Source organism: Shewanella sp. MSW, from assembly GCF_007636515.1.
GTDB lineage: Bacteria > Pseudomonadota > Gammaproteobacteria > Enterobacterales > Shewanellaceae > Shewanella > Shewanella indica.
The window spans coordinates 1-93,078 of the sequence record NZ_LVDR01000018.1; the positions used below are offsets into that span (position 1 = coordinate 1).

The following is a 93,078-nucleotide window of genomic DNA, read 5'->3' on the forward strand; positions in this document are numbered from 1 at the left end:
GTCATAACCAACCTCGACTGAGCTTTGATGGGTATTTCAAAGCCTAGTCAAGCCTGGGCGAAACATCAAAAAGATATGGCTGTCCTGTCTTTTCTTGTCTTTTCTTTGAGCGTCCTGTCTTTTGAGCGTCCAAATTAATAAGCCAGCGGGGATTTCGGCTACGTTGGGGTGTCCTTGAGGATACAAGGGACTTTGGACAAGCAAAGTCCCTTTTGAGTTACTCCGCCGTCGTTGGGTCGATTGAACGTTTCACCTCATTGACGGCATTGATAGGAAAACCGCCCCTTTCCGCATGTTCACGCACCAGTGTCTCATTGGGGGCTATGTAAACGCAGTAGATCTTATCTGGGGTCACAAAGCTCTCTACCCACTGGACCTTCGGCCCCATATCTTCCAACACGGCACAGGACTTTTGTGAGATTTCACGAAACTCTGCCGTGGATAAACCTCCGGCTCCGGGTAAGTCTCTTTCAATGATGAATTTAGGCATAACAACCTCCTTACGGGATCTTGCTGAGTATAGTTCCTGAAGGGAAGCTCTTCCGCTTGGCTAGAGCTCTGGTCGCTGTGATTCTTTGGCATGCCGGTTTAAATGAAAACATCTTAGCTCAGTTGATATATCTGCTTTATTGGCCGAGGAAAACTCAATGTTAACCACAGATTTTGCAAATAGCGGCGGCTTATTGCACATTAGGGGTTCTTCAATGGCATCTGAGTTGGAAAGTGCATGCAGCTGTGGCAGATATTGGCGACATTCCTGTTGTTGGGCGCCCTGAGTGGCTGTTCCGGTCGTCCCGATCCTGTTTCCGCTCCGGCTACAGTGGCTAAGCCCCAAGTGGGCACAGAGTCCGAAGCCAAGCGCTTTGAGCAAGTGCCCCTGTCACAGCAGCGGCTGCTGACGATGCAGCGAGAATGGCATGGGGTTCCCTATCGTTTGGGAGGCATGAGCAAGCGAGGTGTCGACTGTTCGGGCTTTGTCAGCCTGACTTACCGGCGATTGAGCGACATCATGCTGCCGCGCACAGTGGAGGAACAGCGCAAGCTGGGGTTCGCGGTCAAGAAAAGCCAGCTCAAGGTGGGCGATCTTCTGTTCTTCAAGACTGGCTGGAGTAGCCGCCATGTGGGGATCTATATAGGCAACAATGAGTTTATGCACGCCTCTACCAGTCAGGGGGTGATGATCTCATCGTTAGATAACAGCTACTGGAAGCAAAAGTATTGGCAGGCCAGGCGCCTGCTCTAGTGTCGGGAGAAGGGAGATGGATAGCCTGTTACTCGCCAAAATAGCTACCGCCATCATAGCCGTGGTGGGCCTGTCGCTGGTGGCTGAGCGGGTCAGCCCCAGAGTGGCGGGTATTTTGTCCGGCTATCCGCTTGGTACGGCTATCGCACTGTTTTTTATCGGCATTGAATTGGGTGAGCCCTTTGCTGCCGCCAGTGCTACCGCCGCCTTGTCCGGCTTTATCGCTTCGTTGCTGCTGATTTGTGGTTATGCCCTGGGTATTCGTCTCGGCGGTGGGCGGCCACTGCCGTTAGTGGCACTGCTGGGGTCAGGCCTGGGATTGCTGGCCTTTGGCCTCAGTGGCTATCTTCTGAGTCTGTTGAATCTTAATCTCCTCGGCGGAAGCCTGGCGCTGCTGCTGGCGATTGTGCTTGTGGGTTTGGTGCTTGCCAAAATACCGGACGCTACAGTAGCCAAGCCCGTTCGACTCAGCCCACTGGTATTGCTGCTTAGGGCTGCGGCAGCCGCCATAATAGTGCTGTTGGTCACGGCGGCGGCCAAACTGCTGACGCCGGCTCAGGCCGGTATTCTGGCCGCTTTCCCCATTACGCTTTATCCGTTTTTGTTGATCATTCATCTGGCCTATGGTGCGCCGCAGGCACAAACCATTATCAAGCATTATCCCAGAGGCCTGGGGTCGCTCATGTGTTATGTGATTGCGGTGAGCTGGCTCTATCCGCGGCTCGGCATTGTCTGGGGAACTGTGCTGGCGTTTGTGGTGGCAACCCTGTATTTGCTGGCGTTGAGCGCCTGGCACCGCTTGAGAACCAAGCCTCTTGAGACTCCCGATCCCGAGACGACAAAATGCTCCCGTTGATGGGGGCAGCAAAGCCTAATTGTGGTATGTTAGGCGCCACTGCAACACAAGTATTTTTGCCAAGGGGAACAGCATGGCCAAAGCCAAAATCGGGATAGTAACCGTTAGTGACCGTGCCAGCGCCGGAGTCTATGAAGATATTTCCGGTAAGGCGATCATAGAGACTCTCAATGCTTATCTCACCAGTGAGTGGGAAAGTGTTTATGAAGTGATCCCGGACGAGAGGGCGGTGATTGAAGCCACCCTCAAGCGGATGGCCGATGAAGACGGCTGTTGTCTGGTGGTGACCACAGGGGGCACAGGGCCGGCCAAGCGCGATGTTACGCCCGAGGCGACCGAAGCCGTGTGCGATCGTATGATGCCTGGCTTTGGCGAGCTGATGCGCGCCGAGTCACTCAAGTTTGTTCCGACAGCGATTTTGTCACGGCAAACCGCCGGGTTGAGAGATGACACCCTGATAGTCAACTTACCGGGTAAGCCCAAGTCGATTCGTGAGTGCCTGGATGCGGTATTCCCGGCGATTCCTTACTGTATCGATTTGATGGAAGGCCCCTTCCTCGAATGTGATGAGACAGTGATCAAGCCGTTTCGTCCCAAGGCGAAATAAGCCAACCCGGTTTTTACCCGGCCGATACCCTTGGGTTTCGGGGGACGGGTTTCGGGGTTTCGGCAACCGAAAGGCAAGCCAATATTGAATCTCGGCTTGCCTTTTCTTTTGCGGCCTTGGGGGATCAGAGGCCGAACACCACCTTTTCGCTCTTGAGTGAGCGTTCCAGTCCCAGCACCAGGGCGGCGGCGATGGCCAACGTCAGCAAGCTGGATACCAATAGCTGCAGCAGCGGCAACTCCTTACCCTTGATAAAAGCCATCAGTGCCTGTTGTTGCCCCGAGACCGGCAACCACTGCAAGGTGTCCGGCGCTATGTCGTAGCTGGCGGTCATTGCCAGGGCCAAGGGCACGAACAGTACTATGGTCAGATAGGACTGGGCTTCCTTGAAGGTCTTGGCCAGGAAGGACACAAACAGCTGCATGCTGGCGGCCAGCAGGGCGACCGGCAAGCCTATCAACAGCATCAGGGCAATAAACTCGGCGCTGATACTGATGCTGAAGCCGAGCTCCTGCCAGGGCACCATGGGATAGGCAAACTTGGAGATCAGCAAAATCAGCATCAAGCCCAGCATGGCAAACACAGTCACCGCCAGCAGTTTGGAGATCACCAATTGCCTCGGAGTGACAGGGTGACTCAGTAGCAGCGCCAATGAGTTGCGTTCACGTTCGCCGGCACTGGTATCTATCGCCAGATTCATCCCGGAAATAAATACCGAGTAGATCATGGTGAAAATGGCGATCCCGAGGATCATTCCGCCCTTGGAGTCTGGCGTGGCCTGATCCTGCAGTTGCACCTTAATCGGCTGCATTATCCTGGGATCTATACCGCGGGCCAGTAGGCGCAGGCTGCCCATTTCGGAGGAATAACCCTGCAGCGCCCGCTCCAGACGGCGAATCGATTTCTGCAGCTTTTCATCCGAGTTGTCGGCTATCAGGATCACCTCGGCCCTTTCGCCTTTGGCCATCTGCGCCCGATATTGCTCGCTTATCTGCAGTATCAGAGCGCCTGCCTGCTCGCCGCTGTCCTGATTTATCCCCTTCTGGCCGAGATAGCGCACCAGATCCGGCGCCTGTTCGGCGTTGTCTATGCGAATTTGCAGATCATCCGGGCTGGAGAGCTGACCAATCAGCACCACAAACAGACCGCACATGATCAACGGCGTGCCTATGGCATAGTAGAGACCTGCCATTACAGAACGCTTGTCGCGGGCGGCATCCAGCAGTTCCTTGCGAACCAGTGTCAAGAGTCGACTCATCATGCGGCTATCCCCTCATCCGTGCCTATCAGTTGTATAAAGGCATCTTCCAATGACTCCTTACCGGTTTGACGGCATAGATCGGCCGGGCTGCCAACGGCCACCACGCGTCCCTGGGTCATGACTATCACCTTGTCACAGAGGGCGGCGACCTCCTGCATCACATGGCTGGAGAACAACACACAGTGGCCCTGGCGTTTGAGATCCAACAGCAGCTCCCGCAGAACCCGGGTGCTCATCACATCCAGCCCGCGGGTGGGTTCATCGAGAATAATATTGGTCGGTTGATGCACTATGGCCTGAGCCAGTGCCGTCTTCATCCGCTGCCCCTGGGAAAAGCCCTTGCAGTGGCGGTCGGCAATATCGTCCATCTTGAGTTTGCCGAGCACATCGGCAGTTGCCTGCTTGGCGGCCTTGCTCGGCATGCCGCTGAGTTCGGCGAAGAAACGAATATATTCCCTCGGACTCAGGCGTTCATAGAGGCCGAAGGGATCCGGAAACAACCCCAGTTGCTGCTTGGCCGCCAGCGGATTGCGACCGACATCTATGCCGTCGACTTCGGCTATGCCTTCGTCCGGTTTCAACAGGCCAAACACAGTGCGCAGGCAGGTAGTCTTGCCTGCGCCATTGGGGCCGAGCAGGCCGGTAATCATGCCATCTTCGGCGCTGAAACTCAGGCCATCCAGGGCTTGAACCTTGCCAATGCGCTTACTCAGATTGGTCACCTTGATCATTTTGTTCCTCCTGGAATGGCTTCCACTGTGCTGGCGTTGAGATAGAAACTGCGACGCACATCTTTGTTGAGACACTCGCCATCCAACTTGTCCGGCGCCGTGCCCTTGACCAGCTCGGCGATCAACTCATTGGCGCAGGACTGGGCGGCAACACCATGGGTGGCATAGGGGGAGATCAAGTGTCTGGCGTTGCTCAACTGGGCCATGGCCAGCTCGCCCCAGGATGGCGGCGTGGCGGGGTCCTTGGCTCCGGAAAGCAGCAGGGTGGGGATATCGCTGGTTATCGGCTCGGCAAAGGTGGCCGCCGCGGCAGGGACATTCCAGATAGGGCAGCTTCTGTCCAGGCTGCTGAGCATCTCTTTGCCTATGACGCTGGCCTCGGCCTGTTGACGCTCGGCGGCGGTCAATCTGGGCCAATCTTCACCGCAAACCACGGCGGCGTGCATGCCCATGGCGATACCTGTGCTATCGACACTGAGAGCCATCAGCCCCAGCAGGGGTTGGTATTCCTCCATTGCCGCTCGGTGGATGGCGTAGGGCAGCAAGGCTCTGATCGATGGGCTGTAGAGCGCCATTCTCAGGCTGCCGAGCAGCTTGCTACGGGTCAGGGTCAGCATGGCGATATCGCCGGTTACCGGATGAGGCACCTTCTTCATCACCGCATGTTGCCCCAGGCGCTCGGCCAGTTGGTTCAGTTCCTGACGCAACTGTGGGTAGGTTTGAGCGCACAAAGCGTCCTGTTCACAATCGCTCAGCAGCAGATCCTGGGCCCGGCCAATGGCGGCGCCTATGGCCAGCACACTCTGCTGCATAGGTACGACGCCATCCAGGGTCACTGTTTTGAGTACCTCTGGATAGTGGCGCATATAGAGCTGGGCCATACGGCTGCCGTAGGAGATGCCATAAAGGTGCAGTTTCTGATAACCCAGATGCCGGCGAACCGCTTCGAAGTCGTGCAATGCTTGCTCGCTGCCGTATTGGCTGATATCGGCATCCAACTTGCTCAGGCAGTTACGGGTTTCCTGTTCGACATCCAGTGCTTCGTCGTTATAGGCCAGGGTTTGTTCCAAATCCAACGCTGCACATTCAAGGGCGTTGGACTGGCCGGTGCCGCGCTGATCTATCAGCAATATGTCCCGGTTTTGACGCACTTTGCTTAAGATCAGGTTGAAGGTGGCGGCATTTTCGATGGCCGACTGTCCCGGCCCACCTGAAATGGCCAATACGGCTTCATCGGGGGCGGTATTCTTGATGGCCGGCAAGACGGCATAGTGGATTGCCAACTGGCGGCCATCGGGTTTTTGCGGATCCTCCGCGACTCGAATTGTGCCGCAACGCAGACGCTCAGATAGACCGTCGATATAACAGCCCGTGCTTTCGGAAGCTGTCTGTGCCTGACTCAGCGGCGTCCAACAGAGCCCCAGTGCCAACAACAGCATGCTGGTTACGGCAGGCCAGTATTGTTGGCCAAAGTTCCTTTGCTTCATGCTTGTGTCCCTTTTTGGCATTCCTGCCGGATTGTGTTAGTTTAATTACTGTATCAATGTATTAATACAGTGTTTCAAGGCTAATGTTAGAACTATTGAATGTCAACCCCAGCAGCGGCGACCCCATCTACCGCCAATTGAGCGAGCAGATTATTCATCTGATCGTCGGCGGTCAGCTGCCCGAGGAAACCGTATTGCCCTCGGTGCGGCAGATGGCTGAGCATCTGGCTGTAAACCCCATGACAGTTTCCAGGGCGGTGCAGCAGTTGGTGGAGCAGGGATGGCTAGAGCGGCGACGCGGCCAGGCAACCCGGGTAGCCCTGCGTCAGGCTCATCAGAGTCTATCGGCCGAGGCCATAATAACGCCGCAGCTTGAAGACTTGTTGGTGACGGCGCAACAGTTGGGGTTGTCGCAGCAGGGGCTGCAGCAGCTGGTAGTCAAATATTGGCCCCAAACCAAGGAATAACAGGGAAAACGTATGGAACAGCCAGCCGGGTCATTATTGTGTTTCACTAAGGTCGACAAGAGCTTCGACGGCAAATCTGTGTTAACCGCGGTAGATCTGCAGTTGGAGCCAGGGATGGTGGTAGGGCTGCTTGGTGCCAATGGCGCCGGTAAATCGACCCTGATGCGTATTGCGCTTGGGATCATTCCCTGTGACAGTGGCCTGGTGACGACTCTGGGACAGGCGCCGCAGCAGCTGGATTCAGGCCGTAAGCAGCGTTTGGGCTATGTGCCGCAGCAGCCCTTCGGTTATGAGGGGTTCAGTGTCGAGCGGGCGCTGGCCATGCACAGCAGTTTCTATCCTCAGTGGGACATGGAGTTGCAGCAACAATGGTTGCAGCGTTTCGGTCTGGATCTCAAAGCTCAGGTGCAACGGCTTTCAGGGGGACAACGTCAGTCTCTGGCGCTCATTATGGCAATGGCCTATCGACCTCAGTTGCTGGTGTTGGATGAGCCTGTGGCCAGTCTGGATCCCGTTGCCAGACGTCGTTTTATGGCTGATCTGTTCGAGCTGGCGTTGGAATCAGGTTCCGCCGTACTGTTTTCATCACATATCACTTCAGATCTGGAACGGGTCGCCAGTCATCTGGCGTTGCTGAAAGCAGGGGAATTACTGCTGTTTAAGGAGATAGATGCGCTCAGGGAGGAGGTGCGTTTGCTGAAGTTCGCTGCAGACAGTGACATCCAGTTGCCCGAATCCATGCGGCTGTTGGCGACAACCCGTGCCGGCTGTGTGGTGGATGGTTATCGGGGGCAGGCCTTGCCCGGCATGATAGATGCCCGCCGCCTGAATCTGGAGCAGCTGTTTATGGAGCTGCATCCATGAGGCTGGCTTTTTTCCCTGCCTTATGGCTTAAAGATATCGGCAGTGTCAGCTTCCTGATAACGGCCGGACTGGGCTTGTTTTTGGCCCTGGTGATACAGTTGAGTGGGGATAGCGACAAGACCGGGATGTTCCAGGCAATGGCAATTCTCTCTGGATGTGCCGCCTTTGCCTGGCAATCCAATCGTCTGGCCGCCTGTGAATGGCTGGTATTGGTGCCGGGTTTTAAAAAGGCGCTACTGCTGCAGGCCACAGTGCTGGCGATACTGGTTCAGCTTATTTGTTTGGCGATTTCACCTGCGAATTTGGCTATTCAAGGTGTTGCCTGGAGTCTGGGGCTGGCGTTTGTACTGGCATGTTTGCGCTATCCCAAGTGTTTTTACTGGTCGGTACTGCTGTTCTTGGTCTTGCCAATCAGCGAGTCCATTGCCCGTCTGTTACCCGCCTGGAGCTGGTGGTTGGCAACGGCAGTGTTATTGGTCATGCTCGCCAGACAGTTACGCTTGCTTTGCTGGCACCCACAGGCGCGTAGCATCTATCTCAATGGGCTGGAGGCGGGTTGGGTTTTAGGCCCAAGGCTGGGGATATGGCCGCCGCTGCTGAGGTTGGAAGCCTGGCTGCATCCGGTCAATTTTTTCATCGGCCCCACCTTGAGCTGGTTGCTGATCCTGCTGCCGGGCAGCAGTCTGCTGTTGATACTTGTTAATTTAGGTTGGCATAAACAATTGCCGGTGATTTATATCGCCGGCCAGTTAGCCATGCTCATCTGCTCCCTGGTGCACTGGAGTCGGCTGCAACGCTGGCGAGGGGCTGAGTTATTGCTGTTGCTGCCCGGGCATACTGGACTTGCTGGGTTGACGGCCGCATTTGCCCGCGGTCAAACCCGATTGCTGGCGTTGTTGGGGCTGATGTTAACCTTGATCCTGATGTTGGATTGGTTCGTCGGCGAAACCCAAGGCTTAGCTGGAGTGCACCAATTGCTGGCGGCTCTCTGGGGCTCGGCGCTGCTCCTGGCGCTGGGAAGTATCAGCCACCAGAAAGGCTATCTGGCTGGCGTCATGCTGCTGTTTATTGTCAATTCTACTTGGAGTTCCGGCCTGGCACGGGGGTTACAACAAGGTTCGGGCAGCGTTGTTTGGCTGAGCCTTGACCTGATTATGCTGGTATTGGCGCTAGTAGTGTTTCATCGTTGTAGCCGTAGATTATGGCGTACAGGAGTCGTTGAACCTTGATACCACAACTGGTCTGATCTCTATGGGGGAAGCGTGATACTGTACGAAACTAGAGCAAAAGCTCTTATGTTTACTTGAGCCTTGGGGTAGAATCGCAAAAAGCGGAACAGCTGTAAGCTAAAAAGGTAAACCGAGTTATGTCTCTAGAGCAGTACAGAATCACCCATCTCTTGCGTCAGCAGCTTGAAGCGCGTGCAGAGGATATCGCCCTGGAAGGCTTCGAAATAGCTGCGCCTTGGGATAAGGTCAGCTGGAACGAATTTGACCGCATCAGTGCGGCTATTGCCGGAATCCTGATTGCCAATGGCTTTGAGGTTCAGGATCGCGCCGTGATCCTGTCCCATAACTGCCCGCAGTGGACTTGCGCCGATGTCGGCGTCGTTCGTGCCCGTGGCGTTGTGGTGCCGGTTTACCCTACCTCCACCCTGAAGCAAGCTGCCTATATCATCAATGATGCCGGCGCAAAAGTTTTATTTGTGGCCAATAAGGCGCAGTATCGACTGGCTTGTCAGTTAGAAGCAATGTGTCCGACATTGGAACTTGTGGTGGTGTTTGACAAACATGTTACTTTGGAAAAACTGCATCATCATCATCTGGATGTATTACTGAACCAAGTTGTATCCGAAGAAGCACGCACTGAGTTGGCTGTCCGTGAACAGAATGCCACTCTGGATGACCTGCTGACTCTGATCTACACCTCAGGCACCACCGGCGATCCCAAGGGGGTGATGCTGGATCAACGTAACTTTGCTTCGGCTATGCGCCAACATTTCCAATTGATCCCCTTTGAAGCGGATCAGGTTTCCTTGGTATTCCTGCCTCTGAGCCATGTTTATGAGCGCGGTTGGACCTTCTATGTACTCAGTCGTGGTGGCAGAAATGTCTACCTGGCTGACACTCATAGGGTAAAGGAAGCCATTGCCGCCGTGCGTCCTCACACCTTGTGTGTGGTGCCCAGATTCCTGGAGAAGGTTTACAGCGCAGTACAGGATAAAGTGACCCGGGCCGGGAATGGCAATCGCAAGTTATTTGCTTGGGCTCTGGCTGTGGGCGAACGCCAGTTTGAAGTGATGCAGGGCCGGGCTCAACCCAGTAAAAAATTGTCATTGCAGTGGTATTTGGCTGACAAGTTGGTTTATCGCCGGCTCAGAGCGGCTCTTGGCGGTCGTCTGCGGTTGATGCCCTGTGGTGGTGCCGCCTTGGATGCTAAAGTGAGTGCATTCTTTGCTGCCATTAACCTGCCGGTGCTTTGTGGTTACGGTATGACAGAAACCACGGCAACCGTCACCTGTAATACATTGGACAATAGGGTGACAGGTTCCAATGGTCGCTGTATGCCCGAAGTGGAAATTCGTCTCGGGGCCGAGAATGAGATTTTGGTTCGCGGCGATACCGTGATGCGCGGTTATTTTAACCGTCCCGAAGACACCGCCGAAGCCTTCGAGGATGGTTGGCTCAAGACCGGGGATGCCGGTTACCTGGATGAACAGGGTAATCTGTTTATCACCGACAGGATCAAAGAGCTGATGAAGACCTCCAATGGCAAGTATATTGCGCCACAGCGGGTCGAAGGCAAAGTAGGTTGCTGCCCCTTCATCGAACAGGTGGCGGTAGTCGCCGATGCCCGTAACTATGTGACGGCACTAATCGTTCCTGCCTTTGAAGCTCTGGAGGTTTGGGCCAGACAGAAGGGGATCCGTTATGAGTCGCCGCTGGAGTTGATACGTCACAGCCATGTGGTGGAGCATTTTGAAGAACGGCTCAAACACCTGCAACAGGAACTGGCGGGTTTTGAGCAGATTAAAAAGTTTACCCTGTTGCCTGAGGCCTTCTCTATGGAGGCGGGTTTAATCACCCCGACCCTCAAGCTCAGACGTAAGATGATCTATCACAAGTATTCCCGTGAAATTAACGCCATGTATGGCGGTTAAGTCCGAAGAAGGCTGCCTGGGCAGCCTTTTTAATATCCTGATTCCTTCAGGTTCAATCTTGGCTGTTGTAGTATTGGCGCCCAAGATTGACCTTGTTGCCAAGGCCATTTCTCAAGGAAGCAGTATATGGAAGGACTATTCCAACAGGGCTGGCTCACAGGCTTGTTTCTCCTGATGTTCTCATCATTTTCACTCGCCTCTGAACTGGCTTACGCCCCCCCGTGGACACCTCAAGTGGATGACGGCGACCGGCAAGATGGTTGAGCCAGGTGCCATGAATGGTAAGCTGAAGGTCGGCAAAGACAAGTGCGAGTTTTAATCAACAATAATAACAATAGGATACCCTATGGAAGCGTTAAGCCTGGATATTCAACCCAGATTCAATGAAACCGATGGCCTGGGCCATATCAATAACACTGTGCTGCCCGTGTGGTTTGAAGCTGCCAGAGAGCCTGTGTTCGAAATCTTCAACCCAGGTCTGGATCTGGCTAACTGGAACCTGATTGTGGCCGGATTCACCATCGCCTTTAAGGCGCCCACCTATTACGGTAAGACAGTCAGAGTATTGACCTCGGTCAGCCGCATAGGCAACAGCTCGTTCGAAGTATTGCAACAGAGTTGGCAGGGAGAGCTGCTGACCGCCGAAGCCAAGACCACCCTGGTGCACTACGACTACAGCTGTGAGCAGAGTCGACCTATTCCGGATGAGATCCGTCAGCGTCTGCAGTCTTTGCTGCGGGAGTGAGTCGGCGTTTTCCAAGTACAGATTAAGCCAGCGTCTTCTACGTTGGCCTATTCTGGCTACGGTATTGGTGAGGTGTCTGATCAAAGAGACCTTTGAAGGCACAGATAAAGGCAGAATCGGACTGATAGCCCGCCTGAAATGCCACCTGTTGCACTGTTTCACCTTGTTCCAACTGCGTCAGCGAACTCAACAAACGTAGGTGCTGGCGCCAGAGTGGATAGCTGCAACCCAGTTCCCGGGCAAACAGCCGGGAAAGAGTGCGCTCGGATGCGCCCACCCGCTCGGCCCATTGCGCCAGAGTCATTTCCAATGCCGGCCTGGCAACTTGTTCATCAAAAATCCGCAGCAGACGTTTGTCTTTTGGCAGCAGTAACCCCAAACGATAGGGCGCCGCCTGGATCACCTCATCCTTGAGAACCGCCAATAACCTCAACCTTGCGTCTGAGGCTTGCGGGCTGGGTGCTTGTGTCATATGTAGCAGCAATTCCCTTAGAAAGGGAGATACTGCCAAGGGTTTGGCCTGAGTGGGAAAGCCCTGGCTATATGCGGGATCCAGGTAGAGACCGATGAACTGGGTATCCACCAGGACTCTGGACTCATGCTCCTGGGTTGCCGGAATAAACAGGGCGCCGTTATGGGGCAGTATAAAGCGGGTATCCCTGACCTGAGTCTGTAACAGGCCGCTTGCCGGAAACACCAACTGATGCCAGTTGTGGCAGTGCCAGCTATCGACATGCCCTCTGGGCATCCACAGCACTTTGCTGAGCACCCGGGCGTAGGGATAAGCCGCTATCAGCCCGTTGGCATCGAACCGTGCTTCTGAAGCTAGGGTATCTGTTGGGGAAATAGCTTGGCGGTTTGGCAATGTTATCTGTCTTTGTGTCGATACCTGTCGATCTGCTGTCAAGGCTAACATGACGGTCAACTGAACAACAAACGCGGGAGCGACAGGTGAAGGTACATTTTATTCAACATGAGTCTTTCGAAGGGCCGGGGGTTTTGGCGAACTGGTGTCGCGCGCGCGGCTATGAAGCCAGCTATACCCGCCTCTGGCTTGGTGAATCCTTGCCGCAGAGCCTCCAAGGCGTAGGTTTATTGGTTGTGCTCGGAGGCCCACAGTCACCGGCAACCGGCATTGCCGAGTGCCACTATTTTGATGCCCGGGCGGAACAGGCCTTGATAGCCAGAGCCATTGCCGGGCAGGTGGCTGTGTTGGGTATCTGTTTGGGAGCACAGCTGATTGGCGAGGCGCTCGGTGCTTCTTTCGAACCCAGCCCAGAGGTTGAGATAGGCTTCTTTCCCGTGACCTTAACCGCGGCCGGCAGGGTGCATCCAGGCCTGGAAAGCTTCGGCGACAGTGTCACTCTGGGGCATTGGCACCATGATATGCCTGGGCTGACGGCCGATAGCAAGGTGTTGGCATTCAGTGAGGTATGTCCGAGGCAGATAGTGGAATATGGTGCCAGAGTGTACGGCTTTCAGTGCCATCTGGAATTTGACGCCGAGGCGATAGAGGCGCTTATCAGTCACAGTACCGCCGAGTTTAGTCAGCCCCATCCTTGGGTGCAGCCACCTGATGTACTGCGCCAGGCCGAGACTCAGGAGATGAATGTCTTGCTATGGCAATTTCTGGACTGGCTGGTGCGCTGAAGCGGGCAGCATAGACAGCCTAAAAGGCGTGCCCATGCTGCTAGGCGTCTATGTGGTCCATAGCCTATGTAGCCCGCCAAACCCCTTGCCTTACCCAAATCGGCGGCGGTTAGGCAAGCTCTGCCATGGCATCTCTGACCCGGCGGGAGTCATCGTTGGCCAGTGCCGAGAGCAACTCGGCCGCGTCGGGGTAGTCGCCTTCCAGGCAATCGATCAGCTCGATTTTCTCATTGACAGTCAACTGAGTAATAAGGGGCGTCAGCGTGCCGTTTCTCAGTTGAGCGACTAGCCAGTCACAGGGAGCCTCATATTCCCCCTTGCCGAGGCAAAAACGCAGCAGTTTCATCGGCTCAAGCCGCAGCGGCTCCAAGGTTTGCAGCAGCCAGCTCAGCGCGGCTTCTTGCAGCTCATCGCTGTCCTGGTATCTCCTGTCTATGTATCGCGTTGCTGGCCAGTCGCCGCGGCGCACCTTGTCGGCCATAAAGGCCCGCAATAGCTGCTTATCGAACAGTTCAAACCCTAATTGGTAGCCAAGCAGGAGCTGCAGCAGTCGCTGCCGGGTTGGGGTGGGAAGCAGCCACAGGCACTGCTTGAGGTCATAACGCTCGAAGGATGAGTAGATACTCAGCTCTTCAAGGGCGAACAGGCGTTGCAGGCAGGCTTGCATGGCTGCCAGCGGCAGTTCACCACTCAGGTATGCTTGCAGTCGAGCATTGACCAAGGCGACCCTGGCATCGACCGAGTACAGGGCCTTGAATGCCGCCAAGATCTCCTCGGCGCTGACACTCTCGTCAAACAGCAGCACCTCGCCCGCAACACCTTGGGGCAAGCCCTCCGGCGGTATCGCTTGGGTCAGCAATAATGCCTGTAACTCTTCACCCTGACGCCGAAGCAGGCTGACATTGAGCCAGTCCCATCTGTCATCTTGGGCCTGCTCGCAAACCACAAGTTGCGGCGCGGCAACCACAGGCTGCTTTATGCCCCGCTCCAGCAACTGGCAGCGGCCATCAAAGTCTTGAGCCAGTACCCGCTGCCAACTCTTGAGGTTGTCGCGAATAAAATACTCGAGGCAGAGTGACAACTCCCGCTGCAGCTCGGGGTGTTGGATAAAGCCTTGTCCGGGGTATTGCAGCTCCAGCAGTTCGAAGGCATTGAGCTTCTCTCTATCCGGCAGTCGTCTCAGTGCCTGCAGCAGTGGATCTGCCTGGCTCGATGAGGCCTGGGCCAACTGGCTCAGCTGCGCTAGCGCGCGCAGTGTGTTATCGCCATCGCCGCTGCTCAGCGACAGTTGGAAGTCAAACACTGTCAGTAGGGCTTCACTGACGCCGAGTGATTGCATGCTGCTGACAAAGCCCAGGCGCTCGGTATCAGAGTCAAACTCAGGGTCGAAATTATCGTCACTGTAAGGCATGGCGGCATAATGCAAGAGCTTGAGTGGCGCTAGTTCCAGCAGCCATTGCCATAGGCGCCGGGCCAGTATGAGAGCCGGTGCTTGCGGCTCATTTGGCTGAGCCGAGGAGTGAGTGAAAGCCTGCTGCGAGGCCAGCAGGAAATAGCACAGCATGGCACCGCGGCGAAAACTGTCTTGTTTGTCGAACAATAGGTATTTGGGCTGGAAGTCACTGATGGGTTCCAGGGTCAATTGGCGGCCAACATCATCACGCCCTCTTCGATAGAGCTGGTCTTGTGCCAGTTGCAGCGCCTCAAGCTCACAAAGAGAGGGCTCGGGCCGACAGATAAACGCCTTGAGCGGCGTGGCATCGTCTGCGGCCTGCTTGAGCACTTGCCCGGCAAGCAGTTCCCAAGGGCTATTAGCGTTTAATCTCTCGCTCAGCGCCCGGCTGGTGGCGTCATGGCACCCGGCCAGACAGTCCTGTTGCCAAAGGAAGGCCAGCAACACATAGTGGCCGAGCTCCATTTGGCTCAGTGGCCAGTTATCCGGGGTGGCAAGCTGGCGGTGTTGCCGGAACAAGGCCAGGGTCTTGTTCAACAAGGGGCGGTTGTAGACCTGGCGCTTGTCGTTCCATTGCTGCAGCAGTTTAGCCAGTTGCGCCTCGAGCAGCGCCTGCTCACTGGTGTCACTGAGGTTGCCGTAGCGCTGCAGATATTGGACATCATCGAGCAGTCCTTCATCGTCGACCAGGTTTTCGCGGATCTCTTCCAGCTCGGGTTTACCAAGCCAAGCGAACCAGATATCCAGCAGGCGTAAATACTGCTGTTGCCTTTGCGGTAGAGTCTTTGATGGCAAAATATCGGCAAAGGCTTCGACATCTTCTTGATCACCATAGAGCAGTTCATAACGGCTATCGCTGAGAATACTGCTCAGCTCTTCGGCAATATGTCGATTGGATTCTGCCGTAACGCAGTAGTCGACTATATAGTGATAGAGCCCCAGGGCTTTGGCCTTACAGGCGGGAATTAATGCTATTGGTTGCTGAGCCGCCAGCGCCTGGGGTTGGCGGCCATCATGCAGATATTGCCACAATGCCGCGCCTTGGGGTTGCGCCAGTACCAATGGCTTTAACAGACGCAGCAGCCTGCCCGGCCGCTGATCGTCCTCATCCTGATAGCTGCCTTCTTGTTCATCTGCGTCGGTTTCAACACTCTCGGTTATGCCGCATCTGTAACAGGCCAGGGCGCCACTGGCCTGGCTCTCTATGGCGGCGCGCAGGTCGCTTATCTCCTCTTCGAGGCTGGCGCGGATAAACTGGCTTTCAAGCAGGGTATCCAGCCCCTCGTTCTGTTCAACTTCAAACCAGGCAAACTCAATCGGGTACATGCTGACAAAGAAATGCAGCACGGCATCGACTCTGCCGAGTGGGCGGTCTTCGGCGGCGAGCAGTTTCGGGCTATTGAGTAAACGCTCGCTCAACAGCTGTTTGAACAGAGGATATTGCTGTGAATTTTGCTTGAGGAAGTCGGCCAGTGGCTGATGACTCTGAATGCCGGTTTCGCCGCTGTAGAAGAAGCCCTGGCGCAGATGGTCACTGTCGCACCAGACAAAGGCCCGCAGCATATCCGGGCTCCAGCCATTGAGCTCGAGCAGCCGTGCCATATATTGCTCATAGCCATTGCTGTAGACATTGTCCCAGGCGGGGATCAGAAAGCGTGCCAATAGCCAGGCCAGTTCGGGCGTGCGCCGGGCCAGCAGAAACAGGGCCTCGACCCCGAAAATGCGGCTGTCGTCCAGCCACATGCGCTGCAGATCATTGTGCCTGCGGGCGAAGTCTATCATGGCCTCGGCGGTTGCTAGCAGTTCGGGGGTCAGGTGAGGGTGTTGCATGGCAATAGCGAACAGCAAAGGTTCAGAGAGGTAGAGGTCACACTCGTCACTGATGAGTGGCGGCAGCGTGAATACTTCGCCATCCGGGCCCAGACTCAGGGCTTCCTGCAGCAGGCTGCGCAGTCCTGAATCTTGCAGATCATCGATCTGCAGGCGGCGGTTGCCGCTGTCTGTCGCGGCGACAAATTCAATATCGAACATCCCTTTACGCAGAATAGTGCTTTGCTGCAATTGATGTCGGTATTGAGTCAGGGCTTGAGCTATAGAGAGGGGATCTTGGGGATCCAGCGGGATAAGAGTGTGCTTTTTAAATGACTGCATCTTCCTGACTCAGTAACTGCTAAGGCCAAAGGCCTTTAAAAGGTGGCGGGATGATAACAAATACCGACATGGGGGCGACCGCGCAAAAGTAAAAATCTGCGCGGGGTCACCGGCGGTTTTGAATATTAACGGGCAGAGAGCAATGATTGACGCTCTGTTTGCTTTTGTTGTTTATAGTCCAGAGCTTCTTGGGGAACCTGACTGATTTTGCCGGTTTCCAGCCACTTCTTTAAGCGGTTGGCATCGGCCAGATGGCTTAGCTTGCCGAAGGCGTCCAGCACCACAAAGGCGACTTCCCGCTTGGCCATTTGGGTCAGCATCACCAGACAGCGGCCGGCGTCATCGGTATAACCCGTCTTGGAAAGCGAAATTTGCCAGTTTGGTTTATTCACCAGCCGATTAGTGTTGTAAAACGCCAGGTTATATCTGGGTTTACGAAAGGTGACGCTGCGATTGGGGGCCGAGCTCAGCTCGCCTATCAAGGGATACTTTTTAGTCTCTTGCAGCAGTTTGACCAAGTCCCTGGCGCTGGAGACATTTTGTTCCGACAGCCCCGTTGGTTCAACAAAGTGACTGTCTGTCATCCCCAACTCTTCCGCCTTGGCATTCATCGCCTGGATAAAGGCCGGATAGCCGCCGGGATAGTGATGCGCCAGGGTCGCGGCGGCGCGATTTTCCGAAGACATCAATGCCAGCGCCAGTGCTTCTTTGCGTTTTAGCTCGCTGCCGATACGGATACGAGATACCACATTTTGCATGACTTGGGTTTGGCTGACATCCACTGCAATCCGCTCGTTGAGCGGCAACTTGGCATCCAGCGTCACCAGCGCTGTCATCAATTTGGTGATGGAGGCGATGGGTTGTACCTGCTGCGGGTTGTCCTCATAGAGGATTTCACCGGTTTTCATGTCCACCAAGATAGCGCTGGCCGAGGCCAGTTGCTGTTCAGGAGAAGAAGTGGCTCCGGGTGCAGGTTTGACCTGGAAGCACATAAAGCAAGTCATGAAGAGCAGCAGAAAGAGTCTCATCGAGGGGCTTTTCTCTTATTATTGTGTTTATTAATAGGAAAAAAGTGTAATAGAGACTCGCTCGAACACCAACTTTATTCTTGGTATTCCTTGAGAACTGCCAGCAATTCCTGCGGTAATTTGGCCTTGGTGCCTTTCTTGAAATCGTACATGACGGCGACAGAGCTACCTGTAGTGGTAATGGCTCGCTGTGCCTTACTGTACGCCTCGTAATGCATGGTAAACCTGTCTTCACCTATATCGCTGATTTTGACCCCTATCAACAGGGTATCCGGGTAGGTAACCGGGCGCTTGTACCTGGCCTGGTTTTCGCTTATTACCGGCCCCATTCCCTGTTTGTACATCTCTCCCAAGGGAAAGTGGCGGTTGAAGAAGTCGATTCTGGCGCTCTCAAAGTAGCGGAAATAGACTACATTGTTGACGTGTTGCAGGGCATCCATTTCGCCCCAGGCCACCGGGATTTGCGAGTGCTGTGGGTAACGCTGAGTAAAATCTTCCATATTTAAACGACCGTTTTATTTTGGTTGGCTCAGGATAACAACAGCGCCTCTCTGTCTCAAGAGGGGAACAACATTCCGTACAGGTGTTGATTTTCCGGGATAAGGAATAGGTGTTGTAAACAATAAGGGGAGCCATTGGCTCCCCTTGATTCATCAGTTAACTTAGGCGGTTATCAGTCAATCTTCAGCTCGGCGAAGCTCTTTACCTGCCGGAAATCACCTGTGCGTTGCCCGGCTTCACGTACCATCTGACAGGTGATCAGCCCGGCAGCGGCAGCGGCCTTGAGTTCGTCCAACATGTCCGAGACAAACAGTATCTGCTTCGGGCTCAGACTTATGGTGTTAATAATGTTGCAGTAGGCTTGCTTGTCGAGTTTGCCGCCGGTGCGGGTATCAAAATGACCGTTGAACAGTTCGGTCAGATCGCCGCCATCACTGTGGCTGAATAGTAGCTTCTGGGCTTCCACTGAGCCGGAAGAGAAGCTGTATACTCTGAGTCCCTGAGCCTTGTATTCCTTGATGGCTTCAATGAAGTCAGGATAGATGTGACCGGTGAACTCGTTCTTGGCATAGCCCTGTTTCCAGATCAGACCCTGCAGTGTCTTCAACGGAGTGGCTTTGCGATCTTCGGCAACCCATTGTTGGAGTATTTCTATTACTCGCGGCAGATCGGCATCAGGTTCCAATGCCATCTCTTTGGTGTCGCTGATACAGTTTTCTACCAGAATATTATCTTGATAACGTTCTAAAAACTCCGGCAATGCCTCGGCCGAATAGGGGAAAAGCACATCCTGAATAAAGTTAAGATCTGTCGTAGTGCCGGCGGTGTCGACGACTATGGCTCTGATACCCATAAGGTGAATTACTCCAAAAAGTGCTGTTTTCTGTGCAGATCCTAAGCTTTATTGGCGCGCTTGACCAGCTTCTTTAACCCTTTGTTGCCCACCAATTTTACATTTTGGGCGGAATGACAAGTCCTAAGGCCGGATGCGAACCTAACAGGTGTTAAGTCTTTGAAGCTCCATATAGAAGTGGTTTGCAACAGGCAACAAAAAGCCCGGCATATCAGCCGGGCTTTGAGGCGACAGGCGAATTATTTGGCCTGTTTTCGCAGTTTGCGCTCTTCACGCTCACGCTTACTGAACATGCGCTCTACCACCACGAAGAAGAGTGGGATAAAGAAGATACCCAGGAAGGTTGAGCTGATCATACCACCCAGTACCCCGGTACCTATGGCATTCTGACTGCCTGAACCCACACCTGTACTGACGGCCAGAGGTACAACCCCGAGACCGAATGCCAGCGAGGTCATTAGAATTGGCCGCAAACGTACCCGCACTGCGTGCAGGGTGGCGTCGACAAGTTTGGAGCCCTGCTCATAGTATTCCTTGGCGAACTCCACGATCAGAATGGCGTTCTTGGTCGCCAGACCCACAGTGGTCAACAGACCCACCTGGAAGAAAACGTCGTTTGGCAGGCCACGGCCATTCATGGCGATTAGGGCACCGATAATACCCAGAGGCACCACCAGAATTACCGCGAAAGGCACGGACCAGCTTTCATACAGAGCCGCCAATACCAGGAATACCACCAGGATAGACAGCGCGTAGAGTGCAGGCGCCTGGTTGCCTGACAGACGTTCCTCGTAGGAGAGGCCGTTCCATTCGATACCAAAGCCTGGTGGCAGCTGGTTAACCATGTCTTCCATGATGTTCATCGCTTCACCGGTACTGAAGCCCGGAACCGTTGCCCCCTGGATGTTCATTGCCGGTAGACCGTTGAAGCGTTCCAGACGCGGTGAACCATACTCCCAGCTGCCGGTGGCAAAGGCTGAGAAGGGCACCATGTCTCCCTGGGTGTTACGCACATACCAGGAGTCCAGATCTTCAGGTTGCATCCGGTATTTGGCATCGGCCTGAACATAAACCTTCTTCACCCTACCACGGTCGATGAAGTCGTTGACATAGGAGCCACCCCAAGCGGCAGAAAGCACGTTGTTGACATCACCTATGTTGACACTCAGTGCCCGCAGCTTGGCATGATCTATATGCAGCTGATACATGGGCGCATCTTCCTGACCATTGGGGCGTACACCCACCAGGTTGGGATTTTGAGCCGCCATGCCCAGCAGTTGGTTACGGGCCTGAACCAGTTTTTCGTGTCCTTGACCATTCTTGTCCTGCAGGAAGAGGTCAAAACCGTTGGCCGTACCCAGCTCAATTACTGCAGGTGGTACGAAGGCAAACACGAAGGCTTCTTTCATCTGGCTGAACACCGCCATGGCGCGGCCGGCAACCGCCTGAACATCACTGCCTGGAGCCGTACGTTCAGACCAGTCTTTTAGCCCGACGAAGGCGATACCCATGTTCTGCCCCTGACCGGCGAAACTGAAGCCCGCCACACTCAGAACCGATTTGACGTTTTCGTCTGCCAGGAATTGATCCGAGACCTTTTCCAGTACCTTCATGGTACTTTCTTGAGTGGCGTTGGTTGGCAGTATGGTCTGGGTAAACAGCATGCCCTGATCTTCGTCCGGCAAGAAGGCGGTTGGCATGCGGATAAAGATCCAGCCTACGGCCACAACCAGTGCCAGATAGACGGCGCTCATACGTACTGAACGTTTGATGATGCTAGCAACAGTACTTTCGTACTTGCCAGTCATGCGATCGAAGTTACGGTTAAACCAGCCGAAGAAGCCGGTTTCGGCATGGGTATGCCCCTTCTTCAGTGGCTTAAGCATAGTGGCACAAAGTGCCGGAGTCAGAATGATGGCCACCAATACCGACAGCGCCATCGCCGATACGATAGTGATGGAGAACTGACGGTAAATAACCCCGGTAGAGCCGGACATGAAGGCCATAGGTACAAACACTGCTGACAGTGTCAGACCGATACCCACCAGTGCACCGGTGATCTGGCCCATGGATTTCTTGGTTGCTTCCTTGGGGCTGAGCCCCTCTTCGGACATCACCCGCTCAACGTTTTCCACCACCACGATGGCATCATCCACCAAGAGGCCGATGGCCAGTACCATGGCGAACATGGTCAGGGTGTTAATCGAAAATCCGGTGAATGACAGGATGGCGAAGGTACCCAGCAATACTACCGGTACCGCAATCGTTGGGATCAAGGTGGCACGGAAGTTTTGCAGGAACAGATACATGATGACGAACACCAGTACCACGGCTTCCAGCAGAGTATGAACCACACCTTCGATGGAGTTCTTTACGAAGGGTGTCGTGTCATAGGGATACACCACCTGCATGCTGGCCGGGAAGAAGGGACGCATCTCTTCTACCTTGGCGCGCACGGCTTCGGCGGTATCCAGTGCGTTGGCACCAGTGGCCAGCTTGATCGCCAGACCTGTGGCAGGGCGTCCATTGTAGAGTGATTCGATGGAATAACTCTCAGAGCCCAGTTCAACCTTGGCGACATCACTCAGATAGACATTGGCACCCGAGGGGTTCGACTTGAGGATAATGTTGCGGAATTCCTCAGGCGTTTGCAGACGGCTCTGAGCCGAGATAGTCGCATTCAACTCCTGGCCTTGGACCGCAGGGGCACCACCCAACTGACCGGCAGAAACCTGAGCATTCTGTTCTTTAATCGCAGCGATTACATCCAGAGTGGTTAGGTTGTAGTTAGTCAGCTTCAGTGGGTCGACCCAGATACGCATTGAGTACTGGGCGCCGAACAGGGTGGTTTCACCTACACCGGGTACACGACTCATGGGATCCTGAACGTTGGAACCCACGTAGTCGGCGAGGTCGGCCTTGGTCATGGAGCCGTCATCTGAAATAAAGGCGACTACCATCAGGAAGCCGGAGCTGGATTTGTTAACCCTTACACCTTGAGCCGTTACTTCTTGAGGCAGCAAAGCCATGGCGGCCTGCAGCTTGTTCTGTACCTGAACCTGGGCGATGTCGGGATCCGCCTCGGCGTTAAAGGTCAGAGTGATTTCGGCGTTACCGAAGCTGTCACTGGTGGACTTGATATAGCGCAGATGGTCGAGACCTGTCATACGCTGTTCAATCACCTGGGTCACAGAATCTTCAACAGTTTTGGCCGACGCACCTGGATAGTTGGCAGCGACCACAATGGTTGGTGGCGCAATATCCGGGTACTGGGAAACCGGCAGGGCCTTAATGGCCAGGACACCCGCCAGCATGATAATAATCGCGATCACCCATGCGAAGATGGGGCGATCGATAAAGAAACGTGCCATAACTTCCGCCCTGTTATTGCTGGTTTGCTGTCATGGGTTTAGCCGTCACAGGCATGCCGGGACGGATTTTTTGCAGCCCTTCGACAATCAGTTTGTCACCTGGCTTGAGTCCTTCTGTTACCCGCCACTGGTGATTGATGACATCGGCAGTCTTGATCACCCGAGCTTCTACCTTGTTTTCGCCATTCACCAACATGGCTACAGCCTCACCCTTGGGACTACGGGTAATGGCTTTTTGCGGTACCAGAATCGCTTGAGGATCGACACCTGTGTTGAGGATGGCGCGCACATACATACCAGGCAGCAGCGTATGTTCCGGGTTAGGGAACTCGGCTCTCAGCGTCACAGAACCTGTGCTCTGATCGACACTGACTTCGGCAAATTGTAAGCGACCCTTGTGATCATAAGTAGAGCCATCTTCCAGTAGCAGAGTCACTTCGGCATCATCGGAAGCCTGCAGTTTACCGGCCTTCAACATGCTCTTGAGACGCAGCATCTGGGTACTGGACTGCACTATATCCACATTAATGGGATCCAGTTGTTGGATGGTCGCCAGTGGCTGAGGCTGGTTGGCGGTCACCAGAGCACCGGCCGTGACGCTGGATTTACCGATACGACCTGAGATAGGCGCCTGTACTTCGGTATAGTTGACGTTAATGGTCGCGGTATTGATGGCCGCCTTGGCCACTTCCACCGCTGCCAGTGCTTCTTTATAGGAAGCATCTGCCTTATCGTACTCTTCTTTACTTATGTATTTGGTTTTGACCAGTTCCTGATAACGGGCCTGAGTTGCCTTGGCCGATGCCAGAGACGCTTCGGCGCGGGCCAGATCCGCCTTGGCGCTCTGTAGAGATGCCTTATAGGTGGAAGGGTCAATTTGATACAGTGACTCACCCTGTTTCACATCGCCGCCTTCGGTAAAGCTGCGTTTCAGAATGATGCCGTTGACCTGAGGCCGAACTTCGGCTTCAAGGAAAGCTATGCTGCGCCCAGGCAGTTGCACTTGCAGTGCCTGCGGAGCCGACTTGACTTCCAGGACACTGACTTCCATAGCGGGGGCCGCCTGATTGCTTGTGGCTTTTTCAGCTTCCGACCCACAGGCCGTCACCCATAACGCCATACTTACAACTGAGGCAACTTTTAATACATGCCGCATGATAACTCCTAATCAGTATCTGCTTGCCGGGAAGGGAAAATGTCTCGTACGACAGGCTTCCTGGCGCAGTTCGCCAGCAAAATTTTCGAACCCATATTTATCGCACAAGCATCCTGTATCAACAAGCTACAGGATAAGCGAAAAGTGTAAATGAATGAAAATTTTTTAATCAATAAACGACACTATTGCCATTTATTTACATTTAGTTGTGAGATTTATGAATTCAACAACTTATGTATCCAAATCTCGTTTTTGCCTGTATGGGAGATATTCTGTTTTGTCTTGGAGGCAAAGACAGCTTTCCCAACTGCTGCAAGCGTTTTATGGTTGGGTGACCCAAGGCTAAACTGCAGAAATTTCTCTGCACCATGCTGGATCCTCCACCGCGAGGCGAGTATTCTACTACTGTCACGATAATTTGATTAGTCATATAGAAATAAACCCACTGTCCCACAGGTGCAACAATAAATGGATCTAAACAGGGTACAAATATTTGCTCAAGTTGTTGAACAAGGCAGCTTTACCGGCGCGGCCAAGGCGTTGGGGCTAACCAAGACTACCGTCAGTCGCAAAGTCGCAGAGTTGGAAAAGGCGACCGGTGTTCAGCTACTGTTCAGAACCACCAGGGCATTGAGGTTAACCGAGGCCGGCGCTGAGTATTACAACAAGATCACCAAGATTTTGGTGGATCTGGAAAATGCCGAGGCGCAGCTCAGTGCCAATCAACAGCGGGTCAAGGGCAATCTGAGAGTAGTCTGCCCGATTGAGATGGGGCAGTTATTCCTCGGCCCGGTATTTGCTCGTTTTCTTGAAGCATACCCGGATATTACCATAGAAGCTGAGCTGACTAATCGCAAGGTGGATATGGTTGAAGAAGGGATAGACATACTGTTTCACCTGTGCGGCATCGAAGACTCACGTCTGCAGCATTATCAACTGGTGAAGACCAGCACCACCTTGATGGCAAGCCCTGATTACCTTAAGCGTCATGGTACTCCTCAGTCCCCGGATGATCTTTGGCACCACAAGGGCATAGAGCAGGGCGGGATCCAGCTTATCAATGACGGTTGCTGGAAGATTTTTGATGGTAATGAATGGCAGGTGATCACCCCTGAGGTGCAGCTTAAGGTCAATAATATCACTTTAGCCCGGGAAGCGGCCATTGCCGGCTTGGGGATCACTTGTCTGCCGCCGATGATTGCCGATGAGGCCTTGCAAAAGGGAGAGTTGGTGGCTGTGCTGGAAGACTTTCCCATGGAACACAACACCTTGTTGCTGTCTTATCCAAAACGGGCCTACTTGCCTCGTAAATACATAATTTTTATAGATTTTATCTATCAGGCCTTGTTCGGTTACTGGGGTAACATGTTGCTGGAGATCCCCGAGTATGTGAAGCGTCCAGAAGGCTTCGAGTAAGTCGCCATGACTGCGGCTCCGTCGCAGTCATTCATAATTGTTCACATTTATTCCTTCACGGTTCATTAACCTAGATAACCCTGTTCATAACTTCTTCTTACTATCCGGGCTAACAATAATCATGCTCTGGTGGATAAAGATGAACCCAACTCATAAGCTGTTTTTATCAAGTTTGCTGCTGTGCAGCAGTTCAATGGTGCTGGCAGACGAAGCTCCCCGTTTCGCCGGTGGCAGTTTTGCCGGCAATCTGACCTTTGCCTCTGACTATGTGTTCCGTGGCGAATCGGAAACCCTGGATGGCGATGTGCCTGTAGTCCAGGGCACATTCAGCTGGAACCATGATGCCGGTTGGTACGCCGGGGTATTTGCCTCGAACATCAAGTTTGCCGACCCCAATCTTGAGATAGTCACTGCGCCTTTCATCGGCAAGAGTGGTGAGTTGGGTGATTCAGGTTTCACCTATGATGTCATGTTGTTCTCTTATCTCTATCCAGGCGCGTCCTACTCCAACTACACAGAGCTGTGGCTGAAACTCGGCAAGTCTTTCGGTCGGGCCCATCTGCAACTGGAAGTGACGCCGACTGTGGATGACTGGTTCGGTGTCGATGGTTGGCACGGAGTCAACTATGCGCTGCACCCAAGTTATAGTTTCGAGAATGGTATCAAGGTTTCCGGTTCTGTCGGTTATCAAGACCTGAGCGGCAATGGTGCCGAAGGATGGGGACATTGGAATCTGGGGGTCAGTAAGGAGTTCTATGGTTTCAACCTGGATCTGCGCTACCACGGCAGTACGGTTGAATCAGATCACAAGGTTTATGGTACCCAGACTGAGATCTTCGATGACAGGTTAGTGATAGGTATCAGCAAAGCGTTTTAAGAACTGCTTCCCTGCAGTCTTTGTGAGTACGCCATTTGGCGTGCTCTTTTTTTAGGTAAGGTGCGAACAAGCCCCATCTATGTTCTGCGTCGGCTAACAGGCTTGGAGGCAAGGCGTGGTTTGCAGCAAATGGCCCAAGTCCTTTGCAAGACTTCCTTAGAACATGCTCTTTTCAAGATAGAGACGGTTGTCGGCAATATGTCCAGGCTCGGCGCGGAAGTCCACCACCTGATACTTATGGCTGATCAGCATATTCAGCATAGAACGGAACTGATTGCGGGTCTTGACCTGGATCTGCTTGTAACCGGCTTGAGTGGCCCAACGCTCCTGCGCTTCCAGCATGCTGCGCGCCAGCCCCAGGCTGCGATAATCAGGTAATACTCCGCCTAACCAACTGTAAAAACACTGCTCGTCCAGAGCATAACCCAGCTTGAATCCCGCCAATTCACCTTCCACAAAGGCCAACAACAACAAACAGGCATTGCCTGTCAGCCGACGTTCGAACTCTTGCTGTTGGTAGCTGGAATCAAACTCGGGGATCTGAGCACTCAAGGCCATGATCTCGTCGATCTGTTGCTGGTCTATTTCAGTAATAGCTTTGATTTCAATGGAGTACATCATTATTCTCTCAACGGGCCGCAACGTGTCACAGATTGCGGGATAAAAACTGGCCAAAATTATAACAGGTCTGGCCAGTTGAATGCATCAGGAGAATTGCTGCTGGTTTTCTGTCTGCAAGATCTTGTCCTGTAGTACCCGCAGCAGCACACCATAAGCGGGCAGGAACAGCCCCAGACTAACCAACAGTTTAAAGCTGTAATCCACGGCGGCAATTTCCGGCCAGTTGGCGGCCATAAAGGGGTCGCTGGAGGCGAAGAAGGCGATACTGAAGAACACCAGAGTATCCACCAGGTTGCCTACCAGGGTTGAGGCTGCCGGAGCGACCCACCAGGCACACTGGCGGCGAATTCGGGCAAATACTGCGATATCCATCAGCTGGCCCACCAGATAGGCGGCGAAACTGGCAAAGGCGATACGGAATATAAAGGTATTGAAGTCCGACAGGGCACTTAGCCCCTGAAAGTTACCTTGATGAAACAATACGCCCATGGCATAGGAGATTAACAAGGCCGGCAGCATGGCCTTGAAGATGATCTGCCGGGCGGCAGCTTGGCCGAATATCCGTACCGTTAGATCGGTTGCCAGATAGACAAAAGGAAAGCTGAAGGCGCCCCAGGTTGTATGGAAGCCGAATAGCTGAAACGGAAGCTGTACCAGATAGTTACTGGCACTGATAATCAGGATGTGAAAACTGACCAAGAGGATCAGTGCGCGTTTGAGCTGCGCGCTGGTTAACATTAACATATTGTGACCTTTTTAGTTGGCTGGGCGGGGTGAGGGAACCCGCATCTTCGGTTCGACCGAAAGGGCGCACATTATAGAGCCCATAATCCGGCTGACAAGAGGGAAGTGTAAAAAATGTCCAACCTATCTAAGGAAGTTTCTGTATTTGGGCGTTTAAGTCTATGCAGGGCAGGCATGGGGCTTGCTCGCACCTTCCTTAAAGCTACTCTACACTGAAAGGGAAGACAGGAGAGTTAAATGAATCGAATCTGCTGCCTGCTGCTGGCCTTATTGACGTTTGTCTGGCCGGCCATTGCCGAACCGACCAAGATCCAGATAGCTACCGCCAGTTGGGGCGGTTATACCGAAACCAATGGTGAAGGCTATTATTTTGAACTGTTACGAAGGGTCTTTCCCAAGCCGGAATGGCAACTGGAAATCCAGTTTGTTCCCTTTCCCCGCTCCCTCTACATGCTGGAGCGTGAACAGGTGGACATGGTGTTGGGACTTTATTTGGGGGATATCTCCAAGGGGATTTTCAGTGCTCACAAAGTAGAAACCGAGGTGATAGATGCCGCAGTAACCCCTGAGTTGGCCAGTGTATGGCAGGGCATGGTGTCTTTGGCCCATAGAAAGGTTCAGGCTTTGATCGCCTATCGCTTTTTTACCCTGACCCAGGTACCCATGCTCTATCAGGAAAACAGCAGCCTGCTGGAGATGCTGCGTAAGGTGAATGAAGGCAAAATCGACGCCGTGCTCGATTATAAACCCGACATGCAGCCACTGTTGGCGCAGTTAGAACAGCCAAGAAGACTGGTTCTTATCGAAGATGTGCTGCGGGCAGATGTTTATTTTGCCTTCGCCAATAATCCTAAAGGGCTCGAGTTGAAGGCCTTGTTCGACCAAGGCTTTGAGCAGTTGGAACGTTCCGGGGAATTGGCAGAGATAAAACAGCAGAGCCTGGAGCAGCTGCAACTGAAGATACAGGAGCAGCCATCACCCTAAAAATCCAGCAAAATCGACATTATGGTGGCGAGTTTGTTTTCCAGCTCCTGCCACTCGGCTGCCGGATCAGAGCCGGCAACTATGCCGGCACCGGCAAACAGGTTGATACAGCCGGGTTCCAGTAGGGCGCAGCGGATGGCTACCGCAAATTCACTCTCATATTTATTCAGATAACCACAGGCTCCGGCATACCAACCGCGCATATAGCCTTCCCGCTGGCGCAGAAAACTGATGGCAGATTCCCGCGGTAAACCACCGACGGCCGGGGTTGGGTGCAAGGCCTGCAGCAGTTGAAAATCTTTTACTCCGTGACGCAGTTCGGCGCGAATCGATCTGTGCAGATGTTGAATATGGTTGAGTTTGAAGATAGTGGGTGTCTCATCGGCACCGACATAGCGGCTCAGCGGGGTCAACGCCTTGACAATATGCTCTCTGACCAGCTGATTTTCATGACTATTCTTGTTGTCATCCAATAGCTGCTGCGCCAGGCGTTCATCTTCTTCCGGGCTCAGGCCGCGAACTGTAGTGCCTGCCAGCGCTTCGGTATACAGCTCCTGTTGTTGACGGCGATAGAGGCGTTCGGGTGAGCAGGAGATAAAGCTGCGCTCGGGACTGAATTCGAAACCGAACTGAAAACTGTTGGGGTTACGTCCCTGCCAACTTGCCAATACTTGCCAGGGATCCGGCGTGTCTTTCACTTGCAGCTGGGTCAGGCGCGACAGCACTACTTTGGGCGTGTCCTGATTGAATCTGGGGGCGGTAACCTGTTCCACCAAGGCTTTCCAGCGCGGATAATCGGGCCTGTCATTGCGTGACAGCTGTTCGGTCTTGGTCGGCGGCGTCATGGGCCGGGCCGGCACAAGCGCATCCAGTGCGGCTTGTGCTTGAGCTATCTCTTGCTGCTGGTCTGCTTGACCCAGGTTCAGATTGACCAAGAGACGGAAATGATCTGAACTGCGTCTCAACTCAATTCGGGGTAGCAGGAATCTGGCGCGGCCAAACTCGGGCCAGGAGGCGATTTCGCGATCGAAGGCGACCCCGCCGTAGTAACGGATCTCCTGATTACTGGAGTAGGCCCGCTGTGTCTCATAGACTTCGGCCAGAGCCTCGTCTGTGACTTCATCTTCGAAGCGGAAATCCAGGCAACTGCCAATGGCGGCTACCTCCTCGAGTCGGTCCCTTCCTTGCCAATAAATTCTTGGGTAACTGGGCTGGGAAGCCAGCCAGGAGATCAGTGGGATCGCCTGTACCTCGGCGGCCAGTTGGACAATAGGTTCTGCTGGTGTCGGCTTGGTCAATTGACACAGCTTGTCTTGGAGTGACGAAATGGCCTGAGACAGGGTAAGTGCAGACAAGGGGAGCTCCGAACATCCGAACAAAGGGATCCGGAAGCAGAAAGCGTCCGGCTATCAGTATCTTTAACACAAACTAAAGTTCCACACCTCTAGTGTCAAGCCATCGAAGGGGCCGGTGTGACGTATAGCATGATCCCATTAATCAGCTTAGGTTAATGTGATGTAAGTGGACATTTTTGCTCGGCAAATTGTCTTGCTGGGACAATCTGTCCGTAGTCGACTCTGTTATCTACTCCCTTTGTATTAATTTGTCGATCTGTATTGGTTTTTACCGTCACTGAGCTTGTAGCTTTTTTGGGCGGCGCCAGAATAGCCCGGATAATCCCTATCAGAAACGACAGAAGAGCCTTATGTCCCATATTCCGGTAAAACTCTCTGCCCTCGCACTGGCGCTGGGCTGTGCCATGCAGGCCAATGCGACCTCTATTGAACGTGACCCTCTGGTCAATAACGCGATGGACGTGATTGTAGTGCACGGTGAGCGTGCCAACGCCACCGAAGTTGCCACCACCAACTGGAGCATTTCTGAAGAAGAAATCAAAGCTCTGGGGGCCCAGAGCCTGGATGAGGTGCTGAAGAATGTTCCCGGCGTTTACGTGCGTTACGGCGGTGATGGTACGCCTAGGGTGGATATCCGTGGTTTCAAGACCCGCCATGTCACTCTGTTGATCAATGGTGTACCGGCCAATAGTGCCGATGATGGTCAGTTTGATCCCAGCGTGATCCCAACCAGCCAGATTGCCAGAGTTGAAGTCTCCGTTGGTCCAACCTCGGTTCTCTATGGCCCAGGCGGCGCCGGCGGTGTTATCAACATCATCACTAAGCGTGGCGACAGTGCTCCGGCAGTATCCGGCAACCTGGAATTGGCCAAGGATGACACCTTCAAGGGCGATATCAGTGCCGCCGGTTCTGGCGATAACTGGCAGGGACTCATCAGTGCCAGTTATCAGCACACAGATGGTTTCCCTATGTCTTCTGACTATCAAACCACTGAGTATCAAGATAAATATCAGCGCAACAATGCAGACAAAGAACTGTCCAATCTGTATGCCCAAGGCAGCTATTGGCTCAGCGACAACACTCAACTCATTGCCAATATGGCGCTGCGTTCCGGTGAGTGGGGCAAGCCCCCAAGAGATGGCAGTGGCAGTGGCCGGGTGAAGTTTGAGCGGGTCGATGACTATGATTCACAGACTTTCCAGTTGGGTCTGGCACATAAGTTCAATGATACTTTCACTTTCCGTGGCTTTGGTTATCACAACCAGAGTGATACCTATGAAACCGTGTACGGCGATCACAGCTACGCCGAGCTGACTCAAGCTCAGGATGGCACTTCCAAAGTGCAGGGCGCAAATCTGCAGTTGATCTCCGACTTCGACACCGCGGGTATCCTGACCACCTCAGTGATTGCTGAAAAACAGAGCTGGGAAGCGGTAGCTGAAAGCTTTGGCTCCTCCAAGAAGTCCGGCAGCAGTAAGATTGCAGCAACCAAGGGCTCAGGCGGCGGCAGTGGAACTGGTGGTGGCAGTGGTTCCGGCGGCGGCAGTGGTTCCGGCGGCGGCAGTGGTTCCGGCGGCGGCAGTGGTTCCGGCGGCGGTACTGGCTCAGGTGGTGGCAGCGGTTCCGGTGGCGGTACTGGCTCAGGTGGTGGCAGCGGTTCCGGTGGCGGTAATGGCTCAGGTGGTGGCAGCGGTGAGTCTTTCGATGATTCGGCCTGGGTTTATACCGCAGCGGCTGAGTATCAGTTCCAGTCCGACGGTGATTGGGGCTTTACTCTGGGTGGTGCATACCACGACATGGACAAGACCGAAGGCAACGAGAACGATTACTCGGCGCTGGCCTCAGGTTTCTGGCAAGCGGCCGATGAGACCCGTTTGAGCCTGAGTGCGGCTCGTAAGGTACGCTTCCCCTCAATGCGTAACCTTTATTCCCTGTCTTCAGGCAATCAGGAACTGGAAACGGAAATCTCCAAGCATGTTGAGTTGGGGTTGGAGCAGGGGCTGGGTATGAATACCGAGCTGCAGTTATACCTCTATCACACTGATGCTGATGATTATATTGCCAAAGATGCCAGTGGTATGTATCAGAACATAGGCAACTATCGCTTCCAGGGTTTGGATACCGTGCTGTCCAACAACAGTATAGAGAATCTGGATCTGAGCTTGAGCTACAGCTATCTGCACGCCGAAGACAGAGACAGCAGCACAGGTTTTGATGGTCTGGACTATCGTCCCAAGCATCAACTGCGCTTCCAGTTGGGCTACAAGCTGCCGACCGAGACTCGTATCCACCTGAACGTAGAACGCATTATGGATCAGAACTACTACGATCAGGAGAAGATCGGCGGTCAAAAGGTTTGGCAGGAGAAGTCCTTGGATGATTACACCCTGGTGGACATCAATCTGGTACAACCTTTGCTTAAAGATAATCTAGAGCTCTATTTACGAGCCACCAACCTGCTGGACGAGAACTACTATCAGAGTGATTCTCTGCCTCAGGCCGGTAGACAAGTCTTTGTTGGGATTAACTGGCAGATCTGATAATGCGCTTACTCGAACTCGAAGGGATCAATTTCAATCATGGTTGTTTGCAGCCTTTGATATTGAGGGATCTGGATCTGAAAATAGAATCCGGATCCTGCCACTGCATCAGTGGCCCCACGGGTTCGGGTAAATCCAGTTTGCTGGCTTTGCTTGCCGGGCTGCAACGGCGTCCCTGTGAAGGCGGTATTTTCCGTCGTCAGGGGTTGTTGGTGGGCCTGGTGATGCAAGATCCCCAAGTGCAAATATTGCGTCAAACAGTCGGTGCCGAGGTGGCCTTTGCCTTGGAAAACCTCGGTGTGCCCAGCGGCCAGATGATCTCCAGAGTGCAGCATGCATTGCGCCGGGTGGGCTTGTTTGTCTCGCTGGAAACCCAAGTCAGCAAGTTGTCTCTCGGACAGAAATATCGCTTGATGATTGCCGCCCAGTTGGTGAGTGAACCGGCGGTTCTGCTGTTGGATGAACCTTGGGCGCAACTGGATGATGCCGGTGTCGATGAATTGCTGGCAGTGATCCGTAATCTGCGGGCTGAAGGTATGGCCGTCGTGCTGGTGGAGCATAATCCCCTGGCTTTTGCTTCGGTTGTTGAGCACTTCTGGTACTTGCACCAAGGGCGGCTATTACCAGGTTGTTACCGGGCTGAATCCGGTAGTCATATGCAGCGACTGGAGCCGGACCGAAGCCGGGAGCTGGTCAGTGCCACTTCATTTGAATTTCGTTACCAGGGGCATTCGCCCCTGTTTGTGTGTCAGCAGGGCCTGTCTTTGGGCGCTGGAGAATTGGTCACACTGGTGGGGAATAATGGTTCGGGCAAGAGTAGCCTGCTGAAGGCGATAGCCGGAATTCAACCCGCGGTGGCGTCATTGCCGCTAAGGGTCTTTGGCCGTAAACCCAAGCCAGGGATCTACGGCCCCATGCTGGGCCTTCTGATGCAGCGTCCCAACCGTCAGTTATTTGAGGCCACAGTGATTGAGGAGATGCAGTTCAGCCTGCGTCGCTTCGACTTGCCGTTGTCTCGGGCGGAGAGTTTGCTTGAGCAACTCGATTTGTTGCATCTGGCCCACAGTTCTCCACACACACTTTCCTATGGTCAGCAGCACTTGATTGCCCTGGCTTCTATCGCTTGTTTGACTCCCAGCTTGATGCTGCTGGATGACCCCTTGGCAGGGTTGGATGGCAAACATTTGGGGCAGCTTTGGCAGATACTCAATTATCTGCGTGAACAGGGAGGCAGTATAGTGATAGCCAGCCACAGACCCTTGCAAAATTTACCTTGTAGTCAGTTGTGGCAGTTGCAGCAAGGTCAACTGGAAATAGCGTTTTCCCCAGAGGAGGTTGCCTGTGTGGGTTAAGGGGCAGCGCCACGGCCGTACTTCTCCGAAGGGGCTGGATTTAGGTTTGTGGGGCAGTGCCGCGGCTTTACTGCTGGTGCTGAGTCTGTCGTCGGCGGCCTTTATTTTGCCTCAGGCGCAGCTTCCCTGGTTGGCGGCTATCAATCTGATATTGGTGGCTCATGGCATGCTGCAGCGCGGCGCCATAGGTGGGGTGATACGCTTTGTCTTGTTGCAGCTCGGTTTTACTTTGGGGCTGTATGCATTGATGCACGGCGGCGAGCAGTTGGGACAAGGTACTTTGGCTGTGGCCCGCATTACTCTGGCTTTGCTGCCGGGATGGTGGCTGTCGGTGACAGTGCGCCCGGAGCGTATCGGTGAGGTGTTATGCTTGGTCATGCCGAGCAAATGGGCCTTTGTGGTGGCAGCTTCTATTGGGTTGTTGCCCTTTATGACCCAGGAGATCGCCGAGATCTATCAACTGCAGCGGCTGCGGGGGGCGCGCATTGCTCCCAAGCAACTGCTCAATCCGCGCAATTGGCCGGAACTGGCTTACTGTGTGCTGTTTCCCCTCTTGATCCAACTGCTTAAGTTGGCCAAACAGATGGCGCTTGCCGCCAAGAGCCGCCACTTTGGTCACACTTCCAAGCCGACCCATTGGCGGGACAACCGGAGCGAACATGGCAACAAATAACGTCAAAGGATTTCAACTGCAGGATGCGCTCTTTATCGGCTTTTGTGCCACCTTATTGGTGGCGGTCAAGAGCATGCTCAGATTGAAACTTGGCTTGTCGGGACATTCTATGCTGCTGATGAGCTTCTTCTATCTCACCTGTTACGGCATTGTCGGACGTATGGGGGCGATGACTGCTTGCGGCGCCTTGGCCGGAGTGGTCGCCATGACCTTGGGCGTTGGCAAAGGCGGCCCGCTTATTCTGCTCAAATTCCTGATCCCGGCGGTGTCCATGGATCTGGCGCTTCTACTGTTGGCCAATGCGTTTAATTTGCGCTGGCGTTTCATCGCCCTGGCATTGGTGGGTTGTATCGCCTGGGCCGCAAAAGGTCTGGTAGAGGATCTGCTGGTGGGCATGAGTGAGCAGGTGGCCTTGGTACGTTTTGGTCTCAAGTGTTTACAAGGTGGTGCCTTTGCCATAGTCGGGGCGCTGCTGGTGCCCCCTGTCTTGAGACGCCTCAAGGCCCACGATCTTCTCCACAAAGATATTCAGACAGATTGATTAAGGTTTATTGATGAAAGATTGGCTGATTTGTATAGATGATACCGATGATATTGGCACCAAAGGCACCGGCGAGATAGCTGCCGAGATAGCTGAATTGTTGACCCAGCAAGGCGGGCAAACCTCCCTGGTGACCCGGCATCAGCTCTATGTGCATCCGGATATTCCTTACACTTCCCACAATAGTGCCATGTGCTTTGGTTATCGCGGTGAGCTTACCTTAGAGGCGATCCGTGAGTTGGCTATAGCTCATTTGCTCAGGGAGTCTGCCAGCGCGGCCGACCCTGGGTTGGCGCTCTTGTCTCTGGCCGATTTCAGCGGTCAGGACGTGCTGATGGCTTTTGGCCGTGAGGCCAAGCAAGAGGTCAAGACCAAGGAACAAGCCTACGGCTTGGCTAAACACTTGGGTATCAGTCTCAGCGAGCACGGCGGCACAGGGCAGGGCGTTATCGGCGCTCTGGCGGGCCTTGGGCTCAGGCTTACAGGTAATGATGGCCGGGTGAAAGGCCAACTGAAATTGGGTCAGACAGATGAAGCCGCGCCTTTTGGCGTTGCCGACATACTAAAGCGCTCTGAGCTGGATGGCGTATTGACTACCACAGGTGAATGGTTGCAGGAAACCGACTCTGTCTGGCTTAGCGGCAAGGTTAAAGCCGTGTGGGCCGAACACAAGTTTGCCCTCCTGGTCAGCAAACGTGGCGCCGAGTGGCACAATGCCGGTAAACAGGAACTGAAGGAGTTCTGAATGCAGCAATGGTTTGAACTCAAGCAGGGTAAACGTTTGTTTCTCGGTGGCAACAGCAATCTGCAGGCTGCCCGCGAGGTAGCCATCCAATGTGCTTGTTTTGCCGAAGACGACGAAGACGAGCAGATAGACGATATAACCCGCTCCTGTTACAACTGTCAGTATCGCCGTTGGTTGAGTGAAGGTTTTCAGTGTCTTGGCCCTATACCTGAGTGAGATTGGCATCATAAAGGCAAACTTTACCCCCTTAGGTGCATAGGCATTTCCGGATTTGGCTTCTAGAATACGGCAAAGCCGAGTGACATTTGTTGGAGAGTCGTTAACCCCTGACAAACGTTGTTCGGATGAGGACAGAAGCATTTGCCGGAGTGAAAGAATGACTGATGCGGTTCCGACAGCAGCCCTGTTGAAGTTGCCCGTTACCCGATTGGGGATAGGCATGTATGTGTCGGCCATTGAGAACAATGGCCGGTTAGCTGTCGCCAATGCCGGCCAGATCAGGAGCCGTCAGGCGATCACTCAACTCAGCAACAGCGGCATCCGTTTTGTCTGGGTTGATGTTGAGCGTTCCAGCGACAACTGCGGCCTGAAAAAACAGCGCCCCGTTTGCGATAACCATACTCGTAAAACCTCGGTTAATCCTGAATTGGCAAGAGGTCAGGCCAAACAGCTACTGACAGAAGCCAAGGGCTTGGTGCGTAAAGTCCTCAGTGAAACCTTCGAAGGCAAGGCGATAGAAGTCGAGCCGTTTGCGGCATTGGCAGACAATATGATCGAGTCGGTGATGCTCGACTCTGATGCGATGAAGTGCATATCGGCGCTGAGATCCAAAGATGCCTACTTACTGGAACATTCGGTCAATGTTGCCTTCCTGCTGATCACCTTTGGTAAATATCTCAAGCTGGATCGCGAGATGCTCAGGCAGCTGGCGATCGGCGGTATTCTCCACGATATCGGCAAGATCAAGGTGGATAACAAGATACTGCACAAGCCGGGCAAGCTGACGCCGGAAGAGTTTGAGCACATGAAGCTGCACCAAGTCTACGCCATCGAGATCATGGAACAGGCCAAGGGCTTGTCTCAAGTGAGCAAGGATGTGTGCCTGATGCACCATGAAAAACTCGATGGTCGTGGTTACCCACGGGGCCTGACTGGAGATGCATTGCCGCTGCATGGGCGTATGAGCTGTATCGTGGATATCTATGATGCCCTTACCGCCACCCGCTGCTATAAAGAGGCGATGAGCCCGGCAGCTGCCTTTAAAATTCTGCTCAGTCTGACGCCCTTTCATCTGGATGAGAGCCTGGTGTATGAGTTTATTCGTTGTATCGGTGTCTACCCGGTCGGTTCATTGGTGCAACTGTCCGATGGCCGGGTGGGCATAGTCTGGGAATCCAAAGACAGGGATGTGTTGCACCCCATAGTCAAATGCTTCTATTCATTGAAGTTTAAGCGATATACCGATGTGACCATGGTGGATCTGCAAAAGTCGGATCTCAACATAGACAGAGGTGTATCGCCCAGCTCTTTGGATGTCGACCCCAAGCCCTTCTATTGATCTGGCGGTAAACTGGGTAAACTGATGGGCCCGCCGAGTGGTGGGCCTTTTTGTTGAGTTTGTGGAGTGACCCCGATGCGCCGAATTTTACCTATCATGACCCTATTATTGTCGCTGGCCTTGCTGATCCCCGGGGTGACTCAACCTATTTTGACTGTCAGCGGCACGGTAGAAAAGGCCGAGCTGACCGAAGCCGGGTTGGACATGATTGCCGAAGCCGTCAGTGATGGTTCCGGGCGCGACAGTGCCAGGGGAATGCTGGCGATGATTAGCGGTATGTTGGGGCTTAACAACCTTCAAGGTGAAATGGAGGTGTTCAACAAGACCCGCAGTATCTGGGGCACAGTGACCGAGCTGCATCAACACGGCAATACCCTGGTGGCGGCGCTGGTGATGCTGTTTTCCGTGATAGTGCCGGCCTGCAAGCTGGGGCTGATGCTGCTGGCTCAGGCGCCGCTGTCCAGTAAGGTGCGGCAGATCATCGACAGTATTACCGCTGCCATCGCCAAATGGTCCATGGCCGACGTATTTGTGGTGGCACTTATTATCACTTATATGGCCGGCAACGCCTCGGCCGGCATGGGCGATTTGGTTCACACCCACGCCAGCCTGGAGTCGGGCTTTTGGTTCTTCCTCGGTTATTGCCTGTTGGCTATTGCCGGCCAGTATTGGCTTAAATCCCGTCAGTCCTGACCCAGCACGCCGTCTGTCGCTATCGGTACTATCCAATAGCGGCAGGGGTTGTGGCGGCAGACCTCCGCCAGGGTTTGCAGCAGCGCCTGCTGTGACTCTTGCGGGTGCATCACCTCAAACTTGTAGAATTCCCGATAACCTTCCACCTGTTCCTTGAGATTGAAGTGGCTGTGCTCGCGGCTGAAGCCACAGATATTGATCAGGCTGAAGCCGGAGAGGTAGTCCAGCGACATCAGGGTGTCGACCACATCGTCTTTTAGATTGTGCTGCACTATCAGCACCAAGAGTTGTTTCATTGGCGTTTCTCCAGGGTTTGATACAGCAGCGGCAACAAATAGAGGGTGGTGATAGTGGAGGTGATCAGCCCGCCTATGACCACGATTGCCAGCGGCCTTTGAATTTCGGCGCCGGGCCCGGTGGCAAAGGCCAGCGGGATCAGGCCGAACATGGCGGTGGTGGCCGTCATCAGAATCGGCCGCAGTCGGCGGGCGGCACCTTGTTCGACCCGCTCACAGAGGCTGGCAAACAGATGCCGCGACTGTTCATAGTAACTGACCATCACCACGCCGTTGAGCACGGCTACCCCCAGCAGGGCGATAAAGCCCACTGAGGCCGGCACCGACAGGTATTCGCCCGAGATAAACAGGCTGAAGATACCGCCCATCATGGCAAAGGGGACGTTGGCCAGGATCAGCAAGGCTTTGGAGATATTGCCGAAGGTGGTGAACAGGATCAGGTTGATCAGCATCAGCGCCACGGGCACCACCAACAGCAGGTTACGGGTCGCCCGTTGCTGGTTCTCGAATTCGCCACCGAAATTCAGGCTGTAACCGCTGGGCAGAGACAGCTCAGCGGCCAGCTTGCCCTGTAGTTCTTCAACAAAGCCGACGATATCGCGGCCGCTGACATTGGTGGTGACCACGGCAAAGCGGTTGCCTTGCTCGCGTTCAATCAGTATCGGCCCTTCGCGATAGCTTATTTGCGCCAGTTCACCAAGGGGCCTGAGGCTGGCATCCGGCATCACCAATAGCCTTTGCTCCAGTTGCGGCAGGCTGTTGATACCATCTGCTGCCTGGGCGATCAGCACGGGAGTTCGCTTCTTGCCCTGGATTATCTCGGTTATGGCCAGGCCTTCCAGTTGGCTCTTGAGATATCGGCCAAACTCATCGGCACTCATGTTGTAACTGCGGGCCAAACCCTCCTTGAGACGGAGGTTGATAAAGGGGCTGCCTTCGGTCATGGCGGTTTTGACATCCTGGCTGCCGCGAGTGGCGCTGGTCAGGTGTGCTGTCTCGCTGGCCAATCTTGAAAGCGTCTCAAGATCTTCACCGAAAATTTTAATCGCCACATCGCCTATGCTACCGGTAAGCATCTCGGAGACCCGCATCTGGATAGGTTGGGTGAAGTTGAAATTGATCCCCGGAAACTTGAGCACTTCGGTGCGTATGGCATCAATAAGCTCCTCCTTGCTGGCAAAGCGCCACTCCTCCACGGGTTTAAGTTCCATGAATACATCTGTTTCATTCAGCCCCATGGGATCCAGCCCCAGCTCATCGGCGCCGGTGCGGGCGACCAACTGGCGTATCTCGGGTACAGTGGTCAGCAGGTGCTGCTCTATCTGAGTATCCAGTGCCAGCGAGGCCTGCAGCGAAATCGACGGGGACTTCTCCAACTGCAGAATAATGTCACCCTCATCCAGGGTCGGCATAAAGGTTTTACCCACCTGAGTAAACAGCCCCAGGCTCAGTACCAGTGCCACCAGTGCCGTGGCGCAAAAAGCCTTACCGTGCAGTAACACCCACTGCAGACTGAGCAGGTAGCGGGCCTTGAGCCAGCCAATGGCCTTGGGTTCGTTGGCCGCTTTTTCATTGACCAGATAGGAGGCCAGCACAGGGATCACCGTCAGCGACAGTGCCAGTGCCGACAGCATGGCAAACACTATGGTGATAGCCACTGGGGTGAACAGTTTGCCTTCGAGGCCGCTGAGGGTCAGCAGCGGTGAGAAGACTATGATCACTATCAGGGTGCCGGACACCACAGGCACGGCCACATCTTTGGTGGCGCGGTAGATGAGGTGCAGCCTGGGCAGGCGTTTGCCGCCGGCAATCTGGTTGACCATGTTCTCCACCACCACCACGGAGGAGTCCACCAACATGCCGATGGCGATCACCAGGCCGCCGAGGCTCATCAGGTTGGCCGACAGATTGAAGTAACGCATCAGCATAAAGGTGGCCAGCGCCGCCAGCGGCAGCGACAGTGATACCACCAATGCAGCGCGCAAATTGCCGAGAAACAGCGCTAGCAGCAGAATAACCAATACCACGGCCTGAAACAGGGCATCTGAAATGGTGCCTATGGCTGTATCTATCAGGTTGGCCCTGTCGTAGAACACATTCAGCTGGCTGCCGGGAGGCAGAGTTTTTTCTATCTGGGCCAGCTTTTCCCGTACCAGTTTGATGACCTGATCGGTATTGGCATCCTTGAGGCCGACGATCAAGGCCTCTGTGGTTTCTTCACCATTACGGGTCACTGCACCGTAGCGGCTGAGATGACCTATTTCGACTTTTGCAAGGTCTTGCAGGCGATAGCTGCCGCCCTGATTGGTGGCAATCACCAGTTGTTGCAGGGCCTCCAGCGAGTCGATGCGCCCTTCGGTGCGAACCGTCAGGTTATCTGTCCCGAGCGTGATGCGTCCGGCACCCGTGTTGCTGTTGTTGCTCTCAATACGGGCTATTAACTCTTCCTGGCTGATACCGGCCTGAGCCAGAGCGACGGGATCCGGGGTGATCTGCAGTGTCTTGGCAAAACCGCCGAGAATGTTGACATCGGCGACTCCGGGCACGGTACGCAGCAGCGGCCTGACTTCCCATTCCAGCAACTGACGGCGCTCCAGTAGCGACAGCGAGGGATTCTCCAGCGAAAACATAAAGATTTCACTGAGCGGGGTGCTCATGGGGGCAACGCCGCCTTCCAGATCGGCGGGCAACTTGTCCCATACCGCCGCCAAGCGTTCACTCACCTGTTGTCTGGCCCAGTAAATATCTGTGCCTTCGTTGAAGTCCAGGGTGATATCGGTAATTGCATACTTGCTGGTGGAACGCAGTATCGCCTGCTTGGGGATCCCCAGTAGCTCAGTCTCAACAGGTACTGTCACCTGGGCTTCTATCTCTTCGGCTGTCATGCCGGGAGCCTTGAGGATGATTTTCACCTGGGTCGGCGAGATATCCGGGAAGGCGTCCAGCGGCAGCCCCAACCAGGAATAGGCGCCGGCACCACAGAGCAGCAGCGCTGTTATCAGGGTAAACAGCCTTTGAGTCAGGGAGAAACGGATAATGGCACTGAGCATGCTATTCGCCCCCCAAACCCAGGAGTATGCCTTTGACGGCCGCCACTGAGTCGCTCAGCACCTCGGCACCGACCAGAGTTTCATTGGGTGCCAGGAAGTAGCTGTCGGCGCTGGCACCTATAACCTGCACGTCGGTTGGTCGCAGTTTATTTTGGCTGTGACTCAGCACCTGGCTGCCAGTGCCCCAGGAATAGAGACTCTCCTTGGGCACCACCAGGGCATTGATGGCCTGCAGCGGAATAACCTGCAACTGCTGCCCGGGTTGCAGGCCGCAGCTTGGGGGAACGGCCTGGCTCCAGGCGTCGACAAAGCCCTGTTTGGCCAACTGGTCCTTGCGGCTTATCTGCAGTTGGCACTCTCCGGCCATCACGGCATTGACACTGTCTTTCTGGGCCAGGGGTAAACGCAGCTTAAGCCTGAGTTCGTCGGCGGGCAGTATCCCCAGCAGTGGGGCGCCGCTCATCAGCGGTTCACTGCTATCGCCATATTGCAGCAGTCCGGCCATGGGCGCGTGCAATATCAGAGTCTCGGGATTGTCCCCCGGCTTAAGCAATTCACTGAAATGCTGCAGGTGTTCATATTGCAGCAAAGCGTCGAAATACTGGCGGCTTATCTGCGACCAGGTTTCGGCACCTATGGCGCCGTTGGCCCGCAGCTTTTGGTTGCGATCATAGCGTTGCTTGGCGAGCTTGAATGCCGCTTCGGCGGCGGCAAATTGCAGTTGAAAGTGGGCAATTTCGGCGCCCTTAAGTTGCACCAGTGCTTGACCTTCATCGACCCATTCTCCTTCGGCCACCAACCAGCGTCGCTGTTGGATGGTTTCCGGTGCCGTGAGATAGAAGCTGCTGCCGGGCTGAGCCGCCAATATTGCCGGTACAGGGGCGGCCTCTATCTGTTGTACTTGGTTCACTGAGGTGAAGCTGAGTGTCAGCTTGCCGAGGTCAGCAACCGAAATTTCCTGCGCCCACAGCGGGGAGAAGAACAGGGTCGACACCAGTGTGCCAACCAGGGTTTTAGGGGTCATAGGGTAACTCCGAGCGCTTGCAGTTGTTGGGAATGCAGCTGGGCTTGTGCCAGATGGTTGAGCGACAGCCTGGCTTGGGTATCCAGGGCCTCAAGGTGGCGCCGCAGCCAGGATTCATACTGGGCTGGGCCTTGTTCGGCCGTGGTCAGCAGGGTTTGGCTGAGCTGTTTGCTCAGCTGCACGGCTTGTTCCAGCCCTTGCTGCTGTTGTTGTAGTTGGGCTTGGCGCTGTTTGAGTTGTTGCAATTGCAGTTGGCTCTGCAGTAGCTGCTGTTGTTGCTGTTGCTCCAGTTGCAGTCTTTGTTGCTGCAACTCGCCAAGCTGTTGCTGGTTCAGGCCGTTGCCAACAGGCAAGGGGATCTCCAGTGCCAGACCCAGAGACTGTTCATCTTGTCCCAGAGTTGCAGTGTTTTTGGCCGTGACTGAAACCAACCAAGGAGTGTCATCTCCTTCGAGTTGGGTGTTTGTGGTGAGCTGTTGACGTTGCTGCTGCAGCGCCAGCAATTGCCACATGGGATGCCCGGCACCGGCATCATTCGGCAGTGGGGTGTCACTTTCATCCAGCGATGGCAGCTGTTGCAGCCCGGTCAGGCGCTTGAGTGCCTCATTGGCCTCTTGTCGCAGCTGCTCCAGTGGGAGCTTTGCGAGCGACAACTCCAGCAGTTCACGTTTTAATAGCAGTACCGCAGTTGCCGGCATTTCGCCACTTCGGCTCAGGGCTTGTTGCCGCTGCAACAGTTGCTGCAGTACTTGTTGCTTGTGGCGCAGTTGCGCCAGTTCCTGCTCGGCTTGTGCCTGTTGCCACCAATACTGACGCAATAGTCCAGAGAGATAGAGGCGCTGCAATTGGCTCTGCAATTCCAGCATGCGTTCGTTAATGGGCTTGAGTTTGGCGTTCTGGCGCTGCATGGCCGGCGACTGAAAAGGCAGGTTGAGCGAGAGCTCCTGCTCATAGTTGTTGTGGCTTTCCAGGCTGCCAAGATGGCTCAAACTGATGCTTGGCAGCCCTGCCAGCCCGTCCGAGCTGTGATATATTGGAGCCAATTGTGCCGAAGAGGTGTGCAGCCTGTTTTGACTTAGGGACAAAAGGGCGTCTCTGTCTGTTTCCGGGGCCGCTCTCAGCTGAAACACCATTAACAGCAGGCTACAGCCCAGGTAGAGGGGGCGGATTTTCATGGGAGTTTCTCTTGGGGAAATATCTGCCGCCAGCCTGGCACTGATTTGGCTTGTCGTCTTCGGCAACATGTATCATATTTGGGCTTATGGGACATATGTACCATAATTTAACTGTATGTTTTTGAAGATTATTAGTCGGGAGTTGTGCCAATGAAGGATCTGGTGATGATAGGGCTGCTCAGTGTGATCATGACGCTGAATTTGCTGGATGTGTTGTCAGATATGCAGCTCGGAGTGCCGACTTATCATATAGTGCAGGAGAGCATTCTGGTGGCTCTTTCTGCCTGTGGTGCCTTGTATATCAGTTTTGATCTGATCCGCCGTAGCCGCGAGATGCAGCTACTCAAGTCAAAGTTGGCCAATGCCGACGCCAGGATCTGCAACATCTCCAGCCGAATGCAAGCCGCCCGCCAGGAATACACTCAGGCGGTACAGCAACAATTTGAACTCTGGTCGCTGACCCGCAGTGAGCAGGAAGTGGCTTTATTACTGTTGAAAGGCTTGAGTTTCAAGGAGATTGCCAGTGTTCGCAGTACCAAGGAGAAGACGGTGCGACAGCAGGCCTCGGCAATTTACGCCAAGGCGGATGTCGATGGCCGCCATACCTTCTGTGCCTGGTTTATGGAAGATTTTATTCAGCCTGTTGCTAGCACCGATGCTTCACAGGCGGCCTAAGACACAATTGGCATCTGTCGTTTTGAAAGCGGTTTTATCCGCGTTTATTGAAGCCAATCCAGTGGCTGCTGAGCGAGTAGGATTAGGCATTTCCCCGGCAACTTTTCTTATTGCTACCAGACTATCGCTGTCACAGAGAGCAGGTCTTCTGCCATAAAAAGGTATAAAAAATTTTTTCTTAGTGCTTTGGGTTCTTTATTATCGAGAATCGATATTGGCACCCAGGCTCCACAGACACCAATAATAGCGGCATTATTTAACTGTGGAGGTGGCGGTGAAGCCTGGCTATATCTTGCTGTTTCTCTTACTGGTGGTACTGGCATCGACCCAGACCCAAGGCTTGTTGCGGGCCCTGATTGAACTCAGCGCCTTCGCAGGCTTTTGTTACCTGTTTTCAACCCTGCCAGAGAATATAACCAAGAGACGAACTGCCGATAAACAGCCAGAGGATCACGCCGAGAAGTAAGGGCTTACTACCACTTTGCTGTAGTTTCCTGAAGGTGATACCGCAGCCAATCAGGAACAAACACACCACCAGGGCACGCTTTGCCAGCGCAAATAGCTCCTGATAGATAAATTGGCCTTGCGGCAACAAACTGGTGATGGCGATAGCCAGGCAGTAAAACAGAATAAATCCGGGAATATTGAGTTTACCCTTGCCACCAAATAACAAGGCGCTGATAGCCGCCAGAGGCACTATCCACAAGGCACGTGCCAGTTTGATGGTGGTTGCTGTCTTAAGTGCTTCTTCACCATAGGCGGACGCGGCGCCCACCACGGAAGAGGTGTCATGAATGGCGATGGCGCTCCAAACCCCGAAGTCATGTTGACTTAATTGCAGCAGATGACCTATCACGGGAAAAACGAACAGGGCAACCGAGTTGAGTACAAAGACGCAGGCCAGTGCAATGGCGGTTTGTTCGTTGCGGGCATTGATAGCCGGTGCCACAGCTGCGATGGCGCTGCCACCACAGATGGCGGTGCCACTGGCAATCAAGTGACCGACTCGCCTATCCAACCCCAAAACCCGAGTCAACGCCGTGCCCGCCAGCAGGGTCAGCAATATTGATCCCAGGATTAACGGCAAATTGCCTACAGAGGCGTCGATCGCCTGTTGCAGCGGAATGCCAAAACCCAGGCCGACAATGGAGATGGCCAGCAGTTTTTTGGTCAGTTTCCCCAGATCCCAGTCCGATGGCAACCAGCTGAGATTAGCCAGCACAAATCCCACCAAGAGTGCCAGAGGTGAGGAGATGGCGGGGTGTAGGCAGGCGAGGGCAAGCAGGCAAAACAGCCACTTTTTCTGCAGTTGGCTCATGGATAAGAGATAGTAAAATTCCGGGAGCGTTAGTATAAGTGAGGCAAAATGCTAGGAAAACTAAAATTAACTTAATATCCAGCGTAAGTTTTGCTGAATCTCTGACTAAAACAACAGGACCAGGGAAGCCAGTTCCCCGATCCTGAGTCGATGTTATTTCTGGCACAAGTTTCGGGCCAAGTGCCTATGACATTCTTCGGCGCTTAGACTTGTGATGACAACTGATACTCATGACCATCTTTAGTGGTAAAGCGCTTGCAGCACTTATTGCTGCGTGGCTGACCGCCATCATTGTGCAACAGGCTAATCCACTCACGTTTGAGCCTGTTGTCCTGACAGCGGCCATCGATGAGACAGCGTTCCAGCTGAATGTCTTCAATGGCGGCGCAGTCGCGGCTGCCGACACAGCCTTGGCGGTCGAAACTTAGCTCCAGGTGACAGTCGCGATCATCCTTGAGCAATATGGCTTCTGGTTCGCTGCGGTGGCCGCTTAGGGCAACAAACTGTTGTGGCTGTTTGAGGCCACACTGGCTGCCATCGGCAAAGCAGGCCAAGAGATGCTGATAGTAGACTACATAGCAAACCACCTCGGCATGTGAGCCGTTTGCCAGTGGGAACAGCCGGTCAAGCAGTTGCTTGGCATTGGCCATCTTGTCGGCGATATGGCGTTCACCGAGTGCTTCCACGGCAAAGACGGCTTCGGCGATGAAAGGGTTGTGCTCTTGATTGATTTTTTGCTGCATAGTGGAGATGTTCATCGTCTCGCCCTCGTGTTTTGCTTTCCTTGACCAGATGGCACCTTTGCCTCATGGCCGGACAATTCCTGTGAATTGCTTAATTTGTAGGCTAGCGGTTTTTTGATTACAATTTCACAATAAAAATTTTACAGTGTGAATTTTACAAAATGCGCCAAGACCAAAGCCTGATCCGTAAGTCACATTTTCTGGGAACTAAAATAAGAAACCTCAGAAAACGCAATCACTTAACTATGGAAGATTTGTCGGCACGCTGTGTCAGGGTCGATCCTGAGTCGGCGCCGTCTGTGTCATACCTGTCGATGATCGAAAGGGGCAAGCGTGTTCCCAGTGCAGGTATGCTGGCGGTCATAGCTGCAGTTTTTCAAAAAGAGGTGAGTTGGTTTCTGGACGATGCGCCGGAGGAGCAAGCTATCACCCCGGACAAGGGGCGACGCGGTGGTGTCAGTGGTATGCCGCTGGAGCCCGGCTTCCTGTTTTCCAATGATATTCTGCAGATAGCCATTCCCGAGATGCTGTCACAGACGGGGATCAGCGGCCGCCAGTTTGCCCACTTATTGATCCGCGCCCATCAGGAACACCATCAAAACCATTTCCCCGATCTGGAACGGGCCGCCGAAGAGGTGGGTAAGAAGCGTCTGCCCTTGTCGGTAGAAGAGATGCTGGATCTCGCCGCGGCGCAGGGACTGAAGATCCAATGGTTCGCCCGGCCGGCAAAACAGCTGACGGATGCCCAGGGGATATGTACCGGAGAGTTGGTGACCTCTTACATGGAGCCGCCGGGAACGCTATTTCTCAACGAGATCCTCAAGTCTCAACCAACCAGGCTCAAGTACGATTTGGCGGTGCATATAGGTCACTGTGTGCTGCATAACCGCGATGGGCTGAGCAATGTGTTGACCGTGGGCCGCAGTGGTTTCAGTGAAACCGATCCCCAGATCCAGAGTTCGTCTCTTAATGCCCAGGATATACTCCAGGCCTGGCGTGGCTTTGAGGCCAGTTTCTTTGCCGGGGCCTTGCTCTGCCCCAAGGTGGCATTCAGACAACTGCTGGACAGATACGGCTACGAGATAGATGCTCACCGATTGGCGGGGGTTTCTCCCTCGGTAGCGATGCGGCGTATGACCGGGGTTTCACCTTATCCTCACTGGCACTACTTCGACGCCTATGCTCCGGGCAAGCTAAAAGCAGTGTATCGCGGCAATGGTATCCCGCTCCCCTGGGGTAATATGCGGGCGGTGGCCGATCCTTGTCAGCACTGGGCGGTATTTCGGATGATCACCGAGCCCAAGGAAGGCAGTTCGGCGCAGATATCCATTCTGGATGTGGAGCAACAACCCAGGATCTATTGTTGTGAATCGGTCAAGGTCAAAGACTTGGCCGGCAATCACCATGTGCTTTGTGCCGGGATAGATCTCAATCCTGCCATAGAGGCCCAAGGGGAAGATGCCTTGTCATTGGCGCAAGATCTTAAACAGGCTTGTGTCGAGCAGGGCGGAGAAGGCGCCATTCCCAGAAAGATAAAACAGCAACTGCTGACGGTTGCGCGGATCCTCAATATCAATTGGGTCGAGCGTGGGATTGCCGGTGATGCTAGATTGATCTGCTCCAGAGGTGCGGTTTGCCCAAGACGCCCCACCTGTTATGGCGAGCAGCCTGAGGTGAGCTTTCCCTGGCCCAAACAATAACCTTGGAACACTAGCAGAACTTTGGGTTGATAAAACAGACCATAGATAACTTATATTCATCTATGGTCTGTTTTGAATGACGCAGTTACTAACGGGTTTAGCTCACTCCAATATGGCCATTACAAAGCCAATAGTGAGTAAAATAGCCATAATAAGCCTAAGGCTGCTCTGTTGTTTCTGATAGCGAATAATCACAGGATCCTGGCTGTTGGCCAGAGTGCCAGAATCCAGCGACTGTTTGACTCTTATCGCTATATTGGGTGAATCATTTTCATCTGTTTGAACCAGTTCAGGATACTGAACCCGTATATGTTTCAATAGCTGCTGCCAACGCCAAAGCTGCAAGACAAAGAAGAGTCCTGCCAGAATAAACATCAGCCAGGCGATATGTGACAGCGCCCATTCTATCTGTGGTTCCATGAATACTCTTTTATTAGCCGAAAGATAGTTGCGGCTATGTTATACCAATCAGCAGCAAGATTCAGGAGTTGCATGTGTACTCAAGGTTTTGCGGGAATGAGGTTCAGTATTCCCAACGGCAGTTGCAAGGCTGCCGTTGGGGAACCTGAGGCTAAACCTTGAAGCGGGCGACTAAGGTATCCAACCTGTAGGCCAGATTATTGAGCGCGTCACTGGCCGCGGCGGCAGCTTCGGCGGTCTGGGCTGTGCGCTGGGTTATGTCATTGATCTCACTGACGTTACGATTAATATCTTCCACTACAGTGGATTGCTCCTCTGTGGCTGCCGCCACTTGGATATTCATATCGCTTATTTGGGCAATTTGCCCCGAGATACCGCTGAGCGCCTGGCTGGCTTCATCCACGGCCTGAACACCTTCATGGGATCGATTGCGACTCAGCTCCATGGCACTGACGGCTCTGGCGGCTTCGGCCTGCAGCTTATCTATCATTACCTGCACCTCATCGGTTGAGGCGGCAGTGCGGGAAGCCAGGTTGCGAACTTCATCGGCCACAACTGCAAAACCACGGCCGGCTTCGCCGGCCCGAGCCGCCTCAATGGCGGCATTCAGTGCCAGCAGGTTGGTTTGCTCTGAGATGGCACGGATCACATCCAGAATGCTGCCTATCGACTTGGTATGGGTTGCCAGTGATTCGATCACCTCGCCGACCTGAGCCACATCCTGCGACAACTGGTTAATGGTATTGCGGGCACGGGTCACCACCTGTTGGCCGGTGGCCGATTCGCCGTCGGCATCTTTGGCTGTTACCGCCGCCTGGGCCGCATTGGCGGCAATTTCGTTAACGGTTGCCCCCATTTCGTTGATGGCGGTTACCACCATCATGGTGCGGTCTTTCTGATCCTGGCTGTCGCTCATGGTCTGTTTGGCTTGCGCCGAGACGTCCTTGGCGGATAGCCCCAACTGTTCGCTGGTGGCGGCCACTTCGACCACAGAGTCCTGTATTTTGGAGATAAAGCTGTTGAAGCCCTTGGCCAGTTGGGCTATTTCATCCTCACCCTCTACCGGCAGACGTTGGCGCAAGTCGCCTTCGCCTTCGCCTATGTCGCGGAACATTTCTGCCACCTTGCTGATGGGACGGCTAACCGAGCCAGCCACTATCACCGCCAGGAAGATGAAGCCAGCGGCAATCAACACTGTCCATAATAAAATTTGATAGGCTGCCTCTTGCAACAGGGCAAAGATTTCCCCCTGAGGAACCTGGGCTACCAGATACCAATCCATTGATGGAATATAGCTACTGGCAACCAGCATGTCGGTACCATTAACTTTGGTTTCGAGCAGCTGGAAGTCGCTTTTATCAAGCAGCTTGCTAAGATTGCCTGGGTAGAGATCCTGCAGGCTGCGCTTGCCTGTCAGGCTCTTGTCCGGATGCAGTTGGATCTTGCCCTGATTGTCGGTGAGGAACACATAGCCGCTTTGCTCTATCTTGAAGGAGTTGAGCAGGCGCACCATATCGTCGAGTGACTTGGCCAGCCCCACCAGGCCGCGACCGTTGGGCTGTTGATAGTTAATGAAGAGTTTGACCTCGCCGTTGGCTTCGGTGAACACATTCAACATGCGTTCCTGGCGGCTGTCTCTGTAGTTGAAAAACCAGCTGTCCTGCTGTTGATTGAGGATCCGCAAAAAGCCGTCCTGGGTGTAATAGGCCGCTGTTTCCCGATCGGCATAGGAAGCTTGCGCCAAGTGATACTGGCGAGTCATGTCCTTGAGTTGTGAGATGACCAAAGGGAGTTCGGCTTCGGGGCGTCCCTGTTCCAACCAGTGCCTGAGCATTTGACTGTGGGCCAGTTGCTCGGCGCCATTCATCAGCGTGCTGATTTCCAGATCTAATTTATTGCGGATCTGTAGCATTAAGCTGGGCAGTTCGGAGTCGAGCATACGTTGTTCAACGACCTTACGGGCACTGCGTTGACTGAGAACACCGACTAAAATCGTCGACATCAGTACCGCCAGAGTCACTGTCAGTAGAATCTTTTGTTTGATGGTGAGTTTGAGTTTCATAGCGACCGCCTATCCATATCCTTATAGTGTGGACAACAGCATTAACTGATTTAACGTTAATTACACTTGAGCATAGTAATTAACGCATTGGCAGGGATTTCCCCGTAAGTCTTTGTAGAGTATAGGCAGGCCAGCTGTTTTATGGGGCTGGATCTTATTGTAGAACCGGGATTATGACCAAAAAGCCTTCATGTATCAATAGGTGCTAATATTGCTTTTGCGTAAATAAAAAACGCGTCTTAAAAGACGCGTTCTTATGGCTTACAGTCACTAATTACATATTGGGATAGTTAGGGCCACCACCCCCTTCGGGGGTCACCCAGGTGATGTTCTGGCTGGGGTCCTTGATGTCACAGGTCTTGCAGTGAATGCAGTTCTGGCTGTTGATCACAAACTTGGGTTGCCCCTCGTCTTCAACCACCTCATAGACACCCGCAGGGCAATAGCGCTGCGCCGGTTCATCGTATTTCACCAGGTTGACTGCAATAGGGACATTGGCATCTTTCAAGCGCAAATGGCAGGGTTGGTCTTCCTCGTGGAAGGTATTGGACAGATAAACTGAAGAGAGCTTGTCGAAGCTAAGCTTGCCGTCCGGCTTGGGGTAGTCAATCTTGCTGTAGGCGCTGGCTTCAGCCATCTGGGCATAGTCGGGATGCTCGTCTCTCAGGGTCACAGGGAACTTGCCGCCAAACCAGTTTTGATCGATGTAGTTAAAGGCGCCCCCCAGGAAGGTGCCGAACTTGTGCATGGCCGGGCCGAAGTTACGGGAACGGTAAAGCTCATCAAAGAGCCAGCTCTGTTCCAGCCGCTCCTGGAAGCAGTCGAGATCTTTTCCGCCTTCAACTCCGGCGATAAGGCCTTCTGCCAGGGTCTCGGCCGCCAGCATACCGCTCTTGATGGCGGTGTGAGTGCCCTTGATCTTGGCGAAGTTGAGTGTCCCGGCATCACAACCTATTACCAGACCACCGGGGAAGCTCATCTTGGGCAGAGAGTTTAGTCCCCCTTTGGTGATGGCGCGGGCACCATAGCTCAAACGCTCGCCGCCGCTTAAGGTCTTGGCGATGACAGGGTGGGTCTTGTAACGCTGAAATTCATCAAAGGGGCTCAGATGCGGGTTTTTGTAGTTGAGATCGATGATCAGCCCCACGGCAACCTGGTTGTCTTCCATATGGTAGAGGAAACCGCCGCCGCTGGCGCCTTCCTGTAGCGGCCAGCCGCCACTGTGAACCACTTTACCTTGTTGGTGTTGTTCGGCCGGGATCTTCCAAATCTCTTTGAAGCCTATGCCGTAATGTTGTGGTGTCTTGCCGTTATCCAGGTGGAATTTTTCTATCAGCTGCTTGCCCAGATGGCCACGGCAGCCTTCGGCAAACACAGTATATTTGGCGTGTAGCTCCATACCCGGCATATAACTGTCTTTGGGCTGGCCATCGGCGCCTATGCCCATGTCGCCGATCAATATTCCCTTGACGCTGCCGTCTTCATTGAGCAGCAATTCGCTGGCAGCAAAACCGGGGAATATCTCCACTCCCAGGCCTTCGGCTTGCTCGGCCATCCAGCGGCAGAGATTACCGACGCTGATAATATAGTTGCCATGGTTGTGCATGGTCTTGGGTACCAGGCTGTTGGGCAGATGTTTGCCATCTTCGGCCGACTTGAGCAGATAGATTTCATCTTCTGTAACCTGGGTATGCAGGGGGGCTCCCAGTTCTTTCCAGTCACCGAAGAGTTCTTCCAATACGCTGGGTTCAAAGACGGCACCGGAGAGAATATGCGCGCCTACTTCAGAGCCTTTTTCGACCACACAGACACTGATCTCTTTGCCGCTGTCTTTGGAGATCTGCATCAAACGGCAAGCCGTAGCCAGTCCGGCGGGGCCTGCACCAACGATAACAACATCGAATTCCATTGATTCGCGTTCCATCATGTCACCTCTATCCTTCAAAGTCCCCCGATGTAAACGGGTGTTTTATTTTTATCCAGCTCCAACCTTACCTGAAAATCTATTCAGGGCACAGTATTTGATCGGAAAGCAGCCGTTAGTTTTGATGAAATTTATGAGTGAAGCTTGTCACAAAAAGTCCACGCAGATTTGAACCAGATCGGGAAATCCATTTTTAGGGGTATGGTTCACCCCCCTTTTCGTCCTATAATTGGCGCAGACGGTTCTCCGAGCTTTTGGTCCTACGTCAGTGAAGATATGGTCCTTTAGCCGTGGCAATTTTGCCACCGGGGTGAGTAAAGAAATGCTCTCACCTCCCTGACTTGGAAAGGTGATCATGTCCCAATTACAAGACAATTTTGGTCGAAGATTTCACTATTTGCGGATGTCAGTTACTGACGTCTGTAACTTCAAATGCAGTTACTGCCTGCCGGATGGTTATCGCCCGGAGGGCAAGCCCTCTTTTCTGACGCTCAGCGAGATTGAGAATCTGGTTGCTGCCTTTGCCAAAGTAGGTACCCGCAAGGTACGGATCACAGGTGGCGAGCCTACGCTGCGCAAAGACTTTACCGATATCATTCGCGCAGTTGCCGACAACAGCGAAATTCACACTATCGCCACTACCACCAATGGTTATAGGCTCGAGAAGCACGCCAAAGAGTGGTACGACGCCGGACTGAGGCGGATCAACGTGTCTGTGGACAGCCTGGACCCCAGGATGTTTTATCAGATCACCGGCGAGAACAAGTTCGATGAGGTCATGCGCGGTATAGATACGGCGCTGGAAGCCGGCTTTGAGCGGGTCAAGATCAACGCTGTGCTGCTCAAGGATCTCAACGACAAGGACCTGCCACGTTTCCTGCATTGGATCAAACATACCCCCATAGATCTGCGTTTCATCGAGCTGATGGAAACCGGTTTGGGTCACGACTACTTCAAGGCGCATCACCTGGCTGGAGCCGATATCAAGGCCAGACTCGAGGCCGAAGGTTGGCAGTATGATCAGCCCGCGGCCGAAGATGGCCCGGCGCAAAACTTCAGCCACCCTGATTATCGTGGCCGTATTGGGCTGATCATGCCTTATGCCAAAAACTTCTGCGCCAGCTGTAACAGGTTGCGGGTTTCTGCCAAGGGTAAGCTGCACCTGTGTCTGTTCACCGAACATGGTGTCGATCTTCGGGATCTGCTTCAGAGTCCTGAACAGCAGGATGAGTTGATTGCCCGTTTGCATCAGCAGTTGCAACAGAAGAAAGAGACTCACTATCTGCACCAAGGCATTACCGGTGTAACCCAACATCTGGCCTCTATCGGCGGTTGAGGGTGGCGCTCGTTTGGGCGCCAGATACTTATCATCGCCATCTCGGTAGCATTCAGCAGCAGGAACTGACATGGGACATTGCATTCATACCCATTTTGAGCCCTTGAATATCGCCATTCTTACCCTTTCAGACAGCCGGGAGCTGCAAACAGATACCTCCGGGCGTTTTCTGGTACAGGCACTGCAGGAGGCTGGGCATAACTTGGTCGAGCGTAAGCTATGCCCGGATGATAAATACCAGATGCGCGCTATCGTCAGCCAATGGATAGCCGCGGCCAATGTCCAGGTGATCATCACCACCGGCGGCACCGGCTTTAGCGGCAGAGACAACACCCCAGAAGCGCTGCGGCCGTTGTTTGATGCTGAAATAGAAGGCTTTGGTGAACTCTTTCGCCACATCACTTACACTGAGCTGGGCACTTCTACTGTGCAGTCGCGGGCATTTGCCGGTATCGCCAATCAAACGGCACTGTTTTGTTTGCCCGGTTCCACCGGCGCATGTCGTACGGCCTGGAACAAGATCCTCAAAGAGCAGCTGGATGCCCGGCACCGGCCCTGTAACTTCGTATCCAATTTGAAAAAGGTTGCTATAGATGACTAATGCCTTTACCCATATCAATGCCGACGGCAACGCCCATATGGTGGATGTGACCGAAAAGTCGATCACTGAACGCGAAGCCCGTGCCGAGGCTTATATTGAGATGTCAGCCGAGACGCTGCAGATGATCATGAGTGGCAGCCACCATAAGGGCGATGTGTTTGCCACTGCCAGAATCGCCGGCATTATGGCCGCGAAGAAAACCTCAGAGCTGATCCCTCTGTGCCATCCCTTGATGTTGACCAAGGTCGAGGTGGATCTGCAGGCCGAGCCGGAGCAAAACCGGGTCAGGATCACCAGCCTGTGTAAGCTGGCTGGCAAAACCGGGGTTGAAATGGAAGCCCTGACGGCGGCCTCGGTTGCGGCGCTGACTATCTACGATATGTGTAAAGCGGTGCAGAAAGATATGGTGATTACCCAGGTAAGACTGCTGGAGAAACGCGGCGGTAAATCCGGTCATTTTAAGGTGTAACGATATGATTAAAGTGCTGTTTTTTGCTCAAGTACGCGAATTATTGGGAACGGCTGCCATTGAAGTCGAGAGCCAGCCGGGTTTGACGGCCGAGGCGCTGCGTGCCCAACTGGCGGGCACAGACGACAAGTGGGCCAGAGTGATGGCGTCCGACAAGCTGTTGGTAGCCGTCAACCAAACTCTCAGCCCTTGGCATACAGAGATCAAAGCGGGTGATGAGGTGGCCTTCTTCCCACCGGTAACCGGAGGTTGAGATGCAAAGCGATCGTATTTTGGTACAAACCGCCGACTTTGATGTCCCGGCCGAATATGCCCGCATCGCCGCCGATAACAGCGATGGCGCCGTGGTGACCTTTGTCGGCAAGGTACGCGACTTCAACGATGGCAGTGCGGTTACCGACCTGACGCTGGAACACTATCCCGGGATGACAGAAGCCGTTTTGGGGCAAATCGCCACTCAAGCCCGTGAGCGCTGGCCGCTGAATCAGCTGACCATCATTCACCGGGTTGGCACTATGCATCTGGGCGAACAGATAGTGTTTATCGGTGTCAGCAGTGCCCACCGCAAGGCGGCGTTTGCGGCTTGTGAGTTTCTCATCGATTTCCTCAAGACCAAGGCACCATTCTGGAAGCTGGAGGCCGGTGACAGTGGCCAACACTGGGTTGAGGCCCGCGATGCCGACGAGCAGGCCGCCAAGGCCTGGGAAAAGTAACCGGAGCGTTTGATGGTGCTATTGGAGCGATTGCTGAATTCGACGAACAAGGCCGTGCTGACCGCACTGGCGCTGCTCGGTCTGTGTCTGCCGGCTGCGGCGGCGCAAAGCGTTCATGTGGCTGCGGCGGCCAATATCAAGTTTGCCCTGGATGATATCGCCGAGCGCTATCAGCAACAGACAGGACGCCAACTCAAGATCTCCTACGGTTCTTCCGGTAACTTTGTAGCGCAGATAAAGCATGGTGCGCCGTTCGAGCTGTTTCTCTCGGCCGACGAGCGTTATGTCGAGGCGCTGGCTGACGCCGGCATCACCCGTGACAAGGGGGTGGTCTACGCTTACGGGCGCTTGGCACTGGTGGCTCCCAAGAATTCGCCACTGAAACTGGATCAAGAATTACTGGGGCTGCAACAAGCACTGGCCGCCGGGCAGATCAAGCGCTTTGCCATCGCCAACCCGGATCATGCTCCCTATGGCGAGCGCGCCCGTGCGTTGCTCAAGCAAAAGGGTTTGTGGCAGGAGTTGCAGGCCAACCTCATCTATGGCGAAAACGTTTCCCAGGCGGCGCAGTTTGCCTTGAGTGGCTCGACTCAAGGCGGCATAGTTGCCTTGTCGCTGGCGGTAGCACCGCAGTTTCAGGCGAGAGGTCGCTATCTGGCGTTGCCGGTAGATTCCCATGCCCCGCTGACCCAGCGGATGGTGCTGCTTGAGAAAGCCGGCGACGATGCCAAAGCCTTTTACGACTATCTGCAGGGGCCGGAAGCGCGACAAGTGTTCAGCGCCTATGGCTTTGCCCTGCCCGAGGGAAGCTGAATGGATTGGCAGTCGCTATGGCTCTCGGTCAAACTGGCTGCTATCAGTGTCTTGGTGCTCTTGCCGCTTGCCATCTTGTTGAGCCGCTTGCTGGCCTACCGTGAGTTTCGCGGTAAGTCCTGGATAGAAGCGCTGATCATGGTGCCCCTGGTGTTGCCACCTACGGTGATCGGTTATTACCTCTTGGTAGGGCTTGGCAGTGAAAGCTGGCTGGGCCTATGGCTACAGCAAACCCTGGGGGTGCAGCTGGTATTTCATTTCTCCGGCCTGGTGGTCGCCTCGGTACTGGTCAATATTCCCTTTGCGGTGCAGCCTATTCAAAGGGCCTTTGAAGCTATTCCACAGGATGTGCGTGATGCCTGCGCCTGTTGTGGCATGAGTCGCACCAAGCAGCTATTCAAGGTGGAGTTGCCCTTGGTATGGCCGGGGATCCTGACGGCCCTGGTGCTGTGTTTCTCCCATGTACTCGGCGAGTTTGGTGTCGTCCTGATGATGGGGGGCTCCATCGCGGGAGAGACCAAGACGATTTCCATCGCCATCTATGACAGTGTCCAGGCATTTGACTTCGCCTCGGCCGGTACCATGTCGCTGGTACTCTTGCTGTTTGCCATCACCACATTGGCATTGACCACAGGGTTGTCGCGGCGGCTCGGGAGATTGAAATGACCCCGACAGATCTGCATGTCAGCGTCCATCAAACCAAGGGGATCCCACTGCAGGCAGACTTTGTTTGCCGAGCCGGTGAAGTCCTGGCCGTGGTGGGGCCCTCCGGTGGCGGCAAGACCACGCTGCTGAGGATGATTGCCGGTCTCAATAAGCCGCAATCCGGCAGCATCCGCTATGGTGATAAACCCTGGTTTTCCGAGACGGTGAACCTGAGCCCACAGCAGCGCCATCTGGGGTTTGTGCCGCAACACTTTGGCCTGTTTCCCAATCTGAGTGCGGTCGACAATGTTATCGCCGGGCTTGACCATCTGCCCAAGGCCGAACGCCGGGCCAGGGCGCTGGATTGGCTGGAGCGGGTTAATCTGCAAGGTTTGCCGGATCGTTTGCCTGAGCAGTTGTCCGGTGGTCAGAGACAGAGAGTGGCACTGGCCAGAGCGCTGGCGCGTGAGCCTTCGGTATTGCTGCTGGATGAGCCTTTTTCTGCCGTCGATCGCGAAACCCGTGAGCGCCTGTATCTGGAGCTGGCACGACTTAAATCGCAGCTGCATATTCCGGTGATCATGGTGACCCATGATCTCAACGAAGCCTTGTTGCTGGCCGACCGCATGGTGCTTATCAGCCAAGGGCAGTTGCTGCAACAGGGTGTGCCCCATGAAGTGTTGGCTAAACCTCGTAACGAGGCGGTTGCCCGGCAGATGGGTCTTAGAAACCTGTTTGACTCCGAAGTGGTGGCCCTGGAGCAGGAGCGGCAACTCACCTGGCTCAAGTTTGGCGAGCAACTGATTGCCTGTGACTATGATGCGCGCCTGAATCCGGGAGATAAGGTACGTTGGGTCGTGCCTAATCAAGGCGTCAGATTCAACTCCATCAGCCGTGGCCGCCTGTGCCGCAGCTTCAACAAACTCAATGTCAGGCTCGAATCCCTACTGGTGATGGGCGAGTCTGTGCGCTTGCTGGCAGTAATCGAAGGCGTGGATCAGACTCTCAGCGCCGAAGTGCCGTTACATCTGGCACGTAAGCTGGAGTTGGTTGCCGGTATGCAGACTGAAGTAGCCCTCAAATCCGAACAAATTCATATTCTCGAACACTGATAAAGACGGTCTTTATGCCTGTTGTCGGTTAGATGATCAAAACTTAATTTAGCTTCAATCCTGAGTTCAAGCGCTGAAATCTATACTGCAGCCATTGAAACAACCTCAGGAGAGAAACAAGATGCAAAAGTTGGCATATTTACTGGTATTATCCTCACTCTGCAGTGGTGCTGCTCTTGCGGCCTATACCGGGCCGGGAGTCGAAAATCGGGTCATTACAGCGTCTCAGGTCGAGCAGGCCAAGGACGATACCCTGGTTGAGCTGACAGGTTACCTGGTGAAGAGTCTGGGCGACGAAACTTATCTGTTCCGTGATGATTCCGGCGAGGTTAAAGTCGAAATCGACCATAAGCTGTGGCGCAATATCAATGCCGATGTGAAAGAAAGCACTCTGGTGAAACTGACCGGCGAGGTTGACAAGGAGTGGAACGGCAATGAAGTTGAAATTGAAAGTATCACTTTGATTGGTGACACTGCGAAATGAATCTTGGCTTGTATGAGTAGCTGGCCTTCGGTGCCAGCGCTCGGATGGAGGCAAAATGAGACGTTTATTGGCGGGGCTGGTGCTGTTTTCTTCGGTGGCAGTCGCGGCTCCCTCGCTGCTGGAATTGTTGAATGATAATGACCGTATTCAACCTATAGAGCTGATGCAGCGTATTGAGTCCCAGTTTCCCGGGGTGATCGTCGAGTTTGAAACCGATGTGGATAATGGGGTCCTGGTCTATGAAATTGACTTAATAAACCCGGATGATCACACTACCACTGAGCTGGATATACTCGCCGGTAGCGGCGAGATCCTCAAACGCAAAGTCGATCGTCTGGAGGCTGACGATATGGCCGAGTTGGCCGCGGTCAAACTCTTGGTGCAGAAAAAGCTCAGTTTTTCCCAACTGGTGGCAATGGCGATGCAAAACAGTAAGGCTCATCTGCTGGAGGCTCAGTTGGACAAAGATCTGGGGATTGCTTACCTGGAGCTGAAAGTAATGGATGAACGAGGCAAGCATAAGCTGGCGTTTGATATTGAAAAACAGCGGCCATTGCCTCTACTGAAATGGGACTGACAATGAAGATATTACTGGTCGAAGATGACGTAACCACTCAGGATTATATCGTCAAGGGCTTTCTGGAGCAGGGACACAACATTGAAACTGCGGCCGATGGCCATCAGGGGTTGCTGCTGGCGACCAGTAGTCAATACGACTTGGTGATCCTGGATCGTATGTTACCCGGGCTCGATGGTCTCAAGGTTTTGGCGGCACTTCGGGCCACCGGTAATCAAACCCCGGTGTTGATCCTCTCGGCACTCAGTCACGTTGACGAGAGGGTCAAGGGACTGCGAGCCGGTGGTGACGACTATATGACCAAGCCGTTCGCCTTCTCCGAGCTGCTGGTACGGGCTGAGAAACTGATGTTGCGTGGCCAGTCACTGCCGGCTAAAACAGAGCTCAAGGTGGGTTTATTGGAGATGGAGTTACTGACCCGTAAAGTGACCCTGGACGGCACTGAACTAATGCTGCAACCCAAGGAGTTCCAGCTGCTCAAGTACCTGATGGAACATGCCAATCAGGTGATCAGCCGCACCCTGCTGTTTGAAGCCGTATGGGACTACCACTTTGACCCCAGAACCAATGTTATTGATGTGCATATCGCCAAGCTGAGACGTAAGTTCGAAGAGTTGGGGCATGGCGAGCTGATTGAAACCATAAGAGGGGCTGGTTATCGTCTCCGCCAAAGCCATTAAGCCGTATCAGAGCAGCGTATGGCGTATCACCATCTTCTTCTCTGTGCTGGTGACTCTGATCATCGGCGCGTTACTGTTTGCCCTCTATCAACAGCTGGTAACCGAACAACAGTCTCAGGTTGAGAAGCATCTGGCATCGGAGGCGCAGCGTTACCAGCAACTGGCCTTGAGCGTAGATAAGCGCAGCTTTGCGGCGCAAATTCATGCCGCTGATCCGCAAACGGCACTGATTGCCTGGCAGGGTAGCCCGGATATGGTCGGGGCGTTGACCTTTATGCCGGACAATATGCCGCTGCTGCCGAAAACCCGCGATTTCCCCATCCTTACCGGTGGCCCGGATAAGCTGCATATTCTCACCGGTGGCGTGGTAATGACACGCTATGGCCCTGTGCTGATCGCCACCCGTACCGACCACTTGGCGACCTTGATCGAAAAGTTTCTCAGCGCGGCAGCCACCGCTGTGATGCTGACAGTGGTACTGACGCTGGCTATGGGGTATCTGTTTTCCAAGGCGCTGCTCAGGCGTCTGGTGCAATACAACCGCTTGAGTGAACGCATAGAGCGAGGTTACTACAACACCCGCTTGCCTGTGAGTCGCAACAGTGATGAATTCGATATGCTGGCGCGCCAATTCAACCGAGTGTTGGATACCCTGGAACGCAACCTTGCCGCCGTGCGCGGGGTGACAGACAATATCGCCCATGACCTGCGAACTCCTCTTTCGCACCTGAGGATAGGGTTGGAGCAGTTGCCGCAGTATCCGGCAGAGGAACTCCCTGAACGCAGCGCCATCTTGATCGAAAAGCTGGATCACTGCTTGGCGACCTTCAACGCCATGTTGTCGCTGACCCGTATTGAAGAAGGGCAACAACAACTGGAGCTGGAGAGCTTCAGCTTGCAGCAGATGTGTCACGATCTGCTGGATATGGCCGATGTATTGGCCGAGGCACAAGAGCAACAACTCAAGCTGGAAACCAGTGAGGATTGCCCTATCACAGGCGACAAGCACCTCTTGTTCCAGGCGCTGTTCAATCTGGTCGACAACGCCATTCGCTATGCAGGCGAGGGAGCCTGTATCACCATTTTGCAGCAAGCCAACCAAGTCATCATCAGCGACAATGGCCCCGGGATCCCGGAAGCGGAGCGTGAGCGGGTCTTCGAGCGGCTGGTGCGGCTGGATCCCAGCCGTCATAAGCAAGGCACCGGCTTGGGGCTTTCTATGGTCAAGGCGATTCTTTCGCGGCACAACGCCAGTATTTCGCTGCAGGATAACCACCCCGGCCTTAGGGTCATAGTCACATTTCAGGTTTAACCCATGTATTCAGTGATAGCCACAGAGCCCGACTTTATCCTGCTGGACAAGCGGCCCGGGGTTCATTTTCACAGCCAGCACGGTGAGGCAGGTTTAGTGGCCAGTGCCGAGCGAAAATTGGGTTATAAGCTCTATCCCGTACATAGGCTAGATACCTTGACCTCCGGCCTATTGCTGTTGGCCCGTTCATCCGAGGCGGCGGCCGAATTTACCCGCATGTTCAGTGAACACAAGGTGCAGAAATATTATTTGGCGTTGGCCAAGGGTAAACCGGGTAAGAAACAGGGTTGGATCATAGGTGATATGGCCAAGTCCCGCCGTAGCCAGTATAAACTGCTGCGTTCCACCGATAACCCGGCCGTTACCCAGTTCTTTTCCTGGTCGGTCGCCGAGGGGCTGCGCCTGTACCTGCTCAAGCCTCACAGCGGCAAGACCCATCAGCTGAGGGTAGCGCTTTCCAGCCTGGGAGTGCCGATTCTGGGGGATACTCTCTATGGCGGCAGCGCTGTTGATGCCGACCGTGGCTACCTGCACGCTTATGCGCTGGAGTTTGAATGGCACGGGCAAGTGCTCAGATACCTGAGTTTACCATCGCAGGGCGAGGCTTTTATGCAGTCGGGCGTTTTGAGTCAGTTGCAAAAGCTTAAGCAACCCTGGGATTTGCACTGGCCCAAGCGCAAATAAATACTGGTAGTTGACATTTAGGTTCACTCTCGGGGAAAGAGAAAAGGTTGCAAGCTGGGCATCATGCTGCCAAGTTAAATGGGTTGTCCCTTTAATTCCTCGCCAGGAGTCATACCATGGATACCAATAAACTCTTGCTCGTCATCATCGCCATTTTATTGCCGCCGGTGGCGGTATTTCTCAAAGCCGGTGCCGGTAAAGACCTGCTGATCAATATCATTCTCTGTCTGTTCTTCTGGTTCCCCGGATTGCTGCATGCACTCTGGGTGGTAACCAAGGACTGAGAACAAACGCTGAGACAGCGGCATTGGCTGGTCTTTGTTCGCGGCCAATCCGGGCTTTAGCTTCTTAAATGCAGTGGTTTGATTGCTAAATTTTTAGGGCCAGCTCCGTCAGTGAGGCGCTGGCCGCTTTGATGGAAGCCCGATGGCGCTCGTCGGCAAACTCCTGATATTCGCTGCGCACTTCATAAAACTGCTCCACCCCCAGATAGTGGCTCAGGGTCTTGATATGAGGACTCAGGTGATTCATTCCGGCGCGGATCCCCTCTTCGCCAAAGCCAAACTCGCCGCAGGAGTAAACCAAAACCAGTTTTTTGCCGCTGAGTATCGGCCGCAGCGGAAAATCGCCGCGCTTTAAGTCGAAGCTGAATGTGCGGTTGATGCGTATGACCTGATCAAACCAGGCCTTGAGTGCCGCCGGCATGCCATAGTTGTACATGGGCGTTGAGATCAGAATGATATCGGCCCGCTGCAGCTCGTCGATAAGGCAGTCCGACAGTGCCAGCAGCCGTTGCTGCTCTGTACTTTGGTGTTCCTCCGGAGTGAATACGGCGGCAATCCAATCTTGGGTGATGGCCGGCGGTACTTGGTCACCCAGATCACGATAGATGAATTCGGATAGATTATTTTGGGCTTGCCAGTGATCGCAAAATAGCTGCGCCAACGACTTGGAAATCGAATTATAGCTGGGCTTGTCATTGTCGGTTCTTCTCGCGCTGGCATCTATTCTTAAAAGGGTTTTCATCACTTTCTCCGTTTGTTTGCTCAGGGCATAACTATCTGGAATACCGCTCGAGTTGACAAAGGGTCATTTCTCACTTATAGATGAGTAAAATTCACTTATTTGATCGCAATGTTTGCCCATTTACCCACACTGAATAACTTGAGAGTGTTCGAAGCCGCCGCCAGGCATCTGAGCTTCAAGCTGGCTGCGGAGGAGTTGAGCCTGACTCCGACTGCCGTTTCCCATCAGATAAGAAATCTCGAGACTCAGCTGGACACCCGCTTGTTTATCCGCCAGACCCGGGCGGTATCACTGACACCGGCCGGAGCCGAGTTGGCAGAATCCTGTCGCCAGGCCTTGCTCGGCATAGCCCAGGGGATTGAACGTTTGGGCGTGACACCAAACCAGCTGAGAGTTTCCACTACCCATGGCTTTGCCGCCCTATGGCTGGCGCAGCGCTTGCCGGACTTTCAGCAGCGTTTCCCCGATATTCGGGTGTCGGTCAGCAGCAATGAGGGGCTGCAGCCTAGCGACCCTCTGGGTGAGACAGATCTCTGCATACGCTACGGCAAAGCGGCAGAAGGCGAAGAGGTGCTGTTCAGTGAGACGTTCGGCATTTACGCCAGTCCCGGTTATCTCAAGAGCAAGCAACCTCAGGTGACGCTGTTGCAGACCCGTTGGCAGAATCCGGCTCTCGACGGGCTCGATTGGCTGCAATGGCAACAGACCTATCACGAGTTCAAGGGTGCCAGATTGCTGGAGTTTACCCAGGAGGATCACCTGGTGCAGGCCGCTCTGGCCGGTGAAGGCCTGGCGCTTGCCAGTTCTGTGCTGGTGGCCTCTTTGGTGGAGCGGGGTTGGTTGAAACCTTGCTTGCCGGGCAAGGTGTTGCCTGGACTCAGTTATCGGCTGCTGCCGGCTCCCGGCCGCGAGCAGAGCCACAGAGTCAGGGTGTTTCTCGAATGGCTCAGGCAGCAGGCACTCAGCGGGGAGCCAGATAGGTCACAGGATTGAGATAAAACGCCTTCTTGTATCCCTGGGGCGCGTCATCCATCAACCAAGGCATGGGCATCAGGCTGACTATGCTGTAGTGCAGATGGGGCGGCTTGCCTTTGGCATTGCCCGAGTCGCCGACTGTGCCCAGTTTGCTGCCCTGAGGTAGATATAGACCGTTCGGCTCCAGGCTGTCCAGATGGGCGAAATAATGCAACTTCCAGCCTGGCCCCAAGGCCAGCACCACCTTGCCGCCGAGACGCCACTCCCCTTGATAGAGGCGCAACATGGGCGTCGGGGCCTGCACTTGAGTGCCGCGGGCGGCGAAGATGTCTATGCCCTTGTGTACCCCTGAGGTGCCCCAGGGATAATACCAGAAACTGTCTTTATGCCAGTCTTTGGCGCTGGCTTGGTGAACCGGCACCTGTGGGGTTTCCGGGATCAGGGCACCGACAAAGATCAGCAGTAGCAGCAGGATAAAGCCATAACGTTTCTTCATTGCCGACACCTTCCTTAGCTTCAAAATTGAAAGCAGATCGTTATTCGCGCTATCGAGCTTTGGTTCATCACGAACCGAACAAGATAGCGCTTAGATGCAAAACCTATCCTGGTTCTGGAGCTTTACACTTGGCTTGCGTCCGGGAATTCTATCACCGTTCAGAGAGCAAAAAAGCCATAGACAGCAGCAACAGCAAGAGTAAACGCATGGGTTAATTTCTTCTTCCCAGAATGCTCAGGATCCGCAGGAACAGGTTGATGATATCCATATAAAGCGCGGCGGCGCTGTCGATGGCGTTGTCGACCGTCTTTTCCTTGGCGTTGGCTCGGCCCCAGTCATAGCCAATGTAGCCGCAGAAGATCAATACCACTATCCAGTCGGTAATGCCGTGATGGCTCTTGAAGATAAATAGTTCCACCAGTTCGACAATGATCACCAACAGCAGGGCTATGGCCAGGGCGCCGGCTATGCGGGCAAAAAAGGCGGGAAATAGGGTGCCCAATATCATCATTGCCAGAGTCACGATAGTCGTTATCCGCAGTGCCTCCAACACCAGAGTTGGGTCATAGCTGCTGACCACCAGGTTAATTATCAGGCCGAAGGGAATAACGACCAGGTTGTAGCCGAGAAAGCTGACGGCAGGCATCTTTGACGTTTCAAACAGATAGACGCCTGCCATACAGCAGACGAAGTAGCCGATAAAGAACAACCAGATTGGAATCGTGGCGATGATTGCGGGATCGATATTCAACACCATCAGATAGTTGACCACAAAACCCCAGATCAGGGTCAGGCCAACGACCAGGTTGTATTTGCCGGCACTGATCTGGCCCTTATCTGTGCCAAAGTTGCGTCGCAGGCTATTGTCCATAGTGGGAAATTTCCTTGTTTGTGGATGTCAGGCGAGATGAAAGCGCCACACAATATAGAAAAATATTAAGCTCAACAAGCCGCTATCACCCAAAACTCTGTACGACATTTTCCAACCATCAAGCACTTGCTGCAATAGTGACTTATGTTGCCAATATGTTTGTTTTGATGTTTTGTTGTAACTTAATGATTTTGAAATAAAAGTATTTATTTTGCTTCATCTGTCCTTGTTTAAATTCAGACTTTCTTACTAGCCTGAACTGGAGAGATTTAATGCGTTACTCAATTGGAGCACTGGTTCTGGGCGCCGTGCTTGGCCTGACCGGGTGTAACTCAGACAGCGACAGTGGCACTCAAGCCGCAGCCGAGAGTTATACTCTGGTGGTCATGCCCGATACCCAGAAGTACTCCCGCTATAATCCCGAGCGCTACAACGCTCAAACTCAATGGATTGCCGATAACTACCAGCAACAAAATATCGTTTTTACGGCGCATCTGGGGGATGTGGTTGACCTGCCTGACTCAGAGCAGGAATGGCTCAATGCCCGCGCGGCCATGAGCATTTTGGAGGCCAATCCAGCCACCCCATACAGCATATTGGCGGGTAACCATGATGTGCTGGCTTACCGTCAGTCCGGGGTTGATATCAACAGCAACCTCGACAGCGACAGAAGCCTGGCGGCAGAGCCTTTCCTCAAGCATTTCCCGGCGTCTTTGCAGCAAAATAACTTTGCCAGTTTCCAGGGGGCGGATGCCACCGGCTTCAACAGTTATCACCTCTTCAAGGGCGGTGAGCGCGAGTATCTGTTGCTGGCGCTCGATTGGCGTACCTCGGCGGCCAGTATCGCCTGGGCACAGTCGGTATTGGATGCTCACCCGGAAACACCAACCATACTCACTACCCATCAGTTATTAAATGTGGCCGATGATGGCAATAGCGCCATATTTACCGACAATGGCGCCATGCTGTGGGACAAGTTGATCAAAGACAATGACCAGATCTTCCTCACCTTTAACGGCCATCACCATGGTGAGGCCAAGATGGTGGCCAAGAACCGCTATGGCCGCGATGTGGTCATGATCTTGGTGGACTATCAATCGGGATTCTGGGGTGGCAACGGTATGCTGCAACTGGTGAGTTTCGATGAAGCCAACAAGCGGTTGCAGTTCCGTTCATTCTCACCTTGGGTAGCCGCCATTCCGGATGCAGAGAGGCAGCCGCAGGATGTGCTGCAACGCTGGGAGTTTGAACAGCCGCTGGACTTTGAAAAACGTTTTGCCAAGCTGAATCAGGAAGTGGAAACCGAAGGCCCGGGTAAGCTTGAAGGAACACTCGCTTACTGGATATTCGATGCTGAGCACAAGTTAACCAGCACAGATCCGACCAAGGTGCAGTTTATGGATCTATCCGGGCGCGGCAATACCTTGAGCCTCAAGGCCAAGGGGAGCAGCAGTGGCACTCAGGAGCAATTGTTTGAACTGCTCGATGAAGCTCCTGGCTTTGGCCACGCCACTGGGGCGGCTCGTTTCAAGGGCGGCAATACCCAGGGCGGCTATTATCTCTCCAGCCAGGCACCGACGCTGGTTTCTGCCGATGGTCAGGCGGGTGTTCTGCCGCAGTACACCATAGAGATGATAGTGCGCCTGGCACCAGAATGGCAGGCATCGGAAAATGCCTGGGGCGCAGTCTTTGCTCATAAACCCAGCCAGAGCCAGGTGTGTGAACACCATAAGCTGGATTGTGGCGGCGGCGATCCTTCGCTGGCGTTGACTGCTTCCAGTCTCAAGGAGTTCCAGTGGATCTCCACCTCCAGCAATGGCGTGGGGCCTAGTAATTGGTCATGGGAAGTGGACAGGGATTATTGGTATCACGTGGCTATAGTCAATGACGGCCAATACGCCACCATGTATGTGGATAACTCCAGGGTAATGCGTACCGCCGAAGCCGAGCAGCATGGGCTGGTGAGTATTCCCGGCGGTGAATGGATGGTGGGGGCCTCCAGTTGGGACGGTGAGGTGGCCGATCTGTTCCGCGGTGATATTGCCGAGATCCGGATTGTCGACAGGGTATTGCCTGAGTCTGACTGGCTTAACGCCAAGTAAAAATACTGAAAATTAAAGAGGCTGCCCAGGCAGCCTCTTGTTATATCTGTTCAACCGCAGACGGGACAGTTGGAGATCTGCGGCAGCTTCATCTCGCGAAACTCCATGGTCATGGCATCGAACATCAGCAAACGACCATAGAGTGGTTTGCCAATACCACTGATCACCTTGATGGCTTCTACTGCTTGCAGGCAGCCCATCATACCAACTACCGGCGCTAAAATGCCCGACTCGACACAGCTGAGCTGCTGCTCGCCGAACAGGCTGCTGAAACAGTGGTAACAAGGCATTTGTTGCTGATAGCCGAAGACGGAGATCACCCCTTCCATACGGATGGCAGCGGCAGACACTAAGGGCACCTTATGCCGAAAACAGCTGCGATTGAGCTGTTCGCGCACCGCAACATTGTCGGTGCAGTCCAGCACCAGATGGTGCTCGGCAACCAGTTGATCCAATTCGGGATCATCCAACACCCCATTGATGGCATTTATCTGCACATGGGGATTGAGCGCACTCAGGCTCTCTTTGGCCGATTCCACCTTGGGCTGGCCTATATTGTCATCCTGGTGCAGTACCTGGCGCTGCAGATTGGACAGTTCGACAGTATCGAAGTCCACCAGGGTCAACTTGCCGACCCCGGCTACAGTCAGATACTGACCGGCAGCGCAGCCTAGGCCACCGGCACCTATCATTAGCACCTTGGCCTGTTTGAGCTTCTCCTGCCCTTCAATGTCCATTGCCTTGATGGAGATCTGCCGGCTGTAGCGCAACATCTCGGCATCTGTGAGTATCTCGTCGCTCATATCGGCCTCAGCACAGCACGCTGTTAAAGGGTTCAACCGTGACTCTGGTACCAGCAGGTGTGTCGCCCTGCATCTGCTCCAGAATAATAAAACAGTTAGCCAGGCTCATGGAGGTCAGCATGCCTGAACCCTGTGAGCCGGTGACCGCCACTTCCAGTTCTCCATCCTGGTTGCGGCTCAGAATACCGCGCTGGTATTCCACCCGTCCTGGCTGTTTACGTATAGGGGCGGTCAATTTAGCATCCAATAGTAGCGGGGTTGGTTGTGGCAGCCCCTGCAGTTTATGCAGTAAAGGCCACACCAGCTTGTAGAAAGTCACCATGGATGAAACCGGGTTGCCCGGCAGACCGCAGAACACTGCCTTGCCTATGTGGCCGAGGGCAAAGGGTTTGCCCGGCTTGATCGCCAGTTTCCAGAAGCTTATTTTGCCTTCCTCATCGAGGATCTGCTTGGTGAAGTCGGCCTCACCGACCGAGACACCACCTGAGGTGATCACCATATCGGCGCTGGCTGAGGCGTTGCGAAACGCCTGACGGATAGCCTCAGGATCATCCGCAATCACCCCAAGATCCTGCCACTCGACACCGGCGCGGCTGAGCAGGCCCTGAATCGAGTAGCGGTTGGAGTCGTAGATCTGCCCGGGCGCCAACTCTGAACCCACTGGGCGCAATTCATCACCTGTGGAGAAGAAAGCGATTTTAACCTTGCGGATCACTCTAAGGCTGCTGATCCCTATGGTGGCCATCACCCCCATTTCGGCGGCACCTATCAGAGTGCCAGCCCTGAGGACCTTGGTGCCGGCCAGCAGCTCTTCGCCGCGGCCACGCACATTGTCTCCGGCCTGCTTGCAAGGTTCTATGGTGATCTGCTCGCCATTGGCCTCGGTTTTTTCCTGCATCTGCACTGTATCAAAGCCAGCAGGCACTGGAGCGCCAGTCATGATGCGAACACAGCCGCCGGGTTGATACTGGCCTTCAAAAGGGTGGCCGGCAAAGGAGCTACCCAGTAATTTCAGGCTGGCCTTCTCGGGCAGGTCGGCATAACGATAGGCGTAGCCGTCCATCGCCGAGTTATCGAACGGGGGCAAGTCTATGCTGCTGGCCAAGTCTTCTGCCAGTACCCGTCCCAGAGAATCCGACAGTTGCACGGTTTCGGTATCTTCCAACGGGGTGACCTGCTCGAGTAGCAGGGGCAGAGCGAGATCCGGGTGCATCAGCCCTGGATGGGCACAGACGTCTTGCGGCTTGGACATAGAGCAACCTTATTTGAGCTATTACTGAACCTGGTTGGCTATTATGCCACGCTGAAAGTGGATGACTATGATCTGCATGCCAGTTTTCGTGCACTGGGCGTAGACTTTTCCTTTTACAGTCAGCGGATTGCGGCAAATAGCAAATGATAATTCAAGTTAAATGAAAAGTGTTTTCATTATAAATCATTGCGTTAGGTAAAGATTCTTGCATTTGTTGTGTCCCTTGATAACAATAGCGCCCATGAAACAGATACCCGAAATGAGAGGCAAGGATATGTTGGCACAAGCCATGATTGATAAGTTGAACGAGCAGATCAATATGGAGTTTTTTTCCTCCAACCTGTATCTGCAGATGAGCGCTTGGTGTGAAGACAAGGGCTTTGAAGGCGCGGCCAAGTTCCTGCGGGATCATGCTGATGAAGAGATGCAGCATATGCGTCGCCTGTTCACCTATGTCAGTGAAACCGGTGGCATGCCTCTGCTGGGAGCCATTGAAGCGCCCAAAGCCGACTTTGAATCCCTGCTGTCCCTGTTCGAGTACACTTACGAGCACGAACAGCTGATCACCAGCAAGATCAATGCATTGGCTCATACCGCCTTCACGACTCAAGACTATTCCACCTTCAATTTCCTGCAATGGTATGTGGCCGAGCAGCACGAAGAAGAGAAGCTGTTCAAGTCGATAGTCGATAAGATCCGTCTGGTGGGCGAGGATGGCAAGGCGCTGTTCCTGGTGGACAAGGATCTGATGCAATTGGCGAGCGAAGGTGGCGAGACAGTAATGAATGCACAGATGGCTTAAGGCTATCCAGCGATGACAAGAGCAGCCTCAAGGCTGCTTTTTTATGCCAGAAGTTGACGGATGAAAGTTTCACCCTGAGCTAGGATTGGCGTCAGGCTCTTGGCCGGCAGTGGTCTTGAAAGTAGATAGCCCTGGCCAAAATCACAGCCCATGGACTTGAGCAAGATCCATTGCGCGCGGGTCTCTATGCCCTCTGCCACCAGTTGCAAGTCCAGGCTCTTGCCCATCATGACTATTGCCCGCACCAGGCTGGCATCTGCCTCATTCACCAAGGCATTATCGACAAAACTCTTGTCGATTTTGATCACAGAGATAGGGAACTTGCGCAGATAGCTCAACGAGGAGAAGCCGGTTCCAAAATCATCCATATGAATCGTCACCCCGAGTTGGCGAATGCTGTTGAGCACTTCCAGACAATGGGGACTGTCATCCAGCAACATGGATTCGGTGATCTCTATATGCAGTCTCTCCGGCGCTATGGCGTGACGTTTGATGGCGTCAGTCAGCAAGGAGTCGAAGCGTACCCCACTGACATTGATACATTGGCGGCTGGAGACATTGATTGCCATATCCAGCTCAATTCCCTTGGCATGCCATTGGCTTAGGTCTTTCAGTGCTTGTTCCAGTACCCATTCGCCTATAGGTTCTATCAGGCCGCTGTTCTCTGCGATAGGAATGAATTTCTCCGGCGAAACCCAGCCATATTCGGGGTCATTCCAACGTATCAAAGCTTCGACAGAAGTGATTTGGCCGGTTTCCATTGAGACTATGGGCTGATAATGCAAGCAAAACGCTTGATGTAACACGGCGCTTCTGAGACGTTGCTCCAACTGCAAGCGCTCCAGCATGCTGGCGTTCATGCTGGGAGTGAAATACTGGTAGTTGTCGCGGCCGTTGTCTTTGGCGCTGTACATGGCGGTTTCTGTGTTGCGGGTCAGGGCATCTATATCATCGCCGTCCTCGGGATAGACACCTATACCAAAGCTGACCGAGATCAAGGTGTCCTGACCATCGATATCGAAGCTATTGCTGAATAGGGCTTTTACTCTGTCGGCTACGGCTGTCAGGGCGGCATCATTCTTATAGTGCGGCAGGATCACGGCAAATTCATCGCCCCCTAGGCGGGCGACAAATTTTTGTTCATCCGGGAGTGATTCCAATCTTCTTGCCACCTGTTGTAACAGTAGATCACCGCGTTTGTGGCCCAGTACATCATTGATATATTTGAATCTGTCGAGATCGATCAATAGAATCGCCAGCTTGTGACCATGGATACGGGCCTGTAACAGCTCGTGGTGCAGTCGCTCGTTGAACATCTTACGATTGGGCAGCTTGGTCAGAATATCGAAATGGGCCTGATACCAGATGTCTTGTTCATACTTTTTCCGATGGCTGATATCGACAAACAAACCTATGTGTTTGAGTATGTTATTGTTATCGTCTCGCACCAAGGTGATAGCCAGATACTCAGGATAAATTTCACCGTCTTTGCGCTTATTCCAGATCTCACCTTCCCATTTGTTATTGGTCAGCAGGCTGTCCCACATCTCCCTGAAGAAGGCATCATCGTGGCGACAGGAGTTGAGTATTGAAGGATTCTTGCCCTTGACCTCTTTCAGCTTGTAACCGGTAATACGGCTGAATGCCGGGTTGACCAATTCAATACGGTTATTGGCATCCGTGATGACAATCCCTTCGCCTGAGTAGTCGAATACCGCCGCGGCCTGTTTCAACTGTTGATAGGATTTTTGCCTTTCATTAAGCATTTGACCCAGTGCCTTGGCCATATCGGCCAATTCATCCTTGCCCTCGACCTTGATATCCAGATCCAGGTTGGGATCTTTACTCATCAAGCGCATGTTGTCGGCTATGGCGTAGATGCGCCTGAGTAGGTTGTGACTCAGGGCCCTGCCCAGGAGCAATAGCAGGCCGATAGTGATGGCGGCTGAAAGGAGATAGAGGGCGATAAGGCGCAGCGACTGGGCGCGCTGAGCGTTGGAAAGATTGAGAATATCATCGGAAACACTGTCGGCTATGGCATCCATTTGGCGGATCCTTTCACTGGCCAACAGCCACCAGACTTCGGGAGTCACAGGGGGCTTGGGTTGGGTCAGGGCCTTCAGAGCATTGAGCATTTGATCGTCGGAAATCTGTACCAGGGAGTCTATCTCTTTCACCTTGGCCCCCCGGCTTTGCATGGATGCTATCAGCTGCATCTTGTGGCGATATTCGTTGAGTTTGTCCCTGATTTGGGCAATCGCCTGTTGTTGTGTACTAGAGAGCACCCAGTTTGAGCTTAGTTTATTGAGGATCTGTTCCAGGGACTCAAGTTTGATATAGAAGTCTTGTTGGTATCTGCTTTCTCCCCGAAGAAGAAAGTTTTTAAATTCATGCAATAGGCCGCCATAACCCAGCTGGGAGCTGAACTTGTGCGCCTGACGCGTTATGGCATCTTGTTGGCGCAGTTGTTCCCTGACGTTATTCAATGCCTGGCTCTTATTGTCCTGCAGCATAGCTTCCAGGCGTTGTTTGTGTTCCGCTATGGCACTGGCGCGGAACAGATCTATGCTCTGATCTTGCTCTGTTATTAATGCCAACAGCTGTTCATAACTGTCGGTATCAAACTGACGTTTCAGCAGCATGCCGTTGATCAGGCCGCGCTCACGCACCGCCAACTCCTGAATCCGCAACAGTGCAGCCAGATCGGCATAGGCTCTGGCCTGTTGCACATTGCTCGACAGGGATTGCAGATTGGCAATACCCAACAGGAGTTCGTAGTTGAAGTCGGAATAGAAATTCAGTGCGTCGCTTTCATTGCGACTCAAGAGTTCGCGCCGGTTATTTTCCAGCGCCTGCTTGCCGAGCCGCAGAGCTTCCAGCTTGGTTTGTAGTAGGTGCTGGGCTGCAGAAGACAGTTGTTCAGTAAGTTGCAATAAGTGGGGAGAGTTTTGCAGGGCGGTTATCTGTGCCGATACTCGCTGCTGCTGCATCTGGAGACTATCGGCAAAGCACTTACCATCGCAGGCGATATAAGCGGCGCTGAGACCCCGTTCCTGCTGCAATTCATAGATGAGATCGGCCAGACGACGTCCTACCTCGACGGCATGATAACTTTGGTTGGCCAAACGATAGTTATGCAGCAGTTCAAATAAACGTACACAACCCAGTAGGCTGAGAACCAAAACAGGCACTAAGGCAAACAAGAGTAATTTGCGCTTTAGGCTCAGTTGGCTTAACACCTATGGCTCTCCTCGAAATCCTAACTGATAAAGACCTGCCTGTAAGCTATTGGGATACAGGCAATAACTCTCGATAAGTAACACATTGCCTATCAGGGGGCGACCCGTTATTCAAGGATTTCTAATCTAGGTCACGAAAATAAACCTTAAAAAGAGGAGGGTTAATGTAAGCCTTGTTGTAACCTAGTTTGCCGGTTTGTTTAAAACAAAAGCGGCTATGTAGCCGCTTTTGATCAAATAGTTAGGGAGTGCTGGTTTATTAGCCTGCGTTGGCCAGCAGAGATTCGCGATAACTGACAATATCCTCGATGGAGAGAACCGGCAGGTTGTGTTGGGCGCCAAAAGCAATGATTTGTGGCAGTCTGGCCATGGTGCCATCCGGGTTGGTTACTTCGCACAGCACTCCGGCGGGTTTTAGGCCAGCCAGTTGCATCAAGTCCACAGTGCCCTCGGTGTGACCGCGGCGGGTCATCACACCACCGGGTTGAGCCCGCAGCGGATAGACGTGCCCAGGGCGGGCCAGGTCTTCCGGTTTGGCGTTGTCGGCAATGGCGGTCTTGATAGTGGTCACCCGGTCGGCAGCGGAAACCCCGGTCGTGACTCCGACTTTGGCCTCAATGCTTACGGTAAAGGCGGTGCCGAACTGGCTGGAGTTGTTTTCCACCATGGGCGGTAACTGCAGAGCCTTGATTTTCTCGTCGGTAAGGCAGAGACAGACAATGCCGCTGCATTCGCGGATCAGCATCGCCATCTGGGCGTTGGTCAAGCTCTCGGCGGCAAAGATTAGGTCGCCTTCGTTTTCTCTGTCTTCATCGTCGACCACCAAAACACCGCGGCCTTGACGCAATGCTTCGAGGGCGGTTTCGACTCTTTTAATTGGGGTGCCAAAAGGCGCTAATAATGACTGATTCATGGTAAAAATCCTTAAATTACGGCTTGGGTTTTCCAGAATCAGGGCAAAGAAAGGAATAGCGGTGTCTCTGCCATTGGCAGAGACATATCACTAAGCGGATCGCCTGGCGGCAATCTGATTCTCTTTCATCCGGACTGAGCCATCTAAATGGCAACACCGTCGGCTCTGGAATAGTCACGCTAGGATGTGATGACACCAGATCTGCTGACCCCGCCAAAATCTGGCGGGCGCTCGCGGGCTTTCATGTCGCTGACACGATTTACCGCCGGTGGGGAATTTCACCCCGCCCTGAGAATTTACCCGTCATTTGTATATAACAGGCGGCAACAGCATGCGCTTGTAATATACAAATGACAAGCGGACAGGGTCACATTTTCTGCCGGCAACTTTGATATCAAGGCTTAGGTGGCAGGGCTTGCCGTTGGCGCCGGTCGGCGTCACTATATGCAGGCGGCCTGTAGTCGAGGGAGTAGGCCGCAGATATTAACGCTTTAAGGAAGAGTGATGAGTCGAGCAGGATCCCTGATGTTGGTTTTAGGCACAGCCTTGTGGCTGTGCGGATGCAGTGGAATGAATTCAGAAAATAAGCTGGTGGCACCGGTTGCCGAAAAACGTCCCCACACCATGAGCCTTCACGGTGTGACCAGGACAGACGACTATTATTGGCTGCGTGACGATGAGCGTCAGGCCCCGGACGTTATCGACTATCTGGAACGGGAAAACGCCTATACCGCCGCACGTCTTAAGCCTTGGGAGCCGCTGAAACAGAAACTGTTTAAAGAGCTGATCTCCAGGCTGGAGCAGGATGAGAGCAGTGTGCCATATCGCTGGCATAACCATTGGTATTACCGCCGTTTCGAGGCCGGGCTGGAGTATCCGGTGATCGCCAGAAGCCGTGAGCTCAATGGTGAAGAGCAGTTGCTGCTTGATGTTAACCTGCGTGCCGAGGGGCAGGAGTTTTACGCCCTGGGCGGAGTGTCTGTCAGCCCGGATGAGCAGATACTGGCCTTCGCCGAGGATACCCTCAGCCGCCGTATTTACAGCGTCTATTTTAAAGATCTTGCCACCGGGGAACTGCTTGCCGACAAGCTGACGGGCGTTGATGGACGGGTGGTCTGGAGCAATGACAACCGTTATGTGTTCTATATCGCCAAAGACCCACAGACCCTGCTGGGATACCAGGTTTTCCGGCACAAGCTGGGAAGCCCCCAGAGCGAGGATCTGCTGGTTTATGAAGAGCAGGACGATACCTTCTATATCTCCCTCGGCAAGAGTCTGGATGAATCCCTGATTGTATTGCACCACGAGAGCACCACGACCAGTGAAGTTTCCCTGCTCGATGCCAACGCCCCGCTCGGCGAGTTCCGGGCGTTTCTGCCACGGGAAAAGGGCCACGAATACAGCATCGCCAAGCGTGGAGATGAATTCTTCATCCTCAGCAACTGGCAGGCGACCAATTTCAGGCTGATGAAAACCACGGCTGCCGATGCCGGCGATAAGCGCAAGTGGCAGCAGGTGCTGGCCCATGATCCCGAGGTGCGCCTCGAAGATCTGTTATTGCTGGACGATTATCTGATAGTACAGAGCCGCAGCCAGGGGCTGAGCCATATCAAGGTCTATCCCCATACAGATCTCAGCCGCGGCTATGAATTGGCCTTTGATGACCCGGCCTATGTGGTTGGTCTGGATATCAATCCCAGCCAGCACAGTCGCGAACTGAGGTTATATTACTCGAGCCCGACTACCCCCGAGAGTATTTACAGTTATCAACTGGATAAGCCGGGTGAGCGTAAACTGCTCAAACAGGAAAAGGTATTGGGGGATTTCGAGCCCGGCAACTATCAGGCCGAGCGCTTGTTGATCCCGGCACGTGATGGTGCCCAGGTGCCCGTGACTTTGGTGTATCGCAAGGACAAGTTCCGTAAAGACGGTAGTAACCCACTGTATCAATACGGTTATGGTGCTTACGGCCATATCATAGAGCCGGATTTCGATGCCTCTGTTCTCAGCCTGCTGGATCGCGGCGTGGTTTATGCCATTGCCCATGTCCGGGGTGGAGAGATGCTCGGCAGGCCTTGGTACGATGATGGCAGGCTGTTTAATAAACGAAACAGTTTCAATGACTTTGAGGACACTACCCGAGCACTTTTGGACCTGGGTTATGCCGCACCCGGCAAAGTGGTTGCCGCCGGAGGCAGTGCCGGTGGTTTATTGATGGGTGCCGTGGTCAATCAGGCTCCGGATCTTTACCTGGCGGTGGCCGCCCATGTGCCCTTTGTGGATATAGTCACCACCATGCTCGATGAGTCGATTCCACTGACGACCAATGAATATGATGAGTGGGGCAACCCCAATGACAAGCCCTACTTTGACTACATGCTGAGCTACTCGCCTTATGACAACATTCGCCATCAGGCCTACCCGCATCTGTTGGTGACCACAGGGCTGCACGATTCTCAGGTGCAGTATTTTGAGCCAGCCAAGTGGGTGGCCAAACTCAGGGATTATAAGACGGACGACAATCTGCTGCTGTTACAGACGGATATGGAGGCCGGCCATGGCGGCAAGAGCGGACGTTTCCGGCAATTTGAAGATACCGCGCTGGAATATGCCTTCTTCCTCGGCCTGTTGGGACTGGAATGAGTGGTGATAACTGGCAGCTGTATATCCTGCGCTGCGCCGGGGGCGAGCTGTACACAGGGATCACCAAGGATGTGACCCGGCGCCTGCAGGAGCATCAGAGTGGCGGCCCCAAAGCCGCCAAATATCTGCGTGGTCGCGGGCCTTTGCAACTCGTTTATCGTGAAGAGATTAGTGGCCACGGTGATGCCCTGCGGCGGGAGATGGCGGTAAAAAAGCTGAGTAAGCGCGCCAAACTGAGTTTGATTGCCAAGTCCGCAGTTATGCCGGGGTGAGTGACCTTAAAAAAGAAAAAGGAGCAGGAGCGCCAATGGCCGGGCCATTACAGCGGGCGCTTCCTGCGGTCGGGAAGAGGGTCCCCAAGGAGGGGGTGATGGCTCATCGGCGATGGCCCATCAGCAAGATAGTGACAAAGAGCCGCGGCCGGCGAGTTCCACAACGCCAGTCGACGGCTGTTTCGCTACTCAGCTAGATAAAGCAGAAAACATGCCAAAGCAATAACACATTGTTTATATTTGTTATTCTTGCGCCCACCTTGCAGTAAGTGTCCGCACTAGTGTCCTCTTTTCTTAAAAAGTGACCGATTTGGCTATTCAGGTGTCCGCTGGACACTCAAACCGGCTCTTAAAGTGGTCCATTTAAAGGTGGGTTATTGAGGCAAACAGGAAACCAGGCGCATGCTTGATGTCACACTCTCAAACAGATAGAAAACTCGGTAGGTTATTGTTTCCGAGCGGACGAATTGATTTTCGAGCCTTTTTGGGAAAAGTATTGGTCTTGGATTTGGTTCTTGGCATCAAGGCGCTTAACTGTGCTTTTTGGTTAACTGACACAAAGAGTCCGCCTTTCTCTTGGTTTCGCCCTGTGTATCCTTGATAACAAAGTTGATTAAGAATACAATCTATGGCCGATTTTTGTGCCCTGAGCCGGAGAATTCTCGTCAGGGGCGAGTTCGAAAGCGGGCTGGCGCTGAATTAAGCCTTAAACTTACTCAGCTGTCCCTAGGCTCAGGTCGTAATGAGTAACGGAATTAACCGATGACAACAAATACTGAAAACCAGGGCAACTCTCTGGATATCGTAAAGTGGGTAGTAGCTATACTACTGGTGGCTGCAGCGATTGTTGGCAACCAGATGTACAACGACAGTGAAATCTTCACTCTGCCAATCCGCGCAGCGGGTGTGGTTGTCGTATTTGCTATTGCAGGTTTTATAGCCCTGCAAACGATTAAGGGTAAGCAAGCCTTGGCCTTTGCCCGTGAGTCACAAATCGAAGTGCGCAAAGTTGTATGGCCTACTCGCCAAGAGGCGTTGAATACCACCTTTATCGTACTGGCTGCGACAGGTATCCTGGCCTTGATCCTTTGGGGATTGGATGCGGTATTGCTGCGCATTGTCAACTTTATTACTGGCGTATAGGCACTAGAATGACTGAAGCTAAAGAAGCTAAGAAAAGATGGTATGTGGTTCAGGCTTTTTCCGGTTATGAAGGCCGTGTATGTAAGTCTTTGCTTGAACACATCAAGATGCATGGTATGGAAGAGTTCTTCGGCGAAGTACTGGTTCCTACCGAAGAAGTCGTGGAAATGCGTGCCGGCCAACGCCGCAAGAGTGAGCGTAAGTTTTTCCCCGGTTATGTGCTGGTACAGATGGAAATGAACGATCAAAGCTGGCACTTGGTGAAGAGTATTCCTCGAGTGATGGGCTTTATTGGTGGCACATCTGATCGCCCAGCACCTATTTCTGATAAGGAAGCCGAGGCTATCCTGCGTCGCTTGCAGGAGACGACTGATTCTCCGACTCATCGCGTTATGTTCGAACCCGGCGAAGTGGTTCGGGTTACCGATGGTCCATTTGCCGACTTCAACGGTACTGTTGAGGAAGTGGATTATGACAAGAACCGCGTTAAGGTGTCTGTGATGATCTTCGGCCGCTCAACTCCGGTTGAGTTGGACTTTAATCAGGTTGAAAAATCCTGATTAAATAAAATACAAAATCCGTTTGGCAACGGGTGCGGATTTCTATATAATCCGCACCCGTTGTTTTCGGGGAGCTCAAGGCATGTTGCCTGAGCGTTTGAACCCAAACTGAGGAAATGTCAGATGGCAAAGAAAATTGAAGCTTACATCAAGCTGCAAGTAGCAGCCGGTGCTGCAAACCCGTCTCCACCAGTTGGTCCAGCTCTGGGTCAGAAAGGTGTGAACATCATGGAATTCTGTAAAGCATTCAACGCTCGTACTGAAAAGTTCGAAAAAGGTATGCCAATTCCAGTAGTGATCACTGTTTACAATGATCGCTCATTCACTTTCGAAACCAAGACTCCACCTGCAGCCTTCTTGCTGAAGAAAGCCGCTGGCCTGAAGTCAGGTTCTGCCCGTCCTAACACTGAGAAAGTGGGTACTATCAAGCGTAGCCAGGTTCAGGAAATTGCTGAAACCAAGGCAACCGATATGACTGGTGCTGACATTGAAGCGATGATTCGCTCAATCGAAGGTACTGCGCGTTCCATGGGTTTGGTAGTAGAGGACTAATATAATGGCAAAGCTGACTAAGCGCATGCGCACCATCCGCGAGAAAGTGGACGTAACCAAAGCATACGACATCAACGAAGCTGTAGCTCTGCTGAAAGAACTGGCTACTGCCAAGTTCGTTGAGAGCGTAGACGTTGCCGTTAACCTGGGTGTTGATCCTCGTAAATCAGACCAAAACGTTCGTGGTGCCACTGTGCTGCCACACGGTACCGGTCGTGAAGTACGTGTTGCTGTATTCACTCAAGGTGCCAATGCCGAAGCTGCGAAAGAAGCTGGTGCTGAACTGGTAGGTATGGAAGATCTGGCTGAGCAGGTGAAAGCCGGCGAAATGAACTTCGACGTAGTTATCGCATCTCCTGATGCTATGCGCGTTGTTGGTATGCTGGGTCAAATCCTGGGCCCACGCGGCCTGATGCCTAACCCTAAAACCGGTACTGTAACTCCTAACGTTGCCGAAGCTGTTAAGAACGCCAAGGCAGGTCAGGTTCGTTACCGTAACGACAAGAACGGCATCATCCACACTACTATCGGTAAAGTGGACTTCGAAACTGTTCAACTGAAAGAAAACCTGGAAGCACTGCTGTCTGCACTGAGAAAGGCTAAGCCTGCTGCAGCCAAAGGTCAGTATGTGAAGAAGGTAAGCATCTCCACCACTATGGGTGCAGGTGTAGCTGTCGACCAGAACACTCTGGACGCTGCTAGCTAATTTTACAAAATGCGCGTGTTAGCCTATAATGCGCGCACTTTTGTGGGTTGGAACCTATGACGGGTGTTTTCACTCTGATGGGTTTCCGTCCAAGACCGCAGGTGTTGACCGTCTGGAATACTTAATTTCCTGCGTAGACGGTGTCAGGCCCCAGATAGATTTATTTCTGCTGGATTATCTGCACCGTAAGTAACTGAGTACGTTTGTATTCAGTATGGTAAACACTGGGGGAACCCCCAGGTAGAATCCAGGAGTAAAGCCAATGGCATTAAGACTCGAAGACAAAAAAGCGATTGTTGCTGAAGTCAACGAAGCTGCCAAAGGTGCGCTTTCTGCAGTTGTCGCCGATTCACGCGGTGTAACTGTAGGTGCTATGACAGTTCTGCGTAAGACTGCTCGCGCAAACGGTGTGTATGTACGTGTAGTACGTAACACTCTGGCTCGCCGCGCAGTAGAAGGCACTGCTTTTGAGTGTCTGACAGAGGTGTTCTCTGGCCCAACTTTGATTGCTTTCTCTAACGAGCACCCAGGTGCTGCAGCTCGTCTGTTAAAAGACTTTGCTAAAGAGCAAGCCGCTTTCGAAGTTAAAGGTGCAGCTTTTGAAGGGGAATTCATCCCTGCAGCTGACATTGATCGTTTGGCAAAACTGCCAACTTACGAAGAAGCACTGGCACAGCTGATGATGACTATGAAAGAAGCATCTGCTGGCAAGTTCGTTCGTACTCTGGCCGCTCTGCGCGATCAAAAACAAGAAGCCGCTTAATCTCAAGCTGGCTGCTTAACAGAATTGAATTCAGAACAATAGGAAACATTTGTTATGTCTATCACTAAAGACCAAATCCTTGAAGCCTTTGCAGCTATGTCTGTAATGGAAGTTGTTGAACTGATCGAAGCTATGGAAGAGAAGTTCGGCGTATCTGCTGCTGCTGCAGTAGTTGCTGGCGGCGCTGGTGAAGCTGCTGCTGCTGAAGAGAAAACCGAGTTCGACGTAGTTATGACTTCTCACGGTGACAACAAAGTTGCTGTGATCAAGGCTGTACGTGGTGCCACAGGTCTGGGTCTGAAAGAAGCCAAAGCTATGGCTGAATCTGCTCCAGTAGCTGTTAAAGAAGGCGTCTCTAAAGAAGAAGCTGAAGCTCTGAAGAAAGATCTTGAAGAAGCTGGTGCTCAAGTAGAGATCAAGTAAGTCATACTGACTTACAATCACCCAAGCCAATTGGGTGGAGGCTGGCGGTTTTTTGACCGTCGGCCTTTTTTGCGCTGTAAGCGTTGGCGATTTTTTTCACCGTTTGTCGCCAGATTTTGCAGTCCCTAGCAGTGATTATTGGTTAGGTTCTTGCCATCAACGGTGATGGGCAAACGTGCTGGATTAACTGTGTTGATTCAGTCTTGGTCACATCTCGCAAGCAGAGGAAACCCATGGTTTACTCCTATTCTGAAAAGAAGCGTATTCGCAAAGACTTCGGTAAGCGTCCACAGGTATTGGACATCCCTTACTTGTTGTCTATTCAGTTAGACTCTTTTAAGAAGTTCACCGATCAAGATCCTACCGGTGAGCGTGGCCTAGAGGCCGCCTTCCGTAGCGTTTTTCCCATCAAGAGCTTTTCTGGTAATTCAGAACTGCAGTACGTCAGCTATAAGCTGGGCGAGCCTGTTTTTGATGTGAAAGAGTGTCAAATCCGCGGTGTGACATACTCCGCTCCACTGCGCGTTAAGCTGCGCATGGTGCTGTATGATCGTGAAGCTGCCGCCGGCACTGTAAAAGATATAAAAGAACAAGAAGTCTACATGGGGGATATCCCTCTGATGACTGAAAACGGTACCTTTGTCATCAATGGTACTGAGCGTGTTATCGTATCTCAGTTGCACCGTAGCCCAGGTGTGTTCTTCGACCACGACCGTGGTAAGACACACTCCTCAGGTAAAGTGCTGTATAACGCGCGTATTATTCCTTACCGCGGTTCATGGCTCGACTTCGAGTTCGACCCTAAAGATGCGTTGTTTGTACGTATTGACCGTCGCCGTAAGCTGCCTGCCAGCATCATTCTGCGTGCCCTGGAATATTCTACTCAGGATATCCTCGACATCTTCTTCGAGCGTATTGACTTCAAGATCAAGAAAGATTCTCTGGTCATGACACTGGTTCCTGAGCGTCTGCGTGGTGAAACTGCCAGCTATGACATCAAGGACTCTGAAGGCACTGTGCTGGTAGAGAAGGGCCGTCGTATCACTGCCCGTCATATCCGCCAACTGGAAAAAACCAACACCACTGAACTGGAAGTACCGGTTGAGTATATTGTTGGTAAAGTGGCGGCTCAGGACTATATCGATCCTGACACAGGTGAAGTACTGGTTACCGCCAACAACGAGATCAGCCTGGAAGACCTGGCCAATCTGTCACTGGCCGGTATCAAAGAGGTCAGCACCCTGTACATCAACGAGCTGGATCACGGTGCTTACATCTCTGACACCCTGCGTATTGACTCAACCACCAACCGTTTGGAAGCGCTGGTTGAAATCTATCGCATGATGCGTCCTGGCGAGCCACCAACCAAGGATGCCGCCGAAGCTCTGTTCCAGAATCTGTTCTTCAGCGAAGAGCGCTATGATCTGTCTAAAGTGGGCCGGATGAAGTTCAACCGTCGTCTTGAAATCGACGAGAACGAAGGTACCGGTGTACTGACCAAAGAAGACATAGTTGCCGTAATGAAGAAGATCATCGAAATCCGTAACGGTTTTGATGAAGTCGATGATATCGACCACCTGGGTAACCGTCGTATCCGTAGCGTTGGCGAAATGGCCGAGAACCAGTTCCGTGTCGGTCTGGTACGTGTTGAGCGCGCAGTACGTGAACGTCTGTCTCTGGGCGATCTGAACGAGCTGATGCCTCAGGATCTGATCAACGCCAAGCCAATCTCTGCAGCAGTGAAAGAGTTCTTCGGTTCTTCTCAGCTGTCGCAGTTTATGGATCAGAACAACCCACTGTCAGAAGTGACTCACAAGCGCCGTATTTCGGCTCTTGGTCCTGGCGGTCTGACCCGTGAGCGTGCCGGCTTCGAAGTTCGAGACGTGCACCCAACTCACTATGGTCGTCTGTGTCCAATTGAGACCCCTGAAGGTCCAAACATTGGTCTGATCAACTCACTGTCTACCTTTGCCCGTACCAACTCATACGGCTTCCTGGAAACACCTTACCGCAAGGTGATCGACAGTGTGGTTACTGATGAAGTGGAATATCTGTCAGCCATCGAAGAAGGCCGCTATGTGATTGCACAGGCCAACATCGAGCTCGACAACGAAGGTCGCATTGTGGAAGAGCAGGTTGCCTGTCGCCACAAGGGTGAATCCACCTTTATGCGCGCTTCCGATATCCAGTATATGGACGTATCTCCACAGCAGATCATCTCTGTGGCGGCATCTTTGATCCCATTCCTTGAGCACGACGACGCTAACCGTGCATTGATGGGTGCAAACATGCAACGTCAGGCAGTACCAACACTCAAGTCAGAGAAGCCTCTGGTGGGTACAGGTATTGAACGTACACTGGCTGTTGACTCAGGCGTGGTTGTGGCTGCCAAGCGTGGCGGTGTGATCGACTATGTTGATGCCAGCCGCATCGTGGTTAAGGTTAACGAAGATGAGCTGCGCCCAGGCGAAGCCGGTATCGATATCTACAACCTGACCAAGTACACCCGCTCCAACCAGAACACCTGCATCAACCAGCGTCCATGCTGTAGCGTAGGTGAGCCTGTGGTGCGTGGTGACGTGCTGGCCGATGGTCCGTCAACCGACTTGGGCGACCTGGCTCTGGGTCAGAACATGCGCGTGGCCTTCATGCCATGGAACGGTTACAACTTTGAGGATTCCATCCTTATTTCCGAGCGCGTAGCGCAGGAAGACCGTTTCACGACTATCCACATTCAGGAACTGTCCTGTATCGCTCGTGACACCAAGCTGGGTAGCGAAGAGATCACTGCCGATATCCCTAACGTAGGTGAGTCTGCACTGAGCAAGCTGGATGAATCCGGTATCGTTTACATCGGCGCCGAAGTTAAAGGCGGTGACATTCTGGTTGGTAAGGTAACGCCTAAGGGTGAAACTCAGCTGACTCCGGAAGAGAAACTGCTGCGGGCTATTTTCGGTGAGAAAGCGTCTGACGTTAAAGACAGCTCTCTGCGTGTACCTAACTCAGTGAAGGGTACCGTTATCGACGTGCAAGTCTTCACCCGTGACGGTGTTGAAAAAGACAAGCGCGCCATCGAAATCGAAGAGATGCACATTGCTCAAGCCCGTAAGGACTTGACAGAAGAATTCAAGATCCTTGAAGAGGGTGTTCTGAGCCGTGCCCGTAACCTGCTGCTGAGCGCTGGTTTCAGTGAAGCCAAACTGGCTGAACTGCCACGCAAAGACGTATTGGTTCAGGTTATCGACGATGAAGCCAAGCAAACCGAATTGGAACAGCTGGCTGAACAGCACGAAGAGCTGAAAGCCGACTTTGACAAGAAGTTCGAAATCAAGCGTCGCAAGATCACCCAAGGTGATGATCTGGCTCCAGGCGTACTGAAGATCGTTAAGGTTTACCTGGCAGTTAAGCGTACCATCCAGCCTGGTGACAAGATGGCGGGTCGTCACGGTAACAAGGGTGTGATCTCCAAGATCTGTCCTATCGAAGATATGCCATACGACGAGCAGGGTAACCCTGTCGACATCGTACTGAACCCTCTGGGTGTACCTTCGCGGATGAACATAGGTCAGGTACTGGAAGTTCACTTGGGTGCTGCGGCTAAAGGTATTGGTAATCGCATCAATGCCATGCTGGAAGAACAGCGTGAGCTGGCCGAACTGCGTGGCTACATCAAACAGGTCTATGAACTGGGCGATGAAGTGAAGCAGCGCGTGGATATCGATTCATTTACCGATGATGAAGTTCTGCGTCTGGCCAAACACCTGAAGGATGGTCTGCCAACGGCAACCCCAGCCTTCGACGGTGCCAAAGAGAAAGAGATCAAGCAGATGCTTGAGCTTGCAGGTCTGCCGACTTCTGGTCAGCTGAATCTGTTTGATGGTCGTACCGGTAACCAGTTCGAGCGTCCTGTGACCGTAGGTTACATGTACATGCTCAAACTGAACCACTTGGTTGATGACAAGATGCACGCCCGTTCTACCGGTTCGTACAGCTTGGTTACTCAGCAGCCTCTGGGCGGTAAAGCTCAGTTCGGTGGTCAGCGTTTCGGTGAGATGGAAGTGTGGGCCCTGGAGGCATACGGTGCTGCGTATACTCTGCAGGAAATGCTCACAGTGAAATCGGATGACGTTAACGGTCGTACTCAGATGTACAAGAACATCGTTGACGGTAACCATCAGATGCAGCCAGGAATGCCAGAGTCCTTCAACGTATTGCTGAAGGAGATCCGTTCTCTCGGTATCAACATCGAGTTGGATCAAGAGTAAGACGCGGTTTAAAGCCTGCGTTTGGCAACGAATTGGTGCTCCGCGAGAGCGGGGCACCGGGTTTAACTCCTTCAGGAGAGAAACGTGAAAGACTTATTAAAGTTTCTGAAACAGCAAAGCAAGACTGAAGAATTTGAAGGCATCAAGATCGGCCTGGCGTCGCCTGATCTGATCCGTTCTTGGTCATTTGGTGAAGTTAAGAAGCCTGAAACCATCAACTACCGTACATTCAAGCCTGAGCGTGAAGGCCTGTTCTGTGCCCGTATCTTTGGCCCGGTCAAAGACTACGAGTGTCTGTGCGGTAAGTACAAGCGTCTCAAGCACCGCGGTGTGATCTGTGAGAAGTGTGGCGTTGAAGTGACCCAGACCAAAGTACGTCGTGAGCGTATGGGCCACATCGAACTGGCCAGCCCAGTTGCCCACATCTGGTTCCTCAAGTCACTGCCATCCCGTATCGGTCTGATGCTGGACATGACTCTGCGTGATATTGAGCGAGTACTCTACTTCGAATCTTATGTGGTTATCGAGCCAGGCATGACCAGCCTGGAGCGCGGTCAAATGCTGACCGAAGAAACCTACCTGGATGCGCTGGAAGAGTATGGTGACGAGTTTGAAGCCAAGATGGGTGCCGAAGCGGTTCTGGAACTGCTGCGCGCTATCGATCTGGAGAAAGAAGTTGAGCAGATGCGCGAAGAGCTGCCATCTATTAACTCTGAGACCCGTCGCAAGAAAGTCACCAAGCGTTTGAAGCTGGTTGAGGCCTTCTACCATTCAGGCAACAAGCCAGAGTGGATGATCCTCAAGGTGCTGCCGGTTCTGCCACCTGATCTGCGTCCTCTGGTTCCACTGGACGGCGGTCGTTTCGCGACTTCAGATCTGAACGATCTGTATCGCCGCGTGATCAACCGTAACAACCGTTTGAAGCGTCTGCTGGATCTGGCCGCTCCGGATATCATAGTTCGCAACGAAAAGCGTATGCTGCAGGAATCTGTTGATGCCCTGCTGGATAACGGTCGTCGCGGTCGTGCCATTACCGGTTCCAACAAGCGTCCTCTGAAGTCCTTGGCCGATATGATCAAGGGTAAGCAAGGTCGTTTCCGTCAGAACCTGCTGGGTAAGCGTGTTGACTACTCAGGCCGTTCGGTAATTACCGTGGGCCCAACTCTGCGTCTGCACCAGTGTGGTCTGCCGAAGAAAATGGCGCTGGAACTGTTCAAACCATTCATTTACGGCAAGCTGGAAGGTCGTGGCCTGGCCACTACCATCAAAGCCGCCAAGAAGATGGTTGAGCGTGAAGTTGCCGAGGTTTGGGACGTACTGGATGAAGTGATCCGCGAACACCCTGTGATGCTGAACCGTGCACCAACACTGCACCGTTTGGGTATCCAGGCGTTCGAACCTGTACTGATCGAAGGTAAAGCGATTCAACTGCACCCACTGGTGTGTGCGGCCTATAACGCCGACTTCGACGGTGACCAAATGGCGGTACACGTGCCTCTGACGCTGGAAGCCCAGCTGGAAGCCCGTGCGTTGATGATGTCAACCAATAACATTCTGTCACCTGCCAACGGTGAGCCGGTTATCACTCCTTCTCAGGACGTGGTACTGGGTCTGTACTACATGAGCCGTGAGCGCGTAAATGGCCGCGGTGAAGGTATGGCCTTTGAGTCTGTTGCCGAAGCCGAGAAAGCCTATCGCACAGGTGCCGCCGAGCTGCACGCCCGGGTTAAAGTTCGTATCACCGAAACTCATATCGATGAGAACGGTGAGCGCACCCAGCAGCGTCGCATTGTCGACACCACAGTAGGTCGTGCTCTGTTGTCATTGATCCTGCCAGCCGGTATGTCTTTTGATCTGGTTAACCAGAACATGGGCAAGAAGCAGATCTCCCGTTTGCTGAACACCTGCTACCGTCAGCTGGGTCTGAAAGATACCGTTATCTTTGCTGACCAACTGATGTACACAGGTTTCCAATACGCCACTATCTCAGGTGCCTCTGTCGGTATCAACGATATGGAAATCCCGGAAGCCAAGTACAAGCTGGTTGCCGACGCAGAAGCCGAAGTTCTGGAAATCCAGGAACAGTTCCAGTCTGGTCTGGTAACTGCCGGTGAGCGTTACAACAAGGTTATCGATATCTGGGCCAGCGCCAACGAGAAAGTCTCCAAGGCGATGATGGAAAACCTGTCTTCCGAAGTGGTTATCAACCGCGACGGTGAAGAAGAGAAACAGGCTTCTTTCAACAGCATCTACATGATGGCCGACTCAGGCGCTCGTGGTAGTGCCGCTCAGATCCGTCAGTTGGCGGGTATGCGTGGTCTGATGGCCAAGCCAGACGGCTCTATCATCGAAACGCCCATCGTGGCGAACTTCCGTGAAGGTCTGAACGTACTGCAGTACTTTATTTCAACCCACGGTGCTCGTAAGGGTCTGGCGGATACCGCACTTAAGACAGCAAACTCAGGTTACCTGACTCGTCGTCTGGTGGATGTTGCCCAGGATCTGGTCGTTATCGAAGATGACTGTGGTACTCACGAAGGTCTGATCATGAAACCGCTGATTGAAGGTGGTGACGTGGTTGAGCCACTGCGTGAGCGCGTACTGGGTCGTGTTGTTGCCGAGGATGTTTACTATCCTGGTTCCGACGAAGTCCTGGCGCCACGTAACACTTTGCTGGATGAGGCATGGTGTGACAAGCTGGAAGAGTACAGCGTTGACGAAGTTAAAGTTCGCTCTGTGATCTCCTGTGATACCGACTTCGGTGTTTGTGCCAAGTGTTATGGTCGCGACCTGGCCCGTGGTCACCTGATCAACCAAGGTGAAGCAATCGGTGTTGTTGCTGCTCAGTCAATCGGTGAGCCTGGTACACAGCTGACGATGCGTACCTTCCACATCGGTGGTGCGGCATCCAGGGCTTCTGCAGAAAACAACGTTCAGGTGAAGAACGCCGGTAACCTGAAGCTGCATAACGCCAAGTTCGTTAAGAACAGCGATGGCAAGTTGGTTATCGTATCGCGCTCGTCTGAGCTGGCGATTATCGATGAACTGGGCCGTGAGAAAGAGCGCTACAAAGTGCCTTACGGTACTGTGCTCGAAACGCTGGAAGGCGCTGAAGTTAACGCTGGCCAGACCATCGCTAACTGGGATCCACATACTCACCCAATCATCACTGAAGTGGCGGGTTATGTGAAGTTTGAGCAGATGATTGACGGTGTCACCATCTCGCGTCAAACCGACGAGCTGACCGGTCTGTCTTCCATCGTGGTATTGGATGTGGCCCAGCGCCCAAGCGCCGGCAAAGAAATGCGTCCAATGATCCGCTTGGTGGATGAAAACGGTAATGACCTGACTATTCCTGGTACCGACGTACCTGCGCAGTACTTCCTGCCCAGCAATGCGATCGTAAACCTGGAAGATAATGCTCAGATCAGCGTCGGTGATGCACTGGCTCGTATTCCTCAGGAATCGTCCAAGACACGCGATATTACCGGTGGTCTGCCAAGGGTTGCTGACCTGTTCGAAGCCCGTAAGCCGAAAGAGCCTGCGATTCTGGCTGAGATCAGCGGTACCATCTCCTTCGGTAAAGAGACCAAAGGTAAGCGTCGTCTGGTTATTACTCCTGCCGAGGGCGGTAACCCATACGAAGAGATGATCCCTAAGTGGCGTAACCTGAACGTGTTCGAAGGTGAAAAAGTCGAACGCGGTGAAGTGATCGCCGATGGTCCAGAGTCTGCTCACGATATTCTGCGTTTGCGCGGTATCCACAACGTAGCCAACTACATTGTGAATGAAGTACAGGACGTATATCGTCTGCAGGGTGTGAAGATTAACGACAAGCACATCGAGGTGATCATTCGCCAGATGCTGCGTAAGTGTCTGATCACTGAAGCCGGTGATTCTGAGTTCCTCGAAGGGGAGCAGGTTGAGGTGTCCCGTGTCAAGATCGCTAACCGCGAACTGGAAGAGCAGGGCAAGATTCCGGCCAAGTTCGAACGTGAACTGCTGGGTATCACCAAAGCCTCTCTGGCGACTGAGTCCTTCATCTCTGCGGCCTCGTTCCAGGAAACCACTCGCGTACTGACCGAAGCGGCAGTAGGTGGTAAGAGTGATAACCTGCGCGGTCTGAAAGAGAACGTGATCGTAGGTCGTCTGATCCCGGCTGGTACGGGTTATGCTTACCACAACAACCGTAACCAGGCTCGCGGTGAAGTAGCGACTGAAGCACCTAGCATCAGCGCCAGCGAAGCCGAACAGAACCTGGCCGATCTGTTGAACCTGGCTGGCAGTCAGGAATAAGTAGCATAGATGTTACAAAAGGCGCCGAAAGGCGCCTTTTTCATTGGAATACGCTGCAAAAGTTGGCTATTTCTTGACAGCCAAGCCTTACCTTTCTAAAATTCCGCGTCCCACTATTGTGGGATTAGATTTTTCACACCTTATTGTTGAGTTGAAATCAACTGATTCGGAGCTATACATGGCAACTGTAAACCAGTTGGTACGTAAGCCTCGCGCACCTAAAGTCGAAAAGACTAACGTGCCTGCGTTGAACGCGTGCCCACAAAAGCGTGGTGTTTGTACTCGTGTGTACACCACTACTCCAAAAAAACCTAACTCTGCACTACGTAAAGTAGCTCGTGTGCGTCTGACCAACGGTTTCGAAGTATCTTCGTACATCGGCGGTGAAGGCCACAACCTGCAGGAACACAGTGTAATCCTGATCCGTGGTGGTCGTGTTAAAGACTTACCTGGTGTGCGTTATCACACTGTTCGTGGCGCCCTGGACTGTGCTGGTGTGACTTCACGTCGCCAAGCTCGTTCTAAGTACGGTGCTAAGCGTCCTAAGTCTTAATGGTTTTCCGTTAAGTAAGGCCAAGCTAAATATAAATTCCAGTTTTGGAAATACCTGAAGCATACGGAGAATAGTTATGCCAAGACGTCGCGTAGTAGGACAACGTAAAATCCTACCTGATCCAAAGTTTCAAAGTGAGTTGCTGGCTAAGTTCATCAACGTCATTATGCAGGACGGCAAAAAGTCGACTGCTGAAAAAATTATCTACAAAGCACTGGATGTTGTCGCCGATAAGAAAGGCGAAGAGCATCTGGTTATCCTTGAAGCAGCCCTGGAAAACGTTCGCCCAGCGGTAGAGGTTAAGTCTCGCCGTGTTGGTGGTTCTACTTACCAGGTTCCATGTGAAGTTCGTCCAGTTCGTCGTAACGCACTGGCGATGCGCTGGTTGGTTGAAGCTGCTCGTAAGCGTGGTGAAAAATCTATGGCTCTGCGCCTGGCAGGTGAACTGCTGGACGCTTCCGAAAACAAAGGTACTGCCGTTAAGAAGCGCGAAGACGTGCATCGTATGGCAGAAGCCAACAAAGCGTTTGCTCATTACCGTTGGTAATATCGGGCGCGGGCTTGCCCGCGCTTTCTCTGACATTGCTAAGATTTTTATCTTAGTCAAGAGGGTATAATCGTGGCTCGTACAACTCCAATTGAGCGTTATCGCAACATAGGTATTTGTGCTCACGTTGACGCAGGTAAAACCACTACCACAGAGCGAGTCCTGTTCTATACAGGGGTAAACCACAAGATGGGTGAAACCCATGACGGTGCGTCTACCACTGACTGGATGGTTCAGGAGCAGGAGCGGGGTATTACTATTACCTCAGCGGCTGTTACCACGTTCTGGCGCGGTATGGATGCCCAGTTTACTGAGCATCGTATCAATATCATCGATACCCCAGGTCACGTCGATTTTACTATTGAGGTAGAGCGTTCTCTGCGCGTACTTGACGGTGCTGTAGTGGTCTTTTGTGGTTCTTCTGGTGTGGAACCTCAGTCTGAGACCGTATGGCGTCAGGCCGACAAGTATCATGTCCCCCGTCTGGTGTTCGTCAATAAGATGGACCGTGCCGGTGCCGACTTTGATCGCGTAGTAGGACAGATCCGTAACCGTCTCGGTGCAACTTGTGTGCCTATTCAATTGAATATTGGTGCAGAAGAAAACTTTAGCGGGGTTATCGATCTCATCAAGATGAAAGCCATCAACTGGAATGAAGAAGACCAGGGCCTGACTTTCACTCACGAAGAGATCCCAGAGCATTTGCTTGCCAAGGCAACCGAAATGCGCGAATACCTGGTAGAGAGTGCCGCAGAGGCTTCTGATGAGCTGATGGACAAATACCTTGAAGAAGGTGAGCTCACAGAAGAAGAGATCAAAAAAGCGCTTCGTCAACGTACTATCAACAACGAAATTGTGCTGGCTACCTGTGGTAGTGCCTTTAAAAATAAAGGCGTACAGGCAGTTCTCGATGCTGTTGTTGAATACCTTCCTGCTCCGGTTGATGTTCCTGCGATTAAGGGCATCGATGACAGAGAACAGGAAGTTGAGCGTGTTTCTGATGACAATGCACCTTTCTCTGCGTTGGCATTCAAAATCGCAACAGACCCATTTGTGGGTACTTTGACCTTTATCCGGGTTTACTCAGGTGTCCTGGAGTCAGGTTCAGCCGTTTACAACTCTGTAAAAGAGAAGCGTGAGCGTATCGGCCGTATCGTGCAGATGCACGCCAACGACCGTAAAGAACTGAAAGAAGTGCGCGCAGGTGATATAGCTGCTGCTATCGGCCTGAAAGATGTGACAACCGGTGACACCCTGTGTGACCCAGACCATAAGGTAATTCTGGAGCGGATGGAATTTCCCGAGCCGGTCATTACCATTGCTGTGGAACCTCGTTCCAAAGCCGACCAGGAAAAGATGGGCATTGCGCTGCAGAAGCTGGCAATGGAAGATCCTTCTTTCCGGGTTGAGACTGATGAGGAGTCGGGTCAGACTCTGATTTCAGGTATGGGTGAGCTACACTTGGACATTATCATCGACCGTATGCGCCGTGAGTTCAGCGTTGAATGTAACGTTGGTAAACCTCAGGTGGCTTATCGTGAAACTATCCGCAGTGCTGTGGAAGTGGAAGGTAAGTTTGTGCGTCAGTCTGGTGGTCGTGGTCAATTCGGTCATGTCTGGCTGAAACTGGAGCCTCGTGAAGAGGGTGCCGGTTATGAGTTTGTCAACGAAATCGTTGGTGGTGTCGTTCCTAGGGAATACATCCCTGCGGTTGACAAAGGGATCCAAGAACAGATGAAGAACGGTGTTGTCGCCGGCTTCCCTGTATTGGACGTGAAGGTCACTCTGTTCGATGGTTCATATCATGATGTGGACTCGAACGAAATGGCGTTCAAAGTTGCAGGTTCTATGGGCTTCAAGAAGGGGGCGCTGCAAGCTAACCCTGTGTTGCTCGAGCCTTGCATGAAGGTTGAAGTGACAACCCCAGAAGACTACATGGGTGACGTAGTAGGTGATCTGAACCGTCGTCGTGGTCTTATCGAAGGTATGGATGACGGCGTCGCCGGTATCAAGATTATTCGAGCTGTGGTACCTTTGGCTGAAATGTTTGGTTATGCAACAGATTTGCGCTCAGCGACTCAGGGCCGGGCTTCATACTCCATGGAGTTTTTGAAGTACTCTGAAGCGCCGCAAAACGTTGCTAAAGCAGTTATCGAAGCTCGTACCTGATTTAGGTAACGGCATTAACTGTTATTTTGATTGATGGTGTCCGGCAAAGCCGGACTCTTCTGAAAAGAAAGGAATATATCGTGTCTAAAGCTAAATTTGAACGTTCCAAGCCCCACGTTAACGTGGGCACCATTGGTCACGTTGACCATGGTAAAACCACTCTGACTGCTGCTATCTCAACTGTACTGTCTAAGACTTACGGTGGTGAGGC

General features: G+C 53.3%; 83 protein-coding genes and 2 riboswitches. Of the genes, 53 read left to right on the plus strand and 30 right to left on the minus strand.

The window, feature by feature from the left end; all coding sequences use genetic code 11:
* Positions 1–217: 217 nt before the first annotated feature.
* Positions 218–490 carry a DUF4242 domain-containing protein gene (locus AYI96_RS16665; protein ID WP_071476313.1) on the minus strand — a complete coding sequence of 91 codons (273 nt, stop codon included), beginning with the start codon at positions 488–490 and terminating at the stop codon, positions 218–220.
* Between the two features lie 237 nt (positions 491–727).
* On the opposite strand from AYI96_RS16665, the gene AYI96_RS16670 reads away from it, so the two are divergent.
* The 3 genes from AYI96_RS16670 to mog all read left to right on the plus strand — a co-directional run bounded on the left by AYI96_RS16670 (position 728) and on the right by mog (position 2,706).
* Complete coding sequence (locus AYI96_RS16670) at positions 728–1,243, plus strand: NlpC/P60 family protein (RefSeq protein WP_144362029.1); 516 nt, start codon at positions 728–730, stop codon at positions 1,241–1,243.
* Positions 1,244–1,259: 16 nt separating this feature from the next.
* Entirely contained in the window at positions 1,260–2,099 is an 840-nt protein-coding gene (locus AYI96_RS16675; RefSeq protein ID WP_052248132.1) for a hypothetical protein, read from the plus strand.
* Between the two features lie 73 nt (positions 2,100–2,172).
* Positions 2,173–2,706: a molybdopterin adenylyltransferase gene (gene mog, locus AYI96_RS16680; protein ID WP_025009110.1), complete on the plus strand. Its 534-nt coding sequence runs from the start codon at positions 2,173–2,175 to the stop codon at positions 2,704–2,706.
* A 124-nt stretch (positions 2,707–2,830) separates the two neighbouring features.
* Here the strand turns inward: mog and AYI96_RS16685 are convergent, their stop codons facing one another.
* The 3 genes from AYI96_RS16685 to AYI96_RS16695 are packed head-to-tail and all read right to left on the minus strand — an operon-like array spanning position 2,831 to position 6,137.
* Positions 2,831–3,967 (minus strand): ABC transporter permease, encoded by a 1,137-nt coding sequence (locus tag AYI96_RS16685; protein WP_372584299.1) that lies wholly within the window; start codon positions 3,965–3,967, stop codon positions 2,831–2,833.
* Positions 3,964–4,698 (minus strand): ATP-binding cassette domain-containing protein, encoded by a 735-nt coding sequence (locus AYI96_RS16690; protein WP_028780402.1) that lies wholly within the window; start codon positions 4,696–4,698, stop codon positions 3,964–3,966. Before AYI96_RS16690 ends, AYI96_RS16685 begins: the two co-directional genes overlap by 4 nt.
* Complete coding sequence (locus AYI96_RS16695) at positions 4,695–6,137, minus strand: alpha/beta hydrolase (protein WP_251767438.1); 1,443 nt, start codon at positions 6,135–6,137, stop codon at positions 4,695–4,697. Before AYI96_RS16695 ends, AYI96_RS16690 begins: the two co-directional genes overlap by 4 nt.
* 131 nt (positions 6,138–6,268) lie before the next feature.
* Here AYI96_RS16695 and AYI96_RS16700 point away from each other — a divergent pair, with 131 nt between their 5' ends.
* The 5 genes from AYI96_RS16700 to AYI96_RS16720 all read left to right on the plus strand — a co-directional run bounded on the left by AYI96_RS16700 (position 6,269) and on the right by AYI96_RS16720 (position 11,421).
* Positions 6,269–6,652 carry a GntR family transcriptional regulator gene (locus AYI96_RS16700; RefSeq protein ID WP_039034579.1) on the plus strand — a complete coding sequence of 128 codons (384 nt, stop codon included), beginning with the start codon at positions 6,269–6,271 and terminating at the stop codon, positions 6,650–6,652.
* Between the two features lie 12 nt (positions 6,653–6,664).
* Positions 6,665–7,516 (plus strand): ABC transporter ATP-binding protein, encoded by an 852-nt coding sequence (locus AYI96_RS16705; RefSeq protein ID WP_101095100.1) that lies wholly within the window; start codon positions 6,665–6,667, stop codon positions 7,514–7,516.
* Positions 7,513–8,745: a hypothetical protein gene (locus tag AYI96_RS16710; protein ID WP_144362031.1), complete on the plus strand. Its 1,233-nt coding sequence runs from the start codon at positions 7,513–7,515 to the stop codon at positions 8,743–8,745. The genes AYI96_RS16705 and AYI96_RS16710 overlap by 4 nt, the downstream gene beginning before the upstream one ends.
* 137 nt (positions 8,746–8,882) lie before the next feature.
* Complete coding sequence (locus AYI96_RS16715; protein WP_039034582.1) at positions 8,883–10,676, plus strand: AMP-dependent synthetase/ligase; 1,794 nt, start codon at positions 8,883–8,885, stop codon at positions 10,674–10,676.
* Between the two features lie 346 nt (positions 10,677–11,022).
* Positions 11,023–11,421 (plus strand): acyl-CoA thioesterase, encoded by a 399-nt coding sequence (locus tag AYI96_RS16720; protein WP_039034584.1) that lies wholly within the window; start codon positions 11,023–11,025, stop codon positions 11,419–11,421.
* 37 nt (positions 11,422–11,458) lie between these two features.
* Here AYI96_RS16720 and AYI96_RS16725 read toward each other — a convergent pair whose 3' ends face one another.
* Positions 11,459–12,286 (minus strand): helix-turn-helix transcriptional regulator, encoded by an 828-nt coding sequence (locus tag AYI96_RS16725; RefSeq protein WP_233962818.1) that lies wholly within the window; start codon positions 12,284–12,286, stop codon positions 11,459–11,461.
* A gap of 86 nt (positions 12,287–12,372) precedes the next feature.
* Here AYI96_RS16725 and AYI96_RS16730 point away from each other — a divergent pair, with 86 nt between their 5' ends.
* Positions 12,373–13,071 carry a glutamine amidotransferase-related protein gene (locus AYI96_RS16730; RefSeq protein ID WP_039034585.1) on the plus strand — a complete coding sequence of 233 codons (699 nt, stop codon included), beginning with the start codon at positions 12,373–12,375 and terminating at the stop codon, positions 13,069–13,071.
* Between the two features lie 109 nt (positions 13,072–13,180).
* On the opposite strand, the gene AYI96_RS16735 is transcribed toward AYI96_RS16730, so the two are convergent.
* From AYI96_RS16735 to AYI96_RS16760, 6 genes are all read right to left on the minus strand, one after another.
* The gene (locus AYI96_RS16735; RefSeq protein WP_144362032.1) at positions 13,181–16,675 is read right to left on the minus strand and encodes a hypothetical protein; all 3,495 of its coding nucleotides are present in this window, start codon (positions 16,673–16,675) and stop codon (positions 13,181–13,183) included.
* Between the two features lie 125 nt (positions 16,676–16,800).
* Positions 16,801–17,679, minus strand: coding sequence for a D-alanyl-D-alanine endopeptidase (gene pbpG, locus AYI96_RS16740; protein ID WP_260853019.1), 879 nt, complete (start codon positions 17,677–17,679; stop codon positions 16,801–16,803).
* A gap of 98 nt (positions 17,680–17,777) precedes the next feature.
* Complete coding sequence (locus tag AYI96_RS16745) at positions 17,778–18,203, minus strand: acyl-CoA thioesterase (protein WP_039034587.1); 426 nt, start codon at positions 18,201–18,203, stop codon at positions 17,778–17,780.
* Positions 18,204–18,376: 173 nt separating this feature from the next.
* Complete coding sequence (gene mtnC, locus AYI96_RS16750; protein WP_039034588.1) at positions 18,377–19,057, minus strand: acireductone synthase; 681 nt, start codon at positions 19,055–19,057, stop codon at positions 18,377–18,379.
* A 239-nt stretch (positions 19,058–19,296) separates the two neighbouring features.
* Positions 19,297–22,428: an efflux RND transporter permease subunit gene (locus tag AYI96_RS16755; protein WP_039034589.1), complete on the minus strand. Its 3,132-nt coding sequence runs from the start codon at positions 22,426–22,428 to the stop codon at positions 19,297–19,299.
* 13 nt (positions 22,429–22,441) lie between these two features.
* Positions 22,442–23,584, minus strand: coding sequence for an efflux RND transporter periplasmic adaptor subunit (locus AYI96_RS16760; protein ID WP_039034590.1), 1,143 nt, complete (start codon positions 23,582–23,584; stop codon positions 22,442–22,444).
* Between the two features lie 468 nt (positions 23,585–24,052).
* On the opposite strand from AYI96_RS16760, the gene AYI96_RS16765 reads away from it, so the two are divergent.
* Positions 24,053–25,000, plus strand: coding sequence for a LysR family transcriptional regulator (locus tag AYI96_RS16765; protein WP_039034591.1), 948 nt, complete (start codon positions 24,053–24,055; stop codon positions 24,998–25,000).
* Between the two features lie 139 nt (positions 25,001–25,139).
* The gene (locus AYI96_RS16770; protein ID WP_039034592.1) at positions 25,140–25,877 is read left to right on the plus strand and encodes a TorF family putative porin; all 738 of its coding nucleotides are present in this window, start codon (positions 25,140–25,142) and stop codon (positions 25,875–25,877) included.
* A gap of 156 nt (positions 25,878–26,033) precedes the next feature.
* Here AYI96_RS16770 and AYI96_RS16775 read toward each other — a convergent pair whose 3' ends face one another.
* On the minus strand, positions 26,034–26,498 hold the full coding sequence (locus AYI96_RS16775; protein ID WP_308428155.1) for a GNAT family N-acetyltransferase: 465 nt from the start codon (positions 26,496–26,498) through the stop codon (positions 26,034–26,036).
* An 84-nt stretch (positions 26,499–26,582) separates the two neighbouring features.
* Positions 26,583–27,242, minus strand: coding sequence for a 7-cyano-7-deazaguanine/7-aminomethyl-7-deazaguanine transporter (locus AYI96_RS16780; protein WP_039034594.1), 660 nt, complete (start codon positions 27,240–27,242; stop codon positions 26,583–26,585).
* A 237-nt stretch (positions 27,243–27,479) separates the two neighbouring features.
* On the opposite strand from AYI96_RS16780, the gene AYI96_RS16785 reads away from it, so the two are divergent.
* Positions 27,480–28,226: a substrate-binding periplasmic protein gene (locus AYI96_RS16785; protein WP_144362034.1), complete on the plus strand. Its 747-nt coding sequence runs from the start codon at positions 27,480–27,482 to the stop codon at positions 28,224–28,226.
* Here the strand turns inward: AYI96_RS16785 and AYI96_RS16790 are convergent.
* On the minus strand, positions 28,223–29,581 hold the full coding sequence (locus tag AYI96_RS16790; protein ID WP_039034596.1) for an isochorismate synthase MenF: 1,359 nt from the start codon (positions 29,579–29,581) through the stop codon (positions 28,223–28,225). The genes AYI96_RS16785 and AYI96_RS16790 overlap by 4 nt on opposite strands.
* Positions 29,582–29,931: 350 nt before the next feature.
* Between AYI96_RS16790 and AYI96_RS16795 the strand changes: the two genes are divergently transcribed.
* The 8 genes from AYI96_RS16795 (at position 29,932) to AYI96_RS16830 (ending at position 37,683) form a co-directional block, all read left to right on the plus strand.
* On the plus strand, positions 29,932–32,121 hold the full coding sequence (locus AYI96_RS16795; protein ID WP_144362035.1) for a TonB-dependent receptor plug domain-containing protein: 2,190 nt from the start codon (positions 29,932–29,934) through the stop codon (positions 32,119–32,121).
* A gap of 2 nt (positions 32,122–32,123) precedes the next feature.
* Positions 32,124–33,473 carry an ATP-binding cassette domain-containing protein gene (locus tag AYI96_RS16800; protein ID WP_071476323.1) on the plus strand — a complete coding sequence of 450 codons (1,350 nt, stop codon included), beginning with the start codon at positions 32,124–32,126 and terminating at the stop codon, positions 33,471–33,473.
* A complete protein-coding gene (locus AYI96_RS16805; RefSeq protein WP_143078389.1) occupies positions 33,463–34,146 on the plus strand; it encodes an energy-coupling factor transporter transmembrane component T in 684 nt (227 codons plus the stop codon). The genes AYI96_RS16800 and AYI96_RS16805 overlap by 11 nt, the downstream gene beginning before the upstream one ends.
* Positions 34,133–34,687 carry a hypothetical protein gene (locus AYI96_RS16810; RefSeq protein WP_039034599.1) on the plus strand — a complete coding sequence of 185 codons (555 nt, stop codon included), beginning with the start codon at positions 34,133–34,135 and terminating at the stop codon, positions 34,685–34,687. Before AYI96_RS16805 ends, AYI96_RS16810 begins: the two co-directional genes overlap by 14 nt.
* A 13-nt stretch (positions 34,688–34,700) precedes the next feature.
* Complete coding sequence (locus AYI96_RS16815) at positions 34,701–35,432, plus strand: DNA-binding protein (RefSeq protein WP_039034600.1); 732 nt, start codon at positions 34,701–34,703, stop codon at positions 35,430–35,432.
* Positions 35,433–35,648: a hypothetical protein gene (locus AYI96_RS16820; RefSeq protein ID WP_039034601.1), complete on the plus strand. Its 216-nt coding sequence runs from the start codon at positions 35,433–35,435 to the stop codon at positions 35,646–35,648.
* Between the two features lie 160 nt (positions 35,649–35,808).
* Entirely contained in the window at positions 35,809–36,990 is a 1,182-nt protein-coding gene (locus AYI96_RS16825; protein WP_144362036.1) for an HD-GYP domain-containing protein, read from the plus strand.
* A gap of 75 nt (positions 36,991–37,065) precedes the next feature.
* On the plus strand, positions 37,066–37,683 hold the full coding sequence (locus AYI96_RS16830) for a paraquat-inducible protein A (RefSeq protein ID WP_071476325.1): 618 nt from the start codon (positions 37,066–37,068) through the stop codon (positions 37,681–37,683).
* Here the strand turns inward: AYI96_RS16830 and AYI96_RS16835 are convergent.
* From AYI96_RS16835 to AYI96_RS16850, 4 genes are read right to left on the minus strand one after another with little or no spacing between them, the layout of a single operon-like run.
* Positions 37,674–37,979 (minus strand): DUF3240 family protein, encoded by a 306-nt coding sequence (locus AYI96_RS16835; RefSeq protein WP_025009174.1) that lies wholly within the window; start codon positions 37,977–37,979, stop codon positions 37,674–37,676. The genes AYI96_RS16830 and AYI96_RS16835 overlap by 10 nt on opposite strands.
* Positions 37,976–41,029, minus strand: a complete 3,054-nt coding sequence (locus AYI96_RS16840; protein WP_144362037.1) for an efflux RND transporter permease subunit — start codon at positions 41,027–41,029, stop codon at positions 37,976–37,978. The genes AYI96_RS16835 and AYI96_RS16840 overlap by 4 nt, the downstream gene beginning before the upstream one ends.
* 1 nt (position 41,030) lies before the next feature.
* Positions 41,031–42,053 (minus strand): hypothetical protein, encoded by a 1,023-nt coding sequence (locus tag AYI96_RS16845; protein ID WP_144362038.1) that lies wholly within the window; start codon positions 42,051–42,053, stop codon positions 41,031–41,033.
* Positions 42,050–43,228: a TolC family protein gene (locus tag AYI96_RS16850; RefSeq protein ID WP_186300086.1), complete on the minus strand. Its 1,179-nt coding sequence runs from the start codon at positions 43,226–43,228 to the stop codon at positions 42,050–42,052. The genes AYI96_RS16845 and AYI96_RS16850 overlap by 4 nt, the downstream gene beginning before the upstream one ends.
* A gap of 150 nt (positions 43,229–43,378) precedes the next feature.
* On the opposite strand from AYI96_RS16850, the gene AYI96_RS16855 reads away from it, so the two are divergent.
* Positions 43,379–43,903, plus strand: a complete 525-nt coding sequence (locus AYI96_RS16855) for a helix-turn-helix transcriptional regulator (RefSeq protein WP_039034606.1) — start codon at positions 43,379–43,381, stop codon at positions 43,901–43,903.
* A gap of 394 nt (positions 43,904–44,297) precedes the next feature.
* Here the strand turns inward: AYI96_RS16855 and AYI96_RS16865 are convergent, their stop codons facing one another.
* Complete coding sequence (locus tag AYI96_RS16865; protein ID WP_144362040.1) at positions 44,298–45,221, minus strand: YeiH family protein; 924 nt, start codon at positions 45,219–45,221, stop codon at positions 44,298–44,300.
* Between the two features lie 203 nt (positions 45,222–45,424).
* Entirely contained in the window at positions 45,425–45,979 is a 555-nt protein-coding gene (locus tag AYI96_RS16870; RefSeq protein WP_039034607.1) for a hypothetical protein, read from the minus strand.
* A gap of 146 nt (positions 45,980–46,125) precedes the next feature.
* On the opposite strand from AYI96_RS16870, the gene AYI96_RS16875 reads away from it, so the two are divergent.
* Positions 46,126–47,664: a DUF3612 domain-containing protein gene (locus AYI96_RS16875; RefSeq protein ID WP_101095079.1), complete on the plus strand. Its 1,539-nt coding sequence runs from the start codon at positions 46,126–46,128 to the stop codon at positions 47,662–47,664.
* A gap of 102 nt (positions 47,665–47,766) precedes the next feature.
* Here the strand turns inward: AYI96_RS16875 and AYI96_RS16880 are convergent, their stop codons facing one another.
* The 3 genes from AYI96_RS16880 to AYI96_RS16890 form a co-directional block, all read right to left on the minus strand.
* Entirely contained in the window at positions 47,767–48,084 is a 318-nt protein-coding gene (locus AYI96_RS16880; RefSeq protein ID WP_071476331.1) for a hypothetical protein, read from the minus strand.
* A gap of 151 nt (positions 48,085–48,235) precedes the next feature.
* Complete coding sequence (locus AYI96_RS16885) at positions 48,236–50,146, minus strand: methyl-accepting chemotaxis protein (RefSeq protein ID WP_144362041.1); 1,911 nt, start codon at positions 50,144–50,146, stop codon at positions 48,236–48,238.
* Between the two features lie 274 nt (positions 50,147–50,420).
* Positions 50,421–52,070: an electron transfer flavoprotein-ubiquinone oxidoreductase gene (locus tag AYI96_RS16890; RefSeq protein WP_071476346.1), complete on the minus strand. Its 1,650-nt coding sequence runs from the start codon at positions 52,068–52,070 to the stop codon at positions 50,421–50,423.
* A 232-nt stretch (positions 52,071–52,302) separates the two neighbouring features.
* A riboswitch (molybdenum cofactor riboswitch) is annotated at positions 52,303–52,438 on the plus strand.
* Between the two features lie 35 nt (positions 52,439–52,473).
* On the opposite strand from AYI96_RS16890, the gene moaA reads away from it, so the two are divergent.
* The 14 genes from moaA to AYI96_RS16960 all read left to right on the plus strand — a co-directional run bounded on the left by moaA (position 52,474) and on the right by AYI96_RS16960 (position 61,780).
* Complete coding sequence (gene moaA, locus AYI96_RS16895; protein ID WP_229800075.1) at positions 52,474–53,406, plus strand: GTP 3',8-cyclase MoaA; 933 nt, start codon at positions 52,474–52,476, stop codon at positions 53,404–53,406.
* A 70-nt stretch (positions 53,407–53,476) separates the two neighbouring features.
* The gene (gene moaB / locus AYI96_RS16900) at positions 53,477–54,007 is read left to right on the plus strand and encodes a molybdenum cofactor biosynthesis protein B (RefSeq protein WP_071476334.1); all 531 of its coding nucleotides are present in this window, start codon (positions 53,477–53,479) and stop codon (positions 54,005–54,007) included.
* Entirely contained in the window at positions 54,000–54,476 is a 477-nt protein-coding gene (moaC, locus tag AYI96_RS16905; RefSeq protein WP_025889198.1) for a cyclic pyranopterin monophosphate synthase MoaC, read from the plus strand. The genes moaB and moaC overlap by 8 nt, the downstream gene beginning before the upstream one ends.
* A 4-nt stretch (positions 54,477–54,480) precedes the next feature.
* Complete coding sequence (gene moaD, locus AYI96_RS16910) at positions 54,481–54,729, plus strand: molybdopterin synthase sulfur carrier subunit (protein ID WP_039034612.1); 249 nt, start codon at positions 54,481–54,483, stop codon at positions 54,727–54,729.
* Between the two features lies 1 nt (position 54,730).
* On the plus strand, positions 54,731–55,189 hold the full coding sequence (gene moaE / locus AYI96_RS16915; protein WP_039034613.1) for a molybdopterin synthase catalytic subunit MoaE: 459 nt from the start codon (positions 54,731–54,733) through the stop codon (positions 55,187–55,189).
* 12 nt (positions 55,190–55,201) lie between these two features.
* On the plus strand, positions 55,202–56,002 hold the full coding sequence (modA, locus tag AYI96_RS16920) for a molybdate ABC transporter substrate-binding protein (RefSeq protein ID WP_071476335.1): 801 nt from the start codon (positions 55,202–55,204) through the stop codon (positions 56,000–56,002).
* Positions 56,003–56,668 carry a molybdate ABC transporter permease subunit gene (gene modB / locus AYI96_RS16925; RefSeq protein WP_039034615.1) on the plus strand — a complete coding sequence of 222 codons (666 nt, stop codon included), beginning with the start codon at positions 56,003–56,005 and terminating at the stop codon, positions 56,666–56,668. It begins immediately after the preceding gene.
* Positions 56,665–57,759, plus strand: a complete 1,095-nt coding sequence (locus AYI96_RS16930; protein ID WP_052248137.1) for an ABC transporter ATP-binding protein — start codon at positions 56,665–56,667, stop codon at positions 57,757–57,759. Before modB ends, AYI96_RS16930 begins: the two co-directional genes overlap by 4 nt.
* A 121-nt stretch (positions 57,760–57,880) precedes the next feature.
* Entirely contained in the window at positions 57,881–58,243 is a 363-nt protein-coding gene (locus AYI96_RS16935) for a YgiW/YdeI family stress tolerance OB fold protein (RefSeq protein WP_039034616.1), read from the plus strand.
* Between the two features lie 55 nt (positions 58,244–58,298).
* Positions 58,299–58,820 carry a PepSY domain-containing protein gene (locus AYI96_RS16940; protein WP_039034617.1) on the plus strand — a complete coding sequence of 174 codons (522 nt, stop codon included), beginning with the start codon at positions 58,299–58,301 and terminating at the stop codon, positions 58,818–58,820.
* A 2-nt stretch (positions 58,821–58,822) separates the two neighbouring features.
* Complete coding sequence (locus tag AYI96_RS16945; RefSeq protein WP_039034618.1) at positions 58,823–59,500, plus strand: response regulator transcription factor; 678 nt, start codon at positions 58,823–58,825, stop codon at positions 59,498–59,500.
* Between the two features lie 49 nt (positions 59,501–59,549).
* A complete protein-coding gene (locus AYI96_RS16950; protein ID WP_039034649.1) occupies positions 59,550–60,812 on the plus strand; it encodes a sensor histidine kinase in 1,263 nt (420 codons plus the stop codon).
* Positions 60,813–60,815: 3 nt separating this feature from the next.
* Entirely contained in the window at positions 60,816–61,496 is a 681-nt protein-coding gene (locus AYI96_RS16955; protein WP_039034619.1) for a TIGR01621 family pseudouridine synthase, read from the plus strand.
* Positions 61,497–61,612: 116 nt separating this feature from the next.
* Entirely contained in the window at positions 61,613–61,780 is a 168-nt protein-coding gene (locus AYI96_RS16960; protein ID WP_039034620.1) for a YqaE/Pmp3 family membrane protein, read from the plus strand.
* Between the two features lie 85 nt (positions 61,781–61,865).
* Here AYI96_RS16960 and AYI96_RS16965 read toward each other — a convergent pair whose 3' ends face one another.
* Complete coding sequence (locus AYI96_RS16965; RefSeq protein ID WP_039034621.1) at positions 61,866–62,522, minus strand: FMN-dependent NADH-azoreductase; 657 nt, start codon at positions 62,520–62,522, stop codon at positions 61,866–61,868.
* Positions 62,523–62,630: 108 nt separating this feature from the next.
* Between AYI96_RS16965 and AYI96_RS16970 the strand changes: the two genes are divergently transcribed.
* Positions 62,631–63,515 (plus strand): LysR substrate-binding domain-containing protein, encoded by an 885-nt coding sequence (locus AYI96_RS16970; RefSeq protein ID WP_144362042.1) that lies wholly within the window; start codon positions 62,631–62,633, stop codon positions 63,513–63,515.
* Here the strand turns inward: AYI96_RS16970 and AYI96_RS16975 are convergent.
* Together AYI96_RS16975 and AYI96_RS16980 are read right to left on the minus strand one after the other, a co-directional pair.
* Positions 63,484–63,993 (minus strand): M23 family metallopeptidase, encoded by a 510-nt coding sequence (locus tag AYI96_RS16975; protein ID WP_101095073.1) that lies wholly within the window; start codon positions 63,991–63,993, stop codon positions 63,484–63,486. The genes AYI96_RS16970 and AYI96_RS16975 overlap by 32 nt on opposite strands.
* A gap of 211 nt (positions 63,994–64,204) precedes the next feature.
* Positions 64,205–64,864 carry a Bax inhibitor-1 family protein gene (locus tag AYI96_RS16980; protein ID WP_144362043.1) on the minus strand — a complete coding sequence of 220 codons (660 nt, stop codon included), beginning with the start codon at positions 64,862–64,864 and terminating at the stop codon, positions 64,205–64,207.
* Between the two features lie 272 nt (positions 64,865–65,136).
* On the opposite strand from AYI96_RS16980, the gene AYI96_RS16985 reads away from it, so the two are divergent.
* Complete coding sequence (locus AYI96_RS16985; protein WP_144362044.1) at positions 65,137–66,966, plus strand: LamG-like jellyroll fold domain-containing protein; 1,830 nt, start codon at positions 65,137–65,139, stop codon at positions 66,964–66,966.
* Between the two features lie 50 nt (positions 66,967–67,016).
* Here the strand turns inward: AYI96_RS16985 and moeB are convergent, their stop codons facing one another.
* Both moeB and moeA read right to left on the minus strand, forming a co-directional pair.
* Complete coding sequence (gene moeB, locus AYI96_RS16990; protein ID WP_144362045.1) at positions 67,017–67,769, minus strand: molybdopterin-synthase adenylyltransferase MoeB; 753 nt, start codon at positions 67,767–67,769, stop codon at positions 67,017–67,019.
* Between the two features lie 7 nt (positions 67,770–67,776).
* A complete protein-coding gene (gene moeA, locus AYI96_RS16995) occupies positions 67,777–69,021 on the minus strand; it encodes a molybdopterin molybdotransferase MoeA (RefSeq protein ID WP_039034625.1) in 1,245 nt (414 codons plus the stop codon).
* A 274-nt stretch (positions 69,022–69,295) separates the two neighbouring features.
* Here moeA and ftnA point away from each other — a divergent pair, with 274 nt between their 5' ends.
* Positions 69,296–69,823 carry a non-heme ferritin gene (ftnA, locus tag AYI96_RS17000; protein ID WP_039034651.1) on the plus strand — a complete coding sequence of 176 codons (528 nt, stop codon included), beginning with the start codon at positions 69,296–69,298 and terminating at the stop codon, positions 69,821–69,823.
* Between the two features lie 41 nt (positions 69,824–69,864).
* Here the strand turns inward: ftnA and AYI96_RS17005 are convergent, their stop codons facing one another.
* Both AYI96_RS17005 and ribB read right to left on the minus strand, forming a co-directional pair.
* On the minus strand, positions 69,865–73,062 hold the full coding sequence (locus tag AYI96_RS17005; RefSeq protein WP_039034626.1) for an EAL domain-containing protein: 3,198 nt from the start codon (positions 73,060–73,062) through the stop codon (positions 69,865–69,867).
* A 259-nt stretch (positions 73,063–73,321) separates the two neighbouring features.
* Positions 73,322–73,975 carry a 3,4-dihydroxy-2-butanone-4-phosphate synthase gene (gene ribB / locus AYI96_RS17010; protein WP_039034627.1) on the minus strand — a complete coding sequence of 218 codons (654 nt, stop codon included), beginning with the start codon at positions 73,973–73,975 and terminating at the stop codon, positions 73,322–73,324.
* Between the two features lie 113 nt (positions 73,976–74,088).
* Positions 74,089–74,275, minus strand: a riboswitch (FMN riboswitch).
* A 204-nt stretch (positions 74,276–74,479) separates the two neighbouring features.
* On the opposite strand from ribB, the gene AYI96_RS17015 reads away from it, so the two are divergent.
* The 14 genes from AYI96_RS17015 to AYI96_RS17080 all read left to right on the plus strand — a co-directional run.
* Entirely contained in the window at positions 74,480–76,618 is a 2,139-nt protein-coding gene (locus AYI96_RS17015) for a S9 family peptidase (protein ID WP_409928948.1), read from the plus strand.
* Positions 76,615–76,890, plus strand: coding sequence for a GIY-YIG nuclease family protein (locus AYI96_RS17020; protein ID WP_144362047.1), 276 nt, complete (start codon positions 76,615–76,617; stop codon positions 76,888–76,890). Before AYI96_RS17015 ends, AYI96_RS17020 begins: the two co-directional genes overlap by 4 nt.
* 762 nt (positions 76,891–77,652) lie before the next feature.
* Positions 77,653–78,033, plus strand: coding sequence for a preprotein translocase subunit SecE (gene secE / locus AYI96_RS17025; protein ID WP_039034630.1), 381 nt, complete (start codon positions 77,653–77,655; stop codon positions 78,031–78,033).
* A gap of 8 nt (positions 78,034–78,041) precedes the next feature.
* The gene (gene nusG, locus AYI96_RS17030; protein WP_025012047.1) at positions 78,042–78,593 is read left to right on the plus strand and encodes a transcription termination/antitermination protein NusG; all 552 of its coding nucleotides are present in this window, start codon (positions 78,042–78,044) and stop codon (positions 78,591–78,593) included.
* 123 nt (positions 78,594–78,716) lie between these two features.
* Entirely contained in the window at positions 78,717–79,145 is a 429-nt protein-coding gene (gene rplK, locus AYI96_RS17035; protein ID WP_039034631.1) for a 50S ribosomal protein L11, read from the plus strand.
* Between the two features lie 4 nt (positions 79,146–79,149).
* The gene (gene rplA, locus AYI96_RS17040; RefSeq protein WP_039034632.1) at positions 79,150–79,851 is read left to right on the plus strand and encodes a 50S ribosomal protein L1; all 702 of its coding nucleotides are present in this window, start codon (positions 79,150–79,152) and stop codon (positions 79,849–79,851) included.
* A 262-nt stretch (positions 79,852–80,113) separates the two neighbouring features.
* A complete protein-coding gene (rplJ, locus tag AYI96_RS17045) occupies positions 80,114–80,614 on the plus strand; it encodes a 50S ribosomal protein L10 (RefSeq protein ID WP_039034633.1) in 501 nt (166 codons plus the stop codon).
* Positions 80,615–80,668: 54 nt separating this feature from the next.
* On the plus strand, positions 80,669–81,037 hold the full coding sequence (rplL, locus tag AYI96_RS17050) for a 50S ribosomal protein L7/L12 (RefSeq protein WP_039034634.1): 369 nt from the start codon (positions 80,669–80,671) through the stop codon (positions 81,035–81,037).
* Between the two features lie 233 nt (positions 81,038–81,270).
* Entirely contained in the window at positions 81,271–85,302 is a 4,032-nt protein-coding gene (rpoB, locus tag AYI96_RS17055) for a DNA-directed RNA polymerase subunit beta (protein WP_071476345.1), read from the plus strand.
* A gap of 84 nt (positions 85,303–85,386) precedes the next feature.
* A complete protein-coding gene (gene rpoC / locus AYI96_RS17060) occupies positions 85,387–89,598 on the plus strand; it encodes a DNA-directed RNA polymerase subunit beta' (RefSeq protein WP_039034636.1) in 4,212 nt (1,403 codons plus the stop codon).
* A gap of 178 nt (positions 89,599–89,776) precedes the next feature.
* A complete protein-coding gene (gene rpsL / locus AYI96_RS17065; RefSeq protein ID WP_039034652.1) occupies positions 89,777–90,151 on the plus strand; it encodes a 30S ribosomal protein S12 in 375 nt (124 codons plus the stop codon).
* Positions 90,152–90,227: 76 nt separating this feature from the next.
* Positions 90,228–90,698 carry a 30S ribosomal protein S7 gene (gene rpsG / locus AYI96_RS17070; RefSeq protein ID WP_025012041.1) on the plus strand — a complete coding sequence of 157 codons (471 nt, stop codon included), beginning with the start codon at positions 90,228–90,230 and terminating at the stop codon, positions 90,696–90,698.
* 72 nt (positions 90,699–90,770) lie between these two features.
* Complete coding sequence (gene fusA, locus AYI96_RS17075) at positions 90,771–92,867, plus strand: elongation factor G (protein WP_039034637.1); 2,097 nt, start codon at positions 90,771–90,773, stop codon at positions 92,865–92,867.
* A gap of 80 nt (positions 92,868–92,947) precedes the next feature.
* Positions 92,948–93,078 (plus strand): GTP-binding protein (locus tag AYI96_RS17080; protein WP_260847441.1); only part of this gene is annotated, 131 nt, incomplete at its 3' end.

What these genes read in the sequence shown, in the direction of transcription:
- mtnC (WP_039034588.1), bottom strand. Translation starts at nt 19,057, where the DNA reads ATGGGTATCAGAGCCATAGTCGTCGACACCGCCGGCACTACGACAGAT.
- AYI96_RS16825 (WP_144362036.1), top strand. Translation starts at nt 35,809, where the DNA reads ATGACTGATGCGGTTCCGACAGCAGCCCTGTTGAAGTTGCCCGTTACC.
- AYI96_RS16670 (WP_144362029.1), top strand. Translation starts at nt 728, where the DNA reads ATGCAGCTGTGGCAGATATTGGCGACATTCCTGTTGTTGGGCGCCCTG.
- moaC (WP_025889198.1), top strand. Translation starts at nt 54,000, where the DNA reads ATGACTAATGCCTTTACCCATATCAATGCCGACGGCAACGCCCATATG.
- AYI96_RS16960 (WP_039034620.1), top strand. Translation starts at nt 61,613, where the DNA reads ATGGATACCAATAAACTCTTGCTCGTCATCATCGCCATTTTATTGCCG.
- AYI96_RS16715 (WP_039034582.1), top strand. Translation starts at nt 8,883, where the DNA reads ATGTCTCTAGAGCAGTACAGAATCACCCATCTCTTGCGTCAGCAGCTT.
- pbpG (WP_260853019.1), bottom strand. Translation starts at nt 17,679, where the DNA reads ATGACTTGCTTTATGTGCTTCCAGGTCAAACCTGCACCCGGAGCCACT.
- AYI96_RS16685 (WP_372584299.1), bottom strand. Translation starts at nt 3,967, where the DNA reads ATGATGAGTCGACTCTTGACACTGGTTCGCAAGGAACTGCTGGATGCC.
- AYI96_RS16840 (WP_144362037.1), bottom strand. Translation starts at nt 41,029, where the DNA reads ATGCTCAGTGCCATTATCCGTTTCTCCCTGACTCAAAGGCTGTTTACC.
- AYI96_RS16940 (WP_039034617.1), top strand. Translation starts at nt 58,299, where the DNA reads ATGAGACGTTTATTGGCGGGGCTGGTGCTGTTTTCTTCGGTGGCAGTC.
- rpsL (WP_039034652.1), top strand. Translation starts at nt 89,777, where the DNA reads ATGGCAACTGTAAACCAGTTGGTACGTAAGCCTCGCGCACCTAAAGTC.
- rplA (WP_039034632.1), top strand. Translation starts at nt 79,150, where the DNA reads ATGGCAAAGCTGACTAAGCGCATGCGCACCATCCGCGAGAAAGTGGAC.
- AYI96_RS16690 (WP_028780402.1), bottom strand. Translation starts at nt 4,698, where the DNA reads ATGATCAAGGTGACCAATCTGAGTAAGCGCATTGGCAAGGTTCAAGCC.
- AYI96_RS16880 (WP_071476331.1), bottom strand. Translation starts at nt 48,084, where the DNA reads ATGGAACCACAGATAGAATGGGCGCTGTCACATATCGCCTGGCTGATG.
- AYI96_RS16850 (WP_186300086.1), bottom strand. Translation starts at nt 43,228, where the DNA reads ATGAAAATCCGCCCCCTCTACCTGGGCTGTAGCCTGCTGTTAATGGTG.
- AYI96_RS16800 (WP_071476323.1), top strand. Translation starts at nt 32,124, where the DNA reads ATGCGCTTACTCGAACTCGAAGGGATCAATTTCAATCATGGTTGTTTG.
- AYI96_RS16780 (WP_039034594.1), bottom strand. Translation starts at nt 27,242, where the DNA reads ATGTTAATGTTAACCAGCGCGCAGCTCAAACGCGCACTGATCCTCTTG.
- AYI96_RS16760 (WP_039034590.1), bottom strand. Translation starts at nt 23,584, where the DNA reads ATGCGGCATGTATTAAAAGTTGCCTCAGTTGTAAGTATGGCGTTATGG.
- AYI96_RS16815 (WP_039034600.1), top strand. Translation starts at nt 34,701, where the DNA reads ATGAAAGATTGGCTGATTTGTATAGATGATACCGATGATATTGGCACC.
- AYI96_RS16965 (WP_039034621.1), bottom strand. Translation starts at nt 62,522, where the DNA reads ATGAAAACCCTTTTAAGAATAGATGCCAGCGCGAGAAGAACCGACAAT.
- moaB (WP_071476334.1), top strand. Translation starts at nt 53,477, where the DNA reads ATGGGACATTGCATTCATACCCATTTTGAGCCCTTGAATATCGCCATT.
- rplL (WP_039034634.1), top strand. Translation starts at nt 80,669, where the DNA reads ATGTCTATCACTAAAGACCAAATCCTTGAAGCCTTTGCAGCTATGTCT.
- AYI96_RS16705 (WP_101095100.1), top strand. Translation starts at nt 6,665, where the DNA reads ATGGAACAGCCAGCCGGGTCATTATTGTGTTTCACTAAGGTCGACAAG.
- AYI96_RS16865 (WP_144362040.1), bottom strand. Translation starts at nt 45,221, where the DNA reads ATGAGCCAACTGCAGAAAAAGTGGCTGTTTTGCCTGCTTGCCCTCGCC.
- AYI96_RS16830 (WP_071476325.1), top strand. Translation starts at nt 37,066, where the DNA reads ATGCGCCGAATTTTACCTATCATGACCCTATTATTGTCGCTGGCCTTG.
- AYI96_RS16775 (WP_308428155.1), bottom strand. Translation starts at nt 26,498, where the DNA reads ATGATGTACTCCATTGAAATCAAAGCTATTACTGAAATAGACCAGCAA.
- AYI96_RS16770 (WP_039034592.1), top strand. Translation starts at nt 25,140, where the DNA reads ATGAACCCAACTCATAAGCTGTTTTTATCAAGTTTGCTGCTGTGCAGC.
- AYI96_RS16675 (WP_052248132.1), top strand. Translation starts at nt 1,260, where the DNA reads ATGGATAGCCTGTTACTCGCCAAAATAGCTACCGCCATCATAGCCGTG.
- AYI96_RS16820 (WP_039034601.1), top strand. Translation starts at nt 35,433, where the DNA reads ATGCAGCAATGGTTTGAACTCAAGCAGGGTAAACGTTTGTTTCTCGGT.
- modA (WP_071476335.1), top strand. Translation starts at nt 55,202, where the DNA reads ATGGTGCTATTGGAGCGATTGCTGAATTCGACGAACAAGGCCGTGCTG.
- moaD (WP_039034612.1), top strand. Translation starts at nt 54,481, where the DNA reads ATGATTAAAGTGCTGTTTTTTGCTCAAGTACGCGAATTATTGGGAACG.
- AYI96_RS16890 (WP_071476346.1), bottom strand. Translation starts at nt 52,070, where the DNA reads ATGGAACGCGAATCAATGGAATTCGATGTTGTTATCGTTGGTGCAGGC.
- modB (WP_039034615.1), top strand. Translation starts at nt 56,003, where the DNA reads ATGGATTGGCAGTCGCTATGGCTCTCGGTCAAACTGGCTGCTATCAGT.
- AYI96_RS16845 (WP_144362038.1), bottom strand. Translation starts at nt 42,053, where the DNA reads ATGACCCCTAAAACCCTGGTTGGCACACTGGTGTCGACCCTGTTCTTC.
- AYI96_RS17015 (WP_409928948.1), top strand. Translation starts at nt 74,480, where the DNA reads ATGAGTCGAGCAGGATCCCTGATGTTGGTTTTAGGCACAGCCTTGTGG.
- AYI96_RS16835 (WP_025009174.1), bottom strand. Translation starts at nt 37,979, where the DNA reads ATGAAACAACTCTTGGTGCTGATAGTGCAGCACAATCTAAAAGACGAT.
- secE (WP_039034630.1), top strand. Translation starts at nt 77,653, where the DNA reads ATGACAACAAATACTGAAAACCAGGGCAACTCTCTGGATATCGTAAAG.
- moaA (WP_229800075.1), top strand. Translation starts at nt 52,474, where the DNA reads ATGTCAGTTACTGACGTCTGTAACTTCAAATGCAGTTACTGCCTGCCG.
- AYI96_RS16720 (WP_039034584.1), top strand. Translation starts at nt 11,023, where the DNA reads ATGGAAGCGTTAAGCCTGGATATTCAACCCAGATTCAATGAAACCGAT.
- AYI96_RS16745 (WP_039034587.1), bottom strand. Translation starts at nt 18,203, where the DNA reads ATGGAAGATTTTACTCAGCGTTACCCACAGCACTCGCAAATCCCGGTG.
- AYI96_RS16875 (WP_101095079.1), top strand. Translation starts at nt 46,126, where the DNA reads ATGCGCCAAGACCAAAGCCTGATCCGTAAGTCACATTTTCTGGGAACT.
- AYI96_RS16985 (WP_144362044.1), top strand. Translation starts at nt 65,137, where the DNA reads ATGCGTTACTCAATTGGAGCACTGGTTCTGGGCGCCGTGCTTGGCCTG.
- rplK (WP_039034631.1), top strand. Translation starts at nt 78,717, where the DNA reads ATGGCAAAGAAAATTGAAGCTTACATCAAGCTGCAAGTAGCAGCCGGT.
- AYI96_RS16755 (WP_039034589.1), bottom strand. Translation starts at nt 22,428, where the DNA reads ATGGCACGTTTCTTTATCGATCGCCCCATCTTCGCATGGGTGATCGCG.
- AYI96_RS16765 (WP_039034591.1), top strand. Translation starts at nt 24,053, where the DNA reads ATGGATCTAAACAGGGTACAAATATTTGCTCAAGTTGTTGAACAAGGC.
- AYI96_RS16735 (WP_144362032.1), bottom strand. Translation starts at nt 16,675, where the DNA reads ATGCAGTCATTTAAAAAGCACACTCTTATCCCGCTGGATCCCCAAGAT.
- AYI96_RS16795 (WP_144362035.1), top strand. Translation starts at nt 29,932, where the DNA reads ATGTCCCATATTCCGGTAAAACTCTCTGCCCTCGCACTGGCGCTGGGC.
- AYI96_RS16980 (WP_144362043.1), bottom strand. Translation starts at nt 64,864, where the DNA reads ATGGACAATAGCCTGCGACGCAACTTTGGCACAGATAAGGGCCAGATC.
- AYI96_RS16695 (WP_251767438.1), bottom strand. Translation starts at nt 6,137, where the DNA reads ATGCTGTTGTTGGCACTGGGGCTCTGTTGGACGCCGCTGAGTCAGGCA.
- rpsG (WP_025012041.1), top strand. Translation starts at nt 90,228, where the DNA reads ATGCCAAGACGTCGCGTAGTAGGACAACGTAAAATCCTACCTGATCCA.
- rplJ (WP_039034633.1), top strand. Translation starts at nt 80,114, where the DNA reads ATGGCATTAAGACTCGAAGACAAAAAAGCGATTGTTGCTGAAGTCAAC.
- moaE (WP_039034613.1), top strand. Translation starts at nt 54,731, where the DNA reads ATGCAAAGCGATCGTATTTTGGTACAAACCGCCGACTTTGATGTCCCG.
- AYI96_RS16975 (WP_101095073.1), bottom strand. Translation starts at nt 63,993, where the DNA reads ATGAAGAAACGTTATGGCTTTATCCTGCTGCTACTGCTGATCTTTGTC.
- AYI96_RS16930 (WP_052248137.1), top strand. Translation starts at nt 56,665, where the DNA reads ATGACCCCGACAGATCTGCATGTCAGCGTCCATCAAACCAAGGGGATC.
- AYI96_RS16970 (WP_144362042.1), top strand. Translation starts at nt 62,631, where the DNA reads ATGTTTGCCCATTTACCCACACTGAATAACTTGAGAGTGTTCGAAGCC.
- moeB (WP_144362045.1), bottom strand. Translation starts at nt 67,769, where the DNA reads ATGAGCGACGAGATACTCACAGATGCCGAGATGTTGCGCTACAGCCGG.
- AYI96_RS16700 (WP_039034579.1), top strand. Translation starts at nt 6,269, where the DNA reads ATGTTAGAACTATTGAATGTCAACCCCAGCAGCGGCGACCCCATCTAC.
- ftnA (WP_039034651.1), top strand. Translation starts at nt 69,296, where the DNA reads ATGTTGGCACAAGCCATGATTGATAAGTTGAACGAGCAGATCAATATG.
- ribB (WP_039034627.1), bottom strand. Translation starts at nt 73,975, where the DNA reads ATGAATCAGTCATTATTAGCGCCTTTTGGCACCCCAATTAAAAGAGTC.
- AYI96_RS17020 (WP_144362047.1), top strand. Translation starts at nt 76,615, where the DNA reads ATGAGTGGTGATAACTGGCAGCTGTATATCCTGCGCTGCGCCGGGGGC.
- AYI96_RS16710 (WP_144362031.1), top strand. Translation starts at nt 7,513, where the DNA reads ATGAGGCTGGCTTTTTTCCCTGCCTTATGGCTTAAAGATATCGGCAGT.
- AYI96_RS16785 (WP_144362034.1), top strand. Translation starts at nt 27,480, where the DNA reads ATGAATCGAATCTGCTGCCTGCTGCTGGCCTTATTGACGTTTGTCTGG.
- AYI96_RS16810 (WP_039034599.1), top strand. Translation starts at nt 34,133, where the DNA reads ATGGCAACAAATAACGTCAAAGGATTTCAACTGCAGGATGCGCTCTTT.
- AYI96_RS16885 (WP_144362041.1), bottom strand. Translation starts at nt 50,146, where the DNA reads ATGAAACTCAAACTCACCATCAAACAAAAGATTCTACTGACAGTGACT.
- mog (WP_025009110.1), top strand. Translation starts at nt 2,173, where the DNA reads ATGGCCAAAGCCAAAATCGGGATAGTAACCGTTAGTGACCGTGCCAGC.
- AYI96_RS16855 (WP_039034606.1), top strand. Translation starts at nt 43,379, where the DNA reads ATGAAGGATCTGGTGATGATAGGGCTGCTCAGTGTGATCATGACGCTG.
- rpoB (WP_071476345.1), top strand. Translation starts at nt 81,271, where the DNA reads ATGGTTTACTCCTATTCTGAAAAGAAGCGTATTCGCAAAGACTTCGGT.
- moeA (WP_039034625.1), bottom strand. Translation starts at nt 69,021, where the DNA reads ATGTCCAAGCCGCAAGACGTCTGTGCCCATCCAGGGCTGATGCACCCG.
- AYI96_RS16955 (WP_039034619.1), top strand. Translation starts at nt 60,816, where the DNA reads ATGTATTCAGTGATAGCCACAGAGCCCGACTTTATCCTGCTGGACAAG.
- AYI96_RS16945 (WP_039034618.1), top strand. Translation starts at nt 58,823, where the DNA reads ATGAAGATATTACTGGTCGAAGATGACGTAACCACTCAGGATTATATC.
- nusG (WP_025012047.1), top strand. Translation starts at nt 78,042, where the DNA reads ATGACTGAAGCTAAAGAAGCTAAGAAAAGATGGTATGTGGTTCAGGCT.
- AYI96_RS16665 (WP_071476313.1), bottom strand. Translation starts at nt 490, where the DNA reads ATGCCTAAATTCATCATTGAAAGAGACTTACCCGGAGCCGGAGGTTTA.
- AYI96_RS16870 (WP_039034607.1), bottom strand. Translation starts at nt 45,979, where the DNA reads ATGAACATCTCCACTATGCAGCAAAAAATCAATCAAGAGCACAACCCT.
- AYI96_RS16935 (WP_039034616.1), top strand. Translation starts at nt 57,881, where the DNA reads ATGCAAAAGTTGGCATATTTACTGGTATTATCCTCACTCTGCAGTGGT.